Annotated in this window: 94 protein-coding genes and 2 pseudogenes (2 of these 96 running past the window's edge); 54 read left to right on the top strand and 42 right to left on the bottom strand. The window is 70.8% G+C overall.

Features of this window, described 5'->3' with window-relative positions:
- Positions 1-255, top strand: the 3' portion of a protein-coding gene (locus tag ACGFZQ_RS11490; RefSeq protein ID WP_393840148.1) for a helix-turn-helix domain-containing protein. Its footprint begins 744 nt before the window's first position; the window shows 255 of its 999 coding nt (coding positions 745-999); its start codon lies off the left edge, out of view; its stop codon occupies positions 253-255.
- Positions 256-349: 94 nt separating this feature from the next.
- On the opposite strand, the gene ACGFZQ_RS11485 is transcribed toward ACGFZQ_RS11490, so the two are convergent.
- The 3 genes from ACGFZQ_RS11485 to ACGFZQ_RS11475 all read right to left on the bottom strand — a co-directional run bounded on the left by ACGFZQ_RS11485 (position 350) and on the right by ACGFZQ_RS11475 (position 6,616).
- Positions 350-3,727, bottom strand: coding sequence for a S8 family serine peptidase (locus tag ACGFZQ_RS11485; RefSeq protein ID WP_393840147.1), 3,378 nt, complete (start codon positions 3,725-3,727; stop codon positions 350-352).
- A gap of 199 nt (positions 3,728-3,926) precedes the next feature.
- Positions 3,927-4,547, bottom strand: a complete 621-nt coding sequence (locus ACGFZQ_RS11480) for a hypothetical protein (RefSeq protein WP_393840146.1) — start codon at positions 4,545-4,547, stop codon at positions 3,927-3,929.
- A gap of 485 nt (positions 4,548-5,032) precedes the next feature.
- Complete coding sequence (locus ACGFZQ_RS11475) at positions 5,033-6,616, bottom strand: glycoside hydrolase family 32 protein (RefSeq protein WP_393840145.1); 1,584 nt, start codon at positions 6,614-6,616, stop codon at positions 5,033-5,035.
- A 149-nt stretch (positions 6,617-6,765) separates the two neighbouring features.
- Here ACGFZQ_RS11475 and ACGFZQ_RS11470 point away from each other — a divergent pair, with 149 nt between their 5' ends.
- The 4 genes from ACGFZQ_RS11470 to ACGFZQ_RS11455 are packed head-to-tail and all read left to right on the top strand — an operon-like array spanning position 6,766 to position 11,456.
- On the top strand, positions 6,766-8,175 hold the full coding sequence (locus tag ACGFZQ_RS11470) for an extracellular solute-binding protein (RefSeq protein WP_393840144.1): 1,410 nt from the start codon (positions 6,766-6,768) through the stop codon (positions 8,173-8,175).
- Positions 8,172-9,173 carry a carbohydrate ABC transporter permease gene (locus ACGFZQ_RS11465; protein ID WP_393840143.1) on the top strand — a complete coding sequence of 334 codons (1,002 nt, stop codon included), beginning with the start codon at positions 8,172-8,174 and terminating at the stop codon, positions 9,171-9,173. The genes ACGFZQ_RS11470 and ACGFZQ_RS11465 overlap by 4 nt, the downstream gene beginning before the upstream one ends.
- 22 nt (positions 9,174-9,195) lie before the next feature.
- Positions 9,196-10,068 carry a carbohydrate ABC transporter permease gene (locus ACGFZQ_RS11460; RefSeq protein ID WP_393840142.1) on the top strand — a complete coding sequence of 291 codons (873 nt, stop codon included), beginning with the start codon at positions 9,196-9,198 and terminating at the stop codon, positions 10,066-10,068.
- A complete protein-coding gene (locus ACGFZQ_RS11455; protein WP_393840141.1) occupies positions 10,065-11,456 on the top strand; it encodes a glycoside hydrolase family 32 protein in 1,392 nt (463 codons plus the stop codon). Before ACGFZQ_RS11460 ends, ACGFZQ_RS11455 begins: the two co-directional genes overlap by 4 nt.
- Here ACGFZQ_RS11455 and ACGFZQ_RS11450 read toward each other — a convergent pair.
- Positions 11,419-12,483 (bottom strand): LacI family DNA-binding transcriptional regulator, encoded by a 1,065-nt coding sequence (locus ACGFZQ_RS11450; protein WP_393840374.1) that lies wholly within the window; start codon positions 12,481-12,483, stop codon positions 11,419-11,421. The two genes, ACGFZQ_RS11455 and ACGFZQ_RS11450, sit on opposite strands and share 38 nt — an antisense overlap.
- Positions 12,484-12,724: 241 nt before the next feature.
- On the bottom strand, positions 12,725-13,318 hold the full coding sequence (locus ACGFZQ_RS11445; RefSeq protein ID WP_393840373.1) for a YdeI family protein: 594 nt from the start codon (positions 13,316-13,318) through the stop codon (positions 12,725-12,727).
- A 400-nt stretch (positions 13,319-13,718) separates the two neighbouring features.
- On the opposite strand from ACGFZQ_RS11445, the gene ACGFZQ_RS11440 reads away from it, so the two are divergent.
- Genes ACGFZQ_RS11440 through ACGFZQ_RS11430 form a run of 3 tightly spaced genes read left to right on the top strand, consistent with a single transcriptional unit; the run spans position 13,719 to position 15,903 of the window.
- Complete coding sequence (locus ACGFZQ_RS11440) at positions 13,719-14,783, top strand: Rieske 2Fe-2S domain-containing protein (protein WP_393840140.1); 1,065 nt, start codon at positions 13,719-13,721, stop codon at positions 14,781-14,783.
- Positions 14,780-14,950 carry a hypothetical protein gene (locus ACGFZQ_RS11435; protein ID WP_393840139.1) on the top strand — a complete coding sequence of 57 codons (171 nt, stop codon included), beginning with the start codon at positions 14,780-14,782 and terminating at the stop codon, positions 14,948-14,950. Before ACGFZQ_RS11440 ends, ACGFZQ_RS11435 begins: the two co-directional genes overlap by 4 nt.
- On the top strand, positions 14,947-15,903 hold the full coding sequence (locus tag ACGFZQ_RS11430) for a PDR/VanB family oxidoreductase (protein WP_393840138.1): 957 nt from the start codon (positions 14,947-14,949) through the stop codon (positions 15,901-15,903). The genes ACGFZQ_RS11435 and ACGFZQ_RS11430 overlap by 4 nt, the downstream gene beginning before the upstream one ends.
- On the opposite strand, the gene ACGFZQ_RS11425 is transcribed toward ACGFZQ_RS11430, so the two are convergent.
- Positions 15,854-16,606: a helix-turn-helix domain-containing protein gene (locus ACGFZQ_RS11425; protein ID WP_393840137.1), complete on the bottom strand. Its 753-nt coding sequence runs from the start codon at positions 16,604-16,606 to the stop codon at positions 15,854-15,856. The two genes, ACGFZQ_RS11430 and ACGFZQ_RS11425, sit on opposite strands and share 50 nt — an antisense overlap.
- A gap of 245 nt (positions 16,607-16,851) precedes the next feature.
- Between ACGFZQ_RS11425 and ACGFZQ_RS11420 the strand changes: the two genes are divergently transcribed.
- From ACGFZQ_RS11420 to ACGFZQ_RS11405, 4 genes are read left to right on the top strand one after another with little or no spacing between them, the layout of a single operon-like run.
- Positions 16,852-17,817 (top strand): ABC transporter substrate-binding protein, encoded by a 966-nt coding sequence (locus ACGFZQ_RS11420; RefSeq protein WP_393840136.1) that lies wholly within the window; start codon positions 16,852-16,854, stop codon positions 17,815-17,817.
- A gap of 5 nt (positions 17,818-17,822) precedes the next feature.
- Positions 17,823-18,596 carry an ABC transporter permease gene (locus ACGFZQ_RS11415; RefSeq protein WP_351730976.1) on the top strand — a complete coding sequence of 258 codons (774 nt, stop codon included), beginning with the start codon at positions 17,823-17,825 and terminating at the stop codon, positions 18,594-18,596.
- Complete coding sequence (locus ACGFZQ_RS11410; protein ID WP_393840135.1) at positions 18,593-19,369, top strand: ABC transporter permease; 777 nt, start codon at positions 18,593-18,595, stop codon at positions 19,367-19,369. Before ACGFZQ_RS11415 ends, ACGFZQ_RS11410 begins: the two co-directional genes overlap by 4 nt.
- 24 nt (positions 19,370-19,393) lie before the next feature.
- Positions 19,394-20,209 carry an ABC transporter ATP-binding protein gene (locus ACGFZQ_RS11405; RefSeq protein WP_393840134.1) on the top strand — a complete coding sequence of 272 codons (816 nt, stop codon included), beginning with the start codon at positions 19,394-19,396 and terminating at the stop codon, positions 20,207-20,209.
- Here the strand turns inward: ACGFZQ_RS11405 and ACGFZQ_RS11400 are convergent.
- From ACGFZQ_RS11400 to ACGFZQ_RS11355, 10 genes are all read right to left on the bottom strand, one after another.
- A complete protein-coding gene (locus ACGFZQ_RS11400; RefSeq protein WP_393840133.1) occupies positions 20,178-22,355 on the bottom strand; it encodes a discoidin domain-containing protein in 2,178 nt (725 codons plus the stop codon). The genes ACGFZQ_RS11405 and ACGFZQ_RS11400 overlap by 32 nt on opposite strands.
- Before the next feature lie 54 nt (positions 22,356-22,409).
- Positions 22,410-24,017 (bottom strand): alpha-amylase family glycosyl hydrolase, encoded by a 1,608-nt coding sequence (locus ACGFZQ_RS11395; RefSeq protein WP_393840132.1) that lies wholly within the window; start codon positions 24,015-24,017, stop codon positions 22,410-22,412.
- Positions 24,018-24,047: 30 nt separating this feature from the next.
- Entirely contained in the window at positions 24,048-24,929 is an 882-nt protein-coding gene (locus ACGFZQ_RS11390) for a carbohydrate ABC transporter permease (RefSeq protein WP_351730784.1), read from the bottom strand.
- Complete coding sequence (locus ACGFZQ_RS11385; RefSeq protein ID WP_393840131.1) at positions 24,926-25,882, bottom strand: carbohydrate ABC transporter permease; 957 nt, start codon at positions 25,880-25,882, stop codon at positions 24,926-24,928. The genes ACGFZQ_RS11390 and ACGFZQ_RS11385 overlap by 4 nt, the downstream gene beginning before the upstream one ends.
- A gap of 5 nt (positions 25,883-25,887) precedes the next feature.
- Entirely contained in the window at positions 25,888-27,240 is a 1,353-nt protein-coding gene (locus tag ACGFZQ_RS11380; protein WP_393840130.1) for an ABC transporter substrate-binding protein, read from the bottom strand.
- 141 nt (positions 27,241-27,381) lie between these two features.
- Entirely contained in the window at positions 27,382-28,377 is a 996-nt protein-coding gene (locus ACGFZQ_RS11375) for a LacI family DNA-binding transcriptional regulator (RefSeq protein WP_351711573.1), read from the bottom strand.
- Positions 28,378-28,434: 57 nt separating this feature from the next.
- Positions 28,435-29,250: an ABC transporter permease gene (locus ACGFZQ_RS11370; RefSeq protein WP_393840129.1), complete on the bottom strand. Its 816-nt coding sequence runs from the start codon at positions 29,248-29,250 to the stop codon at positions 28,435-28,437.
- Between the two features lie 11 nt (positions 29,251-29,261).
- The gene (locus ACGFZQ_RS11365; protein ID WP_393840128.1) at positions 29,262-30,125 is read right to left on the bottom strand and encodes an ABC transporter permease; all 864 of its coding nucleotides are present in this window, start codon (positions 30,123-30,125) and stop codon (positions 29,262-29,264) included.
- Positions 30,126-30,128: 3 nt separating this feature from the next.
- On the bottom strand, positions 30,129-31,319 hold the full coding sequence (locus ACGFZQ_RS11360; RefSeq protein ID WP_393840127.1) for an ABC transporter substrate-binding protein: 1,191 nt from the start codon (positions 31,317-31,319) through the stop codon (positions 30,129-30,131).
- Between the two features lie 29 nt (positions 31,320-31,348).
- Positions 31,349-32,380: an ABC transporter ATP-binding protein gene (locus tag ACGFZQ_RS11355; protein WP_393840126.1), complete on the bottom strand. Its 1,032-nt coding sequence runs from the start codon at positions 32,378-32,380 to the stop codon at positions 31,349-31,351.
- Positions 32,381-32,503: 123 nt separating this feature from the next.
- Between ACGFZQ_RS11355 and ACGFZQ_RS11350 the strand changes: the two genes are divergently transcribed.
- Both ACGFZQ_RS11350 and ACGFZQ_RS11345 read left to right on the top strand, forming a co-directional pair.
- On the top strand, positions 32,504-33,244 hold the full coding sequence (locus ACGFZQ_RS11350) for a FadR/GntR family transcriptional regulator (protein WP_382531335.1): 741 nt from the start codon (positions 32,504-32,506) through the stop codon (positions 33,242-33,244).
- Positions 33,245-33,282: 38 nt separating this feature from the next.
- Positions 33,283-34,062, top strand: a complete 780-nt coding sequence (locus tag ACGFZQ_RS11345; protein WP_351730761.1) for a hypothetical protein — start codon at positions 33,283-33,285, stop codon at positions 34,060-34,062.
- Between the two features lie 104 nt (positions 34,063-34,166).
- On the opposite strand, the gene ACGFZQ_RS11340 is transcribed toward ACGFZQ_RS11345, so the two are convergent.
- Positions 34,167-34,835: a hypothetical protein gene (locus tag ACGFZQ_RS11340; protein WP_351730758.1), complete on the bottom strand. Its 669-nt coding sequence runs from the start codon at positions 34,833-34,835 to the stop codon at positions 34,167-34,169.
- A gap of 246 nt (positions 34,836-35,081) precedes the next feature.
- On the opposite strand from ACGFZQ_RS11340, the gene ACGFZQ_RS11335 reads away from it, so the two are divergent.
- The 3 genes from ACGFZQ_RS11335 (at position 35,082) to ACGFZQ_RS11325 (ending at position 36,771) form a co-directional block, all read left to right on the top strand.
- Positions 35,082-35,735, top strand: a complete 654-nt coding sequence (locus tag ACGFZQ_RS11335) for a helix-turn-helix domain-containing protein (protein ID WP_393840125.1) — start codon at positions 35,082-35,084, stop codon at positions 35,733-35,735.
- Positions 35,736-35,758: 23 nt separating this feature from the next.
- The gene (locus tag ACGFZQ_RS11330) at positions 35,759-36,328 is read left to right on the top strand and encodes a toxin-antitoxin system, toxin component (RefSeq protein ID WP_393840124.1); all 570 of its coding nucleotides are present in this window, start codon (positions 35,759-35,761) and stop codon (positions 36,326-36,328) included.
- Positions 36,329-36,543: 215 nt separating this feature from the next.
- Complete coding sequence (locus ACGFZQ_RS11325) at positions 36,544-36,771, top strand: hypothetical protein (RefSeq protein WP_382531332.1); 228 nt, start codon at positions 36,544-36,546, stop codon at positions 36,769-36,771.
- Positions 36,772-36,797: 26 nt separating this feature from the next.
- Here the strand turns inward: ACGFZQ_RS11325 and ACGFZQ_RS11320 are convergent, their stop codons facing one another.
- Both ACGFZQ_RS11320 and ACGFZQ_RS11315 read right to left on the bottom strand, forming a co-directional pair.
- Positions 36,798-37,478 (bottom strand): 4'-phosphopantetheinyl transferase, encoded by a 681-nt coding sequence (locus tag ACGFZQ_RS11320; RefSeq protein ID WP_393840123.1) that lies wholly within the window; start codon positions 37,476-37,478, stop codon positions 36,798-36,800.
- Positions 37,426-38,331, bottom strand: a complete 906-nt coding sequence (locus tag ACGFZQ_RS11315) for a metallophosphoesterase family protein (protein ID WP_393840122.1) — start codon at positions 38,329-38,331, stop codon at positions 37,426-37,428. The genes ACGFZQ_RS11320 and ACGFZQ_RS11315 overlap by 53 nt, the downstream gene beginning before the upstream one ends.
- 356 nt (positions 38,332-38,687) lie before the next feature.
- Here ACGFZQ_RS11315 and ACGFZQ_RS11310 point away from each other — a divergent pair, with 356 nt between their 5' ends.
- Complete coding sequence (locus ACGFZQ_RS11310) at positions 38,688-39,809, top strand: ATP-grasp domain-containing protein (protein WP_393840121.1); 1,122 nt, start codon at positions 38,688-38,690, stop codon at positions 39,807-39,809.
- Positions 39,810-40,001: 192 nt separating this feature from the next.
- Positions 40,002-41,681, top strand: coding sequence for a carbohydrate binding domain-containing protein (locus tag ACGFZQ_RS11305; protein ID WP_393840120.1), 1,680 nt, complete (start codon positions 40,002-40,004; stop codon positions 41,679-41,681).
- Between the two features lie 27 nt (positions 41,682-41,708).
- On the opposite strand, the gene ACGFZQ_RS11300 is transcribed toward ACGFZQ_RS11305, so the two are convergent.
- The 5 genes from ACGFZQ_RS11300 to ACGFZQ_RS11280 all read right to left on the bottom strand — a co-directional run bounded on the left by ACGFZQ_RS11300 (position 41,709) and on the right by ACGFZQ_RS11280 (position 49,317).
- Entirely contained in the window at positions 41,709-42,578 is an 870-nt protein-coding gene (locus ACGFZQ_RS11300; RefSeq protein WP_393840119.1) for a sulfotransferase family protein, read from the bottom strand.
- Positions 42,579-42,781: 203 nt separating this feature from the next.
- A complete protein-coding gene (locus ACGFZQ_RS11295; RefSeq protein ID WP_393840118.1) occupies positions 42,782-44,032 on the bottom strand; it encodes an alpha-L-fucosidase in 1,251 nt (416 codons plus the stop codon).
- 83 nt (positions 44,033-44,115) lie between these two features.
- A complete protein-coding gene (locus tag ACGFZQ_RS11290) occupies positions 44,116-47,172 on the bottom strand; it encodes an alpha-mannosidase (protein WP_393840117.1) in 3,057 nt (1,018 codons plus the stop codon).
- A gap of 46 nt (positions 47,173-47,218) precedes the next feature.
- Positions 47,219-48,556, bottom strand: coding sequence for a 6-phospho-beta-glucosidase (locus tag ACGFZQ_RS11285; RefSeq protein WP_393840116.1), 1,338 nt, complete (start codon positions 48,554-48,556; stop codon positions 47,219-47,221).
- Positions 48,553-49,317: a DeoR/GlpR family DNA-binding transcription regulator gene (locus tag ACGFZQ_RS11280; protein WP_393840115.1), complete on the bottom strand. Its 765-nt coding sequence runs from the start codon at positions 49,315-49,317 to the stop codon at positions 48,553-48,555. The genes ACGFZQ_RS11285 and ACGFZQ_RS11280 overlap by 4 nt, the downstream gene beginning before the upstream one ends.
- A gap of 127 nt (positions 49,318-49,444) precedes the next feature.
- Here ACGFZQ_RS11280 and ACGFZQ_RS11275 point away from each other — a divergent pair, with 127 nt between their 5' ends.
- The 10 genes from ACGFZQ_RS11275 (at position 49,445) to ACGFZQ_RS11230 (ending at position 62,833) form a co-directional block, all read left to right on the top strand.
- Entirely contained in the window at positions 49,445-50,464 is a 1,020-nt protein-coding gene (locus tag ACGFZQ_RS11275) for a carbohydrate kinase family protein (RefSeq protein WP_393840114.1), read from the top strand.
- 71 nt (positions 50,465-50,535) lie between these two features.
- Entirely contained in the window at positions 50,536-51,822 is a 1,287-nt protein-coding gene (locus ACGFZQ_RS11270) for an ABC transporter substrate-binding protein (protein WP_393840113.1), read from the top strand.
- On the top strand, positions 51,822-52,778 hold the full coding sequence (locus tag ACGFZQ_RS11265) for a carbohydrate ABC transporter permease (RefSeq protein ID WP_393840112.1): 957 nt from the start codon (positions 51,822-51,824) through the stop codon (positions 52,776-52,778). The genes ACGFZQ_RS11270 and ACGFZQ_RS11265 overlap by 1 nt, the downstream gene beginning before the upstream one ends.
- Positions 52,779-52,792: 14 nt before the next feature.
- Positions 52,793-53,653, top strand: coding sequence for a carbohydrate ABC transporter permease (locus tag ACGFZQ_RS11260; protein ID WP_393840111.1), 861 nt, complete (start codon positions 52,793-52,795; stop codon positions 53,651-53,653).
- Positions 53,650-56,571 carry a glycoside hydrolase family 2 TIM barrel-domain containing protein gene (locus ACGFZQ_RS11255; RefSeq protein WP_393840110.1) on the top strand — a complete coding sequence of 974 codons (2,922 nt, stop codon included), beginning with the start codon at positions 53,650-53,652 and terminating at the stop codon, positions 56,569-56,571. The genes ACGFZQ_RS11260 and ACGFZQ_RS11255 overlap by 4 nt, the downstream gene beginning before the upstream one ends.
- Before the next feature lie 49 nt (positions 56,572-56,620).
- Positions 56,621-58,453: a LamG-like jellyroll fold domain-containing protein gene (locus tag ACGFZQ_RS11250; RefSeq protein WP_393840109.1), complete on the top strand. Its 1,833-nt coding sequence runs from the start codon at positions 56,621-56,623 to the stop codon at positions 58,451-58,453.
- A gap of 23 nt (positions 58,454-58,476) precedes the next feature.
- Positions 58,477-60,147: a histidinol-phosphatase gene (locus tag ACGFZQ_RS11245; protein WP_393840108.1), complete on the top strand. Its 1,671-nt coding sequence runs from the start codon at positions 58,477-58,479 to the stop codon at positions 60,145-60,147.
- Positions 60,148-61,298: 1,151 nt separating this feature from the next.
- On the top strand, positions 61,299-61,451 hold the full coding sequence (locus ACGFZQ_RS11240; RefSeq protein WP_393840107.1) for a hypothetical protein: 153 nt from the start codon (positions 61,299-61,301) through the stop codon (positions 61,449-61,451).
- 3 nt (positions 61,452-61,454) lie between these two features.
- The gene (locus ACGFZQ_RS11235; protein WP_393840106.1) at positions 61,455-62,219 is read left to right on the top strand and encodes a Crp/Fnr family transcriptional regulator; all 765 of its coding nucleotides are present in this window, start codon (positions 61,455-61,457) and stop codon (positions 62,217-62,219) included.
- Between the two features lie 95 nt (positions 62,220-62,314).
- A complete protein-coding gene (locus ACGFZQ_RS11230) occupies positions 62,315-62,833 on the top strand; it encodes a hypothetical protein (RefSeq protein WP_393840105.1) in 519 nt (172 codons plus the stop codon).
- On the opposite strand, the gene ACGFZQ_RS11225 is transcribed toward ACGFZQ_RS11230, so the two are convergent.
- From ACGFZQ_RS11225 to ACGFZQ_RS11210, 4 genes are read right to left on the bottom strand one after another with little or no spacing between them, the layout of a single operon-like run.
- Positions 62,834-63,289 carry a MaoC family dehydratase gene (locus ACGFZQ_RS11225; protein WP_393840104.1) on the bottom strand — a complete coding sequence of 152 codons (456 nt, stop codon included), beginning with the start codon at positions 63,287-63,289 and terminating at the stop codon, positions 62,834-62,836.
- A 14-nt stretch (positions 63,290-63,303) separates the two neighbouring features.
- Positions 63,304-64,812, bottom strand: a complete 1,509-nt coding sequence (locus ACGFZQ_RS11220) for a long-chain fatty acid--CoA ligase (protein WP_393840103.1) — start codon at positions 64,810-64,812, stop codon at positions 63,304-63,306.
- 9 nt (positions 64,813-64,821) lie between these two features.
- Positions 64,822-65,697, bottom strand: a complete 876-nt coding sequence (locus ACGFZQ_RS11215) for an amidohydrolase family protein (protein ID WP_393840102.1) — start codon at positions 65,695-65,697, stop codon at positions 64,822-64,824.
- Positions 65,697-66,614, bottom strand: coding sequence for an SDR family NAD(P)-dependent oxidoreductase (locus ACGFZQ_RS11210; protein ID WP_393840101.1), 918 nt, complete (start codon positions 66,612-66,614; stop codon positions 65,697-65,699). The genes ACGFZQ_RS11215 and ACGFZQ_RS11210 overlap by 1 nt, the downstream gene beginning before the upstream one ends.
- A gap of 234 nt (positions 66,615-66,848) precedes the next feature.
- Here ACGFZQ_RS11210 and ACGFZQ_RS11205 point away from each other — a divergent pair, with 234 nt between their 5' ends.
- The gene (locus ACGFZQ_RS11205; RefSeq protein WP_351730967.1) at positions 66,849-67,268 is read left to right on the top strand and encodes a MarR family transcriptional regulator; all 420 of its coding nucleotides are present in this window, start codon (positions 66,849-66,851) and stop codon (positions 67,266-67,268) included.
- On the top strand, positions 67,265-68,035 hold the full coding sequence (locus ACGFZQ_RS11200; protein WP_393840100.1) for an IclR family transcriptional regulator: 771 nt from the start codon (positions 67,265-67,267) through the stop codon (positions 68,033-68,035). Before ACGFZQ_RS11205 ends, ACGFZQ_RS11200 begins: the two co-directional genes overlap by 4 nt.
- 28 nt (positions 68,036-68,063) lie before the next feature.
- On the opposite strand, the gene ACGFZQ_RS11195 is transcribed toward ACGFZQ_RS11200, so the two are convergent.
- Positions 68,064-68,696, bottom strand: coding sequence for an NEW3 domain-containing protein (locus ACGFZQ_RS11195; RefSeq protein WP_393840099.1), 633 nt, complete (start codon positions 68,694-68,696; stop codon positions 68,064-68,066).
- Positions 68,697-68,908: 212 nt separating this feature from the next.
- A complete protein-coding gene (locus ACGFZQ_RS11190) occupies positions 68,909-71,575 on the bottom strand; it encodes an FAD/NAD(P)-binding protein (protein WP_393840098.1) in 2,667 nt (888 codons plus the stop codon).
- Between the two features lie 319 nt (positions 71,576-71,894).
- On the opposite strand from ACGFZQ_RS11190, the gene ACGFZQ_RS11185 reads away from it, so the two are divergent.
- Together ACGFZQ_RS11185 and ACGFZQ_RS11180 are read left to right on the top strand one after the other, a co-directional pair.
- On the top strand, positions 71,895-73,142 hold the full coding sequence (locus ACGFZQ_RS11185; protein WP_393840097.1) for an Ig-like domain-containing protein: 1,248 nt from the start codon (positions 71,895-71,897) through the stop codon (positions 73,140-73,142).
- Between the two features lie 189 nt (positions 73,143-73,331).
- Positions 73,332-74,741 (top strand): glycoside hydrolase family 16 protein, encoded by a 1,410-nt coding sequence (locus tag ACGFZQ_RS11180; protein ID WP_393840096.1) that lies wholly within the window; start codon positions 73,332-73,334, stop codon positions 74,739-74,741.
- Positions 74,742-74,796: 55 nt separating this feature from the next.
- Here ACGFZQ_RS11180 and ACGFZQ_RS11175 read toward each other — a convergent pair whose 3' ends face one another.
- A complete protein-coding gene (locus tag ACGFZQ_RS11175) occupies positions 74,797-75,693 on the bottom strand; it encodes a helix-turn-helix domain-containing protein (RefSeq protein ID WP_393840095.1) in 897 nt (298 codons plus the stop codon).
- Between the two features lie 145 nt (positions 75,694-75,838).
- Between ACGFZQ_RS11175 and tkt the strand changes: the two genes are divergently transcribed.
- From tkt to ACGFZQ_RS11105, 14 genes and pseudogenes are all read left to right on the top strand, one after another.
- Positions 75,839-77,917 (top strand): transketolase, encoded by a 2,079-nt coding sequence (gene tkt, locus ACGFZQ_RS11170; RefSeq protein WP_393840094.1) that lies wholly within the window; start codon positions 75,839-75,841, stop codon positions 77,915-77,917.
- A 32-nt stretch (positions 77,918-77,949) separates the two neighbouring features.
- Positions 77,950-79,092: a transaldolase gene (gene tal, locus ACGFZQ_RS11165; protein ID WP_393840093.1), complete on the top strand. Its 1,143-nt coding sequence runs from the start codon at positions 77,950-77,952 to the stop codon at positions 79,090-79,092.
- The gene (gene zwf, locus ACGFZQ_RS11160; RefSeq protein WP_393840092.1) at positions 79,092-80,660 is read left to right on the top strand and encodes a glucose-6-phosphate dehydrogenase; all 1,569 of its coding nucleotides are present in this window, start codon (positions 79,092-79,094) and stop codon (positions 80,658-80,660) included. Before tal ends, zwf begins: the two co-directional genes overlap by 1 nt.
- Positions 80,657-81,592, top strand: a complete 936-nt coding sequence (gene opcA / locus ACGFZQ_RS11155; RefSeq protein ID WP_362573145.1) for a glucose-6-phosphate dehydrogenase assembly protein OpcA — start codon at positions 80,657-80,659, stop codon at positions 81,590-81,592. Before zwf ends, opcA begins: the two co-directional genes overlap by 4 nt.
- Positions 81,585-83,231: a glucose-6-phosphate isomerase gene (pgi, locus tag ACGFZQ_RS11150; RefSeq protein ID WP_393840091.1), complete on the top strand. Its 1,647-nt coding sequence runs from the start codon at positions 81,585-81,587 to the stop codon at positions 83,229-83,231. Before opcA ends, pgi begins: the two co-directional genes overlap by 8 nt.
- 1 nt (position 83,232) lies before the next feature.
- Positions 83,233-84,114 (top strand): phosphogluconate dehydrogenase (NAD(+)-dependent, decarboxylating), encoded by an 882-nt coding sequence (gene gnd / locus ACGFZQ_RS11145; RefSeq protein WP_393840090.1) that lies wholly within the window; start codon positions 83,233-83,235, stop codon positions 84,112-84,114.
- A 6-nt stretch (positions 84,115-84,120) separates the two neighbouring features.
- Entirely contained in the window at positions 84,121-84,714 is a 594-nt protein-coding gene (locus ACGFZQ_RS11140; protein ID WP_393840089.1) for a histidine phosphatase family protein, read from the top strand.
- Between the two features lie 238 nt (positions 84,715-84,952).
- Entirely contained in the window at positions 84,953-86,203 is a 1,251-nt protein-coding gene (locus ACGFZQ_RS11135; RefSeq protein ID WP_393840088.1) for an ROK family protein, read from the top strand.
- Between the two features lie 280 nt (positions 86,204-86,483).
- Positions 86,484-87,725 (top strand): annotated as a pseudogene (locus tag ACGFZQ_RS11130) (RNA-guided endonuclease InsQ/TnpB family protein).
- Positions 87,726-87,808: 83 nt separating this feature from the next.
- Entirely contained in the window at positions 87,809-88,237 is a 429-nt protein-coding gene (locus tag ACGFZQ_RS11125; protein WP_393840087.1) for a ricin-type beta-trefoil lectin domain protein, read from the top strand.
- Between the two features lie 251 nt (positions 88,238-88,488).
- Positions 88,489-89,754, top strand: coding sequence for a sugar ABC transporter substrate-binding protein (locus tag ACGFZQ_RS11120; RefSeq protein ID WP_351730657.1), 1,266 nt, complete (start codon positions 88,489-88,491; stop codon positions 89,752-89,754).
- 20 nt (positions 89,755-89,774) lie between these two features.
- Positions 89,775-90,734 carry a carbohydrate ABC transporter permease gene (locus ACGFZQ_RS11115; RefSeq protein ID WP_393840086.1) on the top strand — a complete coding sequence of 320 codons (960 nt, stop codon included), beginning with the start codon at positions 89,775-89,777 and terminating at the stop codon, positions 90,732-90,734.
- A 5-nt stretch (positions 90,735-90,739) separates the two neighbouring features.
- Positions 90,740-91,606: a carbohydrate ABC transporter permease gene (locus ACGFZQ_RS11110; RefSeq protein ID WP_393840085.1), complete on the top strand. Its 867-nt coding sequence runs from the start codon at positions 90,740-90,742 to the stop codon at positions 91,604-91,606.
- Between the two features lie 25 nt (positions 91,607-91,631).
- Positions 91,632-94,487 (top strand): glycoside hydrolase family 2 TIM barrel-domain containing protein, encoded by a 2,856-nt coding sequence (locus ACGFZQ_RS11105; protein WP_393840084.1) that lies wholly within the window; start codon positions 91,632-91,634, stop codon positions 94,485-94,487.
- Between the two features lie 13 nt (positions 94,488-94,500).
- Here ACGFZQ_RS11105 and ACGFZQ_RS11100 read toward each other — a convergent pair whose 3' ends face one another.
- The 3 genes from ACGFZQ_RS11100 to ACGFZQ_RS11090 form a co-directional block, all read right to left on the bottom strand.
- Positions 94,501-96,372, bottom strand: coding sequence for an ArnT family glycosyltransferase (locus ACGFZQ_RS11100; RefSeq protein WP_393840083.1), 1,872 nt, complete (start codon positions 96,370-96,372; stop codon positions 94,501-94,503).
- Between the two features lie 208 nt (positions 96,373-96,580).
- Positions 96,581-98,371, bottom strand: coding sequence for a bifunctional sugar phosphate isomerase/epimerase/4-hydroxyphenylpyruvate dioxygenase family protein (locus tag ACGFZQ_RS11095; protein WP_393840082.1), 1,791 nt, complete (start codon positions 98,369-98,371; stop codon positions 96,581-96,583).
- 109 nt (positions 98,372-98,480) lie between these two features.
- On the bottom strand, positions 98,481-99,362 hold the full coding sequence (locus tag ACGFZQ_RS11090) for a shikimate dehydrogenase (RefSeq protein WP_393840081.1): 882 nt from the start codon (positions 99,360-99,362) through the stop codon (positions 98,481-98,483).
- A gap of 144 nt (positions 99,363-99,506) precedes the next feature.
- On the opposite strand from ACGFZQ_RS11090, the gene ACGFZQ_RS11085 reads away from it, so the two are divergent.
- Together ACGFZQ_RS11085 and ACGFZQ_RS11080 are read left to right on the top strand one after the other, a co-directional pair.
- Positions 99,507-100,172 (top strand): TetR/AcrR family transcriptional regulator, encoded by a 666-nt coding sequence (locus ACGFZQ_RS11085; RefSeq protein WP_351730638.1) that lies wholly within the window; start codon positions 99,507-99,509, stop codon positions 100,170-100,172.
- 191 nt (positions 100,173-100,363) lie between these two features.
- A complete protein-coding gene (locus tag ACGFZQ_RS11080) occupies positions 100,364-101,725 on the top strand; it encodes an MFS transporter (RefSeq protein ID WP_393840080.1) in 1,362 nt (453 codons plus the stop codon).
- 62 nt (positions 101,726-101,787) lie between these two features.
- Here ACGFZQ_RS11080 and ACGFZQ_RS11075 read toward each other — a convergent pair whose 3' ends face one another.
- Positions 101,788-102,093, bottom strand: coding sequence for a hypothetical protein (locus ACGFZQ_RS11075; RefSeq protein WP_351730632.1), 306 nt, complete (start codon positions 102,091-102,093; stop codon positions 101,788-101,790).
- 397 nt (positions 102,094-102,490) lie between these two features.
- On the opposite strand from ACGFZQ_RS11075, the gene ACGFZQ_RS11070 reads away from it, so the two are divergent.
- Positions 102,491-103,492: an acyl-CoA desaturase gene (locus ACGFZQ_RS11070; RefSeq protein ID WP_393840079.1), complete on the top strand. Its 1,002-nt coding sequence runs from the start codon at positions 102,491-102,493 to the stop codon at positions 103,490-103,492.
- Between the two features lie 39 nt (positions 103,493-103,531).
- Here the strand turns inward: ACGFZQ_RS11070 and ACGFZQ_RS11065 are convergent, their stop codons facing one another.
- From ACGFZQ_RS11065 to wecB, 4 genes are read right to left on the bottom strand one after another with little or no spacing between them, the layout of a single operon-like run.
- Positions 103,532-105,718, bottom strand: coding sequence for a glycosyltransferase (locus ACGFZQ_RS11065; protein ID WP_393840078.1), 2,187 nt, complete (start codon positions 105,716-105,718; stop codon positions 103,532-103,534).
- A complete protein-coding gene (locus tag ACGFZQ_RS11060) occupies positions 105,715-107,523 on the bottom strand; it encodes a hypothetical protein (RefSeq protein ID WP_393840077.1) in 1,809 nt (602 codons plus the stop codon). The genes ACGFZQ_RS11065 and ACGFZQ_RS11060 overlap by 4 nt, the downstream gene beginning before the upstream one ends.
- Positions 107,523-108,194: a class I SAM-dependent methyltransferase gene (locus ACGFZQ_RS11055; protein WP_393840076.1), complete on the bottom strand. Its 672-nt coding sequence runs from the start codon at positions 108,192-108,194 to the stop codon at positions 107,523-107,525. The genes ACGFZQ_RS11060 and ACGFZQ_RS11055 overlap by 1 nt, the downstream gene beginning before the upstream one ends.
- A complete protein-coding gene (gene wecB / locus ACGFZQ_RS11050) occupies positions 108,187-109,275 on the bottom strand; it encodes a non-hydrolyzing UDP-N-acetylglucosamine 2-epimerase (protein WP_393840075.1) in 1,089 nt (362 codons plus the stop codon). The genes ACGFZQ_RS11055 and wecB overlap by 8 nt, the downstream gene beginning before the upstream one ends.
- 101 nt (positions 109,276-109,376) lie before the next feature.
- Between wecB and ACGFZQ_RS11045 the strand changes: the two genes are divergently transcribed.
- The 3 genes from ACGFZQ_RS11045 to ACGFZQ_RS11035 all read left to right on the top strand — a co-directional run bounded on the left by ACGFZQ_RS11045 (position 109,377) and on the right by ACGFZQ_RS11035 (position 113,491).
- The gene (locus ACGFZQ_RS11045) at positions 109,377-110,798 is read left to right on the top strand and encodes a glycosyltransferase (RefSeq protein ID WP_393840074.1); all 1,422 of its coding nucleotides are present in this window, start codon (positions 109,377-109,379) and stop codon (positions 110,796-110,798) included.
- A gap of 80 nt (positions 110,799-110,878) precedes the next feature.
- Entirely contained in the window at positions 110,879-112,201 is a 1,323-nt protein-coding gene (locus ACGFZQ_RS11040) for a nucleotide sugar dehydrogenase (protein WP_351699309.1), read from the top strand.
- A 75-nt stretch (positions 112,202-112,276) separates the two neighbouring features.
- Positions 112,277-113,491 carry a glycosyltransferase gene (locus ACGFZQ_RS11035; protein ID WP_393840073.1) on the top strand — a complete coding sequence of 405 codons (1,215 nt, stop codon included), beginning with the start codon at positions 112,277-112,279 and terminating at the stop codon, positions 113,489-113,491.
- Here the strand turns inward: ACGFZQ_RS11035 and ACGFZQ_RS11030 are convergent.
- From ACGFZQ_RS11030 to ACGFZQ_RS11020, 3 genes and pseudogenes are all read right to left on the bottom strand, one after another.
- Positions 113,490-113,708 (bottom strand): annotated as a pseudogene (locus ACGFZQ_RS11030) (VOC family protein); the annotation flags it as partial. The gene ACGFZQ_RS11035 and the pseudogene ACGFZQ_RS11030 sit on opposite strands and share 2 nt — an antisense overlap.
- A 67-nt stretch (positions 113,709-113,775) precedes the next feature.
- Complete coding sequence (locus tag ACGFZQ_RS11025) at positions 113,776-114,186, bottom strand: VOC family protein (RefSeq protein ID WP_351730614.1); 411 nt, start codon at positions 114,184-114,186, stop codon at positions 113,776-113,778.
- A gap of 115 nt (positions 114,187-114,301) precedes the next feature.
- Complete coding sequence (locus tag ACGFZQ_RS11020) at positions 114,302-114,727, bottom strand: PPOX class F420-dependent oxidoreductase (protein ID WP_393840072.1); 426 nt, start codon at positions 114,725-114,727, stop codon at positions 114,302-114,304.
- Positions 114,728-114,814: 87 nt separating this feature from the next.
- Between ACGFZQ_RS11020 and ACGFZQ_RS11015 the strand changes: the two genes are divergently transcribed.
- A protein-coding gene (locus ACGFZQ_RS11015) for a TetR/AcrR family transcriptional regulator (protein WP_393840071.1) crosses the window boundary here: on the top strand, positions 114,815-115,343 show its 5' portion. The gene runs 53 nt beyond the window's last position; the window shows 529 of its 582 coding nt (coding positions 1-529); it begins with the start codon at positions 114,815-114,817; its stop codon lies beyond the right edge, outside the window.

Below are 115,343 nucleotides of genomic sequence, written 5' to 3'. Positions count from 1 at the left end.
ATCGGTGCCCCGCTCCGGGTGACGGAGGAGGGCCAGATCGGCGGCGCCGGCACCACGGATGCCGCCTCGCCCGTCGGGGAGGACCGGCATCTGCTCTCCCTGATGGTCGCCGGCATGACGGACGAGGCGATTGCCGGACAGCTGCGGGTCAGCAAGCGCACCGTCCAGCGGCGCATCCAGGGCCTGATGAGCCTGGCGGGCGTCGCGACCCGTATGCAGCTGGGCTGGCACGCGGCCCGCCGCGAGTGGCTCTGAGCACGGCGGACGCGGCGACGCCCACGGGGCAGGGCCCACCGGACGTGTCCGGCGGGCCCTGCCCGCACCCTTCCGCATGCACTCGCGATGGCGGCTACTTGAGCAGATAGCCCTTGATGACGGTCTCCTTGAAGGAGTTGCCCGCCGCGTCCTCGACGTGGACGCGCAGGCTGACGGAGCCGCCCGCGGCGCGGCGCGGGTGCTCCACGGTCACGGTGCGCTCCATGCCGGAGCCCTTGGCCCGCACCGGCTCCCAGGTCTTCCCCTCGTCGAAGGAGACCTCGGTGGTGAAGACGCGGACGGGCGACTCCGGGGCGCCGGCCGTCCGCTGGATCAGGACCGGGATGTCGAGCTTGCGGCCGGCCTCGGCCCGGTTCCACTCGTCCAGCTTCGGCGACATGCGGACCGCGTACAGCGGCAGCGCCTGCCGGGTCGCCGTGGTCCCCGACCGGAACCGCCATTCCGCCCGCACACTCGTGGAGACGGAGCTGGGGGCCTTGTCACGGTTGTGCTCGACCGTCAGACGATAGTCGGCGGGGGTGGCGTCGGCCGGGACGTCGCTCATGCTCCAGTCCTGGGAGACCAGCTCGCCGTTGCGCCACAGCTTCACGTCGGGCAGGCCGGACGTGGTGTCGGCCACCAGGTCGAGGTTGCCGTTCGCGGCCGACAGGAAGGGCCGGTACATCGTGTCGCCCTCGCGGAAGGCGGCCATCTGGGACGAGAGGCCCACGGCCTGGATACCGCCGTTCCAGCGCTCCTCGACCCGGGAGCCGGCCCGGTAGCCGTGCAGGTCGCTCAGGTAACTCTGCCCGCGCGTGTCCGGGTCGAAGAGGTTGTTCTGGTCGAAGGCCGCCTGCCAGCGCAGGCCGTCGGCCGCCGAGAAGTAGTCGACGCGCCGGGTCGGAACCGGAATTCCCTCCATCGCCCGGCCGCTGAAGCGGATGTTGTCGACGTACGTCCACACGATGCGCGTGGCCGTGGTGCCGGGCGTGGTGGCGGCGAACGTGGTGTTCACCCTGGCCAGCTCCGACTTGCGGGGGTGGTAGGCGGGATCCGCCGGAATGCCGCCGTGCACCGGTCGTGTGAGGTAGTAGACCGAGGCGGGGTTCCCGTCGGGGCCGGCCGGGTCGCCCCAGACGCTGGTGACGAGGTAGGTGAACTTCGAGTCCTTGTACCGGTCCGTCGGCACCGCGTACACGCCGTCGATGTGGTCGGTGCCGATCGCGTTGTACATGGTGACCGAGAGCAGCTGGTCGGCCATGCTGATCGTGCCGATCTCGGCCGACATGATGCGCGCGGAGGGGCTCGGTGCCGACACCGTGACGGGCTTCGCCTTCCGGGCGTCGATGGTCACCTGCCGGTCGGCGCTCATCACGACCTTCGGCACGCCGACGATGGTGCCCTCGGTGAAGGAGGCGTCGAAGTAGAAGCCGCTCACCGAGTAGGTGTCCTTCGGCAGTCGCACCACCGTGCTGCTCCTGCCGAGCGCCTCGACCTCGTACGCCTTGCCGTCGGCCGAGTTGACCAGCAGGTAGGCGTTGTCGGGGGCGGCGCCTGTGCGGCTCTTCATTCCGATGCGCAGGTCGTAGGACGGCTGCTCGACGTCCATGCCGAACGGGACGCGCACCGACACCTGGTCGTCCGCGGTGCTCGCGGTCACCACACCGCTGTAGGCGGCGTACGCCGTGGTGGCTTCCGGGGTCGCGGTGAGGGTGACGTCCGCTGTTCCGTGCGCGGGCACGGTGACCGTGTCGGCGCTGAGCCGGAACAGCCCGGCGGGGGCGGGTACGTCCTTGTTCCCGCTGCTCGGGTTGTCCTTCAGCCGAAGGGTGACCGGCGCGGCGCCCGGGTTGCGGTAGGTGAGGGTCCTGGTCACCGGAGGCCGCTTGCCGTCCGTCCAGCGGATCAGCCCGAAGTCCAGGGCGGTGGTGTCGGCGGTGACGTCCTGGTCGACCGCCCGGGCGACGTCGACGCGGCCGGCGCCCTGGAAGTAGGCGCCGTGCTCCTTGGCGCCGGTCGCCGACTGCATCAACTGGCGCTTGACCTGCTCCGCCGTCCAGTCGGGGTGCTGCTGGAACAGGATGGCGGCGGCTCCGGTCACATGGGGCGTGGCCATGGACGTGCCGCTCATCGCGACATAGCCGTCGTCGGCGGTGGTGCCGCCCGCCCTCGCGGCGACGACGTTGACGCCGGGGGCGATGATGTCCGGCTTGAGGCCGGAGTCGCCCACCCGCGGGCCGACCGAGCTGAAGACGGCGAGGTCGTCGTCCTCCTCGGCCGCGCCGACGGCCAGCGCCCGGTCGTCGGAGGCCGGCGAGGAGACCTTGCCGGGACCGCTGTTGCCGGCCGCGGCCACGACCAGCGTGCCGTAGTCACGGGTCACGGTGTCGACCATGGCCTCGAGGGCGTCGGTGTCCGGGGTGTCCGTGTCGCCCAGGCTGAGGTTGATCACCTTGGCGCCGTGCTGGGCGGCCCAGGCCAGGCCCTCGACGATGTCGGAGTTGTCGCAGTTGCCGTCCGCGGTGCACACCTTGCCGGACAGGATCTGCACGCCGGGTGCCACACCCTTGTACGTGCCGTCGGAGGCCGCGCCGGAACCGGCGACCGTGGAGGTCACGTGGGTGCCGTGGCCGTTCAGGTCGTCGGTGTTCGGCTCGGTGGTGAAGTTCGCGGACTCGGTGACCAGGCCCTTGAGGTCCGGGTGGCTCGGGTCGTAACCGGTGTCGAGCACGGCGACCTTGACGCCGGTGCCGGTGTAGCCCTTCTCCCAGGCGTGCGGGGCGCCGATGCGCGGCACCGTGCTGTCGAGCTGGATCCTGGAGTGGCCGTCCAGCCAGACCCGGCGCACACCCGCTCCGAAGGACGTGGCGTCCGCCCGGCCGGGTGCGATGCCCTTCCAGAACCCGGCGGCGGCCGCGCGGTGTTCGCCGAGGGCCGCGAAGGGGGTCCCGCCGATGGGGCGGACGGTGTCGGCACCGGCGGCGGTCAGCTGTCGCCGGGCGGTGCCCGCGTCCCCGGCGTACTCGACGATCAGCGGCAGACTCGACCGCTGCGCGTACTTGCCCCGGACCAGAGCGGAGACGTTGAACAGCGCCTTGTCCAGGCGGCCCGTGGCGAGCAGCGGGAGCGTGTCGGCCGGTATGACCGTCCAGTCGCGGCCGCTCTGGCGCTTGATGAACGCGACCCGCTCTCGGCCCTCGGCGGGCTCGACCGACACACTCTGCTTGCCGGAGGTGTCCGTCTCCAGCGTGACGCGGTCGCCGGTGACGAGGGTGAGCTGTTGCCGGGAGATGATCGGCGACCGGTCCGCTCCGGTCCCCGCGGCGGCTTCCGTTCGCCCGGTGTGCGGGCCGAGGTCCTGAGCGGCTCCGGGGGCGGCGGTCAGACCGGCCACGAGCGCCACGAGGGCGGCGGCCGCCGCCGTGTGCCGAGGCCGGGGAGGGCGGACCCTGCGGCGCCACCTGTTGTTCATGTCTCTCATGGGAGGACAGCGTGGTGCCGTCAAGTGCCGAGGTCAGCACTTTGCCCTGTCCACCAGGCGTCAAGTCACCTTTACGCCAACTCCCATACTCCACAAAGAGGGCAACGCGACCAGGTTTGCGGCTCATGGACGAACCGAGCGAACCGGGACCTCACAGCTGCCGACGTCGCACCCGCCGAGATGCCGCGCCTCAACCGGCGAGCGCCTGAGCCTCGCCGACGTGCTCGACCTTGATGTAGGGGCTGTTCCTCTCCCCGTACGCCTGTTCCAGGATCGGCCGCGCCTTGTCGGGGTCATCGACCCCGACGAGGACCACCCCCCGCTCGTCCACGCCGACTTCACGCATCTCGAAGGTGCCGTCCCAGCGCTTCATGTCGTCGCTGATACGGTCGGCCAGCGCGTCGAGCGTCTTCCGATTCACGTCCGTGTCGTGCAGTCGCAGGGTCACGCCCTTCAGGGCCGCCCCGCAGACCTCGTCGTCGAAGGCGGCGGACGGGATGCGCCAGATGTCGGCGGTCTGGTGTTTCTCGTCGACGGAGAAACCGGTGTAGACGTCGGAGTAGCGTTTCCGCACCAGCGTGTCGACACGCCCGGCGGCCCGTTGCAGCGGGGAGTCGTCGTCGACACCCGGGCTGCCCACCGGCTTGTGCCCCACGCACGAGGACCTCCCGCTTGTGCCGGTCGTCTGGGTACCGGTCGTCTGGGTACCGGTCGTCACGCTGGGTTCGACGGACACCGTTTCCTCGCCGCACCCCGCCAGCAGCCCCGCCAGCAGGCAGAGACCCACCACCACGGCCGTCCGCTTCCGCATATGCCCCCTCCGTCCCTTTCGCCCTGCGGCTCCGTACTGTGACGCCGGAGCGGGCGGAAGGGTTCGTTCAAGCTGCTGCGTGCGCCGCCTGTCGCCCTGGGGTCAGGTCAGGACACTCGCGGTCGCTCCGGTCATTCGATGGCGCGGCCGAGAACTGCCGTATCGACCTGGCGGTGGTGGATGGCGGCAAGGCACTGTGCGCGACGGACGACCCGGATGCGCCGTGCGGGCTGGACGTGAAGTTCACCAAAGAGTCGTAGCTGGACGGCTCACTTTTTGAGCGCCGCCATGACCCGAGCGTGAGGGGCAAGGCAGCGCTGCCGTCGAGAGTCGGCGTGCACGGCGAGTGTGGTGGGCGCCGCGGAGACGTTCGGCTTCGTCGTGTCAGCGGGGCGGAGCGCGGATCCTTCCAGGACCGGGCGGCCCGTTCCGGTGTTCCCGGTCGGGTTCACGCGTATGGCGCGCACCCGCGCCCCTGGCCGACCTCACACCGAGAACTCGCGTATCACCGTGTCACGGAACACCGCACTGCCGCCGATCGTGAACAGTGCGAGCCGGGTGTCCAGCAGGTACGGGAACACCTGACTGGTGTGCACGTAGCGGCCGTCGTCGACGAACATCTCCACCGACGTGCGGTCCACCAGGATGCGCAGCTTCACCGTGCCGGCGGACGGGTCGAACGGGGTGTGGCTCTCCTGCCACTTGCCGGACGTGTCGGCGTTCACCGTGTTGCGTCGGTTGAGGAAGGCGTAGTCGGCGTAGATCCCGGCGTCGATGTGCCGACCGCCGTCGGGTGAGCGCCTCAACTGGATTCCGGCGCCGGTGAGTTGGGACCAGGTGATCTCGGCCGTCACCTCGTAGGAGATACCGGTGTAGTCGAGCAGCTTGGTGCCGTCCACGGTCACGTCGCCCAGGTTTACGGTGCGGGAGACATGCGAGTCGAGGCCGGCGACGGGCCGGGAGGCCAGGTAGTACCTGTTGTCGGATGCCTTCCGCAGGGTGATCTCGCGGACTACGGAGTCGGTGCCGTTGAAGCCGTCGCAGTCGATGGTGGGGGTGGTGTTGGCGTAGTCCCAGTTGTTCACCCATCCGATCGCGTACCGGGCAGCCGTGTCCACCGCACCGCTCGCGTCCCGCTTCTCGAAGGTGACGGCGCCGTACCAGTCCCAGCCGTGGTCGAGCCACTGCGGGTCACTCGTCTCGGCGGTGAACACACTGCCGTCGAAGGAACCCGTCCAGTAGGCGTACGTGTTGGGCAGCCCCGAGCCCTTCCCGTTGGCGCTCACGCCGAGCACCCATTTCACGGTGCCGTCGCCGGCGGTGATGCGGAACAGGTCGGGACACTCCAGGACGCCGATGCCGTCGTGGACGAAACCGTTCACGTACGTCCAGGACTTGAGGTCGTCGGAGTGGTAGAAACCGATCTTGTCGTTCTCGGCGAGGGCCATCACCCAGCGGCCCCGGTCCTCGTCGCGGATCACCTTGGGGTCGCGGAAGTCGGCGACACCGGGGTTGGGCAGGACGGGGTCGGTCCCGTAGTTGCTGAAGGTGAGACCGCCGTCGGTCGAGTAGTACAGGAACTGCTCCTGGTGGTCGGTGCCGCCGCCGGGGGACATGGTGACGATGACGACGACCGCGTCCGCGCCGAATCCGGCCGTGTCGCCGGTGTCGACCACCGCCGAACCCGACCAGAGATCGCCGTTGGGCGTGGTGTCCTTGGGCACGGCGACCCCGCGGTCGGTGAAGGAGACCAGGTCCGTGGTGGTGGCCAGGCGCCACGCGGTGCCGACGGCACCGGTGAAGTAGTCGGCGTTGTAGAGGTAGTAGTAGTGGTACTCGCCGTCGATCCAGACGGGCCGCTGCGGGTCGTTCTTCCACTGGTCGGGGACCGTGAAGTGGTACGCGGCGCGGTAACTCGTCCCGCACGCAGCGGACTTGGCCCCGGGCTCGGAATTCGAAGCGGCCGTGGCCGTTCCGGCCGGCAGCAGCGTGGCGGCGGTGCCCGCCGCCGATCCCGCGAACAGTGATCTCCTGGAAATCCCCGATGAAATCCCCGATGTTCCGGGCATGACACATCGTTCCTCTCGTGCGGCTCATGTGAACGAGGACTGTAGACCTAACTCGTTAAAGGTCAAGCGTTCCCGACCCTTGACAGGCCTGCCGCCCGGTTCCCATCATCTGGGCATCACCCCTGAACTAACACGAGTTAGGCCCGTTGATGACTGACTCGCACCTCCCCCGCCGCACGCTGCTGCGGTACGGCGCGTACGGGGCCGGAGCAGCCGCCCTGGCCGGGACCGCCGCGAGCTGGGACCGGCTCACGGGAGCCGACATCCCCGGCCGTGACGACGGCTCCCTCGTCGTCGCCACCCTCGGCTCCGCCTTCGACCCGGCCACCGTCGACGCCCTCACCAAGGGCTTCCACCGCCTCCACCCCGACATCCCGCTGCGGGTGAACGCGGTGCAGGCCGTCGACTGGTCGGACTTCTTCGCGAAGATCCTCACCCAGATCGCCGCGGGCACCGCCCCCGACCTGGTGTATGTGGCCACCGAGGGCGTGCAGTTGTTCGCCCAGAAGCTCGGCGTACCCCTGGACCGCTGGGTGCGGCGGGACGCGGCGGAGCTGCGTGAGTACTTCGCCGACGTCCACCCCTCGCTGGTCGAGTCGATGATGTACGAGGGCAACCTCTACCAACTCCCGATGGAGTTCAACGCCGCCGACATCTACCTCAACAAGCAGGTGCTGAAACGGGCAGGCGCGGGCTTCCCGGCGGCCGACTGGAGCCGCGACGACTTCACCGCGCTGCTGCGGGAGATGAAGCGGGCCGGTGACGCGCACTTCACGCCGTACTTCTGGACCAACCGGCTGTGGGGCGGCGTGGTGCCCTGGCTCTTCGCGAACGGCACGAACCTGCTGAAGGAGTCGAAGGCGCCCGGCGGTTCCTGGCTGTGGGACGCCTTCTACCCGGCCGCCGACCGGCAGGGGCGCGGCGGAGGCTTCCGCTGGACGACCCCGCAGGCCACCGCCGACCGGGTCGAGGAGGCGTACGCCTATCTCGCCTCCCTCGTCCAGGAGGGCCTGTGCACCCGGCCCGAGGGCGGCAACGGCAGCAATCTGGTCGGCGTGTTCTCCACCGGCCGCGTCGGCGTCACACCGGCGGGCGGCTTCTGGGCGGGCGGCCTGCACCTGGCCGGCATGCGGGCCGCCGACTACGACGTGCAGTACTTCCCGCGCTGGCGTACCCAGCGCCACCAGTTCGGCGCGGCGGGCTACGCGCTGCTGCGCACCTCGAAGAAGCAGGAAGCCGCCTGGGAGTTCATCAAGTACGCGGCCCGCAAGGACACCATGACCCGGCTGTTCCAGGGCAACCAGACCACCCCGGCCAGGCGTTCGATGCTGAACGCCGCACGCTACGCCGAGAGCGGCCCGGCGCATTGGCAGGTCTTCTACGACACCCTCGACCGGTTCCCCGACACCGGCCCGATCCCCGCGCCGCCGCAGGTCGCCGAGGTGACCGACGTCCTGCTCAAGTACACCGGCACCGCGTTGGCCTCGCCGCATGCGGTGGGTCCCGCGCTGCGCCGGATGCAGGGCGACCTGGAGCAGGCCATGGAGCGTGAGATATGACGAACACCCAGGTCCCGAACGCCCAGGACGACCCGAACACTCAGAACCCGAACGCCCAGGTCCCGGCCGTACGTTCGCGGCCCGCCACGCCACCACCTGCCGTCGCCGTGCGGCCGTCCGTCCGCGACCGCGGCGCCCGGCTGCTGGCCGCGCTGTTCCTGGCGCCCACGGTCGTCGGCATCGTCGTCTTCACGGTCGTGCCGATCATCGGGTCCATCGTGCTGAGCCTGTTCCACTGGAACGTGATCGACCCGCCCCGTTTCGCAGGCGGCGCCAACTACCGTACGACCTTCACGGATTCGACCGTCCTGGTCTCCTTCCGCAACACGCTCCTTTTCATGGTCCTCGCGGTCGCGCTGCAACTGCTGATCGCGCTGGCGCTGGCGCTCGCGGTGAACGGGCGGATGCCGGTGTGGCTGCGGTCGGTGTTCCGTTCGGCGTTCTTCTTCCCGCTGGTGCTGTCCGCCGCTTCGATCTCGGTGGTGATGAAGTACCTGTTCAACCAGGACTTCGGGGTGGTGAACTGGCTGATCGGCCTGGTCGGCGTCGCGCCCGTGCCCTGGCTGACCTCGGAGCACGCGGCGATGGCCACGGTGATCCTGGTCTACGTCTGGCAGCAGTTCGGTTTCTCGTTCCTGCTGTTCGTCGGCGGTCTGAACAACATCCCCAAGGAGATCCACGAGGCCGCCGCCCTCGACGGCGCGACCGGCCTGCGCAAGCACCTCGGCATCACGTTGCCGCTGCTGTCACCGACGCTGCTCGTCGCGTCGGTGGTCGGCATCATCAATGCCCTCCAGGTCTTCGAACAACCCTACGTCCTCACCGACGGCGGACCCGGCGACGCCACCCGCACCGTGGTGATGGTGATCTACGAGAGGGCCTTCGAGCAGCTCGACTTCGGCGAGGCATCCGCGGTGGGCGTGCTGCTCTTCGCGCTGATCATGGCGGTCACCGCCGTCCAGTTCCGGCTCAGCCGGCGTTTCGTCCACTACCAGTGAGCCGGTGAGCCGCATGAGCGCTATGAGCCAAGCAACCCCGACCCTGAAAGCAACCCCGACCCTGAGCCGCGTACGTCATTCACTCGCCCCCTGGGCCCGGATCGCCGCACTGACCGTGTGCGCCCTGCTGACGCTGGGCCCGGTCATCTGGACCGTCGCCACCTCGCTGCGGACTCCGGCCCAGTCCTTCGACCTGCCCCCGCAGATCATCCCGACGCACCCGACGACCGCGGCCTACCGCGGGGTCTTCCAGCAGATCGACGTGTGGCTGCTCGCCCTGAACTCCACGCTGGTGACGGCACTGATCGCCGTCGGCCAGATGATCACGGCGGGCCTGGCCGGATACGCCTTCGCGCGCCTGGAGTTCCGATTCAAGAAGCCGCTCTTCGGCCTGGTCCTGGCGACGATGATGGTGCCGTTGCAGGTCACCATCGTGCCGGTGTTCCTGGTGCTGAAGTCGATGGGCCTCACCGACACGCTCCTCGGCCTGATCATCCCAGCCTTCCCGACGGCCTTCGGCACGTTCCTGATGCGCCAGTACTTCCTCGGTATGCCGAAGGACCTGGGCGAGGCGGCCATGCTGGACGGCGCGGGGCCCTGGCGGATCTTCCGCTCGGTGTACGCGCCGCTGGCCGCACCCGGCCTGGCGATCGTCGGCGTACTGGCCTTCAACTACCACTGGAACGAGTTCTTCCGCCCGCTGATCCTGGAGACCTCCGGCCAGAACTACACGCTTCCGCTGGGGCTGGTCTCCCTCCAGGGCAACCTCGGCACCGGGTCGATCTCGGTGGTCCTGGCCGGGGTCGTGCTCTCGATGCTCCCCGCCCTCGCCGTGTTCGTCGTCGGCCAGCGCCCTCTGCGCGAGGGCATCACCTCGGCAGGAGTCAACCGTTGAGCAATGACCCCAACGCGCCGCGTTTCAGGGTCCGTCCGATCGTCGGCTGGATCAACGACCCCAATGGGCCGTTCCGTTGGCGGGACCGCTACCACCTCTTCTACCAGCACAACCCCGACGCACCGGTGCACGCGAACGTCCACTGGGGTCATGCCTCCAGCGCCGACCTCGCGCACTGGGAGCACCACCCGATCGCCCTCACCCCGACGCCGGGCGGCCCCGACGAGGCCGGCTGCTGGTCGGGCTGCGTGACCGACGACGCCGGCACACCGACCGCCGTATACACGGGAGTCGACCGTGCCCACGCCGGACTCGGCACCATCTGCCTGGCGCGGGCGGCGGACCCGGACGACGAGCTGCTGACCGAGTGGAAGCCGCTGCCGACGCCGGTGGTGGCCGGGCCGCCGCCGGGACTGGACGTGGTGATGTTCCGCGACCCGTTCGTCTTCCGCCACGCGGACCGGCGCTGGGCCCTCGTCGGGGCCGGGCACGTCGACGGCACGCCATCGGTCCTGCTCTACGACTGCGACGACCTGACCGACTGGCGGTTCGCCGGTGTGCTGCTGGACGGCAGGGACCCGGTGGCGGCGGGCGTGTTCGGCGACAAGTCGGTGGGCTGGGAGTGCCCGCACCTGTACCGGACGGCAGGCGGCGACCATGTGCTTGTGGTGTCTCTGTGGGACGGGGATCCCTGCTCCACCGGCTATATGACGGGTCGTCTGGAAGCCGATGGCCAGCGCACGTTGAGATTCGCGCCGCGCGCCGGCGGCCGACTCGACCACGGTCGGGACTTCTACGCTCCCGCCGTGCTCCAGGAGCCGGACCGCGCACTGCTGTGGGGCTGGTCGTGGGAGGCCCGCCCGCAGGAGGAGATACACCGGGCCGGATGGGCGGGCGTACTCACCGCGCCACGAGTCGTCGACATCCACCCCGACGGTTCACTGCGGGTGAGTCCGGCGCCGGAACTCGAACTGCTGTGCCCGGCCGAACCGTTCGTCACCGCGCCGGGCCGGGTTCCGCTTCCACATACGTACGACCTGACGGTCACCGCATGTGCACCGACCACGGTAAGCCTGCTCCGGGGCGCGGCGGGCCGGGAGCTCACCATCCGGGCGGACCCTGCCTCGGGGACCGTCGTCCTCGACCGCAGCGCCTGGCCCCGGACCGGCAGGGAAGGCTCCGCCCCGATCACCGTGCGCGTGCCGAAGGGGCCGGAACTCGCGCTCCGGCTGCTCGTCGACGGCTCGCTCCTCGAACTCTTCGTCGCGGAACGGTCCATGATCACCGAACGCGTCTACCGGCGCCCCGGCGACACCGCCGAGCTGGTCGTCGACGGGCCGGGCGCCCGGGTCACCGGGTGGGCGCCGGACCCACGGAGGCGCGGCTGACCACGGGGCAGGCCAGGCGCCGGACGGTCGCGGGCGGCGTACGGCCGGCTTCGATGGCGTCCAGGAGCAGCCGGGCCGCCGCCTCGCCCATCGCCCGGTGCGGCAGCGCGACCGAGGTGAGCGGCGGGGTGAGGAACGCGGCCATGTGCTCCTGGTCGTCGTAACCGACCACGGACAGATCGGCGGGCACGTCGATCCCGAGCCGGGTCGCGGCGTGCAGGACACCCGCCGCGACCCGGTCGTTGTAGCACAGGACGCCAGTGGGGCGACGGCCCGGCTCGACCCCGTCGAGCAGGCGCAGCGCCCCCGCGTATCCCGCGGAGATCTCCCCGCCGCCGCGCACGATCCACTCCGCGGGCACGGTGACGCCCTCGGCGCGCAGCGCGTCGCGGAAGCCGCGGGTACGTTCCACCGAGGCGATGTCGTCCAGACCGCCGATCACGGCGAGCCGGCGGTGGCCCGCACCGAGCAGCAGCCGGGCCGCGGTACGGCCACCGGCGCGCTCGGCAGGGACCACGGCGGGCAGGGAGTCGTCCTCGGGCAGGCAGTTGGCCAGCACGGAGTGGGTGCGGTGCAGGCCCTCGGGGACGCGGACCCGGCGCAGTGACATGGCCGCGTAGATGATGCCGTCCACGCGCCGGTCGAGCAGTTCCGCGACGGCCGCGTCCTCCTTGGCCGGGTCACCGCCGGAGTCGACGGTGAGGACGAGATGGTCGCTGTCCCAGGCGGTCTCCATGGCGCCGCGCAGCAGCCGGCCGGCGAACGGCGAGGACGCGATCTCATCGGTGACCAGCCCGATCACGGCCGTACGGCGACGGCGCAGACCGCGGGCCACCGGGTCGGGCCGGTAGCCCAGCTGGGCCGCGGCCTGCCGGATGCGTTCCTGGGTGGCGGGCGAGAGGTTGCCCTCGGCCCGTCCGTTGAACACGAAGGACACCGCGGTGTGCGACACGCCGGCGAGCCGGGCGACGTCCCGTGACGTCGGGCGCCCGGTGCCCGTGCTCCCGCTCTCCTCGGCACCGCCCACGCCGTCCGCCGCCCTCACCCAGCCCGTCCCTGTCGATCACCGTCCACCCTATCCGCGGGGAGCGCCGGGGCACACGGCGTGGGCGTCCGATGTGATCACCGGATTCCCCGGAGCGCGGGGGCCCGCTTCGGCCTGGGCGCAAGCACGCCATCCGCCGGCCCGGTGGAGGGCAGCGCGGGCCGGACCGCGCAAGCCGCTCACGACGACCGGGCTGTGGTGGCGGACCTTTCCCTCCCCGTGACTACGGGTAGAGCTTCTCGCCCTTCGCCAGCATCGCCACGTACTTCTCTATCCGGCGCGCCCGGGTCTCGGGCTTCTTGGCGTCTTGGACCCGGTAGAGGATCGCGTAGCGGTTCTGCCGGTCCAGTGTCTCGAAGAACTCCGCCGCGGCCGGGTCGGCGGTCAGGGCCGCCGTGAGGTCGTCCGGCACCGTGGCGGTCTTCGCGCTGTCGTAGGCCGCCTCCCAGCGGCCGTCCGCCTTGGCGCGGTCGACCTCGGCCTGCCCCGGGGGATGCATCCGGCCCTGGTCGATCAGGGCGGCCACCTTGTCCCTGTTGATCTTGGACCACTTGCTGCGCGGCTTGCGCGGGGTGAACCGCTGGAGCCACCACTGGTCGTCGAACTTGGCCTTCTGGCCGTCGATCCAGCCGTAGCAGAGTGCCACGTCGAGCGCCTGGGCGTAGTCCAGCGCGACGATTCCGGGGCCCTTCTTGCGAAGCCTGAGCCAGATGCCGGACGAGACGGCGTGGTTCTCGCCAAGCCATGCCTGGAATGCCTCGGCGGATTCGAATGCGACGGTCTCCAAGTCCTGAGTCACCCCAGCAGCGAACCACATCCGGCCGATTGCCATGACACATTCGGGCACGGCCCCAGATGCAGGATATCCGTGGACCTGCGTGATCATCTCTGTTGCTCTTTGCGTCATTCAGTCGCACTCGACACGCGACGACACAGCTTCTGCTCCTGTACCACCAGCATGCAGCCGAAAAGTCGCCACAAAGAGGCCAAATCGGTTTATCGTTGCAAATCATCGACGCTGCAGGGACACGAGCCGCAGGCGAAGAACAGCAAGACACGGCGGCGCCTTCCACTGGGGTCGTGCACCGAGGCGTATCCAGATCAACCCTCTGAACAGGCCTTTTACGTCGGACCTTCCGTGAGACGGAAGCCGTATTGCGTCCCCCTGACACCCTTCCCGACGATGTCGCCACGACCCAACGACGGGAGCCGCACCCATGCCGCACATCACCGCCTTCGCCAGGAACCAGTGGTACGTCGCCGCCTACAGTCACGAGGTCGGGCGGGAGTTGCTCGGGCGGACGGTTCTCGGGGAACCGCTCGTGTTCTACCGCACCGAGGAGGACGGCAGCCCGGTCGCGCTCAACGACCGCTGTGTGCACCGGCGTTACCCGCTGTCGGAGAGCGGGCTCGACGGTGACCGGATCGTCTGCGGGTACCACGGGTTCACCTACGACCGGACCGGCGCCTGCGTGTACGTGCCGGGGCAGAAACGCATCCCGCGCACCGCCCGGGTCGCCTCCTACCCGGTGGTCGAGCAGGACTCCCTGGTGTGGGTGTGGATCGGCGACCCCGGGCTCGCCGACTCGGACACCATCCCGCGGGCAAGGCACCTCGACGCCCCCGGCTGGACGACCGTACGGGGCATGGAGCCCATCGACGCCGACTACGGCCTCCTCGTCGACAACCTCCTCGACCTCTCCCACGAGACCTATCTGCACGGCGGCTACATAGGCACCCCGGAGGTCGCCGAGACGCCGATCACCACGGAGGTCGACGAGGGCGCCGGGATCGTGCGGGTCAGCCGGCACATGGACGACGCCGAGTGCCCGCCGTTCTACGCCCGTTCGACCGGGATCGACGGGCGGATCACCCGCTGGCAGGACATCGAGTACCACGCGCCCTGTCTGTATCTGCTGCACAGCCGGATCGCACCGGTCGGTGTGGCGCCGGAGGCCGACGGCAGCGACCCGAACGGCTTCCACACCGAGATCACCTACGCGATCACCCCGTCCTCGGACGGCAAGGTGTACGACTTCTGGATGGTCTCCCGGGACTGGGCGACCGACGACGCCGAGGTCACCGACTTCCTGCGGAGCAACAACCACACGGTCGTCATGCAGGACGTCGACGCCCTCAACCTCCTTCAGCGGACGCTGGGATCGGAGCGCGCCGGCTACCAGGAGCTGAGCATCAACATCGACACCGGCGGCCTCGCCGCCCGCCGTATCCTCGCCCGGCTGGCCGAGGAGGGCGACAAGCCCGTGGAGAAGGTCCTGTGAGCACGCCGACCGGTGAGGTCTACCGCATCGACTGGCTGCCGGGCACCGACGTGCTGCACGGCACCTGTCACTGCAGAGCCGAGCACACCGCGCAGGACCCGGTCGAGATGTGGGAGTGGATGCTCGGCCACCCCGAAGGACACCAGCCCCCGGAGCGCACCACATGAGCCTGTACGAAGCCGAACTGGTCGTCACTGAACGGGTGCCGGCGGCCGACGGCGTCCTCGCCCTCACCCTTCGGCATCCCCTCGGCGAGGACCTTCCGGACTGGAAGCCGGGGGCGCATGTCGATGTCGTGCTCGGTCCCGGGCTGGAGCGGCAGTTCTCGCTGTGCGGGGATCCCGGGGACCGTGCCGGCTGGCGTGTCGCCGTGTTGCGGGAGCCCGCGGGGCGGGGCGGATCGGCCTACATGCACGAGCGGTTGGGCGTCGGCGACAAGGTGCGGGTGCGCGGCCCGCGCAACCACTTCCGGCTGGAGCCGGCCCCGCGCTACCGGTTCGTCGCGGGCGGCATCGGCATCACCCCGATCCTGCCGATGCTGGCCGCCGCCGAGGCCGCGGGCGCCGAGTGGACGCTGCTGTACGGCGGCCGGACCCGGCGGTCCATGGCGTTCACCGGCGAGTTGGCGCGGTACGGCGGGAAACGGGTCACGGTCGCCCCGCAGGACGTGACCGGACTGCTGGACCTCGGCCCGGTGCTGGACGACGTCCCGGACGGCACCCTGGTGTACTGCTGCGGGCCGGGGCCGCTGCTGGACGCGGTGGAGGAGCGCTGCCCGGCGGGCGTGCTGCGGGTGGAGCGCTTCCAGCCGAAGGCCCGAAAGGGCGGCGCGGACGGGGAGGACGGCGAGGACGGCGAGTTCGAGGTCGTCCTCGGGCGGAGCGGTCGTACCCTCACCGTCGCACCCGGAGTCTCCGTGCTCGACACCGTCCGGGCCGCCGGGGTCGAGGTGCTCTACTCCTGCACCGAGGGCACCTGCGGGACGTGCGAGACAAATGTCCTCGAAGGCACCCCGGACCACCGGGACTCGGTGCTCGGCGAGGAGGAGCGGGCGGCCGGGGAGACCATGCTCATCTGTGTGTCGCGGTGCCGAGGGCGGCGCCTGGTGCTCGATCTGTGATCCGCAGGTCCGCCTCGATCCGCGCCACCGCCCCGAGCAGCGGCGGCAGCAGGTCGCGGCGGACCGCGGCGGCGGACATCCGGCCGGAGTGGACCGCCAGGACCGCCCCGGCCACCACCTGGCCGCTCCGGTCCCGCACCGGGGCGGCCAGTGTTCTGACACCGTCCTCCAGGTCGTCTTCGAGCAGGGCGAACCCCTGACGGCGTATCAACTCGGCTTCAGGCAGCCCGGGTGAGCAGGGCTCGGGCGGGTGGGCGAGCAGCACCGCCCCAGCCGCGGTCCGGTGGGCCGGATACCTCGCGCCCACCGCGACGGTCGCCGCCATCACCCGCCGGGCCGGGACCGCGGCGACATGCACCACCGCGTCTCCGTCCAGGACGCAGAGTGCCGCCGACTCCCCTGCCAGCGCGGTGAGTTGCTCCAGGTGCGGCTGGGCGAGGCTCGGCAGGTCGAGGCCGGAGAGGTAGGCGTAGCCGAGTTCCAGGACGCGCGGGGCGAGGCGGAACCGGCGGCCGTCCGAGTGGACATAGCCCAGGTCGACGAGGGTGAGCAGCAGGCGGCGGGCGGCGGCCCGGGTCAGGTCGCAGGCGCGGGCCACCTCGCTGAGCGTGCGCGCCGGATGCTCGGCGTCGAAGGCGCGGATCACGGCCAGGCCGCGCTCGAAGGACCTCACGAAGTGCGGTGCGCGGGCATCACTCGACATCGGCGCCTCCCGGTCCGGTACGTCCCGTCACGGGCCGCCGCGGTCCGCCGCTGCGCGGCGGTTCGACGGCTCGACACGGAGAACACGGTGAGAGCGCGGTTCGATAACTGTCAACAATTTTGTCAGCTGAACCCATTGACCGGGTTGTCCGGCCGGTTCTACCTTCCCGCTGAGCACCATCCGAGCACCACTGTGCGCACAGCGCACACCCTGTCGGAACACCGTTGTCTGCACAGGAGGAGCCCATGCGTCGTCTGCTCGCCGGTCTCGCGGCCGGCACCATCCTGCTCACCACGGCGGCCTGCGGCTCCTCCGGGGGCTCGTCGTCCACGTCGCCCTCCTCGGGCGGCACCACCACCGTCAAGGTGGGCATCATCCCCATCGTCGACGTGGCCCCCCTCTACCTCGGGCAGAAGGAGGGCTTCTACAGCAAGCGCGGCCTGAAACTGTCGATGACGCTCGCGCAGGGCGGCGCGGCCATCGTGCCGGGGGTGACGAGTGGTCAGTTCCAGTTCGGCTTCAGCAACATGACCTCCCTGATGATCGCCCAGTCCAACAGCGTGCCGGTGCAGGCGATCGCGAACGGCGTGGCCTCGACGGGCGTGGCGGGCAAGGACTTCGGCGGGCTCGTCGTGAAGAAGGGCAGCAGCATCACCTCGGCGAAGCAGCTGGAGGGCAAGAAGGTCGCCGTCAACACGCTGAAGAACATCAACGAGACCGCGGTCCGCGAGTCGGTGCGCAAGGCGGGCGGCGACCCGGACAAGGTGAGCTTCGTCGAGCTGGCCTTCGACCAGATGCCGGCCGCGCTCGACAAGGGGCAGATCGACGCGGCGATGGCGGTCGAGCCGGCGCTCGCCACCATGAAGCTCCAGGGCGCCACCGTGATCGCCTCGCCGATGGTCGACGTGGCGAAGAACCTCACCGTGGCCATGTACTTCACCTCGACGTCGTACGCGCAGAAGAACCCGGACGTCGTGAAGAAGTTCCAGGAGGCCACGGCCGAGTCGCTGGCCTACGCGGACGCGCACCCGGACGAGGTCCGGGGGATCGTCACCACCTACACCAAGACCCCCGCGGACGTGCTGGCCGCGGTGACCCTGCCGAAGTGGCCGGCCGACCCGAACCGTGCGTCGATCGACGCGCTGGAGAAGCTGAGCGAGCAGGACGGCCTCTTCAAGACGGCACCCGACCTGGCCAAGCTGCTGCCGTGAAAGAAGTGAAGGGGCTGAACACCGCACTCGGTGCGGCCGGGCTCGCGGCCTTCCTCGCCCTCGGCGAGGCGGTGCCGCGGCTCGGTCTGGTCAAGGCGGACTACTTCCCGCCGACCAGCCGGATCGCCCGCGCGCTGGGCACCGAACTCGCCGACGGGGCCTTCTGGTCGGCACTCGGCGACACCCTCACCGGCTGGGCGGCGGGCCTGGCCATCGCGGTCGGCGCCGGCATCGTGGCGGGGGTCGTCCTCTCGGTCGTCCCGCATCTGCGCGAGGCCACTGCCTCCACGGTCGAGTTCCTCCGCCCGATCCCCTCGGTCGCCCTGATCCCGCTCGCGATCCTCCTCTACGGCACCGAACTCCGCTCGGTCCTCCTGCTCGTCGTCTACGCCTCCTTCTGGCAGGTCCTGATCCAGGTGATGTACGGCGTCCAGGACGTCGACCCGGTCGCCGAGGAGACCGCACGGTCGTACGGGCTCGGCACCTGGGCCCGGGTCCGCCATGTGCTGTGGCCGACCGCGCTGCCGTATGTGATGACCGGCGTCCGGCTGGCCGCCGCGGTCGCCCTGATCCTCACCATCACCGCCGAACTGGTCATCGGCGCACCGGGGTTGGGCCAGCAGATCGCCGTGGCGCAGACCTCGCAGGCGGTGCCGGACATGTACGCCCTGATCGTGGTCACCGGGCTGCTGGGGCTGCTCATCAACGTGGGCGCCCGGTCGGTGGAGCGGCGGGCGCTGGCCTGGCACCAGTCGGTGCGCGGGGAGGTGGCGGTGTGAGGCGGCTGCTGCTCGGAGCGGTGTACGTGCTGGCCCTGCCCGTCGTACTGGTCGCGCTGTGGTGGGTGGCCTCCGACGGCAGTACGAACGTCTACTGGCCGCCGCTGCGCACCATCCTGAAGACCTTCCCGGACGTCTGGACCGGTCAGCGGCTCCGTGAGGACCTGCTGCGCAGTGTGCTGCGGCTGCTCGCCGGGTACGCGACGGCGGCCGTCGTGGGAGTGGCCCTGGGCACGGTCATCGGCTCGTACCGGCGGGTGCGGGCGGTGTGCGAGCCGGTGCTCGAATTCCTGCGGGCGATACCGCCGCCCGTCCTCGTCCCGGTCATCATGCTGTTCGCGGGCATCGGCGACACCATGAAGATCGTGGTGATCGTCAGCGGCTGCGTCTGGCCGATCCTGCTCAACACGGTCGAGGGCGTACGGGCGGTCGACCCGGTGATGACGGAGACGGCCCGCTCCTACGGCATCACGGGCGTGACCCGGCTGCGTACGCTTGTACTGCGTTCGGCGAGCCCGCAGATCTTCGCGGGCCTGCGGCAGGCGCTGTCGATCGGGATCATCCTGATGGTCATCAGCGAGATGTCCGCGGCCAGCAACGGGCTCGGCTTCACCATCGTGCAGTTCCAGCGCAGCTTCGCGATCCCCGACATGTGGACCGGGATCCTGGTGCTGGGCCTGCTCGGCTTCGCGCTGTCGGTGGTCTTCCAGGTGGTCGAGCGACGGGTGCTCGGCTGGTACCACGGGCTGCGCGCGACAACCCGGCGGTCCTGAGTGAACATCGTGAAGGGGCGGTCCATGCTCGACGTACGCGGCCTGAAGAAGGTCTACGACGGATCCGGCCGCCGCATCGAGGCGGTGCGGGACCTCACCTTCACCGTGGAGGCGGGCGAACTCGTCTGTCTGGTCGGTCCGTCGGGCTGCGGCAAGACCACCCTGCTCAAGTGCATGGGCGGCCTGCTCACCCCGACCGGCGGCGAAGTCCTCCTGGAGGGACGGAAGGTGACCGGGCCGCCGCCCGGGATGGCGTTCGTCTTCCAGGAGTACGGCCGCAGTCTGTTCCCCTGGATGCAGGTCGCCGAGAACGTCGAACTGCCGCTGAAGCAGAAGAGGTTGCCGCGGGAGCGGCGCCGCGAACTGGTCTCCGACGCGCTGCTTTCGGTCGGCCTCGCGGACGCCGCCGGCGCCTATCCGTGGCAGCTCTCGGGCGGTATGCAGCAGCGGGTCGCGATCGCGCGGGCCCTCGCCTACGAACCCCGGGTCCTGCTGATGGACGAGCCGTTCGCCGCCGTCGACGCCCAGACCCGGGCCGATCTGGAGGATCTGGTCCGGGGCCTGTGGCAGGAGCGCGGGATCACGATCCTGTTCGTCACCCACGACATCGACGAGGCGGTCTACCTGGGCCAGCGGGTGATCGTCCTGTCCGCCTCCCCGACCGTCGTCCAGGAGCAGCTGAAGGTCGATCTGCCCGACGAGCGGGACCAGTTGCACACCCGGGTCGCCCCGCGCTTCGCCGAACTGCGCACCCACGTGTACGAACAGATCCAGGCGGCGAAACGCGGGACTTCCCGGGCGGCGGAGGTCACGCCGTCAGATACGCCTCCACCTCGCTGAACTGCCCGGCAGGCCAGGCGTTGTTGGCGGTGACGGTCAGCCGCAGATAACGCAAATTGGTGCTGCCGGGCAGGGCGACGGTGACGGTGTTGCCGGTGGCCGGGTCGAACCGGTAGCCGGTGGAGCCGACGACGGTCGAGTAGTTCGAGCCGTCGGTGCTGCCCAGCACGGTGACGGTCTGGGTGCGCGCGCCCCAGGCCGAGGACGGCGGCAGCTTCAGCACCAGCCGGCGGGCCGCGTAGGAGGAGCCGAGGTCGACGGTCAGCGACTGCGGGAAGGCGTTGTTGGCGGACTCCCAGTAGCTGGTGGCGTCGCCGTCGACCGCCTTGCCGGGCGTGTACACGTCCTGCGAGCCGGTGGCGGTCGCCGGGCGGCCCTTGGCCAGGTTGCGGGCCGGGTCCGGGTCGGGGTTTCCGGTGCCGGGCTGCGGCCAGCTGGAGCAGTCCGACCAGGTGCTGGACCAGCCGGAGTTGCCGCCGCCGTCGGTGAGCGCGAAGGAGCCGGAGTTCGCCGGGTAGGGGCAGTTGTAGACGCCTGCGGCGCCGACGCCGGTGGCGGTGACGTTGCGGAAGGCGGCGGCGCCCTGCGCCTCGGCCTGCACCACGACCGTCCCGGTGTTCCGTACGGTCGCGCCGGTCACGTTGACGTTCCTGACCGCGTACCCCTGCCCACCGCCGGAGACGAACTCGAAGGCGCTGTACGGGCTGTCGGTGATCGTGGTGTTGGTGATGTTGACCGTGGCGTTGATGGCGCTGTCGTAGGAGTCGACGCGCAGCGCGCCCATCGGGTGGTTCCAGTTGGGGTTGATCGCGCCCGTGCGGACCAGCGTGTTGCCGTCGACGGTGATCGTCCCGGACAGCGGTGAGAACGGGTCGGCGAACTTCTGGTTGGAGATGGCGATGCCGCTGCCCAGCGCGTTGGTGTCGGAGATCAGGTTGTTGCGCACGGCGATGTCGGTGCCGCCGTAGATCGCGATGCCGTTGGCCAGGTTCGGCTGGGAGATGGTGTTGCTGGTGAAGCTGGAGTTGGTGTCGGGCGAGTACAACGACCACATGGCGAGGGAGTCGTCGCCCTGGTTGCGCAGGAAGTTGTTGCGGACCTGGACGCCGTGCGCGGTGCCGTTGAGGTTGAGGCCGTCGGCGGTGGTGTCGAGGAGGCGGTTGTTCTCGACGACCAGGTTGTCGTTGTTGCCCATCAGCCAGAACCCGCACTTGAGGTGCTGGATCCACATCCCGGAGACCGAACTGTTCGGTCCCAGCGAGCCGTTGACGAAGTTGTCCGGGTTGGAGTCGACGCGTTCGGTGACCTCGCCGATCACCGCGAAGTTGTTGATGTGGACGTTCCCGGAGGAGCTGGACTGGTCGATGAACCGGGAGGTGTGCACGACCGAGTACCAGCTGCCGGCGCCAAGCAGGGTCACGTTCTGTACGCCGCTCAGCGAGGACGTCAGCTTGTAGTCGCCCGGCGGGATCCACACCGTGCCGCCCTGGGCGGCGGCGATGGCGTCCCGGAAGGCCTGGGTGGAGTCGCCGTTGCCGCTGGGGTCGGCGCCCTTGGAGGTGACGGAGACCGATCCGGCGGGCTGCGCGGCGGCCGCGGCGACCTGCTCGAAGTCGGCCACGTCGACGGTGACCTGGGTGCCGGTGGACTCGAAGGCGACCTTGTCGCCGGCCTGGACGTTCTGGCCGAGCAGCAGGCGGGCGTTGTCGAAGAGGTGGTGCTGCTTGGCGCCGGCGATCCAGCCGGTGTCGACGTAGGAGTACTTCGAGGTGACGGCGAGGGTCTTCGCGAGCTTGACCCCGTTGACGTACACGTTCAGGGTGCCGGTCTGGCCGTCGGGGACGCTGTAGGAGAGGTTCACGGCGTTGGACGCCTGGGGTGCGGTGAACTCGACGCGCTGCCCGGAGGTCAGGCGTACGGCCTGGCGGCCGGAGGCCTCGGAGGCGAGGGTGCCCTGGGTGTAGTCGGGGCCGATCTTGCTGCCGGTGGTGGTCGCCGACTCCGCCTCCACCGAGGTGAAGGGGAGGCTCGCGCCCGCGGCCGCGTGGGCGGCGGGCGCGACGGCGACGAGCATGCCGGCGGCTAGGGCGACAGCGGCCCCCACTGCTGGCATGCTCCTGACAGATCTGGCTGTGCTGCGGTGCATCTGCTGATCCCTTCGGGGTGGGGGGAGGGGAATAGCGCGAGCGGTACCGGCGGCTCAGGTCGTCAGCCAGGCCGCCGTGTCCTGCGGCAGACGGCCCGTGCCGTCCAACGGACCGCTGGTGACCAGAAGTTGCGTGTGGGTGGGGAGTTCGGCGGGTTCGGGTGCGAGGTTGACCACGCAGACCAGTCCCTCGGCGCGGGTGAAGGCGAGGACGCCCTCGGGAGCGGGCAGCCAGGTCAGCGGGCCGGCCCCGAAGAGCGGGCGGGCGGCGATGGCGCGGCGGTAGAGGCTGAGCATGGAGTCGCCGTCGTCCTGCTGACGGTCGGCCGCGTACGAGGCCCAGCCGGCCGGCTGCGGCAGCCACGGCTCCTCGCGCGAACCGAACCCCGCGTAGGGCAGGTCCGCCACCCAGGGCATCGGCACCCGGCAGCCGTCCCGGCCGGGGTCGGTACCGCCCGACCGGAAGTACATCGGGTCCTGGATGCGGTCCGTCGGGATATCAGCCTCGGGCAGCCCCAGTTCCTCCCCCTGGTACACGTACACCGCGCCGGGCAGCGCCAGGGACAGCAGGGCTGCCGCGCGGGCCCTGCGGGTGCCCAGCTCCAGGTCGGTGGGGGTACCGAAGGCCTTGGTCGCGAAGTCGAAGGCGGTGTCCTCGCGGCCGTAGCGGGTGACCGTGCGGGTGACGTCGTGGTTGCACAGCACCCAGGTGGCGGGCGCGCCGACCGGGGCGTGCTCGGCGAGGGTGGTGTCGATCGACGTCCGCAGCCGGCCGGCGTCCCAGGGGCAGGACAGGAAGGAGAAGTTGAAGGCGGTGTGCAGTTCGTCGGGGCGGAGGTAGCGGGCGAAGCGCTCGGCGTCGGGGAGCCAGACCTCGCCGACGAAGACCCCGTCGTAGGCGTCGGCGACCGCACGCCACGAGCGGTAGATGTCGTGCAGGTCGTCGCGGTCGACGAAGGGGTGCGGCCGCGGATCCGTGGCCAGGTCGGGCAGGTCCGGGTCCTTGGCGAGCAGGGCGGCGGAGTCGATGCGGACGCCGGCGACGCCCCGCTCGAACCAGAACCGCAGGATGTCCTCGTGCTCCTGGCGGACGGCCGGGTGGGCCCAGTTGAGGTCGGGCTGTTCGGGGGTGAACAGGTGCAGGTACCAGTCACCGTCCGGCAGCCGGGTCCACACCGGTTCGGTGGATCCGAGGAACTGCGACGGCCAGTCGTTGGGCGGGAGTTCGCCGTGCGCGCCACGCCCCGGGCGGAAGTGGAACAGCTCGCGCTCGGGGCTGCCGGGCCCGGCCGCCAACGCCGCCCGGAACCAGGGGTGCTGGTCGGAGACGTGGTTGGGGACGATGTCGATGATCGTCCGGATGCCCAGCTCTCCCGCCTCGGCGATGAGTTTCTCGGCCTCGGCGAGGGTGCCGAACGCCGGGTCGATGGCCCGGTAGTCGGCGACGTCGTAGCCGCCGTCCTTCAGCGGTGACAGGTACCAGGGGTTGAACCAGAGGGCGTCCACGCCCAGTTCGGCGAGGTACGGCAGCTTGGTGCGGACGCCCGCGAGGTCGCCGGTGCCGTCGCCGTCGCCGTCCGCGAAGCTGCGGACGTACACCTGGTAGATGACGGCGGAACGCCACCAGTCGAGGTCCTTCGGGGCATGGCTGGGCTGTCCCACTGTGCGTGCCTTTCTGTCGGAGGAAGGGCGTCAGCCCTTGGTGCTGCCCGCGCTGATCCCGGCGATGATGTGCCGCTGGAAGACGAGGAACAGCGCGACCATCGGGATGCTGGCGATCACCATCGCGGCGATGAGCACGGTGAGCTGGATGTTCTGCGACAGCTGGACCAGGGCCACGCTGATGGGCTGCTTGTCGGTGTCCGAGAAGACCATCAGCGGCCACAGGAAGTCCTGCCACACCGCGACCAGGGCGAAGATCGACACCACCCCGAGCACCGGGCGGGACATGGGCAGCACCACCGACCACAGGATGCGCAGCTTGCCGGCGCCGTCGATCTCGGCGGCCTCCAGCACATCGCGCGGCAGTTGGTCGAAGAACCGCTTGAGGAGGTAGAGGTTGAAGGCGTTGGCGACGGCCGGGAGCCAGATGCCGAGCGGGTCGTTCAGCAGGCTGGTGTGGATGAACGGCAGGTCGGCCACGGTCAGGTACTTGGGTACGACCAGGGCCTGGGCCGGGACCATCAGGGTGGCCAGGATCCCGCCGAGGACCACGTTGCCGAACGCCGGCTTCAGCTTCGACAGGGCGTAGGCGGCGGCCGTGCAGAACACCAGCTGGAAGGCCCAGGCGCCGGCCGCCTGCACCACCGTGTTCCACAGGTGCTGGGGCAGCTGCATCAGGTCCCAGGCGTCGGTGTACCCGGTCAGGTGCAGGTGTTTGGGGATGAGGGTGGGCGGGGTCTGGGCGACCTCGTCCGGGGACTTCATCGCGCTGGTCACCATCCAGTACACGGGGAACAGGAAGGCGAGCGCGAAGAGCAGGACGACTCCGGTGAAGACGGTCCAGTAGACCGCCTTCCCGCGCGGGCGGGCCAGGGTCGCCGGCGAGATCAGGGTGCGGGTGGCGCTGCTCATCCGTCCTCCCCGGAGCGGGTCAGCCGCAGATAGACGGCGGAGAAGACACCGAGCAGCACCAGGAGCATGACGCTGAGGGCGCAGGCGCCGCCGAAGTCGTTGTAGAGGAAGGCGTACTTGTAGATGAGGTAGAGCACGGTGACCGTGGCGTTCTCCGGGCCGCCCCCCGTGATGACGAACGGTTCGGTGAACACCTGCATGGTGGCGATGATCTGAAGGAGCATCAGCATCAGGATGACGAACCTGGTCTGGGGGATCGTCACATGGCGGACGCGTTGCAGGAGGTTCGCGCCGTCGAGTTCGGCGGCCTCGTACAGCTCGCCGGGGATGGACTGGAGGGCGGCCAGGTAGATCAGGACGGTGCCGCCCATGTTGGCCCAGGTGGCCACGATCACCAGGGAGACGAGCGCGGTGTCGGCGCCGTTGGACCAGTTCGAGGTGGGCAGGTGGAGGAAGCGCAGGGTCTCGTTGGCGAGGCCGGCGCCCGGGTCGTAGAACCACTTCCACAGCAGGGCGCTGACCACCGGCGGGATCATCACCGGCAGGTAGACCACGACCCGGAAGAACGCCTTCGCGTGCCGCAGCTCGTTGAGGACCAGGGCGAGTACGAACGGGATCGCGAAGCCGATCAGCAGGGCCAGCAGCGTGAAGGTGAGGGTGTTGCGCCAGGCCGCCGAGAACTCGGGGTCGTGCAGGACCCGGGTGAAGTTGGCGGTGCCGACCCATTCCGGGGACGAGCCGGGCGTGTACTTCTGGAAGGCGATCACGACCGCGCGGATCGCCGGGTACCAGGAGAACAGGGCGAAGCAGATGAGTCCGCCGAGCAGGAAGCCGTAGGCGCGGGCCTGGTCGAGGAGCCGGCGCCGCCTCCGGTCCCCTGCCGGGGGCGGCGCCGGGGCCTGTCGGGCGCCGACCGCCGCGGGGGCGGATCGGCGCTCGGCCGTCTTGGTCATCGCGGTCAGCCCCGGGCCAGGATGCCGTCGATCTTCTCGTTGGCGTCCTTGAGGAGCTGGTCGATGTCGGCGTCCTTCTTGGTGAGGACGGCGGAGACGGCGCCGTCGAGGACGGAGTAGATCTGCTGGGCGTTGGGCGGCTCGATCTTCATCTGGAGGGACTGGTTGCCGTCAAGGAAGGCCTGGTAGTTCTCCACCGGGACGTTCGCGTTGGCCTTCTTGACCTGCTGGTCCTTGGCGTCGGCGGCGCCGGTGAACAGGCGCGGCTCGGGCAGGCCCACGGGTGCGTTGTTCTTCTTGGCGCGGGCGTAGTCGCCGAGGAAGCCGTCACCGGGGGTGAGGAACATGGAGTCGAGCCACTTGAGGCCGGCCTTGATCTGTGCCGGGGTGTCCTTCTTGTTGAACATGTAGCCGTCGCCGCCGATGAGGGTGCCCTGGCCGCCGGGCATCGGGGCGAGGGCGAGGTCCTTGTAGTTGCCGCCCTTCTCCTTGACCAGGATCGGGATGTTGTCGGGGGCGGAGAGGTACATGCCGAGCTTGCCCGAACCCATCATCTGCTGCACGTCGTTGAGGATCAGCAACTGCTTGCTGCCCATGGTGTTGTCGGTCCAGCGCATGTCGTGCAGGTTCTGCAGGACCGCGTGGCCCTGCGGGGTGTCGACGGTCGCCGTCTTGCCGTCGGCGGAGACGACGTCACCGCCCTGCGAGTACAGCTCGGCGGTGAAGTGCCAGCCGCCCTGGTTCTGCGCGCTGTAGTCGGCGTATCCGACGGTGCCGTTGCCGAGGGCGGCGATCTTCTTGGCGTCGGCGCGGACCTCTTCCCAGGTCGCCGGAGGCTTGTCGGGGTCGAGACCGGCCTTCTGGAAGAGCGCGCGGTTGTAGATCAGCCCCATGCTGTACCCGGTGCGCGGGATGCCGTAGACCTTGCCGTCCACGGTGTAGATGTCCCGCAGCTGCTTCTGGATGGTGTCGTAGCTCTTCAGGTCCTTGAGGTACGGCGTGAGGTCGGCGGCCTGGTTGATGTCGACGACGTGCTTGGCGTCGGTGAAGTACGTGTAGAAGACGTCCTCCATCTGGCCGCCCGCGAGCTTGGCGTCGAAGGTCTTCGGGTCCTGGCAGGGGAACGCGTCGTGCGCGACGACGTCGATGTCCGGGTTCTTCTTCTCGAAGGCGGCGATGTCCTGGTCGAAGAACGAGCGGTCGACCTTGGCGCTCTTCGGCGGCTCGCAGTTGACGGTGATACGCGTCTTGCCGCTGCCCGCGTCGTCGTCGCCCGACCCGCAGGCCGAGGCCGAGAGCGCAAGGGACGAACAGACACCTATCGCGACGAGAGCACGGCGGAACCCGGTGCTGGACATCGGTGGACCCCCCAGAACAGGAGCAGTTGGGCGCCGCACCGGGACCGGTGGGCGCCGCACACTCAAGCACCGGCAGCACTGCCGCGCAAGATGTCGCGCAGAATCTGTAATTATTCGACAGCAGATGGGATCTGTTGACTCTCAGGCTTTCGGCGCTTGCGCGGTCGACCCCCTGACGACCAGCTCCGGCTCGAACAGCAGCTCCTCCGCCGGGACGACCGTGCCGCCGATCTGAGCGTTCAGCAGCTCGACGGCGGCCCGGCCCATGGCCTCGATGGGCTGGCGGACGGTGGTGAGCGGGGGTTCGGTGCAGTTCATGAACGCGGAGTCGTCGTAGCCGACGACGGACACCTGGGACGGGACGTCCAGGCCCTTGCGACGGGCCGCCCTGATCGCTCCCAGCGCCAGGGGGTCGCTGGCGCAGATGATCCCGGTGACGCCCTGGTCGATGAGGCGCGTGGCGGCCGCGTGACCCCCTTCGATCGAGAACATGGCCCGGGCGACGCTCGCGTCCGGGAGGTCGCCCATCGTGCGCGCGGCGGCCAGCTTGCGGGCCGACGGCATGTGGTCGGCGGGGCCGAGGACGAGTCCGATCCGCTCGTGGCCGAGGGAGGCGAGGTGCCGCCAGGCCTGTTCCACCGCCACCGCGTCGTCGCAGGACACGGCGGGGAAACCGAGATGGTCGATGGCCGCGTTGATCAGCACCACCGGGATGTTGCGGTCGGCGAGCAGCCGGTAGTGGTCGTGCGGTGCGTCGGCCTGGGCGAACAGACCGCCGGCGAACACGACACCGGAGACCTGCTGTTGCAGCAGCAACTCCACGTAGTCCGCCTCGGAGACCCCGCCCTTGGTCTGGGTGCACAGCACCGGGGTGAGCCCGAGCTGGGCGAGCGCGCCGCCGATGACCTCGGCGAAGGCCGGGAAGATGGGGTTCTGCAGCTCGGGCAGGACCAGACCGACGAGCCGGGCACGCTCGCCGCGCAGCTGGGTGGGGCGCTCGTAGCCCAGGACGTCCAGGGCCGAGAGCACCGCCTGCCGGGTGGCCTCGGAGACCCCGGGCTTGCCGTTGAGTACCCGGCTGACCGTGGCCTCGCTGACCCCGACCTTCTTGGCCACTTCCGCAAGTCGTCGCGTCATGGACGCAAGCGTAGCGCAAGCTACGCAAGCAGTTTGCGTAAGCCTGGGGAGCCGGGGTCAGACACGGCTGCCGGTGGCCGTGTCCGCCGACAGCCGCTGGGCGACGTAGATGGGGACCACCGACAACAGCACGAGCACGGCCGCCACCACGTTCACCACCGGTGCCTGCTGAGGGCGGGTCATGTTGTCGTAGATCCACAGCGGGAGGGTCTGGACACCCGGCCCCGCGGTGAAGGTGGTGACCACGATCTCGTCGAAGGAGAGCGCGAAGGCGAGCAGGCCGCCCGCGAGCAGCGCCGAGCGCACCAGCGGGAAGGTGACGTCGGCGAAGGCCCGGAAGGTGTCGGCGCCCAGGTCGGCCGCCGCCTCCTCGTAGGTGCCCGAGGTACGGCGCAGCCGGGCGACGACGTTGTTGAAGACGATCACCACGCAGAAGGTGGCGTGTCCGACGACCACGGTGAACAGGCCGAGCCCGACGCCGAGCGGCTCAAGGACCGTGCTGAAGGCCGAGTTGAGGGCGATGCCGGTGACGATGCCGGGCAGGGCGATCGGCAGGACGACCACGAAGGAGAGGGCGTTCCGGCCGAAGAAGCGGTACCGGGCGACCGCGAAGGCGATCAGCGTGCCGAGCACCAGGGCGATCGCGGTGGCGCCGAGCCCGGCCTTCACCGAGGTCCACAGGGCCGCGCGGGCACCGGAGCTGCGCCAGGCGACCGACCACCAGTGGGTGGTCAGGCCGGGCGGCGGCCAGCTCGCGCTGCGGTCGGGGTTCAGGGAGTTGACGAGGACCAGCAGCAACGGCACGTAGATCACCGCGAAGCCGAACCCGGCGGCGACACGCACCGCGATCCGCGCGGAACGGGAGAGTTGCACGGCGGGCTCCTCTACAGGCTGCTCAGCGCGCCCGTGCGGCGCATCGCGAGCAGGTACAGCACGATGACGACGACCGGGACGGTGGCGAGCGCGGCGGCCATGGGCAGGTTGAGTTCGATGTTGGCGTAGACGAGGTTGCCGATGAGCTGGGTCTTGCCGCCGACGATCTGCACGGTGATGTAGTCGCCGAGGCTGAGCGAGAAGGTGAACACCGATCCGGCGGCGACCGACGGCAGCACCATCGGCAGCACCACGGAACGGAGGGTCCGCCCGGCGCGGGCGCCGAGGTCCGCGGAGGCGTCCAGCAGGTTGTCGGGCAGCTGCTCCAGCGCGGTGTGGACCGGCAGGATCATGTAGGGCAGCCACAGGTAGGTCAGGGTCAGCACGGTGGCCGGCAGTCCGAAGCCCGGCCCGCTCAGCCCAAGGGGCTTCAGCAGCCAGTCGGCGAGGCCGCCCTCGGACAGGATCAGCCGCCAGGCGTACACCTTGACCAGGTAACTCGCCCACAGCGGGGTGAGGATGGCGACCACCAGGAGCGGACGCCGACTCGGCCTGGCCACCCGGGCGGTGTAGAGGGCGACCGGGAAGGCGATCACCGCGCAGAGGGCGGTCACCGCGAGGGCGACGCCGACGCTGCGCAGGATCACCTGCCGGAACACCGGTGTCGTGAACAGCTCGTGGAAGTTGTCGGTCGACCAGACCTTGACGACCTCGGAGGTGAAGGAGTCCGTCGTCCAGAACGCGGAGACGAACAGCACGGCCAGCGAGCCGAGGTAGAGCACGGCCAGCCACAGCAGGGGGGCGGTCAGCAGCAGGGCGAGGCGGAGCCGGGGGCGCCGGTGCAGCGCCCCCGCGGTCCGGGTGAGCAGGGCCATGGGTCAGCCCTTGATCTCGGTCCAGGCCTGCACCCACTTCGCGTACGGCACGCACTTGACGTCGGTACGGCCGTCCAGGCACTGCTCGATGGGCGTGTTCCAGAAGGCGATGTTCTTCCAGTAGCTCTCGTCGGCCGCGTGGTAGGTGGCGCAGAAGTTCTTGTCGCTGGTCAGGTCGCAGGCCTTGGCGTTGGCCGGGGCCTCGCCGAAGTACTCGGCGACCTCCGCGTTCACCTTCGGGGAGACGATCCAGTCGAGCCATTTGTACGCGCAGGTGGGGTGCTTGGCCTTGGCGGAGACCATCCAGGTGTCGGACCAGCCGGTCGAACCCTCCTTGGGCACGAAGGCCTTGACCTTGGCGCCGTCGTCGGCGGCCAGGTTGGCGATGACCTGCCAGCTGGTGCCGATGACGGAGTCGCCGCTCTTGAAGGCGGAGATCTCCTTGAGGTAGTCGCTCCAGTACTCGCCGATGTCCGCGTTCTGCTTCTTCAGCAGGGCGACGGCCGCGTCGAACTGCTTCTGGTCGAGCGCGTAGGGGTCCTTGATCTTCAACTCCGGCTTGGTGGCCTTGAGGTACAGGGCCGCGTCGGCGATGTAGATCGGCGAGTCGTAGGCGGTGACATGGCCCTGGTACTTCCCCGCGTCGTCGAAGACGGCCGACCAGGAGGTGGGCGCGGGACTGACCTTCTGGGTGTTGTACATCAGCAGGTTGGCGCCGCGGCCGTGCGGGATGCCGTACATCTGGCCCTTGACCGAGTTCCAGGCGCCGTTCTTCAGGCCGCTGAAGACGTCCTTGTAGTTCGGTACGAGCTTGGTGTTGACCGGGGCCGCGTCGCCGGAGGCGATCAGGCGCAGGGAGGCGTCGCCGGAGGCGGAGACGGCGTCGTACTGGCCGGTCTTCATCAGCTTGACCATCTCGTCGGAGCTGGCGGCGACCTTGGAGTTGACCTGGCAGCCGGTCTGCTTCTCGAAGTCGGTGACCCAGTCCACCTTGGGGTCGTCGGAGCCGTCCTCGACGTAGCCGGCCCAGGCGATCAGGTTGACCTCGCCCTCGCTCTTGCCGAGCTTGGCGAGGGGCTTGAGGTCGGGCGGGTTGAGCCCGGTGGAAGAGCCGGAGCCGGAGGAGCCGCAGGCGGTGGCGGCCAGCAGCAGCGCGACGACGGCGGCCGCGGTGCGGGGACGGGGGAGGCGCACGACGTACTCCAGAGGTGAGGGACGGCGGGTCAGTCGGGGACGTGGACGGTGTGCCGGCGCTGCCAGCGCAGCCGGACGCGGGTGCCGCGGTAGGCGGCGACGTCCTCGGCGGAGGTGTCGAGGTTCTGCTGGAGCGCGGTGAGCCGGCCGCCGCCGTCCAGGTCGACCAGGAAGCGGGTGGCGTCGCCGAGGTAGACCACCTCGGCGACGGTGCCGACGGCGTCGGCGTGGTCGGGTTCGCCCGGGCCCGCCGTCTCCGTCAGGACCCGGATCTTCTCGGGCCGGATGCTGTGGGTGCCGCTCTCGCCGAGCACCCGCCGGGCGGTGTCGCCGGTGAGCAGGTTGGAGGTGCCGACGAAGGAGGCGACGAAGGCGGTGGCGGGGCGTTCGTAGATCTCGGCGGGGGTGCCGACCTGTTCGATACGGCCCTGGTGGAAGACGGCGACGCGGTCGCTCATCGTCAGGGCCTCCTCCTGGTCGTGGGTGACGAAGACGAAGGTGATGCCCACCTCCCGCTGCAGGGCCTTGAGTTCGAGCTGCATCTGCTCGCGCAGCTTGAGGTCGAGGGCGCCGAGGGGCTCGTCGAGCAGCAGGACGCGGGGGCGTCCGACGAGGGCGCGGGCGAGGGCGACGCGCTGGCGCTGGCCGCCGGAGAGCTGGGCGGGGCGGCGGCCGCCGAAGCCGTCCAGGCGGACCTCGGCGAGGGCCTTGCGGGCGCGGACCAGGCGTTCGGCCTTGGCGACCCGGCGGACCTTGAGGGAGTAGGCGACGTTCTGCTCGACGTTCATGTGCGGGAACAGGGCGTAGTCCTGGAAGACCGTGTGCACGTCCCGTTCGAAGGGGGCCCGGCGGGTGACGTCCTGTCCCGCGAGTTCGACCACGCCCGAGGTGGGGCTCTCGAAGCCGGCGATCAGGCGCAGGACGGTGGTCTTGCCGGAGCCGGACGGGCCGAGCATCGAGAAGAACTCGCCGTCGCGGATCTCCAGGTCGACTCCTGCCACGGCGCTGGTCTCGCCGAACGACTTCCGCAGATCCCGCAACCGGATCGCGCTGGCCTCCATGGGCGGGAACCTTTCTGGTGCTCTCTGGCGTTGCACGTGGTGAACGGAAAGATATGAAGTCATAGTTCAAAGCTCAAGACCCTTCTGAGGTAAAGCTTGGGTCAACGCATAGGGTGGTGGGCCGTGGAACAGCAGCAGACGGACGGCGGCGCCCGAAAGGCCGTCTTCGCCCGGGTGGACAGCGGGGCCCGGGTGGACGCCGTCGTACGCCGGATCGGCGACGCCATCGAGCTCGGACTGCTCGCCGACGGCGAGCAGCTGCCCGGCGAGACGGAGCTGGCCGGACAGCTCGGGGTGTCCACGGTGACCCTGCGGGAAGCGCTGATGGCGCTGCGCCAGCAGGGCCTGGTCGTCACCCGCAGGGGCCGCGGCGGCGGCAGCTTCGTCTCCCTGCCGGACACACCCGGCCGGGAGCGGCTCATGGAGCGGCTGCGCGGCTGGAGCCCCGAGGAGCTGCGCGATCTCGGCGACCACTGGGCGGCCCTGTCCGGCACCGCCGCGCACCTCGCCGCACAGCGCACCGAGGACCACGACCTGGACCAGCTCCGCCGGACCACCGGGGAGTTGCGCAAGGCGCGGGACACGTCGGCGCGTTGCCGGCTGTACGGCCGCTTCCACGTGGAACTGGCCGCCGCCGCCCAGTCGGCCCGGCTCACCCGGGAACAGGTCGCGCTCCAGACGGAGGTCGGGGCGCTGCTGTGCCTTGTGCTCGGCGACGACGAATATCGTGAAGAGGTGGCGGACCGTCACCGGTCCGTAATCTCGGCCGTGCAGGATGGGGCGGACGCATCGGCCAGGGAGCTGGCCGAGCGGTGCGTGCGGGACTCGACGGCGCGGCTCATCGCCCTGCGGCTGACCCTGTAGCCGCGCCGCGCCCGCTCCCCCGTCCGCCGGAGGGCAGCATGAGCCGCGGCACCGTCCCCGCCACTCCTGCGACCAGGACGCCGGCCGCCGCCGAGGAGTACGCGGCCGAGCGGGTCGGCCACGCCCTGGAGGCGGTGTTCGACGCCGTCGCGCAGACCCGCGCCGACACCGCCGCGCTGCTGGCCCGGGTGGCCGCCCAGGGCCGCCGGCCGGTGACCGCGGACCTCGCCGCACTGCGCCCCGGGCTCCATCTGCGCCTGCTGCGGCAGGAGTTGGTCTCCGGTGTCGGCTTCGTGGCGGCGCCCGGACTGCTGGGCGACGTGCCGGCCTGGCTGGAGTGGTGGCAGAGCGACGCCGGCGGGGACGTACGGCCCCTGCTCCTCGACCTCGACCCGCGCACCTCGGCCTACTCCGACTACACGCACTGGGACTGGTTCACGCTGCCCCGGGACACCGGGCGGCGGGCGGTCGCCGGGCCGTACGTCGACTACCTCTGCTCGGACGAGTACAGCCTCACCCTGTCCGCACCGGTGGAACGGGCGGGCCGCTTCCTGGGCGTGGCCGCCGCCGACGTGTATCTACGGCACTTCGAGGCGGCCGCGCTGCCCCTGCTGCGGGCGCTGCCCGGACCCGCCCGGCTGGTCAACGCGCGCGGCCGGGTGGCGGCGTCGGCGGACCCGGCGCAGCTGGCCGGCTCGCTGACCAAGGGGCCGGACTTCGCGGCCGTGCTGGAGAGCGGGCGGCCGGCCACGTTCGGCGCGCTGCGGTTGGTGCCCTGCCGGGGCGTGCCGCTCGTCCTGGTGGTGGCCCCGGCGTGAGCCGGGACCCGCGTCCGGGCGGCTGACGCCGGCGGGTGCGGGCCGGAGCCGGTGCGGGCGTCCGGCCCGGCGCCGTCGGCGACCTGAACGCCGACGGTGCCGGGTCAGGCGTCGGGGGCGGGGACCACGGTCAGATGGGCGCCCAGGCCGCCGGGCCGGCGGGCGCGGCGCGGGGCGGCGGGACGGGGAGTGGCGCGCAGCACCAGGGTGTAACGCGCGTAGCCCATGTCATGAAGGGTCCTGGCGGTCTCGCCGACCACCCGGCACTCGGTGGCGCCCAGCATGGGGTCCGGGTGCAGCACCGGCCGGACGGCCCCGTCGAGCCGGGCGCCCTCCTCGCCGACCGCGCGCAGCCAGTGCGGCAGACCGTACCGGAAGGCGGCCTCCATGATCGGGTCCTGGGCGATCTCCCGGCGGATCGACTGGAGTTCGTGGTCGTGGGCGTACCGCTCCAGGGTGGTCTTGAACTGGGCCAGCATCGGCAGGCACCAGCCCGACTCGTGCGCGCCGAGCACCGAGCCGGCGTCCGGGTGGAACAGGACGAACCGGAGGAAGTTGTCCCCCGGCATGGCGGTGGGATGCGGGCCGACCCCCCGGAAAAGTGTCTCGAACGCGCCGTTGGCCAGCACCACGTCCCAGCGGTGATCCACCACCAGGGACGGGAAAGGGACCGCGTCCAGCAGCAACGCGTAGTCCTGGAGATATGCCTGGGCCTCAAGACTTTCGGGGACGGGCCGCGGCGCCGGCCGCCGCCCACCTGCCTGATATGCCATCGGGAGGTCACCCCTCTTGCCTATGCGGCCTTCTCGCGGCGATGTGATCCTGCTGCCCCACCCTGAGGCATGTCAACTATCGTGGCATTTCATGCCTGTTGACGGCCGAAATTGGCCACAGTTGTGGCGACACCTGGATGTGAGTTCGAACGACCCGCTAATCTCCGGGGGGTTCACGCCGGGCGATCCACGGCGACCGCCTGTGCGAAGCCCCTGATTCCTCTGAGAGACGTAGGAGTTCTGTCGGTGACGGAAGGCTACGAGGATCCGGGCGCCACGGCGACCGCCCAGCTGCCGGCCGTCGTCTCCCGCGTCACCGCGCTCGCCGACCGGCTCGGCGTGGCGTACGCCGAGGTCTACGACGTCGGACGGCTCTCCCACGCCTGCGGTGTCCCCGAGTCCGTGGTCAAGGCCCTGCTCAGCGGCCGGCCCGCGGGCGAACCCGATGTCCAGGAACGCTTCCTGCAACGCCTCGACCTGCTGCGCCGCACCCGCCTCAAGCCCAACGGCCGCAAGCACACCCAGCAGGAGATCGCGGACGGCGCGGGCATGTCCCGGCAGCAGGCCGGTGCCCTGCTCAACGGCGACCGGCGGCCGACCATGGAGCACTGCGACGCCCTCCAGCGCTTCTTCCGGGTGCACGCCGGATTCCTCACCGCCGCGGACCCCGAGGCGCTGGCCGGTGCCCTCCAGCGCGTCGAGCAGGAGCTGCTGCAGAAGCTGGCCGACCGGGAGCGGGCGGCGGCCGAGGTCGCGGCGGACCCCCTGGAGCGGCTGTTGCAGGACCACGGGGTGCGCGGGATCGCCTGGCGGGCCGCCCAGCTGCCCACCGACCAGCACCGGGACAAGGTCGCGGAATGGCTGGACATGCTCCTGGAAAGTGTCAAGCGGCCCGGGTAGTGAGCTGAGGGGAACAGGAGAAGATGGCCATCGACAGGGACATGCGCCGGCTGAGCGGCAAGCTGGTCGGGGAGCTGACCCTGCCCGCGCCCGCCCCGCCGCAGGAGCTGTACCGGGCGCTGTGCGACGCGATGGGCCGCCGCCGCGGCCGCCCGGTCCTGTTCCGTACGGCCGTCTTCCCGCCCGGCACGGCCAGCGGGCTCTGGCTCGACCTGGCCGACCGCGACCTGGTCGTGGTCGAGGAACGCACCGCTCCCGACCACCAGTTGGTGATCCTCGGCCACGAGCTGTGGCACATGCACGCCGACCACCACGGCCATGACGTCGAAGGAGTCGCGGTGGCGGCACGGCTCATCGACGAAGGCACGGGCCACGGCGCGGTCACCGACCGGGCCGCGGTCCAGGCCGCCGTCCGGCGGGTGGCCGCCCGTACCCGCTTCGACCAGGCCGAGGAACGGGACGCGGAAACCTTCGGGCTGCTGCTGGCCAGCAAGTGCCGGACCTGGCTCGCGGGTTCGGCCCTGCGCGGCCCGGTGCGGCGGCACGACGTGGCGGGGCGCATCGAGGCCTCGCTGGGCTATCCGGGGAAGTGAAGCCGGGCCGGCCGGATTCCGTGCGGGCCGGGCGACGAGACGTTCCCTCAGGAGGGCTCGCGGTGCGGTTCCGCGTCGGCTGAGCGGGCGAACCGAGGCGTAGCGGGCAGGCGTTGTCAGTGGCGGACGGCAAGCTGGTGGGTGCGCACCGCACACGCGGTGCGGCCGCGCCGTCCGGGCGCGTGACCGTGACGACCGACGGGGAGAGCCGAGCCATGCCCACCGCCGTACTGACCGACCGTGAGCGATCCGCCGTCCAGGCCTATCTGCGGCTGCTGCACACCGTCCGCGCGGCCTTCGACGGACCGCCGGACGGCGCTCGCCCCTTCGTGGTCCCGCCGGCCGTGCTCGCCGAGGCCGAGGAGGCCCTGGCCCGGGCCGGACTCGCCGGCAACGAGGAGGCGTTCTTCCGCCTGCTGCACGACTGGTGCCCACCCACCTGAGCCCGCGGAGCACGACCGGGGCACGGTCAGGGGTGCGGCACCACCACGGCCGAGGTCAGCATGCCGTGCCCCACGCTCCAGCGCCCCTCGAAGACCTGCAGCCTCTCGCCGCCGACCTGGGGGCCGGGGACCAGCAGGCGGGCGTGCAGGGTGCCGTGCGGCCGCGCGCCGGGCTCCGGGACAAGCTCGATGTCGGCCTCCATGAAGTCCAGCCACTTCCCGGTGAGGGGGAACCACGCCTTGTAGACGGATTCCTTGGCGCTGAACAGCAGGCGGTCCCAGTGCACGCCGGGCCGCTCGGCCACGAGCCGGCGCAGCCGCTCCTGCTCCGAGGGCAGCAGGACGGACTCCGCGACGCCCTCGGGCAGCGGGGCGTGCGGTTCGGCGTCGATGCCGAGGGAGGCCAGGTCGGTGGCGCGGACCAGGGCGGCGGCGCAGTAGCCCTCGCAGTGGGTCATGCTGCCGACCAGCCCGTCCGGCCAGCGCGGGGCGCCGCGCTCGCCGCTCACGACGGGCTGCGGCGGGACCCCGAGCTTCTCCATGGCGCGCCGGGCGCAGGCGCGCACGGCGGAGAACTCGCGGCGGCGCTTGGGCACGGCCCGGGCGACGAGCGCCGCCTCCTCGGGGTAGAGGGGGGCTTCGCGGATCGCCTCGTCACCGAGCATCTCCACGGCCACCACCGAGTCCGGGAGCAGCTCCTCGATCACCGGTTCCTACCTCCATCGGCAGAATACGGCGCAGCTTGCCCGGGGGCTGGGAGCGCTTGCGCCACTCGCGGGGGTATCCCACGGAGACCTCTTCGAAGCGGACGCCGTCGTGCCAGGTGGTCCGGGGGATGTGCAGATGACCGTAGACCATGGTGTCGACGCGGAACCGGCGGTGCCAGTCGGCGGTGCGGGTGGTGCCGCACCACATGGCGAACTCGGGGTACCACAGGACGTCCATGGGGTGCCGGTCCAGCGGGTAGTGGCCCGCCAGCACGGTCGGCAGGTCCTCGGGCAGCTCGGCGAGCCGGCGCTCGGTGGCCTCGACCCGGGCCCGGCACCAGTCCTCGCGGGTCGGGTAGGGGTCGGGGTGCAGCAGGTACTCGTCGTTGCAGACGATGCCGGTGCCGTGCGCGTACGCGAGGCCCTCTTCCTTGGTGGCGCAGCCGGCCGGCAGGAAGGAGTAGTCGTACAGGAGGAAGAGCGGTGCGACGACGACCGGGCCGCCCGGGCCCTCCCAGACGGGATAGGGGTCCTCGGGGCTGACCACGCCGAGTTCCCGGCAGAGGTCGACGAGATGCTCGTAGCGGGCGACGCCGCGCAGGGTGACCGGATCCTTGGGATGGGTCCACAGGTCGTGGTTGCCCGGGGCCCACAGCACCTTGCCGAAGCGGTCGGCGAAGGTCTCCAGGACCCAGCGGATGTCGGCGACGGTCTCCGCGACGTCGCCGGCCACGATCAGCCAGTCGTCATCCGTCTCGGGGCGCATCTTCTCGACGAGCTCGCGGTTCTCCGGATACGAGATGTGCAGGTCGCTGATGGCCAGCAGCTGCCCGGCACCGGCCGTGGACTCCACCCCGTACCCCTTCCGATCATGTCGTCACCACCCACCTCAACACATGACGGGTCGACGGAACAAGGGGACTTGTCGGCCTGTCGGCGGGCATTCGCCGGCCAACCCTCGGCGGTTCGCCGGGCCGGTGCCGGTCAGTCAAGGAAACCGACGAGGACGGTGCAGGAAAACGCGCGTGGACAGTCCCGGGAAATCCGTAACACTGGCGTTGCACGCGAGGCCCCTTGAAAGCCGTATGATCCCCCCAACACCACCGCCACGAACTTCCCTTCGTCCAGGGCGGTTTGGTGACCCTCCAACCACCCTGCCCGGGCACGGGCCCGCTGAGCCCTGCCCAAAAACCCCGGAAGGCGGCATTAATGCGCTCTCGCGTACGCGTCTGGCTCAACCGCACGTACGCGGAGAACGTGTTCTTCATGGATCAGCTGCGGAAAAATCCCAGCGACCGGGCGGTCGAGATCCATGCGACGCACGGTGACGCCGACTCCCCCGTGCTGGCCGCCGCCGACACCGCCGACCTGGAGCCGGAGGGCCTCTCCCCGGCCGCCTACGTCGAGTACGCGCTCGACCAGTGCCAGCGCCGTGGCATCGATGTCTTCGTGCCCCGGCTGCACCAGTCGGCGATCGTCGCCCACCGGGCCGACTTCGAGGCGGTCGGTACGGCCCTGCTGGCGCCGACGCCGGAGGGCACGGCGGTCTTCGAGGACAAGGCGACCGCGTACGAGGCCGTCGCCTCGGTCGGGGTCCCGGTGCCGCCGTGGTGGCGGGTCCGCACGGCGGACGAACTGGTCGCCGCGGTCGAGAAGCTGGAGACCGACGGGCACAAGGCCTGCTTCAAGCCGGCCGCCGGTGCGGGTGGTGTGGGCTTCCGCGTGATCACACGCGCCCCCTTCTCGCTCTTCCACCTCAACGGGTTCCCGGGACCGTACGTCCAGCTCGACCTGGTCGTCGACGCGTTGCGGCGGGCCGACCAGCCGGTGGACTGGCTGGTGATGCCGCGGCTGGAGGAGCCGGAGGTGTCCGTGGACTGCCTCACCGGGCCCGACAACCGGATCCGGCTGGCGGTGGGCCGCACGAAGAAGGGCCGCCGCCGCGGTTTCACCCTGGACGAGCGGTGGCTGAAGCCGGCCAGGCTGATCGCGGAGGGTTTCGGGCTGCACTACCTGTCCAACATCCAGTTCCGGATGTACGGCGACGAACCCGTGCTGCTCGACGTCAACACACGTCCCGCCGGGGGGTTGCACCAGCTGTCACTCTGTGGGGTCAACGCGCCGTGGGCAGCCGTGCAGCTGGCGCTGGGCGAGGACCCCGGGGTGATCGAGCCGCCGTTCCTGGGGCAGGACTACGCGGTGGTGTCGGGGCCGAGGCATGTGTTGCCGTCCGCGCCGGTGGCGCGGGAGGAGGCCGACGTGGTGTTGGCGCCGGCGTTGCCCATGGAAGTGGAGTCGGTGGACGCCGGCGCCGCGGTGATGCCGCTCTAGGTTGTCGGCCGGGTGCGGGTCGTGTGTGGTTGCTCGCGCAGTTCCTCGCGCCCCTGGGTCGGTCATCTCACCGGTATGGACCAATTCACGCACGCGTCCTTGACAGGTGGATTGGTCCATACCAACTTTGTTGCGCACCCCCTTGCACCTTCGTGCAACTCCCGAACACCCCCATTCCATGAGGGAGATCGCGTGCGCAACTCGCTCAGACGTTCCAGACGTCGGATACTCGCACTGCTCGGGTCCGCCGCCCTCGCGCTCGCCGGGGCCATCGCGCTTCCCGGTACCGCACAGGCGGCCAACGTCCTCTCCAACCCCGGCTTCGAGTCGGGGAGCCTCTCGCCCTGGTCCTGCACCGGGAACCTGGGCTCGGTCGTCTCCTCCCCCGTGCACGGCGGGTCCAAGGCCCTCGCGGGGGCCGTGAGTTCCAGTGACACCGCCCAGTGCACGCAGACCGTCGCCGTGCAGCCCAACACCACGTACTCGCTCAGCGGCTGGGTCCGCGGCTCGTACGTCTACCTCGGGGTCACCGGCGGCTCCTCCACCTGGACCAGCTCGCCGTCCCAGTACAGCCAGCTGAGCGTCTCCTTCACCACCGGTGCCTCGCAGACCAGCGCCCAGATCTACGTCCACGGCTGGTACGCGCAGGGCACCTACTACGCCGACGACATCAGCCTCGACGGGCCCGGCGGCAGCTCCGACACCCAGGCGCCCACCGCGCCCACGAACCTCACCTCCACCGGGAAGACCTCGTCCAGCGTGTCGCTGTCGTGGTCGGCCGCGACGGACAACGTCGGGGTGGCGGCGTACGACATCTACCGCGGGTCGACCCTGGCGACGAGCGTCTCCGGGACCTCCGGCACGGTGAGCGGGCTGTCGGCCAGTACGGCGTACACGTTCACGGTGAAGGCGCGGGACGCGGCCGGGAACGTGTCGGCCGCCTCCAACTCCGTGTCCGTGACCACCGACGCGGGCAGCGGCGGCGGGACCGGCTTCAAGCAGGCCGCGCCCTACCTCTTCGAGGGCTGGGGCGATCCGCCGAGCCCCTCGACCGTGATGAGCGCGACCGGCATCAAGTCGTTCACCATGGCGTTCGTGCTGGACTCGGGCGGCTGCACCCCGGCCTGGGACGGCAGCCGGGCGCTGACCGGCGGTGTCGACCAGACGGCGATCAACCAGATCAAGGCGGCCGGCGGTGACATCACCCCGTCGTTCGGCGGCTGGCAGGGCAGCAAGCTCGGCGCCAACTGCTCCTCCGCCAGCGCGCTGGCCGGGGCGATCCAGAAGGTGATCGACGCCTACGGTCTCAAATCCGTCGACATGGACATCGAGAACACCGACGAGTTCGAGAACGAGGCCGTGCAGGCGAAGATCCTGACAGCCCTGAAGACGGTCAAGGCCAACAACCCCGGCCTGAGGACGATCGTCACCTTCGGCACCTCCACCACCGGGCCGACGTACTACGGCAACCGGCTCATCGAGCAGGCCCAGTCGCTCGGCGCGAACATCGACGTCTTCACGATCATGCCGTTCGACTTCGGCGGCGGCGCCGACATGTACGGCAACACCGTGGCGGCGGCCGAGGGGCTGAAGACCAAGCTGAAGTCCACCTTCGGGTGGGACGACGCGACGGCCTACGCGCACATCGGGATCTCCGGCATGAACGGTCTGTCGGACCAGCAGGAGACCACGACCCCGGCGATCTGGACGCAGATCAAGGACTGGGGGAACTCGCACCACATCGCCCGGCTCGCGTTCTGGGCCGTGAACCGGGACCGCGGCTGCGCGGGCGGTGGCGTGGTGAGCAACTGCTCCGGGATCAGCCAGAGCAACTGGCAGTTCACCTCGATCACGGCCGGCTTCACCGGCTGAGCATCGGCAGCGGTGGCGTGGGGGTGCCTAGACCGGGTACCCCCACGCCTTCGCTATCTCGGCGAGCCGGGGCGGGAGTTCGGCGGTGGGGTCGGCCTGGCGCGCGGCCTGGATACGGCCGGACTTGATCTCGCTGCTCCAGTCGCCGAGCTTCGGCTTGAAGGTGCCGTGGTCCTGCCTGCCGTAGTCGAGCATGCCGCTCTCCCACGGGACGCCCAGATACGCGCACAGGCCGCGGGTGACCCGTTCCGGTTCGGCGGTGAGGTCCTCGTAGGTGATCACATGGGCGCCGGGGAGCTGCTGCCGGGCCTCTTCCAGCTTCTCGGCGTAGCTCAGGACCTCGGCGCGGATCCCCTCGTGGTCGGGGTCGGCGCGGCGGCTGGTCAGGGACTGGATGACGGCGCCGGGGTGGCGCAGCAGCAGGACGAATCGGGCGTCGGGCCAACATCGGTGCAGCCGGGGCCAGATGAGGGTGTTGGGCGGCGTCTTGTCGACGATGACGTCCTTGCCGCTGCGGCTGAGCTCCAGGTGCAGCACCCGGTCCCACAGGACGTGCTCCAGCTCCTCGCGGTCGAGGGCGAGCTCCTTCATGGCGTCCGCGGTGAAATCCCGGGACATCCGGACGTGGACCGTGCGCAGATGCATCTCGTGCGGGGCACGGATGCGGCTGTGGCTGTTCAGCAGGACCCGCAGCAGCGTGGAGCCGGAGCGCACCGAGGAGAGGACGAAGACCGGGGCCTCCACCAGACGCGGGGCGCGCGGGGCCACGTAACCCTTGGCGGGCCGCGGCCCGGCCGGACGCTGCGTCGGGATCGCGTCCAGGGTCTTGCGCGGAGGACTCACCGCCTGCGCCATGAGCCGTCCCCGGCGCTTGAGCCCCTTGGCGATCGCTGACATTCGCGGGTCTCGCACGGTGATGCCTTTCTCTCGTCCCTGCCGTTCCGCATCCCAGGCGTGGCAGGCGAACTCAAGATGTCCAAGAGGCGAACCAGAGGGGTCACGGCGGCCTGAAAAGCCGCCGTGACCAGCCGACTTACCGTTCTCTTAATTCTTCATATGAGAATTCCCGACCTTTGGCACCAAAGCGGCACGGAACTGGATCAGAACCGGCCGGAACCCCGGTACAGCTCCAGCTCCCCGTCCAGCTCGACGGCGAGGACCGTCGCGTACGGGTCGAGGTCGGCCGCGGCCGGCGGGTCGATCCACAGCACGCCGACCGCCTCGTGCAGCCCGCCGACGACACGGTGGGCGAGTTCGGTGCCGGTACCGAGCACGCTGACCTTCCGGACCGGGGTGACCAGGCCGCGGACCCCGATCTCGGCGCGCGGGACGTCGTACAGGGTGAGGTAGAGGGTGCGGCCGTCGGCGGAGAGGGTGCTCGGCCCGTAGTGGTGCCCGGCCGGCAGCCCGCGGACCGTGCCGTACACGGCCTCGGCGTGTCTCCGGATCCACTCCCCCAGGCCTTCGAGGCGCTCGACCTGCGGCTGCGGAATGGTGCCGTCCTCCATCGGGCCGACGTCCAGGAGGAGATTGCCGCCACCGCCGATGGTCTCGGTGAAGTAGCGGATCAGCTGGCTGAGCGACTTGTGGTGGTGGTCGTGGTGCTGGAAGCCCCACGAGTCGTTGATGGTGAGGCACAGCTCCCAGGGCCCGGCGGGGGGTTCGACGGGTACGCCCTGTTCCGGTGTCGCGTAGTCGCCCTCACCGAGCATCCGGGCGTTGAAGACGACGTGCGGTGAGTAGGAGCGGATGAGCGCGGCGAGTTCCCTGATCCGCCACTGCTCCTCGCTGCGTTCCCACTCGCCGTCGAACCACATCAGGTCGGGCCGGTAGCGGGAGGCCAACTCACGTATCTGGCCGTCACGGTAGGCGATGAACCGCTCCCAGGCATCGAGGTCCTCGTCCTCGGCCGAGCACTCGGAGTACCGGTTGTCCTCCTGCTCGGGCGGGCGCCCCGGCTTGCGGGTGCTGGCGTAGTCGGGGTGGTTCCAGTCGGAGTGCGAGTAGTAGAGCCCGACCCTGAGGCCCTGTTCACGGAGGGCGTCGGCGTATCCGGCCAGGTAGTCCCTGCCGAGGTTGAGATCGCCGAACTCGGTGTCCCACAGCGCCACTCCGTCGTGGTGACGGCTGGTGAGCACGGCGTACCTGGCGCCGGCGCGGGCGAACAGGTCGGCCCAGGCGCGCGGGTCGTACTTCGCTCCGGTGAAGCGGGCGAGCTGGGACATGTACTGGTCGTGCGACACGATGTCGTCGTAGAACGACCAGGACTCCTGGACACCGTCGACGGCGTAGATCCCCCAGTGGACGAAGATCCCCAACTTGGCGTCGGCGAACCACGGTTGCATGGGCACGGCTGAACTCCCGTCAGGTACAAGGTCAGTTGGGGGATGCAGGGGGCGGGCCCGGCGCACGACCGCCGGGCCCGCCTCCCGGGCTACTGGCCGGAGCCCGCCCGCTGCAGACGGAGCGTCAGGATCTGGAAGGGCCGCAGCGCCACGGCGACCGTGTCCCCTTCGGTGTCCGCCGTCTCCAGGGGCCGCTCCAGCAGGTCGGTCACCTGGGCGCCGGCGAGCGGGAAGCCGGTGCGCAGCACGCCCTCGGCACGGCCGCCGCGCGACTCGTAGAGCCGGACCACGACATCGCCGGAGGCGTCGTCGGCGAGCTTGACCGCCTCGATGGTCACGCCCGCGCCGGATACGGAGACGACCGGCTCCGGCGCGCCCGCCGCATCGGCCACCCGGAGCGGGAGATTGAGGGCGTAGCCCGCGGCGACCGCGTCCTCGATGCTCGCGCCGGGAAGGAGGGAGTAGGTGAAGCGGTGGCGGCCCTGGTCGGCGCCCGGGTCCGGGACGCGCGGGGCACGGACCAGGGAGAGGCGGACCGTGGTGGTCGTACCTCCGTCCTCGCGGACCGTGCGGGAGACGTCGTGGCCGTAGGTCGAGTCGTTGATGACGGCGACGCCGTAGCCGGGCTCGGCGAGGTGCACCCAGCGGTGGCCGGGGACCTCGAAGCGGGCCGCCTCCCAGGTGGTGTTGGTGTGCGTGGGCCGCTGGACATGGCCGAACTGGATCTCGGCGGAGGAGTGCGCGGCGCGGATGTCCACGGGGAACCCGGCCTTGAGGAACTTCTCGGCCTCGTGCCAGTCGATGTCCGTCTCGAAGTCGATGCGCGGGCTGCCCGCGCGGACGGTGATCGTCTGGGTGATCTTCGAGCCGTTGCCGAAGGCGCGGGTGACGCGGATCGCGCCGAGCAGCGGGTCCTCGTCGACGACCGTGATCTCCGAGGGGTCCAGCAGGTCCGTGTAGCGGTTCTTGTAGTGCTTGTCGACGTCCCAGGCGTCCCAGTAGTTGGGAAGGTCGGTGTGCAGGCGGAGCAGGTTGCCCTGGCCGGCGAGGACCTCGCGGTCGGCCCGGAGGTCGCGGACGGACGACAGCGTGCCGTCCTCCGCGATCTCCACGCGCACCAGGCCGTTGTCGAGCACCCGGCCGACGACGGTCACCGGCCGCGGAGCCTCGGCGTCACCCGTCAGCGGCGCGCTGCCGCTCGCCGGCACCGCCACGTACACCGGCGTGCCCGCGCCGTCGCGGACGACCTCGGCGCGGTCGTAGGGGCTGGTGTTGAAGACCCGGGCGGTGCCGCCGCCGAGCGCGGTGACCGCTTCCGCGGTGAGCGCCTCCAGCTCCTGGGCGACACGGGCGTACTCGGCCTCGGCCTCGCGGTGCACCCAGGCGATCGAGGAGCCCGGCAGGATGTCGTGGAACTGGTGGAGCAGGACCGTCTTCCAGAGCCGGTCCAGCTTCTCGTGCGGGTAGCGGTAGCCGGGTGCGTGCAGCGCGGCCGTCGTGGCCCACAGCTCGGCCTCGCGCAGCTTGTGCTCGCTGCGCCGGTTACCCTGCTTGGTGCGGGCCTGCGAGGTGTAGGTGGCGCGGTGCAGCTCCAGGTAGAGCTCGCCGACCCAGACGGGGGCGTCCTCGTACTCGGCGCGGGCCTTGGCGAAGAAGGCGTCCGGGTGCTCGACCTCGACCTTCGGGGAGCCCTCCAGGTCCTTGAGGCGGCGCGCCCGTTCCATGATCTCGCGGGTGGGGCCGCCACCGCCGTCGCCCCAGCCGAACGGCGCCAGCGAGCGGGTGGCGCCGCCCTTCTCGGCGTAGTTGCGGACCGCGCGGGACATCTCCTCGCCGCTGAAGCGGGCGTTGTAGGTGTCGACGGGCGGGAAGTGCGTGAAGATGCGGGTGCCGTCGATGCCCTCCCACCAGAAGGTGTGGTGGGGGAACTTGTTGGTCTGGTTCCAGGAGATCTTCTGGGTGAGGAACCACTCGTTGCCGGCGAGCTTGGCGATCTGCGGGTAGGCCGCGTTGTAGCCGAAGGAGTCCGGCAGCCACACCCCCTTGGTCTCGACCCCGAAGTGCTCCATGAAGAACCGCTTGCCGTGGACGAACTGGCGGGCGACCGCCTCGCCGCCCGGCAGGTTGCCGTCGGACTCCACCCACATGCCGCCGACCGGCGCCCACTGGCCCTTCTTGACCGACTCCTGGATCCGGGCCCAGACCTGCGGGTAGTTGTCGCGCACCCACTCGTACTGCTGGGCCTGGGAGCAGGCGAAGACGAACTCCTCGTACTCCTCGGCAAGGGAGGTGACGTTGGAGAAGGTCCGGGACGTCTTGCGCTTGGTCTCGCGGATCGGCCAGAGCCAGGCCGAGTCGATGTGCGCGTGGCCGACGCCGGAGATGCGGTGGGCGCTGGCGTTCGCGGGCTTCGACAGTGCGGGCTTCAGGGCCTCGCGCACGGCGGCGGCCGAGCCGGCGATGTCGTCCAGGTCGAGCAGGTCCATCGCGTGGTCGAGGGCGTGCGCGATCTCGTGGCGGCGCGGGTCGTGCTCGCCCAGCTCCAGCATCAGCTCGCGCAGGACCTGGACGTCCAGGTCGAGGTGGAAGACCTCCTCGTCCAGGACGGCGATGTCGGCGCGCCTGAAGGTGTAGAGCGGCTTGTCGCCGGCCGTCAGCACGTCGCCGAGCGGGGTCGGCGCCGCGAAGTCGTTGGCGAGGATGTCAGGGTTGGAGGCGGCCTCGACCAGGTAGTCGATCACCTCGCCGCCGGTCGCCGGGTTCGCGATCCGCACGTACTGGTTGAGCGGGTTGACCGCCTTCAGCGGGGTCCCGTCGGTCAGGTGGACCAGGGCCTCGGCCTGGTTGCCCGGCCAGTCGCCGACGAAGCCGAGGTCGATGACGGCCTCGACCCGGCGGCCCGCGAACGCCTCGGGCACCTGGCCGTGCATCCGGAACCAGGTGGTGCCCCAGGGCGGGCCCCACGGGGTGTCCATGGCGAACGGCTCGTACGCGGCGGCCGCGGCCTCCTCGAAGGGCACCGGCTCCCCGGGGGCCTGCCAGGCGGACACCTCGAAGGGGACGGTGGCCGCGTAGATCGCGGGCTTGATGCGCTGGTTGTGGAGGCGCTCTACGCGCTCCTCGATCCGGCGGCGTTCGTCGTGCATGGGAAGTCTCCAGAAGAGGGATGGAAAGCGCTTTCCGAGCGGCTGGTCACTTAAGATACGCGAGGCCGGGGTGGACCTCGCTGTACCCCTCCACCAGCCGGCGGGCCACGTTCACCGAGTCGACCAGCGGGTGCAGCGCGAACGCCTTCACGGCCGTCGTACGGGAGCCGGACTCGGCGGCGGCGAGCACCTCGCGCTCGACGGCCTTGACCGCGCAGACAAGACCGGTGGCGTGGTCGGGCAGGGGGGCGACGGCGACCGGGTGGGCGCCGTTGGCGTCGACCAGGCAGGGCACCTCGATGACGGCCTCGCCGTCGAGGACCGAGAGGGTCCCGCCGTTGCGGACGTTGAGGATCAGGGTGGTGCGCTCGTCGCGGGCGATGGCCCGCATCAGGGCCAGGGCGACCTTCTCGTAGCCGCCGGAGAGGTCGTCGGCGTCGCGTTCGCCGGCGCCGGCCGTCTCCCGGTTCTCCGACATGTAGGTGGCCTCGCGCTCGGCGCGGGTGCGGTCCCAGACGTCCAGGGCCCTGGCACCCGGGTCGGTGACCGCCTCGTAGAAGTGCGCCTGCTGGTCGCGCAGGAAGGCGCCGCGGGTCTTCTCGGCCTGCTGGTAGGCGCGGACGGCCTCGCGGTTGAAGTAGTAGTAGTGCAGGTACTCGTTGGGGATGGCGCCGAGGGACTGGAGCCAGTCGACGCCGAAGAGCTTGCCCTCCTCGAAGGAGCCGAGCAGATCGGGGTCGGCGAGCAGGCGCGGGAGTTCGTCGCGTCCTGCGACGCGCAGGCCGCGCACCCAGCCGAGGTGGTTGAGGCCGACGTAGTCGATCCAGGCCTCGCGCGGGTCGGCGCCGAGCACCCGGGCGATACGGCGGCCGAGGCCGACCGGGGAGTCGCAGATGCCGATGACGCGGTCGCCGAGGTGCCGGGACATGGCCTCGGTGACCAGTCCGGCGGGGTTGGTGAAGTTGATGACCCAGGCGTCGGGGGCGAGGCGGGCCACCCGGCGGGCGATGTCGACGGCGACCGGGACGGTCCGCAGGCCGTAGGCGATGCCGCCGGCGCCGACCGTCTCCTGACCGAGGACGCCCTCGGCGAGGGCCACCCGCTCGTCGTCGGCCCTGCCCTCCAGGCCGCCGACGCGGATCGCGGAGAAGACGAAGTCGGCGCCGGTGAGGGCCGCGTCCAGGTCGGTCGTGGCGGTCACGGCGGGGGCGTCGGGGACGCCGGCCGCCTGTTCGGCCAGGACCCGCGCGACAGCGGACAGCCGGCCGGAGTCGAGGTCGTGCAGCACGACCTCGGTGACCCGCCCCTCGGCCCGGTCCGTCAGCAGTGCGCCGTACACGAGCGGCACGCGGAACCCGCCGCCGCCCAGAATCGTCAGTTTCACGGTTGAGCCTTTCCTGCCAGGACCACCTCGACACCGGCCTCCTCCAGGGCGGCTCGGGTCGCCGGATCCGCCGGCGCGTTGGTCACCACCATGTCCAGGTCCCCGGGACCGCAGACCTTCGCCATGCCCGTGCCCGGGAACTTGGCGGCATCGGCGAGCAGCACGACCTTGTCGCTCGCCCCGATCATGGCGCGCTTGACCGGCACCTCCACGACCGTCGTGTCCATCACCTGCCCGCCCGGGCGCACCCCGCTGGTCCCGAGGAACAGCCAGTCGGCGTGCAGCTGGCGCAGGTTGTCCTCGGTGAGGAACCCGACCAGGGAGCGGTACTCGCGGCGCAGCATGCCGCCGAGCAGCACCAGTTCGATGCCCTCGTCGTCGGCGAGCTCCTCGTAGACCACCAGGTTGCTGGTGATGACGGTGAGGCGGCGGCCGTGCAGCTGGCGGGCCAGCCGGTAGGCGGTGGTGCCGATGTCCAGGAGGACCGACTGGCCGTCCGCGACCAGGGCCGCCGCGCGCGCCGCTATGGCGTCCTTCTCCGCGATCCGCACCTCGGCGACCTCGGCGAAGGGCTGGTCGCCCTCGTCGGCGACAGCACCGCCGTGGACCCGCGTCAGCAGCCCCTCCTCCTCCAGTTTCAGCAGGTCACGCCGGATGGTGGCGGGGCTCACACCCAGTTGCTCGGAGAGATCGGTCACGGCCGCGGGGCCGCCCGAGCGCAGGGCCCGCAGGATGAGTTGGTGTCGTCGTTCTGCCAGCACTCGCCGAACACTACTCGTCATCTTCAATCATTTCCATGCTCAGTTCTGCTCGGGTATTGACCAATCTCGCGCGGCAGCGCACGATTCCGGTCATCGAAATTGACGAGTTTTGACGAGAGGGTGGCGTGTGGACGACGACATGCCCGATGTGCTGCTGACCGGGCTGCTCTTCTACGACCTCGTCCTCACGGGGCTCGGGAAGCCGCCGACACCGGGCGAGGAGATCTGGACGGCCGGCATGGGCTGCGGCCCCGGCGGCATCGCCAACCTCGCGGTGGCCGCGTCCCGCTTCGGCCTGCGCACCTCGCTGGCCACGGTCTTCGGGGACGACTTCTACGGCGCCTACTGCCAGGAGGTCCTCGCCGGGCAGGAAGGCGTCGACCTCTCCCTCTCCCGGGTCGCGGACGACTGGCCCACCCCGGTCACCGTCGCCCTGGCCCACGGTCAGGACCGCGCCCTGGTCACCCACGGCTCGGAACCGCCCTACTCGCAGGACGTGCTGATGGGCGACCCGCCCGAGGCCCGCACCGCCCTCGTGCACATCGAGGCCGAACCCCGCGAGTGGATCGCCAAGGCCGCCGCGAACGGCACCCGTATCTACGCCGACGTCGGCTGGGACCCCACCCAGCAGTGGTCCCGTGACCTCCTGGACCACCTCGCCCTGTGTCATGCCTTCCTCCCGAACGAGACCGAGGCGATGGCCTACACCCGCACCGACAGCCCGGTCGCGGCCCTCGGCACCCTCGCCGAACTGGTCCCGGTGGCCGTGGTGACCCGCGGCGGGGACGGCGCGGTGGCCGTCGACCAGACCACCGGCGAGTTCGCGGAGGTCCCGGCCCTCGCCGTGGACGTCCTCGACGCGACGGGCGCCGGCGACGTCTTCGGGGCGAGCTTCGTCACCGCCTCGCTCGGCGGCTGGCCGCTGGACGAACGGCTGCGGTTCGCCGTACTCGCCGCCGGTCTCTCCGTCGGCCACCACGGCGGGGCACTGGCGGCCCCCGGCTGGTACGGCGTCGACCGCTGGTGGCGCTCGCTCACCGACCCCGACCTGAAACGCGCCTACGGGTTCCTCACCGACCGACTGCCGGCCGACCCCGGCCCGCCGGTCCGGCACGCACCCGTCACACCCCCCGCAGGGCAGTTCTGAGCCCCCACACCCCCCACGCTCCAAGTGAAAGTCCCGAACAGATCCGAAAGATCCGAAAGGCGGTGGGAGCTGTGTGGCTCTCACGTAGAGGCCTGCTGCGCGCGGGCCTGGCCGGTACGGCCGCCACGGCGCTCGACGGCCTGACATCCGGCTGTGCCGTTCCGACCGGTTCCACCGGCCGGAACATGGTCCTGTGGTACTGGGACGGCGGCCTCGGCGACACGGTCATCAAGAACGCCAAGGCCCGCTACGACGCGAACGTCGATCTGCAGGCCATCAAGATCGGCGGCTACTACCGGTCGAAGCTGCTCACCACCATGACCGGCCGGGCCCACATCCCGGACATCGCGGGCCTCAAGGGCGAGGACATGGCGTCCTACCTGCCCAACGCGAACCAGTTCGTGGACCTGCGCACGCTGGGCGCGGACAAGTACCGGAGCCAGTACCTGCCCTGGAAGTGGGACCAGGGCATCGCCGACGACGGCACCATGGTCGGCTTCCCCATCGACTGCGGCCCGGTCGCGCACTTCTACCAGTACCAGGTCTTCCAGAAGGCCGGACTGCCCTACGAACCCGACGACGTCTCCGCCGGGTTGAACACCTGGGAGAAGTTCTTCGCCGCCGGCGAGCAGCTGAAGAAGCGGATCCCGGGGACCTGTCTGCTCTCCGACGTCAACGCGGTCTTCGAGAACGTGGTGCAGCAGGGCAGCCGGCGGTACGTCGACAAGGACCGGCACTTCATCGGCGACCAGGACCACGTCCGCCGGGCCTGGGCGCTGGCCGTGGAGGCGAAACAGCGGGGGATCGTCTCGGACCTGGTCAGCGGCACGCCGGACCAGCTGTCCGCGCTCCAGGACGGCAAGCTGCCCAGCCAGCTGAGCGCCTCCTGGGCCACCAACGACATCAAGACCGGCGTACCGAAGACCAAGGGCAGATGGCGGGTGGCCCAGATGCCGGTACGGCCGTCCAACAACGGCGGTTCGTTCCTGTCGATCACCAAGGAGTGCCGCGAGCCCGAGCAGGCGTTCCGGATCATCACCTGGATGCTGAACGCCGCCAACCAAGCACAGGGCTTCGTGGACGCGGGACTCTTCCCGTCCACCCCCGCGTCGTACGACCTGAAGACCCTGCGCGCGCCCGACCCCTTCTTCGGCGGCCAGGTGACGATGGACGTCTTCGGGCCCGCCGCGCAGAAGATCGCGGTCGCCTACAACAGCCCGTTCGACGTGGCGCTCTCACAGCCCCTCAAGGACGAGATCAAGAACGTCGGCGTCCTCGGCAAGAACCCCGAGCAGGCCTGGAAGGACGCCATGAGCAAGTGCCGGCGCATCGCCAAGCACCTGGGGGTGAGCTACTGATGGCCACCGCACTGGAGAAGCCCACGGCGGCCGTGGAACAGACCGCCACGGCCGGTCCCCGTACGGGATTTCGCAAGTACTGGCACCTCTACGCCGCGATCTCCCCCTTCTACCTCCTCTTCCTCTGCTTCGGCCTGATCCCGGTCGGCTTCTCGCTCTACGTCTCCCTGCACCGCTGGGACGGCCTCGGCTCGATGGAGTGGGCGGGCCTGTCGCAGTACCAGTACCTGCTGAGCGACACCGACTTCTGGACCGCGGTCGGGAACACGATCGTCATCTGGGCGCTCGCCACCTTCCCCATGATCTTCCTGGCGATGGTGACGGCCGTGATGCTCAACTCGGCGGTCCGCTTCAAGAACGTCTACCGCTTCGCCTACTTCCTGCCGAACGTCACCTCGGTGGTCGCGATCGCGATCATCTTCGGTTCGGTGTTCTCCACCAACTTCGGCCTGGTGAACGCCTTTCTGCAGGCGGTCGGTCTCGACCAGGTCGCCTGGCTGAACACCCCGTGGGGCATCAAGATCGCCATCGCCACGCTGATGACCTGGCAGTGGACCGGCTACAACGCGATCATCTTCCTCGCCGGACTCCAGACGGTCCCCGGCGAACTGTACGAAGCGGCCCGGATGGACGGCGCCGGGCCGGTGCAGACCTTCTTCCGGATCACGCTGCCGATGATGCGGCCCGTGCTGCTGTTCGTGCTCGTCGTGTCGACCGTCACCGGTCTGCAGAGCTTCTCCGAACCGCAGGTCCTGCTGCAGACCACCTCCAACGACTCGACGTTCGCGGGCGGTCCGGGCCACGCCGGCCAGACCATGGTCCTCTACTTCTTCCAGCAGACCTTCGACAACAACGACTTCGGCTACGGCGCCGCCGTGGCCTGGGGCATCTTCCTCGTCGTCATCATCTTCTCGATCATCAACTGGCGCCTGGTGCAGCGCCGGGGCGAAGACTAGGGAGGCCGCACACCATGGCATCCATCCGCACAACGCGCCCCAGGGCCATCAAGGGCACCCGCGGCCGCGGTATCGCCCTGCACGCCGTCCTGGTCATCGGTCTGCTGCTCTCGGCCTTCCCGTTCTACTGGGCCGTGATCATGTCGACGCACACCTCGTCGGAGATCTTCTCCTACCCGCCGAAGCTGCTGCCCGGCTCGCACTTCCTGGAGAACGCCCGCAGCCTCTTCGACAACATCGACTTCTTCGGGTCGATGTGGAACTCGCTGCTGGTCGCGGGTTCGGTGACCTTCCTGGTCCTGTTCTTCGACTCGCTGGCCGCCTTCGTCTTCGCCAAGTTCGCCTTCCCGGGCAAGAACGTGCTGTTCGCCCTGTTGATGGTCATCTTCATGGTGCCGGCCCAGCTGTCCGCCATACCGCAGTTCGTGATCATGGCGAAGCTGGGCTGGATCGGCTCGATGACCTCGCTGGTCGTGCCGGCGGCGGCCAACGCGTTCGGCATCTTCTGGATGCGCCAGTACATGAAGGGCGCCATCCACGACGAACTCCTCGACGCCTCCCGCATCGACGGGGCCAACTTCCTCCGCCAGTACTGGCACGTGGCCCTCCCGGTGGTCCGGCCGGGCCTCGCCTTCCTCGGCATCTTCACCTTCATGGGCCAGTGGAACGACTACGCCTGGCCCCTGATCGCCCTCACCAACCCGGACAACGTCACCCTCCAGGTCGCGCTGTCCCAGCTCAACGGCACCCACGGCACCACCGACTACGGAATGGTCATGACCGGTGCGCTCCTCGCCCTCGTCCCGCTGCTGATCGTGTTCGCGATCGGCGCCCGTCAGATCATCGGCGACCTGGCCAAGGGAGCCATCAAGTGACGGACCCGCTGGTGGCCGTCCGCCCCTGGGAGGCACCCGAGGTGACCTCCTGGGGGCGGTTGCCGATGAACGCCGTCGACCGCCGTCACGGGGCGCTGTCCCTGGACGGCGAGTGGCGCTTCCAGCTGCTGCCCACTCCGGACGCGGCGGTCGTGGGGACCTGGTCGACCGCGCACGTCCCGGGTGCCTGGACCCTGCAGGACACGGACGACCGTCCGCAGTACACGAACGTCCGGATGCCGTTCGCGGAGTTCCCCCCGCAGGCACCCGCCGCGAACCCGACCGGGGTCTACGAGCGCGAGCTGGACATCCCCGCCGACTGGGCCGGCCGCCGGGTCGTCCTCCAGGTCGGCGCCGCCGAGAGCGTGCTGCTCGTGCACGTGGACGGGCGGCCCGTCGGTATCTCCAAGGACTCCCACCTCGCCGCCGAGTTCGACCTCACCGCGGTCGTACGCCCCGGCGGGCGGTCGGTCCTGCGGCTGACCGTGGTCAAGTGGTCGGACGCCTCGCACATCGAGGACCAGGACCACTGGTGGCACGGCGGGATCACCCGCTCGGTGCTGCTGTACGCGACCGACCCGCTGTATCTCGCGGACGTGACCGTGCGGGCGCGGCGGGACGGCGAGCTGCGGGTGGACTGCGTCGTACGGGACCACGGCGGTGCGCTGCCGGACGGCTGGTACGTCACCGGCGACCTGGACGGTGAACTCCTCGCTCAGGACACCGAGTTCGACCGGCTCAACGCCGAGGACGACCGGGTCTCCGACTTCCTGGGCGAGGCCCGCGTCCACGCCACCGTGGCCGAGGTGCGCACCTGGAACGCGGAGCAGCCCGAGCTGTACGGGCTGACCGTCCGGCTGCACCGCGCGGACGGCACGGTCGCCGACACGTCGTACCACCGCGTCGGCTTCCGGGACGTCGAGATCGCCGGCCGGGACCTGCTGGTCAACGGCGAGCGGGTGTTCATCAGAGGCGTCAACCGGCACGACTTCCACCCGCTCACCGGGCGGACGGTGTCGTACGACGACATGCGCGCGGACCTGGTGGTGCTGAAGCGGTTCGGCTTCAACGCGATCCGCACCTCGCACTACCCGAACGACCCCGCCCTCTACGACCTCGCCGACGAGCTGGGCTTCTACGTCGTCGACGAGGCCGACATCGAGTCCCACGACCACGCGCACGAGATCGCGGACGACCCGCGCTATCTGAACGCCTTCGTGGACCGGGTCGCGCGCATGGTGCTGCGGGACAAGAACCATCCGTCGGTCATCATCTGGTCGCTGGGCAACGAGTCCGACTACGGGGCGAACCACGACGCGGCGGCCGGCTGGGTACGGCGGCACGACCCGACCCGGCCGATCCAGTACGAGGGGGCGGCCAAGCGCGGCTGGGCGGACCCGGACGTCGCCTCCGACATCGCCTGCCCGATGTACGCGCCGCTGGAGGACTGCGTGGCGCACGCGCTGTCCGGAGAGCAGACGAAACCGCTGATCCAGTGCGAGTACTCGCACGCGATGGGCAACAGCAACGGCACGCTGGCCGACCACTGGGCCGCCATCGAGTCAACTCCGGGTCTTCAGGGCGGGTTCATCTGGGAGTTCTGGGACCACGGAATTCTCCAGCGGGTGAGCGACGGTAGACCGGTCGGGCGCACGGGCGCCGGACTGTACGACAACGGTGTCACCGCGCCCGGCCACCGCTGGGCGTACGGCGGCGACTTCGGCGAAACCCTGCACGACGGGGCGTTCGTCGCGGACGGCATGGTCTTCCCGGACCGCACCCCCAAGCCCGCGATGTACGAGCACCGGGAGATCGCGGCGCCGGTCCGCATCCGGTGCTTCCGGCACGAGGGCATCATGCTCGCCAACCACCAGCACTTCCGGGGCTTCGACTGGCTGACCGGCAGCTGGGAGCTGGCGCTGGCCGACGGCCGTACCCTGACCGGGCCGGCCGAGCTGCCCGAGCTGTGCCCCGGCGAGACCGCGGCCGTGCCGCTGCCCTTCGAGGTGCCGGCGGACGGCGGCGAGGCATGGCTGACGCTGCGGGTGACCACGGCCCAGGACCAGGCCTGGGCCCCGGCCGGTACGGAGATCTGCGCACCGCAGATCCGGATCCGGGCGGCGGACACGCCCAGGCCGCCGATGCCGGCGGGACCCGCCGTCGAGGTGGACGGCGAGGGTCTGCTGCTGCACCCGCTGCTGACGGCCGCGCCGGCGCTCTCGCTGTGGCGGGCGCCCACCGACAACGACGAGCTGGGCGGGATCGCGCCGCGCTGGCGGGCCTGGGGTCTGGACAGCCTGGTGCGCAAGGTGGTCTCGGTGCACCACCAGTACGACCGGGTGACCGTGCTCGCCGAGTACGCCGGTACGACGGGAGTCGTGCGGCACCGGCAGGAGTTCACCGCGGTCGAGGGCGGCGTACGGGTCGACGAGTCGGCCGAGCTGCCCGAGGAGTTCGACGACGTGGCCCGGGTCGGCTCGGTCTTCGAGACGGTCGCCGGGCTCGATCTGCTGGAGTGGTTCGGTCAGGGTCCCTGGGAGTCGTACCCGGACCGTGCCGCCGGTGCCCCGGTCGGCCACCACTCGGTCCCCGTGGACGAGCTGTTCACCCCGTATCTGCGGCCGCAGGAGAGCGGCGGCCGCCATGGCGTACGACGGTTCACGCTGTCGGCGCCGGACGCCACCGGACTCGCGGTCGAGCTGGACGAGCCCCGCCAGGTATCCGTCACCCGCTACCGCGCCGAGGACCTCACCGCCGTCACCCACCACGACGAACTCGTGCCCCGGGCCGGCTGTGTGGTCCACATCGACGCCGCACACCGGGGCCTCGGTACGGCCTCGTGCGGTCCCGACACCTTCCCCTCCTACCTCGTCGCACCGGCCGTCCACCGCTGGAGCTGGACCCTGCGCGTCCTCTGAGATCCCCCCACGCCCTTCGCCGTCACTTCTCCTCATCCACGGAGCACACGTGTGTACGTCGCATGACCACGTCCAGGGCGAGCCCGCGCAGGCCGGAGCCGGCAGACGCAACTTCCTCAGGGCCACCGCGCTCCTCGGCGCCGCCGCCACCGCCGGGGTCGCGCTGCCGGCCGTCGCCGAGGCGTCCTCCGGCTCCGCCCGGCGCCCCGACCCGGAGAGCCGTCGCTTCACCCTCGCGGTGATGCCCGACACCCAGTACCTCTTCGACGGGCCGAGCATCAACCCGGCGCCGATCGAGGCGTCGCTGCGGTATCTGCTGGAGCAGGGCGGTGAGTCCGACGAGAACATCGTCTTCCTGAGCCATCTGGGCGACCTCACCCAGAACGGCGCCGAGGAGGAGTTCGCGGCGATCAGCAAGGCGTTCGGGATCCTGGACCGGCGCGGGGTCGGCTACAGCGTGCTGGCCGGCAACCACGACATCAGGTCGTCCACGGACGACCAGCGCGGCTCGACGCCGTACCTGGACGCCTTCGGGCCGCAGCGCTTCAAGGGCAAGCCCACCTTCGGCGGGGCCTCTTCGGACGGCTACAACAGCTACCACCTGTTCCGGGCGGCCGGGCGCGAGTGGCTGGTGCTGGCGCTGGACTGGCGACTGTCGGCGCAGGGCCACGCCTGGGCCAAGGACATCATCGCCCGGCACCCGAAGGCGCCGGTCATCCTCACCACGCACGAACTGGTCGTCGACGACGACACGTTGTCGGACTACGGGCAGCAGCTGTGGGACCAGCTGGTCGACGAGCACGACCAGATCTTCCTCACCCTGAACGGCCACTTCTGGCCGGCCCGCCGCGCCACCCGCAAGAACGCGGCCGGCAACGAGGTCCATCTGCACCTGACGAACTACCAGAACCGCTACTTCGGCGGCGCGGCGATGATCCGCCTCTACCACTTCGACCTGGACCGGAACGTCATCGACGTGGAGACGGTGTCGCCGTGGATCCTCGGCCGGGCCAAGAAGGGCCTCAACGAGCTGGAGCGGCAGGAGATGGAGCTGAGCGGCGACGGCGACCGCTTCTCCGTCGACATCGACTTCGAGGACCGCTTCGCCGGCTTCGCCCCGGTGCCGGCCCGTCCGGCGCGGCCCGCCGCGCAGCTGCTGGTCCGGGGCACGGCCGCCTACTGGCGGTTCGACTCGGCGGTCTCCGGCACGGTCCCCGACCTGTCCGGCAACGGCAACGACCTCACCGTGGTCTCGGTGGGCGGCGGCACCCTCGGCTGGTCGGCGGACCACCACCCGGACCAGCCGGGCCACGGCAGCCTGGAGTTCACCGGCTTCAAGTCACCGCTGAAGGGCGCGTACCTGCGGACGATCGACGGCGCCCCGCTCAACTCGGCGACATTCAAGGACGGTTACACCATCGAGGCGTTCTACCGGCTGCCCGCCGACTGGGATTCCTCGCACAACGCCTGGTCGGGCCTGGTCAGCCGGACCGGCCGCAACGGCTCGGTCGGCACGGTCACCGACGACCCGGACGAGCCGCTCGCCACCCTGTCCATCTCCGACGGGCCGGGTCCGCAGTGGGCGATGCACCCGCTCAACCAGCAGCAGCTGGTCACCAACTGGGGTGACGAGACCGCCCGCGAGACCTGGTGGCACCTGGCCGTGGTCAACGACGGACGGCACACCACGATGTACGTCCAGGGCTGCCCGGTGGCCCGCAACCCGCACGCCGCCGCGACCGGCATCGCCTCGTCCGGGAAGCCGTGGCTGCTCGGCGGCTACGAGTACGCGGACAGGATCGACCAGATCCTGCACGGCCGCCTCGGCGACGTCCGGATCGTCTCCCGGGCGCTGCCCGTCTCCTCCTTCATGACCCACTGACTCCCGTGACGAGGATCACCATCATGACCGAGCAGCAGCTGCCCAGCTGGGCCGATCCTGCCGTCTCCCCCGCCGACCTGGACGCCCAGGGCATGTCGAGACGCGGACTCCTGCGCCGCGCCGGCCTGTTCGGCGCCGCGTTCGCCCTCGGGTCGGCGGCCACCCCCGCGTCGGCCGCCACCGGACGGGGCCTCGGCGGCGACGACCCCCGCCTCGCCTACCTGGTCGGCGACCACCACGTCCACTCCGTGTACAGCCACGACGCGAAGTACACGTTCTCCCAGCAGGCCCGGGCAGCCGCCCGGTTCGGCCTGGACTGGATGGTGTTCAACGAGCACTCCAACTTCGGGCACGCCTCCTACGGCGCGAAGCTGGAGCACGCGGAGATCCTCGCGGCCCGCCGGGAGAACCCGCGCCAGCTGATCTTCCAGGGCCTGGAGTGGTACATCCCGGCCGCCGAGCACGCCACCGTGTTCGCCGCGCCGGGCCGCCACGAGACCGACCTGCTCACCCAGTTCGAGCTGGCCTACGACGGCAAGCTGCTCGGCTACGACAAGGGCGGCGCGGCCGACGCGGACACCGCACGCAACCAGGCGCACGCCGTCAAGGCCATCAGGTGGCTGGCCGAGCAGCGCCGTACGGGCTATGTCGACGACGTCCTCGTCCTCGCCAACCACCCGCTGCGGCTCGGCATCGACTCGCCGTACGAGATCCGCGACTGGCGGGACGCGGCCCCCGAGATCGTGATCGGCATGGAGGGCGCGCCCGGCGCCCAGGGTGCCGCGATCCCCGGCTGGCGCGGCGCCACCTCGATCCGCGGCGAGTACGAGAACAAGCCCTCCGCGCAGTCCTGGGCGGGCTACCCGGCGGACGCGTACCTGACGTACGGCGGTTTCGACTGGGCTACGGCGACGGTGGGCGGCCTGTGGGACGCGATGCTGTCGGAGGGTCGCCTGTTCACCATCACCACCAACTCCGACAATCACCGCACGGTCTTCGACACCTGGAAGAACGGCGACTGGCTGCCGGGGCAGAACTTCGACAACACCGGCAAGCTGCCCGACCCGGTGAACACGGACACCCCGCAGCCCGGCAGCGACTTCTGGCCCGGCGAGTTCAGCCGCACCCACGTCGGCGTCACCCGCTACGGGTACCGCGCGGTGATGGCGGGCCTGCGCGCGGGCCGGGTCTGGCTGGACCACGGGCATCTGCTGGACGGCCTGGACGTCCGTCTGAAGCGGGACTGCGACCACGGCGACGGCGTCACCCTCGGCGGCCGGCTGCGGGTCCGCAAGGGCGAGCGGATCACCCTGAACATGACGATGACGACCGCGTCCCGGGTCAACGCCCAGGGCATCCTTCCCCAGTTGGCGCACGTCGACGTCATCCGGGGCGCGGTGCGCGGCCGGGTCGGCGACCGTGCCACCTGGCAGGCGCCCGACACCAGGGTCGTCCAGACCAAGGACGTGTCCGGCCGCAAGGGCACCTACACCCTGCGCATCCCGCTCACCGCGGGGGACGAGTCCTTCTACGTCCGGCTGCGGGGCAGCGACGGCAAGCGGAACGGCGCGGGCTACCTGGGCGCGTCGATCGACCCGCACGGCCCGATCACCCACGAGCCGGGGAACGGCGACCCGTGGGCGGACACGTGGTTCTATTCCAACCCCATCTTCGTGGATGTGGTGGGTTCCTGACGATTCGTCGTCCATTTGCTCACCTTGCGTAACCGCCGGGGCGTGGCAGGCATGCGTGAATCGTGTCCGACTCGCTACACAGAGTTGGAGCACGATTGCCTGCGGCGTCCCGGCACTGCCCTTTCGGCGCCGGCCGGGCAGCACAGGAAACATTACGAATTCCCGGCGGGACACCATTCCACGGAGGCGGGACGGACCCCGTATCAAGGTCGACAAATTCCCAGGACCTGCATCCACAACAAAGCAGGCCGATGCCCCGGGAAATGCCGCCGAGGTATTTCCAGGCGATCGAAGGCGGGCTAATGCACGCTGGAAAACCGCCCTCTCCGGCGCGTAGATTTATGCAACGGACGACCACATACTGCATACATCGAACGCGCGGACGGAGCCACTCCGCGACAAGCGGACCACTCATCGAGCGGTCTGGAGCGATCCTCAAGCGATCGTCATTCACCACTGACGCACTTACCCACACGACGAACGACACAAGAGGCGGAGCACAAGCGCCCCAAAGCGACAATACGGGCATTTCGTCGGGCAGGACGGCCCCCGCGGCGCCGTCGGCGCCGCCAGGCAAGTCGACGAGGCAAACCCCTCCCCGTGGGGGCTCCGACCCGGGGAGTTGCCACCCCGCGAGACCGTTTCCTAGCAGGTGGTGTTTACTGGGTGACGGTCTGAACCTCGACGGGTCCAGGCCCTTTCCGGGAGGCTCCGGGGGTGGTTCCCCGGGGCCTCCTCATTTTTCCACGCGTTTACACCTGGGCCGGTCGCCGCTCAGCTGCGGGAAATATTCGTACCCGGTGGCGCATAGGCTTTCAATGGTTCACCCCTCGGAAAAACCCGTTTCGATCACCCTCCCGAGGGTGGTGTGATGGAGACCACAGCCCTCTCGGACCGCGTACGGGAACTCCCTCTCGCGAGGGCGACGATTTCCCGGGGCCCCGCGACAGGAAGCTTTGCTCTCTGTCATCCGTGACTGGCGATTTCCTCGGGCAGGGGGGTAGCTTGTCAAAAGTCTTCGCCTCGCAGCCCGGACTTACCACCCGGGCCGACAACGCGAGGGAGAGGACCTGGACCCGTCGTCCGGGTGTGCCGCAGCCAGCGTCACGCCCGGGATCCCAACCGCACCGGCAAAGAAGGACCTCAGACCGATGGACACCGCCATCGCCGATGGCTTCGGCACCTCTCCCGTCCCGCTCCCACGCCGGGACATCGCGTCGCACCTGACGCTGCGTGACGACCACGACCCGGTACGGCGGCCCGGCCGCCCGCCCGTGACCGCGGCCCGCGTGACCGGGGCCTGACCGATGGTCCCCAGGGTCGACGCCTTCCGCACCGGCGACGTCCTCAACGGACGCCAGCCCATGCCCCTCGGCAGCTTCCTCGCCCATCTCCCCGGCGGCGACTGGCCGTTGCTGGTCAGCGAGTGGGGCGCGGTCAGCCGTGTCTACGAGCGCGACGAGGAACTGCCCATCGGGCCGACGGACGAACAGGTGCACATCGTCCTCGGCGGCTGCGTCCGCCAGGAGCGCCGCCCCTTCGGCGCCGCCGAGGGCGCGCCCAAGATCACCCGCTTCCGTGGCATCGGTCAACTGCTCGGCGAGGCCAAGCTCATCGAGCCGGGCTCCGAGGTCAGGACGACCTGCCTCACCACGACGTGGGTCATGCCCTGCCCCGTGCAGCGCATGAACATCCTGCTGCGCAGGCGCCCGCAGATCCAACTGGCCCTGCTGCGCAGCCTGGAGGACCGCAGCCGCACCGACGAGAAGATCTACGGCACCATGACCCGGACGCCGCTGGCGCGGGTCGGCGCGCTGCTCGTCCATCTCGCCGAGATCGCCGGCACGACCGACTCCGCCGCCCCCGGCCACATCACGATCCTGGGCCCGAGCCAGAAGGACATCGCGGACGCCCTGCTGCTCGGTGTCTCGACCGTGGAGAACACGCTCCGCCGGCTGCGCACCCCCGACAGGGACAGCGGTCTGCCCACGGACGGCATCCTGCGCAACGGGTACCGGCAGTTCGTGGTGACGGATCTTCCGCTGCTCCGCACCATCGCCACGCGCTCGTAGCTCCCCGCCCGACCCGCTCACCCGTCCCCACGCCACGACCGTTCCCGGCCCCTCCCCGAGGGGTGTTCGTGCGTTTTCATGAACGGATCACTCCCATGATGTTCAGCTCCACCGCGTTGGCCGCCGCCGGCACGGGCACCGTCCTGGTGAGCGCCGCCTCGGGCGCGGCCGCGGCCGCTCTCGGCATCCTCGCGCTGCTCCACCACCGCAAGGCGCTGGCCTGGGTGAAGCGGATGCGCAGGGCCGACGACGACGCCCAGGACTTCGAGGACGCCTCGACCTACCTCAGGCGGCTCGTCGAGATGCTGTGCGGGTGGGCCCACAAGCCGTGCCGCGCGGCGGACTTCGAGCCGTTGCACGGCCTGCGCCACCTCCTCGAGGACGCGGCGCAGGCAACCGAGGCGATCCGGCCCGAACTCCAGACCGTCGTGGAACGCCTGGACCGCTATCTGCCCACGGTGCTCCAGCCGGTGCCGGCCGCCGGAGAGATCGACAGCACCGCGCTGAACGCGCAGCTGGCGGCCGCGATGGCGCAGGAACACGCCCGTATCGAGCTCAAGAACGCGGCCAGTGCCGCGCAGCAGCGGATCCGGGCGCTGCGCAGGCCCACCTGATCAGGCGTAGAACCTCGACAGACTCTGCAGCACGGCGGCCGGCTTGGTGGCGCCCTCGATCTCGATCGTCCCGTCCACGGCGATCTGCACGCCGCCCGGCACCTCCTCGACCTCCGCCAGCCGGGCGGTCAGGCGGATCCGGGAGCCGGCCTTCACCGGGGACGGGAAACGCACCTTGTTCAGGCCGTAGTTGACCTTCGTGGTGACGCCCTGGACGTCCAGCAGCTCGGTGAACAGGGGGATGAAGAGGGAGAGGGTGAGATAGCCGTGGGCGATCGGGGCGCCGAAGGGGCCCTCGGCCGCGCGCTCGGGGTCGACGTGGATCCACTGGTGGTCGCCGGTCGCGTCGGCGAAGGTGCCGATGCGGTCCTGGGTGACCTCGATCCACTCGCTGGTGCCCAGGTCGCTGCCCGCGAGCTTCTTCAGTTCGTCGAGGCCGTTGACGGTGACGCTCATGTCGCTTTCCTTAGCTATGAGTCGGGGGAGCCGTAGCGTTTGCGCACACGGGACTTGAGGAGCTTTCCGGCGGCGGTGCGCGGGAGTTCGTCCGCGAGCACCACCGACTTGGGGAGCTTGTACCTGGCGAGCCGGCCGGACAGGGAGGCCAGCACCTCGCCGGGGTCGAGGACGGCGCCCTCGCGGGGGACGACCACCGCACGCGGCACCTCGCCCCACTTGTCGTCCGGCACGCCGATCACCGCGCACTCCACGATGTCGGGGTGGGCGAGGAGCAGGTCCTCGATCTCCGCGGGGTAGATGTTCTCGCCACCGGAGATGATCATGTCCTTGAGCCGGTCGACGATGAAGACGTAACCGTCCGCGTCGACCCGGGCCGCGTCCCCGCTGCGGAACCAGCCGTCCGCGAAGGACGCCGCGGTCTCCTCCGGCAACCCCCAGTAGCCGGACATGACATGGGGGCCGCGGAGCACGACCTCGCCGGGCTCGTCGACGTCGACCGGGGTCAGGTCGGGCCGTACCACCCGTACATCGCTGAAGAAGTGCGGCACCCCCGCCGAGCCCGCCTTGCTGATCGCGTGCTCGGCGTCGAGGAAGAGGGTGCCGGGCGCGGCCTCGGTCATGCCGTAGCCCTGGAGGAAGGTCAGCCCGCGTTCCTGGTACGCCGCGATCAGCGGGGTCGGGACCGGGGAGCCGCCGCAGGTGAGGATGCGGAGGGAGGAGAGGTCGGCGTCCGGCCAGCGCGGGTGGCGGGCCACCTGGTCGAACATCGTCGGCACCCCGAACATGAAGGTGATCCGGTGTTCCTCGATCAGGTCGAGGGTCGTCTCCGGGGTGAAGGCCTCCACCAGGACACAGGTGCCGCCCTTCAGGAGGACCGGCAGGGTGAGCATGTTGAGGCCCGCTGTGTGGAACAACGGGGCCGAGACCAGGGCGCGTTCGTCGGCGATCAGGTCGGTGTCGACCAGGACGTTGACCGCGTTCCAGGTCAGGTTGGCGTGGGTGAGCATCGCGCCCTTGGGGCGGCCGGTCGTCCCCGAGGTGTACATGATGACGCAGGTGTCGTCGGGGGTGACGGGCTCGTCGATCGGGTCGTCCGCCGCCGACGCCAGCAACTCCTCGTACTCGGCGCCGACTTCGACGTACGTCCGGACATCGGTGGTGCCGGGCAGGCCCGCGACGACACCGGCGTGCGAGGAGCCGTACAGCAGGGCCCTGGCACCGGAGTCGGCGAGCTGGTAGGCGATCTCGGGGCCGGCCAGGCGGGTGTTGAGCGGGACGAAGACCGCGCCGAGGGTGCCGGCCGCGAAGAGGGTCTCCAGGTAGGCGGGGTGGTTGGGGCCGAGGTAGGCGACGCGGTCGCCGCGGCGGACGCCCCGGGCGCGCAGGGCGTGGGCGAGGCGGGTGGTGCGCGTGTACAACGTGCGGTAGTCGGTGGCGTGTCCACCGTGTACCAGCGCCGTGCGGTGCGGGGTCTTGCGGGCCCGGCGTGCGGGCCACGACCCCAGTCCCTCGTTGCGCATCTCGGCCCCTTACGGCTTGGTCAGCCCGAGCAGACGGGCGGCGTTCTCCTTGAGGATCTTCGGCCGGACCTCGTCCTTGACCGGCAGCTTCGCGAAGTCGGCGAGCCACCGGTCGGGGGTGAGGACGGGGAAGTCGGAGCCGAAGAGGACCTTGTCCTTGAGCAGCGTGTTGGCGTACTGCACGAGCTGCGGCGGGAAGTACTTCGGCGACCAGCCGGACAGGTCGATGTGCACGCCCGGCTTGTGGGTGGCGACGGCAAGGGCCTCGTCCTGCCAGGGGAAGGACGGATGCGCCAGGATGATCTTCAGGTGCGGGAAGTCGGCCGCCACGTCGTCCACGTGCAGCGGGTTGGAGTACTTCAGCCGGATCCCGCCGCCGCCCGGGACGCCGGCCCCGATGCCGGTCTGGCCGGTGTGGAAGAGGGCGATGGTGCCGGTCTCCTCGATCACCTCGTAGAGGCCGTACGCCACCGCGCGGTCGTTCGGGAAGAAGCCCTGGATGCTGGGATGGAACTTGAAGCCCTTGACCCCGTACTCCTCGACCAGGCGGCGGGCCTGCCGGACACCTGCCTTCCCCCGGAAGGGATCGATGGAGGCGAAGGGGATCAGGACGTCCGCGTTGGCGGCGGCGGCCTCGGCGACCTCCTCGTTGGGGACGGGCGCGGTGCCGGTCGCGGACTCGGCGTCCACCGTGAAGATCACGGCGGCCATGTTCCGCTCCCGGTAGTAGGCGGCGGTCTCCTCGATGGTCGGCTTCCGCTTGCCCTCGACCTTGAAGTAGGCGGAGGAGGCGTCGTGCAGGTCCTCGTCCAGGGAGGAGTGCCCCTTGGCGGAGACCTCGGCGTGCGTGTGGACGTCGATCGCCGTGAGTGACTCGATGTCCATCACGCCTCCGGGAACGCGGGCGCCGGGATGCCGACCGTCTGGAGTTCGGCGCCGACCGAGGTGGGGAAGGCGTCGGCCAGGGTGTCCGGGGTCCAGCCGCCGTCGGCGTAGGCGGCCCGGATCTCCTGGGGGTGTGACCAGAGTGCCACCTTGTCGCCGCCGATGCCGATGGCCTGGCCGGTGATGGAGCGGGCGGCCGCGGAGGCGAGGAAGGGGACGAGGGCGGCGCAGTCCTCGGGGGTGCCGAAGCCCTCGCCCTTGCGCAGGAAGTCCGGGAGCCGTTCGCCGTTCTTCATGGCCTCGACGTACGGGGCGAAGGCGGGGATGGTCTCGGTCATCGCGGTGGCGGCCACCGGGACGATCGCGTTGACCGTGATGCCCGCCCGGCCCAGCTCCATCGACCAGGTGCGGGCCATCGCGGCGATGCCGGCCTTGGCGGCGGCGTAGTTGGTCTGGCCGAAGTTGCCGCGCTGGCCGGCCGGGGAGCCGACCAGGATCAGGGTGCCGCCCTCGCCCTGCTCGCGCATCCGGACGGCGGCGGCGCGGGCGCAGGTGAAGGTGCCTTTGAGGTGGGTGGTGAGCACCGCGTCGAAGTCGTCGTCGGTCATCTTCCACAGCACCTTGTCGCGCAGGATGCCCGCGTTGGTGACCAGGACGTCGAGGCGCCCGAACTCCGCCACGGCCCGGACGACCAGCCGGTCCGCGGCCTCGCTCGTCCCGACCGGGACCACCTCGGCGACGGCGGTGCCGCCGGCCTCGGTGATGGACTTCACGGCCTGCTCGGCGACGGCCTCGTCCACGTCGTTGACGACCACGGAGGCACCGTGGGCGGCGAGTGCGTGGGCGTAGGCGAGGCCGAGGCCCCGGCCGCTGCCGGTGACGACGGCGGCCTTGCCGGTGAGATCGATGCTGGGCACGGGCGGTGTCCCTTCGGGTACGACGGAGGCGGCTTGCAGATACGACGGGTGCGGCTTCGAGATCGAAGCTAAGAGCAATAATTGTTGTCGTCAATAGTTGTTGCCCATCCACGGGTGCGCCATGCTGGAATCCGCACCACAGACCGCCCCGTCGCCGGGGCCCGGACCAGGGAGACGGCCATCACCCGCCAGCACACCGAGAACCCGACCTCGATCGACGCGGACGAGCCGTGGATGCGCGGGCTGCACGCGGACACCGGCTACCTGCTGTACCGCCTGGGTCTGCGCTCGGGGCAGCTCTTCAACACGTTCTTGCAGGAGTCGGGGGTGCGGCTGCGCCACTACGCGGTGCTGCGTTTCCTCGCCACCTCGGAGGGCGCCCTCCAGCGGGAGCTGAGCACCCGGCTCGGCTACGACCCGAGCGCGATCGTCGGACTGGTCGACGACCTGGAGAAGCTGGGCTTCGCCGAGCGGCGCCCCTCCCCCGACGACCGCCGCAGCCGGATCGTGGTCCTCACCGAGGCCGGCGGCGCCTTCCTGCGGGACACCGACGAGGCGGGCCAGCGCGTCACGAACGATCTGCTGGGCCCGCTCGACCCCGCCGAGCGCCAGGCGCTCCACCGTCTGCTGCTGCGCGTCGCCGACCGGCCATGACCGCCGCCGCCCGCTCCGCGCCCGACCGGCTGCTGTCGGTGCTGGCGGCGTTCGACCACGGGCATCCGGCACTCAGCCTGAGCGGCATCAGCCGCCGGGCCGGGCTCTCCCTGAGCACCGCGCACCGCCTGGTCGGCGCACTCACCGCCTGGGGCGCGCTGGAGCGGGACGCGGACGGTTTCTACCATGTGGGGCTGCGGCTGTGGGAGCTGGCCGCGCTGGCACCCCGGGGGCTCGCGCTGCGCCAGATCGCGCTGCCGTACCTGGAGGACCTGTACGAAGCCACCCATGAGAACGTGCAGTTGGCGGTGCGGGACGGGTCCGAGGTCGTCTACATCGAGTGGCTGTCGGGGCGTTCGGCGGTGGGCGTGCACATCCGGGTGGGCGCCCGCTGGCCGCTGCACGCGACGGGGGTCGGCCTCGCCCTGCTCGCACACGAGACACCCGGGTTCCAACAGGAGTACTGCGATGGGCCGTTGGCCGCCTTCACGCCGTACACCATCACGGATCCGGGCCGGTTGCGCCGCTCGCTGGCCGAAGTGCGGCGCACGGGCGCCGCGGTGAGCAGCCGTCAGGTGACCGACGACGCGCTGTCGGTGGCGGCTCCGGTGCGCGGGTCGGCGGGGCGGGTGGTCGCGGCCGTCTCCGTGGTGGTGCCCCAGGCCGGCGCCCAGGTACCGGCGCTGCTCCCGGCGGTACGGCTGGCGGGCCGCGGGATCTCCCGCGCCCTGGGCTGGCAGCCGGAACGGCCGGAACAGGCCGGGTAGCGGCGCCCGTTCCCGGCACGTGATCGATTCAGGGCCCCGGCTGAGACGTGACGTGGGGCCGGCCGAGGGCCGTCGTCGCCGTGTAGGTCAGCTCGTCGTCCTCGTGCCGGGCCGTGCCCCGGCAGGTGAGGGACGTGGCGGTGGAGACCTGGGGGCGGGTGACCCGCCAGCGGACCGTGAGGCGCTCGCCGGGCTCCAGGCGGGCCGCGGTGGCCGCGTCCCGGGCGTGCACCACCCAGCCGCTCGGGACGTCGAGGATCAGCCGGGCGGCGGTCCAGGGCCGGGCCGAGCCGTTGGCGAGCGTGGCGGTGACCGTGAACTCCGGTCCCCCGCCGACGACTTCGAGGGTCACACCGAAGGGCTTGCGCGGGTACACCGGCGCCCACGACCGGCGCATCAGCTTCACCAGGGCGTCCGCCTGGGCGGGCCGGGCGGCGGCGAGGTCGTACTCCTCGCCGGGGTCCCGGGCGAGGTCGTACAGCTCCACGTCCCACTGGTCGTCCGGGGCCCGCAGGCTCTGGCCCGGCGCGAACCGGATCGCCTTGAGGTCGCCGTGCCGCAGCGCCTCGGCGAGCCGGTCGCCCCGGCCGGCGGCTGGGCATAGGAGTTCCCCCGGTGCGACGGCGGTGCGTGCTGCTGGACCGATGGTGACGGCGACCATCCGTCCAGGACCATGCACACGCTGTGAACGCTCTGTTGCGACTCGTAAGAGGGAATCCCGGGGTCGGAGGTTCGCCCTCCACGGCATCAGAATGATCGCAAACGGACCCGCGTCCTCCCGGCCGGGGACGCGGAACCACCCGGGCGGAACGCACCGGTCCCCGCCCCTGCCGGCTGTCCGGCGAGGACGGGGACCGGGTCCGTGCCGTCGGCTCAGGCGGGCAGGGCCGCGCGCAACCGCCGGTCGCGGGGCGCCGGTTTGCGGTCGAGGCGGGCGTCCAGGAGGCGCCGGGCCGCGTCGCAGCGGCCGGCCGCCACCAGGGCGTACAGCAACGTCTCCGCCACGACCTCCCGTTGGGCCGCGCTGCCGCCGACCCTGCGCAGCATCGGCAGCAGGGCGTCGAGCCCTCGGGCCGCCTCGTGGAAGCGCTCCTCGACGAGGTCGGCGAAGGCCTCGCACAGCGGCGCGATCACCTCCCGCTGCACCGGGTCGGCCGCTGCCGCGTGGTCGCGCAGCCTGCGCAGCGCGGGCAGGTCGCCGGCGGCGGTGAGGGCGACGGCCGCGTGCAGCGCGGTGAACGCGGTCGTGGGCCGTTCCAGCACCTCCCGGGCCACCGAGTCCAGGACGTCCGCCGCCGGCAGGTCCCCGTCCCAGCTGTCGCTGAGCCGGGCCCGCCACAGCAGCGAACCGGAGTCCACCAGCGCCCGCACCCCGCGCACCCGGCCCGGCGCGAGCTGGGCGAACCAGCGGCGGCGGACCGCGGCCGGGTCGTCGAGGGCGAGTTCGTGCAGGGCGATGTGCCAGGAGAAGTGCGCCCGGTGCACCGCGCCCCGCCCGCGCCCGGACACCCAGCCGTCGAGCCAGTCCCGGCCCGCCTCGTGCGCCCCGGACTCGTAGTGGACGTGCGCCAGGGCGTGCACCGCGTGCCCGGAGGCGGGCTCGGCGGCCAGCGCGCGGTGGGCCAGTTCCCCCGCCTCGTGCAGCCGGCCCTGCTCCTGGCGCAGGAAGGCCAGCAGCGAGGTGTGGAACCAGTGCCCGTCGTAGGCGGGCGAGGTCAGGTCGAGCAGCCGCAGGGCGTCGTCGTCCTGGAGATCGCTCACTCCGGAGAACGCGATGGTGGGCACGGCCGCCGCGAGCGCCAGCGCGTCCCCCGGGTGCTCCCGCAGATGCCGTACGAGCGCCTCGTCCCCGTCGTCACCGGTGACCCGGCGGGTGACCACGTCCACGAAGGACCGCTCGCGTTCGTCGGCACGCTCGCGGGCCGAGCGCTGGGCGTCGGCGAGGGCGCGGGGCACGTCGACGGCGGCGGCGCACTCGTGGCCCAGCAGGGCCAGGGCCGCGTGGCCGAGCGCGAAGCCGGGGTCGAGGGCGACCGCGCGGGCGAGCGCGTCCTCGGCGCCGGAGCGCACCTTGAGGACCCGGTCGAGACCGGTGCGGTAGGCGGCGGCCGCCTCGGCGTGGGTGGAGAGGGGCAGCCCGTGGCCGTCGACGGGACGCCGGGACGCCCGCCCGCGCCCGGGCAGCGGCAGCAGCCGCTGGGCCAGCTCGGCGGCCTGGACGCGGATCTCGGGGATCGCCGTGGTCTCCCACAGCTCGCCCCGGCGCGGGGCACCGAGCGTGAACAGGGGCTCCGCGGCGCGGCCTCGGGCGTCGAGGAGCCGGCCTTCGCGGGTGGCGGCGCCCATGCCCAGCGGTCCGGGGACGGCGAGGCCGGCGGTGAACAGGGCCTGCCACAGAGGCGTGTCGAGACGGCGGCCGGGTCCGGTGCAGTCGACCACCCAGCCGACGGGCACCACATGGCCGTTGGAGAGCTCGATCGCCAGGGAGCCGGCGTCGCCTTCCGTGACGCGGGCGACCGTGCCGGTGTGGACGTGCAGGCGGCGCGCGGTGCGGGCGCGGGAGACGTGCTCGGCGGTGGCCGGGGCCATCCGGTGACGGTGGGTGTTCCACAGGGCGCCCTCGCGGGCCAGGAACTCCTCACGCTCCTCCGGGGTGAGGCTGCGCCACAGCCGTGCGGTGTGCGGGCGGAGGCTGTCCAGGCCCGGGCGCCAGTCGCCGTGGGTACGCACCGAGCGGCTCACATGCCGGTAGACGGCGCGGCGCAGCCGGCCCAGCGAGGTGTCGTCGAGGCCCTCCGGGGCGGGCATGGCGCCGGCCGGGCCGAGGGCGTGCCGCTGGGGCAGCAGTCCGCTGCGGGACAGGGCGTGCACGGTGCGGCCGGGGCGGTCGAGGGTGAGGGCGAGATCGACGGCGGTCAGGCCGGTGCCGACCAGCAGGACGTCCTCGGGGCTGTCCCGTACGGGATCCAGGGCACCCGGTGCCCACGGGGTGCCGACGAACCGGTCCGAGGCGCGCAGGGCGGGCGGGGCCCAGCCGGCGGTGGTGCCGGCGGGACCGGTGGCCAGGACCGCGCTGTCCGCCACCAGGGGTCCCCCGTCGGCGAGGTGGAGTTCCACCCGGCCGTCGGGGGTGCCGGTACAGGACTCCGCCAGGGTGCGCAGCCGGCGGACCGCGACCGTGCCGTGGGCGCGGACGAGGGCCTGGCCGAGGGTGTCGGCGAGGTAGGCGCCGTAGCGGTAGCGGGTGGCGAAGTCGGCGCCGGTGACGGTGGGTTCGCCGTGCCGGCACAGCCAGCGGAGGAAGTGCCCGGGGTCGTCCGGGTAGGCGCTCATGTTGCCGGCGGGCACGTTGAGGCGGTGCCGGGGGTCGCGGGTGGCGTAGGCGGTGCCCCGGCCCGCCTCCGGGGCCGGGTCGATCAGGACGAGGTCGAGAGGGGTCCGGCGGCGGTGCGCCGTCTCGCAGAGCTGGACGGCGGTGAGGGTGCCCGCCGCTCCGGCTCCCACGATGGCCACGCTCTGCCGCTTGCGGACGTCGGTCACGGAATACCTCCGGCGGGGGATCGGCGTACTGCTTCTTTACTATTCCGATCGGATAGGTGGGGAAGCCACCCCGGGAGGGGGATCTCACCGGAAACTCAGGCCGCCGGTCGGGCGTTCATACTCTGTTCACGAACGGAGGCGGGGACAACCGGGGTTCCGGTCGACTCGTTCCGGCTCCGCGAGGCGACGCCCGGAGACGCGCGGAGGCGCCCGGCGCTCCTCATCGGAATCTCAGGGATCACCCCCGCCATTCAAAGGAACCACCCATACAACCGGCGCAGGATGCCCTGACACAGGTGGACAGTCAGGAAGGCGTGTCGTGGGCGTCCAGCACATATCGAACGGGTCCGGTCGGCAGTCGCGGAGGTGGACCCGGCGCGGGCTCATCGCCGCTCTCGGCGCGGTGCCCGCGGGGGCCGCGCTGGCCGGATGCAGTTCCTCGGCCGACGCCTCGGCCACCACCGACGGCAAGGGCGCGACGGCCTCGGTGAAGTCCGCGACCAAGAAGGCCACGATCACGGTCACCCCGGTCTCCGGCACCAGGAAGGCCGACTTCACCAGCCCGGTCGAGGTCACGGTGGCCGACGGCACGCTGGCCTCGGTGACCGTCGCGGGCAACGACGGCTCGGCGCTGTCGGGCACCTTCAACGAGGCGAAGACGAAGTGGACGTCGGCGAAGAACCCGTACTCCGGCACGAAGTACACGGTGACCGCGAAGGCGCAGGGCGCCACCGACGAGACGGTGGCCACCTTCACCACGAAGTCCCCGGGTGAGACCTTCCTCGGCTACTTCACGCCGGAGGCGGACTCCACGTCCGGTGTCGGCATGCCGGTGTCGATCAACTTCACGCACGCGGTCGCGGACCGGGCGGCGGTCCAGAAGGCGATCACGGTGACGGCCGAGCCGGAGGTCGAGATCGTCGGGCACTGGTTCAGCGACACCCGGCTCGACTTCCGCCCGGAGACGTACTGGGCGGCCGGCACCAAGATCACCCTCGGTCTGCGGCTGAAGGACGTCGAGGGGACGGACGGTGTCTACGGCACCCAGTCGAAGGACGTCACCTTCCACATCGGCCGGGAGCAGATCTCCACGGTCGACCTGTCGGCCAAGCAGATGGTGGTCAAGCGGGACGGCGCCACGTACGCCAGCTACCCGGTCTCGGGCGGCGACTCCGACCACACCACCTGGTCCGGGATCATGGTGATCAGCGAGCGGTTCAAGCAGACCCGGATGGAGTCCTCCACGGTCGGTCTCGGCGACGAGTACGACATCTCCGACGTCCCGCACGCCCAGCGCCTGACCACCTCCGGCACCTTCGTGCACGGCAACTACTGGGCGTCCACCTCGGTGTTCGGCAGCCAGAACACCAGTCACGGCTGTGTCGGCCTGCACGACGCCAAGGGCGCGAACGACTCGTCGGTGGCCGGCTACAAGTTCTACGAGAGCTCGATGCTCGGCGATGTGGTGATCGTCAAGAACTCCGGCGAGAAGACCGTCGAGGCCTCCAACGGCCTCAACGGCTGGAACCTGTCCTGGTCGGACTGGAAGGCCGGCAGCGCGGTCTGATCCCCCGGCGCCTTCACCGCCTGAACTCCCCTGGGAAACAAGGAGATTCTCTGTTTTAAGTCTTGACGACCGCAGGCACGGAGAGCACATTGGGCCCACTTTGAGAGCGCTCTCAGGACCGCCTCCCGGCGCTCCCGGCGCTCTCGGAGGCATCCCGCGCACCCCCACTCCGTACCCGAGAGGCACCCCATGAGTGAAACCTCCGGTATACCCCCTGCGGACCACAGACGGCGGCGCTCCTTCCGCCGGGCCCTCGTCGCCGTACTCGCCACGATCGGTCTGGCGGCCGCCGCCGCCACGACCGCGACCCTCCCCGCCAGCGCCTCGGCACCCGGTGTGCCGTCCGGCTGGAGCCAGGTCTTCCTCGACGACTTCAACGGCACCGCCGGCACCGGCGTCTCCACCTCCAACTGGCAGTACGACACCGGGACCTCGTACAACGGCGGCCCCGCCAACTGGGGCACCGGCGAGGTCGAGACGATGACCTCCAGCACCACCAACGTCGCCCTCGACGGCAGCGGCAACCTGAAGATCACCCCGGTCCGCGACGCGTCGGGCAACTGGACGTCGGGCCGGATCGAGACCACCCGCACCGACTTCCAGCCCCCGGCCGGCGGCAAGCTGCGCGTCGAGGCCCGGATCCAGATGCCGAACGTCACCGGCAACGCCGCCCTCGGCTACTGGCCGGCGTTCTGGATGCTGGGCGCGCCCTACCGGGGCAACTACCAGAACTGGCCGGGCGTCGGCGAGCTGGACATCATGGAGAACGTCCAGGGTCTGAACACGGTGTGGGCGACCATGCACTGCGGCACCAGCCCCGGCGGCCCCTGCAACGAGACCACCGGCCTCGGCGGCTCCACCGCCTGCCCCAACACCACCTGCCAGTCCGGCTTCCACACCTACACGATGGAGTGGGACCGCTCGGTGAGCCCCGAGGCGATCCGCTTCTCCGTGGACGGCGTCAACTACCAGACGGTGACGGCCAGTCAGGTGGACGCCACCACCTGGGCGAACGCCACCAACCACGGCTTCTTCGTAATCCTGAACGTGGCGATGGGCGGCGGCTTCCCGGCCGCGTTCGGCGGCGGCCCGACCAGCGCCACCGAGTCCGGCCACCCGATGGTCGTCGACTACGTCCAGGTGCTGCAGGCCAGTGGGAGCGGTACCACCACCCCGCCCACCGGCAACCGGGACGCCTACAGCGCCATCCAGGCCGAGTCGTACGACAGCCAGTCCGGCGTCACCGCCGAGACCACCACCGACACCGGCGGCGGCCAGGACCTCGGCTACATCGCCAACGGCGACTGGGCCCTGTACAAGGGCGTCAACTTCGGCTCCACGGCGGCCACCCAGTTCTACGCGAGGGTGGCGAGCGGCGCGGCCTCCGGTGTGAGCGGACTGGTCCAGGTACGTCTGGACAGCCCGTCCAACGCCCCCGTCGGCAGCTTCTCCGTGGGCAACACCGGCGGCTGGCAGACCTGGACGACGGTCCCGGCCAACATCAGCGCGGTGACCGGCACCCACGACGTCTACCTGACCTTCAGCAGCGGCCAGTCGGCGGACTTCGTGAACGTGAACTGGTTCGACTTCGGGCACTGACACGGGAGTCGGGCACACGGCGCCGGAGGGGATCCCCTCCGGCGCCGTCGCCGTGTCAGCGCAGCTCCGCCCGGAACGCCACCGGGGTCTGGCCCGTGTGCAGGTGGAAGAACTTGGAGAAGTTGGCCGCGTCCGGGAAGCCGATCGCCGCACCCACCCGGCCGATCGGGAGGTCCGTGTGGGCCAGCAGGCGTTTGGCCTCCAGGACGACCCGCTTGTCGATGAAGCCCTTCGGGGTCTCCCCGGTGGCGGCGCGGACCGCGCGGACCAGGGTGCGGCGGGAGTAACCGAGGGCGTCGGCGTAGGCGCTGACACTGTGGTTGGTGGCGAAGTCCTGCTCCACCGCGTCCCTGAAAAGGGTGAAGGTCGTATCGGCCTGGCGGCGGGCCGCCTCCGCCGAGCTGGCCGCGAGATGCGCGAGCCGCAGCAGGAGCGCGGTGAGCGAGTGCCGCAGGACCGAGGTGTGCAGGCTCAGGGGGAGGGTCGCGGTGTCCTCGTACTCGCGTTGCAGGTTGGCGAGCGACGCCCGCAACGCGGTGAGCTGCGGCGCGTCGGGGCGGAGCAGGGGCGGCAGGTCGTAGCGGTAGAGGCCGGTCGCCTCCACGATCGCGCGGGGCAGGAAACCGGGCTGCATGGTCAGGACGCTTCCGCGGTACTCGCAGGTCCGCGAGAAGCGGTGCACCTGCCCGGGCCGGATCCACAGCAGGTCACCGGCTTGTGCCTGGTACTCGGCGAAGTCGATCATGTGACGGACCGGGCCCCCGGTGAAGAGCATGACCACGTGGAAGTCGATGCGGTGGACGCGTTCCAGGGGGGCGTCGGCGTGCCACATGCGCCCGGTCCCCATCGGGCCGACCTGTATGCCGACACCGCCGACGCTCAGATCCACCGGGAAGGGGAAGGTTCTGATTCCGTCACCGTCGCCTGCCCCTTCGGGCGTTCTGTCCGCCATGTCCTTCTCGTGCCGTCCCTGTCGAAGATCCGTGTCCCACTTTCACCACAGGCTGACACACTCCAACCTTCCTTCCCAAAAGTCAGACTTTTAGTTTTGAACGCGTCAGGCCAGCCAGAACGCTTCTAACGAGGACTTCTTGAAGATGAGCACGCAGACAGCAGACGGCTTCGAGTGGACCGACCTGGACCGGCGTGCCGTGGACACCGCGCGCCTGCTCGCGGCCGACGCCGTGCAGCAGGTCGGCAACGGGCACCCCGGCACCGCGATGAGCCTGGCCCCGGCCGCGTACACGATCTTCCAGAAGCTGATGCGGCACGACCCGGCCGACCCGGAGTGGACCGGCCGGGACCGTTTCGTCCTCTCCCCCGGCCACACCTCGCTGACCCTCTACACCCAGCTGTTCCTCGCCGGGTACGAGCTGGAGCTGGACGACCTCAAGGCCTTCCGGACGCACGGCTCCAAGACCCCCGGCCACCCCGAGTACGGCCACACCGCCGGTGTCGAGACCACCACCGGTCCGCTCGGCCAGGGTGTCGCCAACGCCGTCGGCATGGCGATGGCCGCCCGCTACGAGCGCGGCCTCTTCGACCCGGAGGCCCCGGAGGGCACCTCCCCCTTCGACCACACGATCTGGGCGATCGTCTCCGACGGCGACCTGGAGGAGGGCGTCTCCGCCGAGGCGTCCTCGATGGCCGGCCACCAGAAGCTCGGCAACCTGGTCTTCCTCTACGACGACAACCACATCTCCATCGAGGGCGACACCGCGACCGCGTTCTCGGAGGACGTACTGAAGCGGTACGAGGCCTACGGCTGGCACACCCAGCGCATCGAGCCGACCACCGAGGGTGACGTCGATGTTCACGCCCTGTACGCGGCCCTGAAGTCGGCCCGGGCGGAGACCGGGCGGCCGTCGATCATCGCGATGCGCACGATCATCGCCTGGCCCGCGCCGAACGCCCGGAACACCGAGGCCTCCCACGGCTCCGCGCTCGGCGCGGACGAGGTCGCCGCCACCAAGCGCGTCCTCGGCTTCGACCCGGAGCGGACCTTCGAGGTCGCCGACGAGGTGCTGGCCCACACCCGCCGGGCGCTCGACCGGGGCGCCGAGGCGCACGCCGTCTGGGACAAGCGCATCGCCGAGTGGCGCACCGCCCGGCCGGAGCAGGCGCGGCTCTTCGACCGGGTCGTCGCCGGCCAGCTCCCCGAGGGCTGGGAGTCCGAGGTCCCCGTCTTCGAGGAGGGCACGTCCGTCGCCACCCGGGCCGCCTCCGGCAAGGTCCTCCAGGCGCTCGGCCCGGTGCTGCCCGAGCTGTGGGGCGGCTCCGCCGACCTCGCCGGCTCGAACAACACCACCATCGACAGGGCGTCCTCCTTCCTGCCGAAGGGCAACCCGCTGCCCGAGGCCGACCCGTACGGCCGTACCGTCCACTTCGGGATCCGCGAGTTCTCGATGGCCGCCGAGATGAACGGCATCGCGCTGCACGGCAACACCCGGATCTACGGCGGCACCTTCCTGGTGTTCTCCGACTACATGCGCAACGCCGTCCGCATGGCCGCGCTCATGCAGCTCCCGGTGACCTACGTCTGGACCCATGACTCCATCGGCCTCGGCGAGGACGGTCCCACCCACCAGCCGGTCGAGCACCTCGCCTCGCTGCGCGCCATCCCGGGCCTGAACGTCGTCCGCCCGGCCGACGCCAACGAGACCGCGACGGCCTGGGCCGAGATCCTGAAGAGGCACGCCACGCACCCCGCCCCGCACGGGCTCGCGCTGACCCGCCAGGGCGTGCCGACGTACGCGCCGAACCCCGACGCGGCCAAGGGCGGCTACGTACTGCGCGAGTCGTCCACCGAGACCCCGGAGGTGATCGTCATCGCCACCGGTTCCGAGGTGCACCTCGCCGTCGGGGCGCGGGACCTCCTGGAGGCCGAGGGGATCGGCACCCGGGTGGTGTCGATGCCGTCCGTGGAGTGGTTCGAGGAGCAGCCGCGCGAGTACCGCGAGAGCGTCCTGCCGCCGGCCGTGAAGGCGCGGGTCGCCGTCGAGGCCGGGATCGGCCTGACCTGGTACCGGTTCGTCGGCGACGCCGGCCGGATCGTCTCCCTGGAGCACTTCGGCGCCTCCGCCGACGCCAAGACCCTGTTCGCCGAGTTCGGCTTCACCGCCGAGCACGTGGCCGCCGCGGCCCGCGAGTCGCGCACGGCCGCCCGTACCGCCTGATCCACCAGCCAGAAACAGTTCAGTAGAGGAAGATGATCACTGTGACCGAAGCAACCGCCACCGCGGGAGCACTCAAGCGCCTGTCCGACGAGGGCGTCTCGATCTGGCTGGACGACCTGTCGCGCAAGCGGATCAGCACCGGCAACCTGGCAGAGCTCGTCGCACACCGCAACGTCGTGGGCGTGACCACGAACCCGTCGATCTTCCAGGCCGCCATCGGCTCCGGCGAGGGGTACGAGGAGCAGCTCGCCGACCTGGCCGTGCGCGGTGTCACCGTCGACGAGGCCGTGCGGATGATGACCACGCAGGATGTGCGGGCGGCCGCCGATGTCCTGCGTTCTGTTTACGATGCGTCCGAAGGTGTGGACGGCCGGGTGTCCATCGAGGTCGACCCCCGCCTCGCCCACGACACCGCCGCCACCGTCGCCGAGGCCCGTCAGCTCGCCTGGCTGGTCGACCGGCCCAACGTGATGATCAAGATCCCGGCGACCGAGGCCGGCCTCCCGGCGATCACCGCGGTCATCGCCCAGGGCATCAGCGTCAACGTCACACTGATCTTCTCCCTGGAGCGCTACCGCGAGGTCATGGCCGCCTACCTGGCCGGCCTGGAGCAGGCCGCCGCCAAGGGCCTGGACCTCGCCGCCATCCACTCGGTGGCCTCCTTCTTCGTCTCCCGCGTCGACGCCGAGATCGACAAGCGGCTGACGGTCCTCGGCACCGACGAGGCGCTCGCCCTCAAGGGCCGGGCCGCGCTGGCGAACGCGCGGCTCGCCTACGAGGCCTACGAGCAGGTCTTCGCCGGTGACCGCTGGACCGCCCTGGAGTCCGCCGGCGCGAACCGGCAGCGCCCGCTGTGGGCCTCCACCGGTGTGAAGGACCCGTCGTACAAGGACACCCTCTACGTCGACGAGCTGGTCGCGCCCGGCACGGTCAACACCATGCCGGAGGCGACGCTCGACGCCACCGCCGACCACGGCGACGTCCGCGGTGACACGGTGACCGGCGGCTACGACCGGGCCCGCGCCGACCTGGCGGCCGTCGAGCGGCTCGGCATCTCCTACGACGAGGTCGTGGGCAAGCTGGAGGACGAGGGCGTCGCCAAGTTCCAGGTGGCCTGGCAGGAGCTGCTGGACGCCGTCACGAAGTCCTTGAACAGCAAGGGAGTTGACGCGTAATGAGCGAGACCGCCAAGGAGGTGCGGGTGCCGGTGGTGCCCGCAGCCGACTGGGACAACCCGTTGCGGGACGCACGCGACCGGCGGCTGCCGATGGTCGCCGGGCCGTCCGGCCTGGTCATCTTCGGTGTGACCGGTGACCTGTCCCGCAAGAAGCTGATGCCGGCCGTCTACGACCTGGCCAACCGGGGTCTGCTGCCGCCGGGCTTCTCGCTCGTCGGCTTCGCCCGCCGGGACTGGGAGGACCAGGACTTCGCCCAGGTCGTCCACGACGCGGTGCGCGAGCACGCCCGGACCCCGTTCCGCGAGGAGGTCTGGCAGCAGCTCGCCGAGGGCATGCGCTTCATCCCCGGCGACTTCGACGACGACACGGCGTTCAAGCAGCTGAAGGCCGCGGTCGACGAGCTGGACGGCTCCCGGGGCACCGGCGGCAACTTCGCCTTCTACCTCTCCGTGCCGCCGAAGTTCTTCCCGAAGGTCGTGCAGCAGCTGAAGAAGGTCGGCCTGGCCACCCCGCCGGCCGGGTCCTGGCGGCGGGCGGTCATCGAGAAGCCGTTCGGCCACGACCTGGCGTCGGCGCAGGACCTCAACCGGGTCGTGCACGACGTGTTCGACCCGGAGCAGGTGTTCCGGATCGACCACTACCTGGGCAAGGAGACCGTCCAGAACATCCTGGCGCTGCGCTTCGCCAACCAGATGTACGAGCCGATCTGGAACCGCAGTTACGTCGACCACGTGCAGATCACCATGGCCGAGGACATCGGCATCGGCGGCCGGGCGGGGTACTACGACGGCATCGGGTCGGCCCGTGACGTCATCCAGAACCACCTGCTCCAGCTGATGGCGCTGACCGCCATGGAGGAGCCGATCGCGTTCGACGCGGACGCGCTGCTCACCGAGAAGCTGAAGGTCCTGAAGTCGGTACGGCTGCCGGAGGACCTGGGCAAGCACACCGTGCGCGGCCAGTACGCAGAGGCCTGGCAGGGCGGCGAGAAGGTGATCGGCTACCTCCAGGAGGACGGTATCGACCGCAGGTCGAAGACCGACACCTACGCCGCGGTCAAGGTCGAGATCGACAACCGCCGCTGGGCGGGCGTTCCCTTCTACCTGCGCACCGGCAAGCGGCTCGGCCGCCGCGTCACCGAGATCGCGGTGGTCTTCCAGCGGGCCCCGCACTCCCCCTTCGACTCGACGGCCACCGAGGAACTCGGCGCGAACGCGATCGTCATCCGCGTCCAGCCCGACGAGGGCATGACCGTCCGGTTCGGCTCCAAGGTGCCGGGCACGTCCATGGAGATCCGGGACGTGACGATGGACTTCGCGTACGGCGAGTCGTTCACGGAGTCCAGCCCCGAGGCGTACGAGCGGCTCATCCTGGATGTGCTGCTCGGTGACGCCAATTTGTTCCCCCGTCACCAGGAAGTGGAAGAGTCCTGGAAGATCCTCGACCCGATCGAGACGTACTGGGCGAAGCATGGCAAGCCCGCGCAGTACGAGTCGGGCAGCTGGGGACCGAAGGAAGCCGACGAGATGCTCGCACGAGACGGACGGAGCTGGCGCAGGCCATGAAGATCGACCTGACCGACACCACGGCAAGCAAGATCAACAAGGCGCTGGTGCAGGGTCGCCGCGCCATCGGAACCCCTGCGGTGGGCATGGTCCTGACGATGGTGATCGTCACGGACGAGGAGAACGCCTACGACTCGATCAAGGCCGCCGAGGAGGCCTCGCACGAGCACCCCTCGCGCACCCTGGTCGTCATCAAGCGGCACGCCCGCACCCTGCGCGACCGCACCACCTCCCGCCTGGACGCGGAGGTCCGGGTCGGCTCCGAGGCCGGCACCGGCGAGACGGTCGTGCTGCGCACCTACGGCGACGTCTCCGACCACGCCGACTCGGTGGTGCTGCCGCTGCTGCTGCCGGACGCCCCGGTCGTCGTGTGGTGGCCGGTGGAGGCCCCGGACACCCCGTCCAAGGACCCGCTCGGCGCCCTCGCCCAGCGCCGGATCACCGACCTGTACGCCGTCGAGCGGCCGATGGAGGTCCTGGAGGCCCGCGGCCGCAACTACGCGCCCGGCGACACCGACCTCGCCTGGACCCGGCTCACCCTGTGGCGGTCCATGCTGGCCGCCGCCCTCGACCAGGCCCGGGTCGCCGTGACCTCGGCGGCCGTCGAGGCCGAGGCGGACAACCCCAGCGCCGAACTCCTCGCCCGCTGGCTGGAGGCCCGCCTGGGCGTCAAGGTGGACCGCGTGGTCTCCCCCGGCCCGGTCGTCACGAAGGTACGGCTCGGCACCGCGACCGGCGAGATCGTCATCGACCGTCCCGAGGGCCCGCTGGCCACCCTGACCCTGCCGGGCCAGCCGCCGCGCACCCTCGCGCTGAAGGTCCGCGCCACCTCCGAACTGATCGCCGAGGAGCTGCGCCGCCTCGACGCCGACGAGATGTACGCCATCGCTCTCCGGGGCGAGGGCACCAAGGAGACCGCTTCCGATGTCTGACACCCCCCGGCTCACCCGGCGACCCGAGTGGGCCGCCCTGGAGGACCACCGCGCCCAGGGACAGCCGGTCCTGCGTGAGCTGTTCGCGACGGACCCGGCTCGCGCCGAGCGGTACGTCGTACGCGTCGGCGACCTGTACATCGACTACAGCAAGCACCTGATCACGGACGAGACCCTCGCCCTGCTCCAGGAACTGGCCACCGCCACCGACGTGTTCGGGCTGCGGGACGCGATGTTCCGCGGCGGGAAGATCAACATCACCGAGCGGCGGGCGGTCCTGCACACCGCCCTGCGCGCCCCGCGCGACGCGGTGGTCGAGGTCGACGGCGAGAACGTGGTGCCGGCCGTGCACGCGGTCCTGGACAAGATGGGCGACTTCGCCGGGCGGGTCCGCTCCGGCGAGTGGACCGGCCACACCGGCAAGCGCATCAGGAACGTCGTCAACATCGGCATCGGCGGCTCCGACCTGGGCCCGGCGATGGCCTACGAGGCCCTGCGGGCCTTCACGGCTCGGGAGCTGACGTTCCGTTTCGTCTCCAACGTGGACGGCGCGGACCTCCACGAGGCGACCCGGGACCTGGACCCGGCGGAGACCCTGTTCATCGTCGCCTCGAAGACGTTCACGACGATCGAGACGATCACCAACGCGACCTCGGCTCGGAAGTGGCTGCTCGACGGCCTGGACGGCGACGACAAGGCGGTGGCGAAGCACTTCGTGGCCCTGTCCACGAACGGCGAGAAGGTCACGGACTTCGGTATCGACCCGGACAACATGTTCGAGTTCTGGGACTGGGTCGGCGGCCGCTACTCCTACGACTCCGCCATCGGCCTCTCGCTGATGATCGCGATCGGACCGGACCACTTCCGTGAGATGCTCGACGGCTTCCACCTGGTCGACGAGCACTTCCGCACCGCGCCCGCCGAGGCCAACGCGCCTCTGCTGCTCGGCCTGCTGGGCATCTGGTACGGCAACTTCTCCGACGCCCAGTCGCACGCGGTGCTGCCGTACTCGCACTATCTCTCCAAGTTCACGGCCTACCTGCAGCAGCTGGACATGGAGTCCAACGGCAAGTCGGTGGACCGGGACGGCCGTCCGGTGGACTGGCAGACGGGTCCCGTGGTGTGGGGCACGCCCGGCACCAACGGCCAGCACGCCTATTACCAGTTGATCCACCAGGGCACGAAGCTGATCCCGGCGGACTTCATCGGCTTCGCCGAGCCGGTCGCCGAGCTGAGCGGTGAACTCAGGGCGCAGCACGACCTGCTGATGGCGAACTTCTTCGCCCAGACCCAGGCGCTGGCCTTCGGCAAGACGGCGGAGGAGGTCCGCGCGGAGGGCGTCGCGGAGGAGCAGGTCGCGCACCGCACCTTCCAGGGCAACCACCCGACCACGACGTTCCTGGCCCGTGAACTGACGCCGTCCGTGCTCGGCCAGCTGATCGCGCTGTACGAGCACAAGGTGTTCGTGCAGGGCGCCGTCTGGAACATCGACTCCTTCGACCAGTGGGGCGTGGAGCTCGGCAAGGTCCTCGCCAAGCGCATCGAGCCCGCCCTGACCGAAGGCGCCGACGTGCCCGGCCTGGACCCGTCCACCACTGCTCTGGTCTCCACGTACCGCACGCTCAAGGAAGTGAACTGACATGCAGCTCGGACTCATCGGCCTCGGCAAGATGGGTGGCAACATGCGCGAGCGGATCCGCCGCGCGGGCCACACCGTCATCGGCTACGACCGCAACCCGGACGTCTCCGACGTCAAGAGCCTCGCGGAGCTGGTCGACAAGCTCGACGCCCCGCGCACGATCTGGGTGATGGTCCCGGCCGGCACCGCCACCCAGGGTGTCGTCGACGAGCTGAAGGACCTGCTCTCCGAGGGCGACACGGTGGTCGACGGCGGCAACTCCCGCTGGACGGACGACGAGAAGCACGCCGCCGAGCTGGGCATCAAGGGCATCGGCTTCGTCGACGCCGGTGTCTCCGGCGGCGTGTGGGGCCTGCAGAACGGGTACGCCCTGATGGTCGGCGGCGACAAGGAGCACGTCGCACGGCTCCAGCCGATCTTCGAGGCGCTCAAGCCGGAGGGCCCGTACGGCTACGTCCACGCGGGCCGGGTCGGCGCCGGGCACTTCTCCAAGATGGTCCACAACGGCATCGAGTACGCCATGATGCAGGCGTATGCGGAGGGCTGGGAGCTCCTTGAGAAGGTCAAGTCGGTGGACAACGTCCGCGAGGTCTTCCGCTCCTGGCAGGACGGCACCGTCATCCGCTCCTGGCTGCTCGACCTCGCGGTCAACGCCCTGGACGACGACGAGCACCTGGACAAGCTGAAGGGCTTCGCGCAGGACTCCGGCGAGGGCCGCTGGACCGTCGAGGCGGCCATCGACAACGCGGTGCCGCTCCCGGCGATCACCGCCTCCCTGTTCGCCCGGTTCGCGTCCCGACAGGACGACTCCCCGCAGATGAAGATGATCGCGGCCCTGCGCAACCAGTTCGGCGGCCACGCGGTCGAGTCCGCGAAGGACTGACCGACGGTGGGGGACCTCCTTCTGGTCCGCCACGGTGAGACGGAGTGGAGCCTGTCGGGCCAGCACACCAGCTGGACCGACCTGCCCCTCACCCAGCACGGCGAGGAACAGGCCAAGTCCCTCGCCCTGCTGCTCACCGGCCGGACCTACGCACTGGTACTGGCCAGCCCGCTGAGCCGCGCGACACGCACGGCCGAGCTGGCCGGCCTCACCGGGGTCATACCCGACCCCGACCTGCACGAATGGGACTACGGCGGCTACGAGGGCATCACCACGGTGGAGATCCACCGCTCCCGCCCCGACTGGTACCTGTGGACCGACGGCGTGCCCCCGGGTCCGGCGGGCCACCCCGGCGAGTCGCCCGAGGAGATCGGGGCCCGGGCCGACCGGGTGCTCGCCACGGTGGACAAGGCCCTCGCGGGCGACGACGGCGATGTGGTCCTCGTGGCCCACGCCCACTTCCTGCGGGTGCTCACCGCCCGCCGCCTGGGGCTGCCGCCCGCCGAGGGCCGGCTGTTCCAGCTGGCGACCGGGACGGTCAGCCGGTTGTCCATGGAGCACGGGTGGCCTGTGATCGCCGAGTGGAACAAGACGCCGTGAGCGATCTCGTGACGGCCCGTCAGTAGCAACTGGCGGGCCGTTTCGACGTGTTGGACCACCCCCGACCACGCCGGGCGGTGCCCGCGGTTCGGGCCGACCTCGGGGCCAGGACGTCGCGAGTTTCTACGGCCCCTTTCCTAACCCCTTGTCGAAAGTCCGGCGAAGCCCATAGCCTTGCGCCGCGCCGGTGCCGTCGTCCGACCGGGCCCGGTCGTGACGGGATGGGAGGGGCAGCCGCGTGAAGCGCACATCGCGTGACATCCGCACCGCGAACCGCTACGAGGTACTGCGCCAGATCATCGCCCAGTCCCCCACCTCCCGGCAGACGCTGGCCGCCGCCACCGGACTGAGCGTCGCCACCGTCGCCACGCTCGTCGGCGAGCTGCTCGACCTGCGGATGATCACCGAGGTCGGTTTCGAGGACTCCGCGGGGGGCCGCCCCCGGGGTCTGATGGCCGTCAACGCGGCCGGCGGCGCGCTGATCGGCGTCGACATCGCGGAGACCTACGTCCGGGTCGAGCTGTTCGACCTGGGCCTGAACGTGCTGGCCCGCGCCGTGGAGGACATGCGCCCGGGCGAGCACCGGCCCGAGCAGGTGGTCGGCCATGTCGCCACCGCCGTCGGCTCGGTGGTCGCCCAGGCCGGGGTGGAGGGCGCGCGGGTGCTGGGCGTCGGGGTGAGCGTGCCGGGCCAGGTCGACCGGGGCAGCGGGATCGCCGAGTACGCGCCCAACTGGGACTGGCACGAGGTGCCGTTGCTGGATCTGCTGTCCGAGCACATCGCCTACCCGCTGTACCTGGACAACCCGCTGCGGGCGAGCGCGGTGGCCGAGCTGTGGTTCGGGGCCGCGCGCGGGCACGAGGACGCCGTGGTGGTGAACCTCGGGACCGGGGTGGGCGCCGGACTGGTCCTGGCCGGTGGGCTGTACCGGGGGGTGAGCAACAGTGCCGGGGAGTGGGGGCACACGACGCTCGTGCTGGACGGGCGGCTGTGCCACTGCGGCAACCACGGCTGTGTCGAGACGTACGTCGGCGCGCCCGGCATCATGCTCAATCTGCGCGAACTCAGCCCGCGCAGCACGCTGTTGCATCCCGAGGACCAGACGGCGACCGTCGACGCCCTGGCCCGCGGGGTCGCCGCGGGCGATCCGGTGGCCGTCAAGGTCGTCCGAGACACGGCCCGTTACCTGGGCGCGGGCGTCTCGGACCTGGTGAACCTGTTCAACCCCGAGGTGGTCGTGCTGAGCAGCTGGGTCGCCAAGAAGCTGGGCACACCGCTGCTCGACGAGGTGCGCGAGGCCGTCCGGCGGCACGCGCTGAGGCGGCCGTTCGCCACCACCGAGATCGTCCTCTCCCCCGTCCCCACCGACCCGGTGTGTCTCGGCGCGGCCACGTTCGCGCTGGAGGGCGCCCTGGAGTCGGTGGGACAGCGGACCGCGAAACGCACCGTCACCACCGCAAGGAGCCGCAGTACCGCACCACCCCTATGACGACGGAAGGACGCCGCAACAGGCCCTCACACGAGAAGACCTCGATCATCGCCGACGAGTCCAGCAAGACCAGGCAATTCATCTCCGAGCTCCCGCAGTGGATCTCGCAACCCGACACCGCACAACAACGAACGTCCGGTGCGCACATCGGGATTTGGGTTCCATCATCGCGACATGGACCCAATGGTACGGTAATCGCGTGAGTACGGAACGTGTGCAGGAGATGCGACAGTTCGGGCACCGTGCCCGGCTGGCGCCGACGCCAGCGCAGATCCGGCTCATGGACGACCAGGCGCACGCGGCCCGCACCCTGTGGAACTGCCTGCACGACTGGTGGACGATGCTCCCGAAGGAGAAGCGTTCCCTGGCCGCGGCCGACGCGGCGATCCGCCAGGCCCGCAAGGACATCGACTGGTTCGGCATGCTCCCCGCCCAGGCTGCGCAGGCGGTGCTGAAGACGTACTTCCAGGCGTGGAAGAACTGCTGGGACAGGCGCGCCGACGCACCGAACTTCAAGCCCCGCCTGCGCACGTGATGTCGGTGGACATCCCGCAGGGTCGGGACCTGAACATCACCCGTGTACACCGACGTTGGGGCTTGGTCAACATCCCCAGGGTCGGCCGCGTCCGCTTCCGCTGGACCAAAGATCTCCCGGTCGGCAAGCGGGCCGACACCGAGAACCGGATCACCGGGGCCCGGCTGGTCAAGGATGCTCTCGGCTGGCACATCGCCTTCCGCGTCCAGACACTCCAAGCCAGGCCGGAGCCGCACACCGGCCCGCAGGTCGGCATCGATGCCGGAGTGAACCTGCCCCTGGCCCTGTCGGACGGCAACCACCAGGACCACGGCCGCCCGCCACGTCTCCCCGACGGCACGGCCGACCGCGACAAGTGGCTGAACCCGCAGGAGAAGGCCAGGCTTCTGGGCTTGGAACGACGTGCCGCCCAGCTCAAGCAGTACCGCAAGCGCGGGGGAGAAGACCTCCCACCGTTTGCGGAACACCTACGACCAGATCAAGCAGCTCCGCGCAAAAGCCACGCGCCTCGCCGTTGACTGGCAGCACAAGACCACCACCAGCATCGCCAGGCAGTACGGCACGGTTGTGGTCGAACAGCTCAGCATCAAGAACATGGTCAAGTCCGCCAGGGGCACCACCGCCGAACCCGGCCGGAACGTCGCCCAGAAGTCCGGCCTGAACCGCTCCATCAGCCAAGAAGCATGGAGCCGCACCGTGACGCTGCTGACATACAAGACCGCCCGCCACGGCGGCACTCTGCACAAGGTTCCCGCCCCTGACACCTCTCGGCGCTGCTCTGCACGTGGCTTCACCACACCCGGAAGCCGGGAGGACCAAGCCACGTTCGTATGCAAGAACCCCGACTGCGGATGGTCCGGCAACGCCGATCACAACGCGGGCCGGAACATCTTGCACCTGTACCAGATGGGCCACGCGCTCATCCCGGCTGCCGGGAGGGCAGTCGTCAGGCGTCCCCGTGGCGTCAAGCCCGCCACCGCAAGGTAGGCAGGAATCTCCCTCGTTCACGAGGGAGAGCACTTCAATACGACCCGGACTACGCGGCGGGCGACGAACGACAATCAGACAGTTTGGAGACAGTCTCCGCGACCTTCGCGGCCCGCTCGATCACGCCGTACGTCTTCGACCAGGAAAGACACGGCAGTTCGGCGGTGACCGGCGCACTGGTGGGCATGCAGTCCGGCAAGTGCCTGACGGCGGATGCCTCCGGGGCTGCCCTCGCCACCTGCACGGGCGCCGACGGCCAGTCCTGGTACGACGCGCAGGGCACCCTGAAGGGCGCGAACGGCTATCTGACGGCTTCGGGTTTAGGTCTGACGACCACCGCCGACCGCACCGGTGACGCGGGCCGGCGCCGGCTGCTGAACGCCAACGGCCAGATCCTCAGCGAGGCGTCCGGCAAGTGCCTGGACGTGAGCGGGCAGGCCACCGCCGACGGCGGCAAGGTGATCCTCTACAGCTGCAACGGCGGCGCCAACGAGGCCTGGACCAGGCAGTAGCCGCACCGCTTCGCACGAACCGAGGGTCGCCGGCCACCCCCTGACCCGGCGGCCCTCAACTGACCCCGCATTCGCGTCCGTTCGTGATTCCGAACCGGGTACAACGTTTCGCGCAGACTTCGTCCAACCTCTTGCCGAAGCATTAGCCGAAGGTTAACGTCCCGCACCGCAGCGCAATTTCAGCCATCTGGCTTCCGGGGTTCCCCACGGCCGTAGAGCCGCAGCCGCACTCGACAGACAAGGACGTCAGCATGTCGGCACTCAGCAACAACAACTGGTCCCGCCGGTCTCTCTTCCGGGCGGCCGCGGGCATGGCCGCAGCCGGCACGCTGGCCGCGTGCGGCGGCAACAACGGGCGGGGCGGAGGGTCGGGGTCGGGCACGCAGCTCACCCAGTACTTCCACGCCTACGGCGAAGCGGGTACCGAGCAGGCCCTCAAGCGCTACGCGGCGGCGTACAAGAAGGCCGGCGTGAGCACCAACTGGATCACGGGCAACAACTTCGAGTCCGCGCTCTTCGCGGCCCTGCTCACCAAGAAGGCGCCCGACGTCTTCGAGTTCCACCCGCAGCTCCAGCTCGTCAAGAGCGGCCAGGTGGCGGACCTGAGCGACATCATCGACCCGGTCAAGGACGACTTCAACCCGAACGACATCAACTCCCACACGGTCGACGGGAAGATCTACGGGATCCGGATGATCGACGACCCGCAGTTCTTCTACTACCGCAAGTCGATGCTGGAGAAGGCCAAGGTCGAGGTGCCGACCACGCTCGACGAACTGATCGAGGCGGCCGCCAAGCTCACCACCAGCAAGGTCAAGGGCGTCTTCCTCGGCAACGACTTCAGCGCGATCCAGAACCCCATCATCTGGTCCGCCGGCGCCGACACCATCAACGACAAGAACGAGATCGCATACCACACGGACGGCGTCGTCGGGGGCCTGAAGCAGCTCCGGACCCTGTTCACCAGCGGCAACGTGCTCCTCGACGCCCCGACCGACTTCTGGGACCCGTCCTCGCTCAACCAGGGCCTGTGTGCCATCCAGTGGGGCGGTATGTGGTCCATGCCGGCCATGCAGCAGGCCCTCGGCGACGACCTCGGCATCTTCCCGTTCCCCAAGATCGGCAGCGCCGGCAAGCCGTCCGTCTACAACGGCGGCTGGTCGATCTTCGTCAACGCCAAGGGCAAGAACGTCGACGCGGCCAAGGAGTACGTCAAGTGGCTGTGGATCGACCAGAAGCAGTACCAGGAGGACTGGGCCACCTCGTACGGCTTCCACATCCCGCCGCGCACCTCGATCGCCAGCGGGGCCACCAAGCTCAAGTCCGGCCTGGCCGCCGAGGGCGTGAAGCTCTTCACCGACTACGGCCACTTCGACAACATCGCCTACGACCAGACGATGCAGACCGCGTTCGCCAACGTGATCGCGTCCTCCGTCCGCAAGAACGGCGACCCCGAGGCGGCGCTCGACACCTGCGACAAAAAGGTCAATGTCGAGCTCAAGAAGCTGTTCGGATAGGCCACCGGGAAGACCACGACATGTCGACCACCACCACACGCGGGGTCGCCCAGCCCGTCCCGGCCAAGGCCACCTCGGCGCGGCCGCGGCGGGGCCTGCGGGGCAACCCGACCGTGAACTTCTGGCTCTTCACCGGGTCCTTCCTCATCGGTCTGGCGATCTTCGTCATCGTGCCGATCGGCTGGAGCATCTGGCTCAGCTTCTTCGACGCCCGCTACACCGTCACACCGAGCCATTTCATCGGCTTCGACAACTACAAGCAGATCCTGACCAACAGCGGCTTCCCCGACTCGCTGCTGACGTTCACCGTGTTCGCCGCGTTCATCGTGCCGACCACCTGGGCGCTGTCGCTAGGGCTCGCGCTGCTGGTGAACCGCCTGCGGTTCATGAGGGCGTTCTTCCGGTCGGTGTTCTTCCTGCCGACCGCCGTCTCGTACGTGGCCGCCGCCCTGATCTGGAAGATGTCCATCTTCAGCGGTGTCCGCTTCGGACTCGCGAACACGGTCATCGGCTGGTTCGGCGCCGACACCGTCGCATGGATGTCCAACCCCACCCCGCCCTGGTACTGGCTGGTCATCGTGACCCTGCGGCTGTGGATCCAGTCGGGCTTCTACATGATCCTGTTCCTGGCTGCGCTCCAGAACATCCCGGCCGAGCTGTACGAGGCCGCCGCCATCGACGGCGCCAGGCCGGGCTGGCAGACCTTCCGGCACATCACACTGCCGCAACTGCGTGCCACCTCGACCGCGGTGATCCTGCTGCTGCTCATCGCCGCCTACCAGGCCTTCGACGAGTTCTTCAACATCGTCGGGCAGAAGGCGACCTGGGCGCAGACGCCGCTCATGGAGCTCTACAAGACGGCCCTCGGCACCAGCCAGGACTACGGCGCGGGCAGCGCCGGCGCGGTCATCCTGTCGCTGCTCATCTGCCTCGTCACCCTGCTCCAGGGCAAGTTCATGGGCTTCGGAAGGGGGGACTAGTCCACATGACCACCACCACGTCTCAGGTCGGCAAGCGACACAGGAAGGGCGGGGGCGTCCTCGGCAACACGGGGCTGTACGTCGCCGTCGGTATCGCCGCCCTGCTCTTTCTGATCCCCTTCTACCTGATCGTCCGCAACGCCCTCTCCACGGATCTGGAGATCACGGGCGAGAACTGGAAGGTGCTGCCCTCCTTCCAGTGGGGCAACATCTCCGAGCTGTTCGACGACCCCACGGTCGACTTCGGCCGCTCCATGGTGAACTCGCTGGTCGTCGCCGTCCTGACCACGGCCGGCACGCTCCTGGTGTGCTCCCTGGCCGGCTACGGCCTGGCCCGCATCCCGTACAGGCACGCCAACAAGGTCTTCTACGCGGTCCTGGCGACCCTGATGGTCCCCACGGCCGTCACCTTCGTGCCCAGCTTCGTGCTCGTCTCGTCACTCGGCTGGGTGGACACCTACCGCGGTCTCATCATCCCGGGCCTCTTCAGTGGTTTCACCTGCTTCCTTTTCCGGCAGTACTTCCTCGGATTCCCGAAGGAGCTGGAGGAGGCGGCACGCGTGGACGGGCTCGGCTACTGGGGCGCGTACTGGCGGATCGTCGTACCCAACTCGCTGAACTTCTTCGCGGCGATCGCCACGATCACCTTCATCAGCGCCTGGAACTCCTTCCTGTGGCCGCTGGTCATCGGCCAGGACCCGAGCTCCTGGACCGTGCAGATCGCACTCTCCTCCTTCATGACCAACCAGACGGTGAACTTCCATCTGATCTTCATGGCCACCGCCATCTCCATCCTGCCCCTGGTGTTCGTCTTCCTCTTCCTCCAGCGCTGGCTGGTGCAGGGGATCGCGCAGACCGGTATCAAGGGCTGACACCCTTCCGAAGACCTGGAGACCGATGTCTTTCCGTACCTCCGCCACCGACTACGTCGAGGACGTCTCCCCGGGCTCGGGCGCCCTGCCGCCCCGCGCCCGGTACCCGCACTCGGACGCCGAGTCGCTCTCACTGAACGGCAGTTGGCGCTTCCGGCTGTCGGCCACGGCCGACGCCGAGGACGACTCGTTCGCCGAGCCCGGGTACGACGCCGGCGGCTGGGCGGAGGTCTCGGTCCCGGGCCACTGGGTGCTCCAGGGCCATGGCGCACCGATCTACACGAACCACCTCTACCCGTTCCCGGTCGACCCGCCGAGGGTCCCGACCGAGAACCCCACCGGCGACCATCTCCGCGTCTTCGACCTTCCCGGGGAGTGGGACCTGACCGACGGCGGGGCGGTGCTCCGCTTCGACGGGGTCGAGTCCTGCGCCCGGGTCTGGCTGAACGGCACGGACATCGGCGAGTTCAAGGGCTCCCGGCTGCCGCACGAGTTCGCGGTCGGCCACCTGCTGAGGCCGGCCGGCAACGTGCTCGCCGTCCGTGTCCACCAGTGGTCGGCCGGTTCCTATCTGGAGGACCAGGACCAGTGGTGGCTGCCCGGCATCTTCCGTGACGTGACCCTGCTGCACCGCCCGGCGGGCAGCGTCCTGGACTTCTTCGTCCACGCCTCCTACGACCACCGCACGGGCGAGGGCACCCTGCGCATCGACTCCGATGTCGACGGGCGGGTGTCCGTGCCCGCCCTGGACATCGATGTCTCGACCGGCGAGCCGGTGACGGTCCCGGTCGAGGCGTGGACGGCGGAGACCCCGAAGCTGTACGACGGGGTACTGGCCACCGAGGGCGAGCGGGTGCCGTTGCGGATCGGCTTCCGGACGGTGGCGCTCGCCGACGGGCTGATCAAGGTCAACGGCACGCCCGTCCTCTTCAAGGGCGTCAACCGGCACGAGTGGCACCCGGAGCGGGGCCGCGCCCTCGACCTGGAGACCATGCGGGCGGACGTGCTGCTGATGAAGCGGCACAACATCAACGCGGTCCGCACCTCCCACTACCCGCCGCACCCGGACTTCCTGGACCTGTGCGACGAGTACGGCCTGTGGGTGATCGACGAGTGCGACCTGGAGACCCACGGCTTCACCGAACAGGCCTGGCGGGACAACCCGGTCGACGACGACCGCTGGACCCCGGCCCTGCTCGACCGGGCGGCCCGGATGGTCGAGCGCGACAAGAACCACCCGTCGGTGGTGATCTGGTCGCTCGGCAACGAGGCCGGCACCGGCCGGGGCCTGACCGCGATGGCCGAATGGATCCACGGCCGGGACCGGTCACGGCTCGTGCACTACGAGGGTGACATCAACTGCCGTGACACGGACGTCTATTCGCGGATGTACGCCGACCACGCCGAGGTCGAGCGGATCGGCCGCGGCCTGGACGGCGGCACCCACGGGCGCCGCCGGCTCCCCTTCATCCTCTGCGAGTACGGGCACGCCATGGGCAACGGCCCCGGTGGCCTGGCCGACTACCAGCGGATCTTCGAGTCGTACGACCGGATCCAGGGCGGCTTCATCTGGGAGTGGATCGACCACGGCATCAAGGACGACCGCTACGGCTACGCCTACGGCGGCGACTTCGGCGAGGAGCTGCACGACGGGAACTTCGTCTGCGACGGACTGGTCTTCCCAGACCGGCGGCCCTCCCCCGGTCTGGTCGAGTACAAGAAGGTGATCGAACCGGTCCGGTTCGAGGGCGACGGCACCGCCGTCCGGATCACCAACAAGCAGGACTTCGCCGACCTGTCCGCGCTGGCCTTCACCTGGTCGTACGAGGTCGACGGCGAGACCGTCGAGTCGGGCGGCCTGGCCGTACCCGCACTGGCGCCCGGTGAGTCGGCGGACGTGAAGCTGCCGGAACCGCCCGCCGTCACGGGCGGCGGCGAGACCCGGTGGACGGTACGGGCGCTGCTCGCGGCCGACACCGCCTGGGGGTCGCAGGGCCATGTCGTGGCCTGGGGCCACATCCCGGTCACAGCACGGCAGTTGCCGTCACTCGCCGCAACCGTCGGGCCGGTGCCCGGCGAGGGCCGGATCGCCCTCGGCCCCGCCACCTTCGACGCCCGCAGCGGCGCGCTGCTCGGCATCGGCCCGGTGGACGTGACCGGACTGCGCCTGGACGTCTGGCGGGCGACGACCGACAACGACGACGGCGCGGCCTGGCAGAGCGACATCCGCTACGGCCAGCTGTGGCGCAAGTTCGGTCTGCACCGCATGCGGCACCGCCTGGACGCGGTGGAGGCGGACGGCGACGCGCTGACCGTACGCACCCGAGTGGCCCCGGCGGCCTGGGAGTTCGGCCTGGTCACGGTCTACCGCTGGACCTCGGACGGCGACCGCCTCAAGCTCACCGTCTCGGTGTCCCCCGACGGCGACTGGACGGTGCCGCTGCCCCGGCTCGGCATCCGCTTCGGACTCCCGGCGGCCGAGCGCGTGCGGTGGTTCGGCGGCGGCCCCGAGGAGGCCTACCCGGACACCAGGTCGGCCGCCCTGATCAGCCGTTGGGAGTCGACGGTCGACGACCTCCAGACCCCGTACGTCCGCCCGCAGGAGAACGGCGCCCGCGCGGACGTCCGTTGGGCGGAGATCGGCGGCCTGCGGATCGAGGGAGACCCGGAGTTCTGGTTCACCGCCCGACGCTGGACCACCGAGCAGCTGGACGCGGCCGCCCACCGCACCGACCTCACCCCGGGTCCCACCGTGTGGGTCAACTTGGACCACGGCCAGCACGGCATCGGCTCGCAGTCCTGCGGCCCGGGTGTCCTGCCGCCGTACCAACTCCACGCCGGACCGGCCGAGTTCTCCTTCGTGTTCTCGGACATCGGCTGACCCTTCGGCCCGGTCACCCGCCGTGTCCCGGCCCGCAGCGGTACACCGTGTAGGCCGAGACCCGAACCGGCGAGCAGTGGCCGATGACCCAGCGCATCAGGGCGCGGCCCGGGGTCCTGGCGCCCCGGGCACGGTGGGTGAGGTCGGCACGGCCCAGGAGGACGTACCGGAGCCTGCCGGTGTCGATCAGCTGGTGGAAGGCCGTGGCGGCGGGGAAGGGCACATGGGCGGTGAAGCCGCCCACCGGCAGGACCGGGGCGTTGGCCGCGAGGATGTACGGCGCCGCCGCCTGCCAGCGGGGTACGGCGGCCAGATAGCGGGCGCCGTCGCGGTGCGCGGTGAGGTAGGCGAGGACCCGCCGCTGGGCCGGGGTCAGGGCCGAGGTGGCGTTGTGGACGCGGACGCTGGCCGGGCCGACCCGGCCGAATCCGCCAGGCTGGTTGTACCGCAGGGACAGCGCGGACGCGGACCACACCGTGGGGATGACGAGGACGGCGATGAGGGCGACGGCGAGTCCGGTCCGGTGCCGGCGCGGCCGGTCGGCGACGAGCAGGGCCAGGGCCGGCAGGGACAGTCCTACGGCGACGGCGACCGACCAGGCGAAGAAGTGCGGGTAGGTCAGGGCGAGGGCCGCGCACCAGGCGACGTTGACGGCGAGCACCGCGCCGAGCACGCCGCGCCGCCGTAGCTGTGTCACGCCCGCCCCGGCCAGCGCCGCCAGGGCCACCGCCACCACGCCCATGTAGTAGGTGTGCCCGGTCACGCTGCCGAAGCTGAAGACCAGGAAGAAGGTCACCAGCCACACCCCCCACATCAGGTGTCCGGCCAGGACGGGGTCGGTACGCGGGACGCGGCGGCGCCACAGCGCCAGCCCTCCGGCCACCAGGCCGAGCGCGGCGAGCGGATACAGCCAGCCGGTCTGGGTGGCGATGCCGGGGCTGAACATCTTCCAGACGCTGTCCCCCATGCCCGGCGACAGCCTGCTGTGCGCCCGGTCGGCGACGATGCTGCCGGTGCCGGCGGCGTCGACGCCCAGTGCGCGGAAACGGGTGAGGAAGTTGTAGCCGACGACCAGCCCGAACGGCGAGTTGTCGGTCGTACCGTCCAGGTACGGGCGGCCCGACGCCGAGGTGAGCGTGGCGACCAGCATCCAGGACAGGGACACCGTCAGCATGACCGCGCCCGCCACGGCCACGTCGCGGATCCGGCGGCGCAGGGACGTCGGCGCGGCCACCAGATAGGGCACGGCCAGCGCGGGCAGCACCGCCCAGGCCTCCAGCATCTTGCACTGGAAGGCCACCCCGACCCAGACGCCCGCCAGGACGAGGGTGCGCATCCGGGCGCGGGCGGTGGCCCGTTGGGCGGCCTCGGCGGCGAGCAGCAGCAACAGCACGAACGGCGCGTCCTCGGTGACGGACCGGGCCAGGCCCACGGTCACCGGGGTGAGCGTGAGGAACGCGGCGGCCAGCAACCCCGCCCCCACCCCCGCCCAGCGCCGTACCACCACGTGCAGCAGCAGCACGGCGGCCACGCCCTCCAGGCCCTGCGGGATCACCAGGGCCCAGGGGTGGAAGCCGAAGGCCAGCGCCGACAGGGCCTGCGGCCACAGGAAGCCGGGCAGTTTGTCCAGGGTGATCGAGGCCGCCGGGTCGAAGGAGCCGTAGAAGAAGGCGACCGGGTTGTCGGTCATGCTGCGGACCGCGCTCGCGTAGAAGGCGTGGTACGCGCTGTGCCAGATGCCCCAGAAGTAGAGGAGCGCGGCGACGGCGGTGACGGCGCCGAGCAACGGGCGCTCGTAGCGCTCGGTGCGGGTCCGCGCCGGGGTCGGCGGAGGTGGCGGACCCTGGACACGGACGAGCGGCGCGGTGACGGCAGGGCTCGGCATCGGAGGCGGCCTCCAGGACTCCCGGGTTCCAGGACTTCCGGTACGTCCTGGATTGCTACGGCCTCTAGGACGGGTGGAAATCGACGAAGGTCACATCCGGAACGGTGAGAACATTCAGGATCTTCGTGAGTATCCGCCGCAGCGCCTGTGACCAGCCTGAATCCGGGGCGTGTCTCACCGGCCTCTCACCGCAGGCTCACCTGGCGGCTCAGCGGGCCGGCCGCCCGGCGTGCTGGGCCGCGAGGCGCACCGGCGCGTTCTGGGCGCCGTATCCGCGATAGCCGGGATCGCGCTCGACCAGTTCGAAGAACACCCGTCCGACGGTGCGGGTGTAGCAGTGCCGGAAGACACCGCCGGCGTCCCGGTCGTAGAGGATGCCGAGGGATCGGTACGTCTCCAGCTCGCCGTCGGCGAACTCGAACCGGGCGGCCAGGTCGTCGTAGTAGTTGGCGGGAATGGGCAGCGGGCTGCCGCCTGCGGCGCGGAAGACGCGGGCCGCGGCGACGACGTCGTCGGTGGCCAGGGCGATGTGCTGGGCGTGCAGGGTGTCGTCGGCCGGGGCCGCGCCGACGCCGAGGGCGATCCGGACGCTGCCGTCGGCGTTGGTGACGGCGCGGGAGCGCAGCAGCCCGTAGGGGTCGGCGACGTCGACGCTCTCCTGGGCGTGCAGGCCGAGGACGCTGCGGTGGAAGAGGGCCGCCTCGTCGTACTGGTGCCAGGGCTGGGTGAGCGCGAGGTGGTCGATGCGTGCCGGGACGGGCGCCGGGGTGTGCGACATGCCGATGAAGTCGGCTCGCCAGTCGGGGAGTTCGGGGCCACGGCCGGTGGCGCAGAAGAACAGTTCGGTGCCGTCGGGGGCGGCGACCGCGTCGAGCGGGGCGTCCTCGGGGGCGCGACGGCGGGGCAGTACGGGGGCGAGCAGGGCCTCGGCGCGGCGGGCGGCGGCCCAGGGGTCGGGTGACTCCAGGCCGACCGCGGCGAGCTGGGTGCCTTCGCGGCGGGCGGCGGGACCGGTGTTGACCAGGATCCGGGCCTCGCCGCGCTCCCACAGGTCAACCGGCTTGCTGCGGTGCCGGGCGGTCCGGGCGAAGCCGAGGGCGCCGAGCAGCGCGGAGACGGGTTCGGCGTCCGGGGTGACGAGCTCGGCGAAGGCGACTCCCGTCGGCACGACCGGCGCAGGCAACTCCCCTATGCCCACGGCCTCTTGGAGCACCAGCAGCGAACGGTGCGCGTCGACGGCGGTCGGCCCGGCCTCGGCCTGCCGGAAGACGTCGTTGAAGACTTCGAGGGAGAGCGGCCCGTCGTATCCCGTACGCAGCACGTGCCGCACCAGCCCGGCGACATCGAAGCCGCCCTGCCCCGGGAAGCACCGATGGTGACGGCTCCACTGGAGCACGTCCATGGCGAGCAGCGGGGCGTCGGCCAGCTGGAGAAAGAAGATCTTCTCGCCGGGGACGGCCTCGATGCCCTTGGGATCGGAGCCCCGGGAGAGGATGTGAAAGCTGTCGAGACAGGTCCCGAGGGCGGGGTGGTCGGCCGCCTCCACGATCCGCCAGGCGTGGTCGTACGTACTGACGTGCCGGCCCCAGGCGAGTGCCTCGTAGGCGACGCGGATGCCGGACTCCTGGGCGAGCGTTGCCAGTTGGGAGAGCTGTTCGGCCGCGAGATCGTCGTCGTCGAGAGCGAGCGGGGAGACGGAGGAACAGACGAGGACGGTGTCGGCCCCCAACTCCCCCATCAGCTCGAACTTGTGCCGGGCGCGGCGGAGGTTGCGCGCGAACTCGTCATCGGGGACGGCCTCGATGTCCCGCATGGGCTGATAGAGGTCGACGGTGAGCCCAAGATCGGCACACCGGACCCGTATCTCGCGGGGAGACAGCGGGCTGGCGAGCAGATCGTTCTCGAAGATCTCGACACCGTCGAACCCGGCCCGGGAGGCCGCGGTGAGCTTCTCGGTGAGGGACCCACTGAGCGAGATGGTGGCTATGGAAGTACGCATGCCCTTATTCCTCACGTCCACTGCAACGCGCCCCTTCAGGGGCGCGGGGCTGTATCGATGTGCGGCTGCCGCCGCGTGGGCGCGACCAGCCACGTCCGGCCCGCACCCGTCACGCAACCTGACCCACCGACTTCTCGGCCAACTCCGCGATGTCGGCGAGCATCCGACCGCTGTCGGCCTCCCTCCCCGTGAACAACCGAAACGCATCCGCAGCCTGGAACACCGCCATCCCGCCCCCGTCCAGCACGGCACACCCCAACGCCCGGGCGGTACGCACCAGCTCAGTCTCCAGTGGCCGGTACACCACCTCGGCCACCCACAACCCGGGACGCAGCAGCTCGGCCGGCAACGGCAGCCCAGGATGCGCGGCCATCCCCGTAGGCGTCGCATGCACCAGTCCATCGGCATCGGCCAGCAGCCCCGCCAGCCGGTCCGGCGTCGCGGCGACCGCCCGCCCTTCGCCGAAGTACCGGTTCAGAGAGCTCGCGAGATCCGCGGCCCGGTCGGCGAGCGCGTCCACGACAGTGACCCGCTCGGCCCCCAGCGTGAGCGTCGCGTGCGCGACTGCGGCCCCGGCGCCCCCGGCACCGAGCTGTACGACCCGCTCCAGCGGAGCGTCCCGCAGCCCGCGCGCGAACGACGCCGCGAACCCGGTGACGTCTGTGTTGTGGCCGACCGCCCTCCCGCCGCCCTCGAAGACCACCGTGTTGACCGCGCCCAGCGCCTCGGCCTGCGGGGCGAGCGCGTCCAGGTGCTCGATGACGAGCTGCTTGCAGGGGTGTGTGATGTTGAGCCCGTCGAAGCCGAGGTCACGGGCGGCCCGCAGCAGATCCCCGACGGCCTCGGGCGGCACGCCCAGCACGTCGATGTCGATCAGCCGGTACAGGTACCGCAGCCCCTGCCGGTCGGCCTCCCGCTCGTGCAGGGCCGGGCTGAGCGACGGTCCGATTCCGGAGCCGATCAGTCCGACGAGAAACGAGTCCTTGGCCACGGGGACCTCCTGAGCTGAGCTCCAATGTACGAACTAGTACGTTAGCTATATCAGGCGAGCCGTCCTCCGGGAAGACCCTGGCCGCCGGGCCCGGCCCGCCTTCTAGAATCTCCGGCACCGGAGCCGTACTCCCGAAGGAACCCGATGACCAGCGTCGAAGAACCGGCACAGACCAACGGGCGGATCCGCGACGCCGCCCGCACCCAGGCCGAGATCCTCGACGTGGCCACGCAGGAGTTCGCCCGGGCCGGCTACGACGGTGCCCGCGTCGACGAGATCGCAGCCCGCACCCGCACCACGAAGCGGATGATCTACTACTACTTCGGCGGCAAGGAGCAGCTGTTCACGGCGGTCCTGGAGCGGGCGTACGGCGTGATCCGCGAGGCCGAGCAGCAGCTGGACGTCGAGCATCTGGACCCGGTCGCGGCGATCCGCCGGCTGGCGGAGCTGACCTTCGACCACCACGAGCAGCACCCGGACTTCATCCGCCTGGTCAGCATCGAGAACATCCACGGCGCCGAGCACATCGCGGCCTCCGAGAAGCTCGGCAGGATCGGCTCACCGGCCCTTGAGGTGATCCGCCGGATCCTGGGCCAGGGCCAGGAGTCCGGGCTGTTCACGGCCGACGTCGACGCGGTCGACCTGCACGCGATGATCAGCTCGTTCTGTTTCTTCCGGGTCGCGAACCGGGCCACCTTCGGCGCCCTCTTCGGGCGTGACCTGGTGGACCCGGCGCAGCGCGCGCACTACCGGACCATGCTCGGCGACATGGTGATCGCCTACCTCACCGCGGAGCGCACGGCGGACTGACGGCCCGGGAACGCGCACGACCTCTTGACAGCGGGGAAACGCGAGCGCAACATCCCTACCCATCGCGACTAACTACCTAGTGGGTTAATTAGCACCGCCCGCTGGGTCCGCCGACCCGTCATCCCTGGGAACCGGCCTCCTCCCCCGCCGCTCACTCCGCCTACGCCGGAGTCCCCCGAAGGAGCCCCGCCGTGTCCGTCCCCGCCATGTCCGCCGACACCGCCGTGCCACCCGGCGGCCAGCCGAAGAAGGCCGCTCTGGCCGCCTGGATCGGCAGCGCCCTGGAGTACTACGACTTCTTCATCTACGGCAGCGCGGCCGCGCTGATCTTCCCGAAGGTCTTCTTCGACGCGTCGGACCCGGCCACCGCCACCCTGCTGTCGCTGGCCACCTTCGGTGTCGCGTACGCGGCCCGTCCGGTCGGCGCGCTCTTCCTCGGCCATTTCGGGGACCGGGTCGGCCGCAAGAAGATCATGCTCTTCACGCTGCTGCTGATGGGCCTGTCGACGTTCCTGATCGGCTGTCTGCCGACCCGCGCCGAGGTGGGCGGCCTGGCCCCGGTGCTGCTGGTGCTGTGCCGGGTGCTCCAGGGCGTCTCGGCCGCCGGCGAGCAGGCCAGCGCCAGTTCCATGAGTCTGGAGCACGCGCCGCCGGACCGGCGTGGCTTCTTCACCAGCTTCACGCTGAGCGGCACCCAGGGCGGCCAGCTGATCGCCACCCTCGTCTTCATCCCGGTCTCCCGGCTGCCCGAGGACCAGTTGCTGTCCTGGGGCTGGCGGGTGCCGTTCTGGCTGAGCGCGGCGGTGGCCGTGGCCGGCTGGTTCATCCGCCGCACGGTCCAGGAGACGCCCGCCTTCGCGCGGCAGGCGGCGGCCGAGGGCGTCGTACGGCTGCCGCTGGTGACGCTGCTGCGGCACCACTGGGCGGATGTGCTGCGGGTGGTCGGGGGCGCGCTGATCGCCTCGGTGAGCACGATCTTCACGGTGTGGGCGCTGGCCTACGCGACGAGCGACTCGGTCGGCATGTCCAAGACCTCGATGCTGTGGGTGAGCGCGCTGGCGAACCTGGTGGCGCTGGGCGCGATCCCGGCGTGGGCGACGCTGTCGGACCGGATCGGCCGGCGGCCGGTGTACCTGATCGGTGCGGTGGGCAGCGCGGTGGCGATGTCCGGCTACCTGTGGGCGATCTCCACCGGTTCGTACCCGCTGATCCTGGTCCTCGGTGTCGTCGCCTTCGGTGTCGTCTACAGCGCGGCGAACGGTGTCTGGCCGTCCTTCTACGGCGAGATGTTCTCGACCCGGGTACGGCTCTCCGGTATGGCGATCGGTACCCAGATCGGGTTCGCGGTGGCCGGGTTCGCGGTGACCTTCGCGGCGCAGATCGCGGGTCCGGGCGGGGACGACTGGTCGGCGGTGGCGCTGTTCACCGCGGCCCTGTGCGTGCCGCCGGTCATCGCCGCCCTCTCGGCGCGCGAGACCCACAGGCTGGCCACGGAGGACCTCGGCGCACGCACCTCTCGGGAGGCGTCCCGCCCGGAAACGGTCACGGCCTGAGCCCTGCCGACGAGGAGCAGCCGTACGTCCGCCCGGACCGGAGTCCGGGCGGACCGCGGCCGTCACCCTGCGGCGGCCTCCCGGATCAGCGGCTCGAACTCCCGCCGTACGTAGACGTCGAACGGCTCCGACAGGGCGCCGTCGATCACCCGCCGCACCTGGTGACCCGCCGCGAACTCCTTGATCTCCGCGCGGGATTCGGGCCCCACGCCCCCGCCGATGATCAGCACCCCGAATCGCCCGGTCTCCAGCAGCTTCCGGGCCTCGTCGTCGGTGCTCACTCCCTCCGCGTCGAAGCCGTCCGCGCGCAGCGTGGCCAACACGGCCGTCACCCTGGCGGGCGTCCTCCCGAGCACCAGTGTCCTCATGGCCGTTCCTCTCCACGATGTCGGCATCAGCGCATCCGACTGTAGAACCTCAAGTGCACTTGAGATCAAGCGTTTCCAGGGACTGGGGGCGGGCCCCGCACGCCGCCGGCTCGGGTCAACCACCGCCGGAGGTCCGGGAGTTGTCGAGTCGTGGCGCACTGAGGGCGGTTCGTGGACCCGGCCGCCGGCCCGGCGAGGACCGACGGTTCCGCCGGGTCGCGAAGGAGATTTGGTCCCACGCCGTTCACACCCTGGACATGAGCGGTGACCTGCGGGGATGCCGTCCGGTGCGATCGTGTGGCGTAGGCCGCCGAGCACTCTCGACAGCGCACGCGCGCGCCTTCTCCCGGTCGTTCCGGCACTGTGTCCGACGACCTCGAGCAACGGCGAGGAAGCGATGAACCCGAGCAAAGCCGACCGTTCCGAACAGGCCGTCGCCGAAAGCGACGCCGAGACCGCGGCCGGGGCCAAGCCGCTGCTCGACGCCCCGCAGACGGCCGCGGCGGGCGTCGCAATGTGGATCTTCGTCGTCGGCCCACTGATCTGCCTGGTCGTCGCCGTGCCGTTGGTGTGGGGACGGGGTCTGTCCGCGCTGGACGTCGTCATGGCCGTGGTCGCCTACCTGGTGTCCGGCTTCGGCCTCACAGTCGGCTATCACCGGCTCTTCACGCACCGCTCGTTCAAGGCGAAGCGGGGCCTGCGCATCGCCCTGGCCGTCGCGGGCTCGATGGGGGTCGAGGGCTCGCCGGTGCAGTGGGTGGCGAACCACCGCCGCCACCACGCCTTCGCCGACCGCGAGGGCGACCCGCACTCCCCCTGGCGCTTCGGAACCGACACGCGCGCGCTGCTCAAGGGCCTGCTGCACGCGCACATCGGATGGATGCTCAAGCGTGAACTGAGCAACCGGGCCAGGTTCGCGCCCGACATCGCCGCCGATCGCGACCTGCGGCTCGTCGGCCGGTTCTTCGGACCGCTGACCATCGTCTCGCTGCTGGCCCCCGCGCTGGTCGGCGGGCTCGTCACCGGTACCTGGACCGGTGCGCTGACCGGGTTCTTCTGGGCCGGCCTGATGCGGATGGCGCTGCTGCACCATGTCACCTGGTCGGTGAACTCGGTCTGCCATGTCGCGGGCAGGCGGCCCTTCGCCAGCAGGGACAAGGCCACCAACTTCTGGCCGCTCGCCCTGCTGTCCTTCGGCGAGAACTGGCACAACTCGCACCACGCCGACCCCACGGGCGCGCGCCACGGTGTGCTGCCCGGCCAGATCGACCCGTCGGCCCGCCTGATCTGGATGTTCGAGAAGCTGGGCTGGGCCCACGACGTCCGCTGGCCGAGCGCCGACCGTCTCGGCGCCCGCCTGCTGCCCGAACCGGCCGCCCAGCAGGAGTCCGCGGCCTGACCCGACGGACGGGCAGGCGCGGTTCAGGAGGCGCGCCGATCAGCCGGACACCAGCAGCTCCGTCCACTCCTTCGCCACCCGTTCCAGCGAGAAGCCCTCCCGTACCTGGCCGCGGGCCGTTTCCCCGGCCGCGCGCCAGTCGTCCTGGTCGGCCAGTGCGGCGATCGACCCGGCCATCGCCTCCGGGGTGTCGTGGATCCAGCGCCGGTCGTAGATCTCGTCCGCGCCCGGCCACGGCAGCAGCGCGGGTACGGCGCCGGAGGCCATGCCCTCGGCCGGGGCGAGGTGGAAGCTCTCGTCGTCGCTGGTGGACAGGACATGGCCGATGCGGCGCAGCCAGTTCGGCACGTCCGGTCCGAACTGGTCGAAGACGACGGCACCTTCGAGCAGCGGCGAGGTCTGCATCCGGCGCAGGATCGCCTCGTAGTGGGCCCGCTCCTCGGGCTTGTTCCAGATCCACCAGTACTCCCACGGCGGCTTGGACTTGACCGAGAGGTGCCAGCGCCGGTCGTGGGCGCGCAGCGCCTCCAGGACGTCGAGGCCCAGGTCGAGGCGTTTGCGGCTGGGCGCGATGCCGATCATGCCGAGCCGGTGCCGGGCGCCGGGGGCCTTGGGCCGGTCGAGCTGGTCGACGTCGACCCAGTTGCCGATCGTGGTGATCTTCGAGGCGGGCCAGCCGGTGCGCTCCCGGGTGCTGCGGGCGTAGTACGGGCTGACGCACACCACGCGGTCGACGGCGTCGATGTCGACCTGCTGCGGGTAGCCGGCGTCGAGTTCGAAGCGGTGCAGGCGGACGATCAGCCTGCTGCCGCGCCGCTTGTGACGGCTGTACCAGACCGCGGCCGGGCCGCACCACTCGACGACCACCACATCGGCCCAGTCGGCGAGTTCACGGCTCGCGGCCGGGTCGTGCCGGGCGAGCGCGGGCCAGGCGTCGACGCGTACGTCGAGGCCGGGCAGGGCGCGGAAGTGGTCGAGCAGCCGGGTGAGGAACTTCAGGTCGTGGCCCGCCACCCCGATCCGCAGCGGGCGCCCGCGGGTGGCGACGGCGGCGGGTGCGGAGGGGAAGGCGCCGTCGAGGTGGGCGCGCCAGCGGGCGGCCGCGGCCTCCATGGTGTACTGCCGGGCCGCTTCCGCACACCGGTCGGCCGCGAGCTGCCTGGCCTCGGCGTCGCGTACGGCGACGGTGACGGCGTCCACCGCGTCCGCGAGGGTCGCGTCGCCGGGCACGAACAGCGGGTAGTCGGTGCCGAGCAGCGCCTCGTGCGCGGGGGTCCGGTTGAGGACGACGGGCAGGCCGAGGGAGCCGAACTCCAGCACCTTGGTGGAGAGTTCGAGGCTGGCGTCCAGGGAGGAGTCGCGCCAGCCGAGGCCGAGGTCGCAGTCGGCGGCGATGCGCATGGCCTCCTCGCGGGGCACACCGCCGTGGTGGACGACCTCGGGGGTGGTGCGCAGCGCCTCGGCCATGGCGATGTCGAAGCCGGGGTGGGCGGCATCCTTGTGGATCTTGTCGCCGACGGCGTGGAGTTCGGTCCGGATGCCGCGTTCGGCGAGCCGCGCGGGCAGCCGGGTCATGGGCAGGGTGTTCCAACGGGGCGCGAACTTGCCGGTGTAGACGAGGCGTACGGGGTCGTGCAGTCCGTCGCGCTGCGGGAGCGGGACGCCGGGTTCGGGCACCGCCGGCGGGCAGAGCACGGCCCGGCCGCAGGCCTCCGGCACCGACGCCTCCAGGAAGCAGCGCAACTCCTCGGTCTGGCAGAGGAGTTGCCGGGAGGCGTTGGCGATACGGGCGAGGTCGACGCGGTCCTGTTCGGTCATCTCGGCCGGGGACTGCGGGATGTCGGTGAGGTAGGCCCAGACGCGTCCGTGGAAGTTGCCGTCGCCGACGATCTGCTTCACCAGCCGGCGGCCGCGCAGCACGAGCAGGTCGCAGGGCTCCTCCTCGTCCAGGCGGGCGAGCAGCTGCGAGGCCTGGTAGGGGGACAGGGGGCGCGCGCCCTGGCCGGGGACGAGGTGCTCCTCGTACGGCCGGACCACGGTGACCCCGGGCAGCCCGGCCAGCGGGTCGGTCAGCCGGCCGGTCTCCACGGGAGCCTTGAGGACGAGCCGGGTCCGGCAGCCCGCGCGGGACAGCGCCTGTACCGTCGACTGGGCCCAGACGGCGGAGCCGTCGATGAGGTTGAGGTCCACGTCGCCGTAGACGAGCGCCCTCAGGGTGCGGGTCATGACGGTTCCTTTCCACGCACGGCGAACAGGCGGTGCCCGGCACGCGACCAGGTGTCCGGCGGGGTACCGGTGTCCAGGAGCGACCGGCGGACGAGCAGCGGCTTCAGGGCCGGCACGAAGGCGTAGTCGTCGGCGGCGGGGGTGTGGCCCACCGCGTCGGCGCCCGAGAACTCCTGGGCGCAGAGCAGGTCGAGCAGCAGCGTGTCGGGGCGGTCCTCGGTCAGATCCGTCCAGTCGGCGACCCAGGGCGCGGTGGGCGGTCCGGAGTGGACGGTGACGGAGGCGGCGGTGAGTTCGCCGAGGTCGAGCCCCACGGGGTCGGCGACGACCACCTCGGCCGGCCGGTGCAGCTGGCAGAGCGTCTGGGCGACGAGCCGGGCGACGTCGGTGGCGTCCCGGGGCGCGGCCAGGACGGCGACCCGACGCTCGGCCGTCGGGTCGGGGGCGCCGGCCACTTCGGCGAGCCGGGCCAGTCGTACCCGGGTGCTGTCCTCCTGGAAGACGTCCCGGAGCCGGTCCCGGCCGTCGGTGACCGGGTCGAGGCGGGAGAGCGCCGTCCCGGTGTCACCGTCGAGGACGGCGTCCCAGGGCAGTTGGGACAGGCCCGGCGCCGAGGACGCCGGGCCGTCCCGCCACAGCACCGCGGCACGGCCCAGTCCCCTTGCCTGGCCGATCAGTTCGGCGAGGCGCCGGTCCAGGTCGGGGGCGTGGCCGGTGCCGGTGAGCGTCCAGGGGCCGGCCTCGCCGGTGCACGCGCCGAGCTGGACGAGGAAGACGTCCGGGTCGGTGCGCTCGACCAGCAGTCGCCCGTCGTGCGGCAGCACCCGGCTGACCACGGCGTCGGCCGCGAAGTCGGCGGCGGTGCGGTCGGTCAGCACGCCGGTGATCACCAGCCGGTCGCGGGGTGCCACGGACAGGGCGCGGTGGGAGAGGTAGAAGCGGTCGTCGGCCGGTGCCTCCGGTGCCGGGGCGGCGCTCGTGGCCCGCGCCGGCCGTCCCTTGGCCTTCCGCTGCCGCCACAGCCCGTACAGCTCCCCGGGCAGCCGGGCCGCGCCGCGCCCCGGCGACCGGGCCGCGGACACCAGCGCCTTGCCGACCCGCAGCGAGGTGGAGCCCTCCAGCATGGCCACGCGGGCCTCCAGCACCCCGGTCCGCTCCCGGGCCCCGCGCAGGGCGGAGGTGAGCTGGTCCTTGTCCCGCAGGGCGGCGGCCAGCCGTTCGGCGAGGCCGTCCTCGCGGGCGGTCTCCAGGGCGCGGGCGGTCTCCTCGGCCGCGCGTTCCAGGTCGATCAGGCGGGCCCGCTGGGAGCGGGAGACGAAGTCGGCGAGGACGTACTCGTCGGCGATCCGCAGGGCCGTGGCGAAACCGTCGGCCGGCAGCGGGTGGCCGAACCAGTCGTGCGGCGGCAGGAGTTCCTCGGTGCAGGCGAAGACCGCGCCGGCGTGCAGATGCGTGTAGCCGAGCGCGGCGGCGTGCAGCACCTGGCAGCGGTGGGCCACCAGGGCGTCGAGGAGACGGTGGTAGGGCAGGTCGGTCCCGGGGTGGCCGAAGACGATCAGGCCGCGGCCGCCGGGCCGCATCCGTTCCAGTGCGGCGAGGCAGTCCGCCTCGTCGCCGTGCAGGGCGGGGTCGGGGCCGTAGCAGAGGAGCATCAGCTCCCCTTCGCCGACCGGCTGTTCGTGCCGGGTCGGTTCGACGCCCGGCGGGAGGTGCAGATAGGGGTCGAGACGCAGGCCGCCGCGCGTCGCGTCCACGACCGAGGTCACGTCGTCCAGGTGCGGGTGGAGCAGATCGGTCAGGCGCATCAGCGGGTCCTTGTGAAGACATGGAAGCCGACCCGGTTCTCGCGGAAGCCGTAGGGCCGGAAGAGGGAGTGGCTCAGGCCCAGGGGCTCAAGTTCCTTGCGGTAGGCGGCGATCGGCCGGTGCACGATGTAGTCGCCGCGTGGGACGGGCTCCTCGGTGTGCTCGTCGGTGACGATCAGCCGGCCGGTGATCCGGACCAGCGAGGCGAGGTTGCGCAGGCCGGCCGCCCACTCCGCGTCGTCCATGACGTGGAAGAGGACGTCCACGCACATCACCACGTCGTAGAGCCAGGGGCTGCGCCACTCGTCGAGGGCGGCGAACGCGTAGCGGGGTCCGCCGCCCTCGGCCCGGGCCTGGCTGACGGCCTCCTCGCTGGTGTCGAAGGCGTCCACGTGGTGGCCGCAGCGGGCCAGTGCGCGGGCGAAGTGCCCCTTGCCGCAGCCGGCGTCGAGCACGAACAGCGGGGAGGCGGGGCTGGACAGGTCGCCGATCAGGGTGAGCAGCTGGCCGAGCCGTACCGCGTAGAAGATCTCGTTGCCGGGCCGGTCCAGGCCGATGTGGCCGCCGGAGGCGAGGTCGTCGCGTTCGCGGTGCCGGGTGTCCCAGTAGGTGCGGGCGGTGTGCCCGAGGGTGCGGGGACCGTCGGGGCGGGTGCGGGTGGCGTCAGTCATGGCGCTCCAGCCACTCGGTGAGTACGCGGGCGATGCGGGGGCCGGCCTTGCCGTCCCACAGCGGCGGCCCCTCGGGGTCGGCGGGCGGCTGTCCGTCCAGGACCTTGCGCAGGGCGGGCACCAGTTCGCCGTGGTTCACCAGCCGGTTGGTGCCGTGGGTGACGGTGACGGGGCGTTCGGTCGTGGTGCGCAGCGTCAGACAGGGGACGCCCAGCACGGTGGTCTCCTCCTGGACCCCGCCGGAGTCGGTGATCACGGCGGCGGCGCCCCGCACCAGGCCCATGAACTCGACGTAGCCGAGCGGTTCGAGCAGATGGATGCCGGGCGCGTCGGCGAGACCCGCCTTGCGCAGTGCCTCCCGGCCGCGCGGGTGCAGGGGCACGGCGAGGTCCAGGTGGCCGGCCGCCTCGGTGAGCGCGCGGGCGGCGGCCGCGGCGGCCTCGGGGTCGTCGACGTTGGCCGGCCGGTGCAGGGTGACCACGCCATAGCGTTCGGGCAGGGCGTGGGCGGTGCGGGCGGCGACCGGGTCGAAATGGTCCAGATGGGTGAGCAGGGTGTCGATCATCGGGTTGCCGACGAGGTGTACCCGGCCCGGGTCGACGCCCTCGCGGGCGAGGTGGCCGACGGCTTCCGGGCTGGTCGCGAAGAGCAGCTCGGCCAACTGGTCGACCACGCGCCGGTTGACCTCCTCCGGCATCGCCATGTCGAAGCTGCGCAGGCCCGCCTCGACATGGGCGACCGGGATGCCCAGCTTGGCGGCGGCCAGGGCCGCGGCGAGGGTGGAGTTCACGTCGCCGTACACGACGACCAGGGCCGGGGCGCGGACCAGCAGCTCGCCCTCCAGCGCCACCAGCAGGTCGGCGGTCTGCCGGGCCTGGCTGCCGGAGCCGACGCCCAGGTCGGAGTCCGGGGCGGGCAGGCCCAGCTCCCGGAAGAAGATGTGCGACATCCGCTCGTCGTAGTGCTGACCCGTGTGCACCAGGACCTGGTCGTGCCCGGTCGCACGCAGGGCGGCGACGACGGGCGCGGCCTTCACGAAGTTCGGCCTGGTCCCTACGACATGGAGTACGCGGCCGTTCATGTCGTACGTTCTCCGCTCTGTCGGCCTACCTTGGCGACATGGCCCGACTTCCGTTCCCGCACATGCCGCGCCGTGTTCTTCGGATTCCCCGTGCACTCAGCTTGGCCGCATCCGTCGCATGGGGCGAGTTGCGCGGCGACCCCGCGCGGGCCGCGCTGCTCGGCGTACGGCTGCTGCCGGGGCGGGTGCGGCGCGGGCTCGGACCGGTCGAGCGGCGGCTCGCCGCCCGGGCCCGCACGGCCGGGCCGACCGCGACGCCGTCCGCCGCCCGGGTGGCGGCACCCGCCGGGCGGCCGGTCAGGCCCGAGCCCGGCCGGGTGCTCCATCTGGTCACCAACGGGCTGCCGTTCAAGCACGCCGGCTACACCGTGCGCACCCAGGCCCTCGCCGAGGCCCAGCGGGCCGCCGGGCTCGATCCGCACGTGGTGACCCGGATCGGGTTCCCGGTGGCGCAGGGCGTTCTGGACGCCCGCCCGCTGCAGATCGTGAACGGGGTGCCGCAGCACCGGCTGCTGCCGCTGAACCTGCCGTACGGGCAGGGCGCGGTGCTGGCCCGCAACGCCGAGCTGGCCGGGCGTCTGGTGGAGCGGCTGCGGCCCGCCGTGCTGCACGCGGCCACCGACCACGGCAACGGGCGGGTGGCGCTGGCCCTGCGGGAGACCTACGGGCTGCCGGTGGTGTACGAGGTGCGCGGGTTCCTGGAGGAGACCTGGCTGACCCAGGCGGCGGGCCGCACTCCGGACCACCCGACCTACCGTGCGCGGCGCGCCCTGGAGACGTACTGCATGCGCCAGGCCGATCTGGTGCTGACGCTGGGCACGGCGATGAAGGCCGAGATCGTGTCCCGCGGGGTGCCCGAGGAGCGGGTCCTGATCGTGCCCAACGCGGTGGACGACACCTTCCTCGCCCCGCCGCCGGACGGGGCGGAACTGCGCGGCCGGCTCGGCATCGCGGCGGACGACTTCGTGGTGGGCACCGTCAGCAGCCTTACTCCACACGAGGGAATCGGCACATTGCTCCATGCGGGTGTCGAGCTGCGCCGCCGTGGGGTTCCGCTGCGGCTGCTGATCGTCGGCGACGGACCCGAGCGGGGGGCACTCGAGGCGCTGGCCGAGCGGCTGGGTCTCGGCGCCGGCGTCGCGCTGTTCACCGGCCGCGTTCCGCACCGCCAAGTGCGCTCCTACCACGCGGTTCTGGATGTCTTCGCGGTGCCGCGCACCGCTGAACGGGTCTGCCGTCTGGTCACCCCGCTCAAGCCGGTCGAAGCGATGGCGAGCGGTCTTCCGGTGGCGGCCAGTGATCTCACAGCCCTGCGGGAAGTGGTCGAATCGGGAGTCAACGGTCAGCTGATCTCGCCTGAATCTCCGCATGCTTGGGCAGAAGCTCTCGAAGTATTGCTTTACAGTCGAGAACGGCGGCATGAATGGGGAGCGGCCGCCCGCGCTCTGGTAGCGCGTGACCGCACCTGGAAAAGGGTCGCTGCCACGACCCGAGACGCGTATCGCGCTCTTGGATGTGTCTGAGGCCCCCCTCGCCCGGAATCGCACCGTCCGGGCCCTTCGGATCCATACGGCGTCTGCCGTTGAGGGCGGAGTGAATCCCTATGCAGGTCGAAAAGGCCGTACCGCTCGGGGAATTGAGCGAATCGCTCGGGGATGCAGAACGGACCGACGGCTTCGAACTGGCCGTCATCGGGCTCGGCTACGTCGGGCTTCCGCTCGCGCGGGAGGCGTCGCTGGTCGGGCTGAGAGTGGCGGGGCTCGACCTCGACCCACGGGTCGTGGAGGGCCTCAACGCCGGGCACTCCCATGTGGACGACGTCTCCGACGACGACGTCGCCCGCATGCGGCAGGCCGGCTTCACCGCGTACACGGACGACGCCTGTCTGGCCCGTGCGCAGACGATCGTGATCTGTGTGCCGACCCCGCTCAGCGAGGACGGCGGTCCCGATCTCGGCGCGGTGACCTCCGCCGCGCGGGCGGTGGCGGGCAGGCTGGGCCGCGGCCGGCTCGTCGTCCTCGAATCGACGACCTATCCGGGCACCACCGAAGAGGTGCTCAAACCGATCCTGGAGGAGTCGGGGCTGCGGGCCGGCGAGGACTTCGCGCTGGCGTTCTCACCGGAGCGCATCGACCCCGGCAACACCACCCACGGGCTGCGCGAGACACCGAAGGTGGTGGGCGGCCACACCCCGGCGTGCGCGGCCCGGGCGGCCGCCTTCTACGGCAAGCTCGTCGACACCGTCGTACAGGCCAAGGGCACCCGGGAAGCCGAGATGGCCAAGCTCCTGGAGAACACCTACCGGCACGTCAACATCGCCCTGGTCAACGAACTGGCCATCCTGTGCCAGGAGTTGCGCGTCGACGTATGGGACGCGATCCGCTGTGCCGGCACGAAGCCGTTCGGCTTCCAGGCCTTCCGGCCGAGCGCCGGGGTGGGCGGGCACTGCATCCCGATCGACCCCAACTACCTTTCGTACAAGGTGCGTTCGATCGGCTACGAGTTCCGGTTCGTGGAACTGGCCCGGGAGATCAACGCGCACATGCCGGAGTACGTCGTCCGGCGCGCGCAGGATCTGCTCAACCACGAGGGCCGCGCACTGCACGGCTCCCGGGTGCTGCTCCTCGGCGTCACCTACAAGCCGGACGTCGCCGACCAGCGCGAGGCGCCGGCGGTCCCGGTGGCGCGGCTGCTGCGGGACCGGGAGGCGGAGATCGCCTTCCACGACCCGTTCGTGCCCGCCTGGTTCGTGGACGGGGAGGCCGTGCCGCGCGTCACCGACGTCATGGCCGCCGTGCGCTCGCACGATCTGACGATCCTGCTCCAGGACCACTCCGCCTACGACCTCCCGGCCCTCGGCGACGAGGCCCGGCTGCTCTTCGACACCCGCGGGCGGATCTTCCGGCCCGGAGTCGAGGTGCTGTAGCCGGCCTCGGTGGCAACTCCCCTTCCGCCGTCCGGAGTCCGAGGGCTCCGGGCGGCGGAGTCGAAAGGCGCTCAGATGCGGATACTCGTCGTCACCGTCGTCCACCACCCCGAGGACGCGCGCATACTGCACCGGCAGATCACCGCGCTGCGGGACCGGGGGCACCACGTCGTGTACGCGGCGCCGTTCTCGGCCCGCGAGGTGCGCCCCCGCGCCGACCTCGAAGGCATCGACCTGCCCCGGGCGGCGGGCCGCAGCCGCCGGGCGGCGGTGGGCGCGGCCCGCGCGCTGCTCGCCGACCGCGGCCACGAGGCGGACGTGATCCTCCTCCACGACCCGGAACTGCTCCTCGCCCTGCCCGGCACCCTGCGTCGCTGGCGGCGGTCCGAGGCGGCCCCGGTGGTCGTGTGGGACGTCCACGAGGACACCGCCGCCGCACTCGCGGTGAAACGCTGGGTGCCCCGGGTGCTCAGGCCGCCGCTGCGGCTCGGGGTGCGGGCGGCCGAGCGGCTTGCGGAACGCCATCTGCGGCTGCTGCTCGCCGAGGACGCCTACCAGGAGCGGTTCCGCCGCACCCACCCGGTGGTGCCCAACTTCACGACCGCACCGGTGCAGGCGCCCGAACCTCCCGGCAGCGAACGCGTCGTCTACGTCGGTCACCTGTCGCGGGCCCGCGGCGCGCTGGACCTGATCGAGACCGCCCGGCACCTGGGGCCGGGACTGCGCGTCGAGGTGGCCGGCGCGGCCGACCCGGACGTCCGGGACGTGCTCACGGCGGCCGACCGGGACGGCGTGCTGCGCTGGCACGGCTTCCTGCCCAACGACCGCGCCCTCGCGCTGCTCCCGGGCGCCCTGGCCGGCCTCTCCCTCCTGCACGACCAGCCCAACTACCGCCATTCACGGCCCACCAAGGTCGTCGAGTACATGGCGCACGGCGTCCCCGTCATCACCACGCCCACCCCGCTGGCGGCCGACATGGTCGAGCGGCACGGCTGCGGTCTCGTCGTCCCCTACGAGGATCCGCGCGCGGCAGCGGAGGCGATACGGCGGCTGGGCGCCGACGCGATACTGCGCCACACCGCGGCCCAGCGGGGCCGCGAGGCGGCCGTCACGCACTTCAACTGGCCCGACAAGGCGACCGAGTTCACGTCCCTGCTGGAGAGCTGGGTGCGGGAGCAGGCCGGTGCTGGGCGCGCGGGTGGCGCGGCTCGTACAAGGCGACCTCGCCTCCGCCCGGCAACCGGAAGCCGGTCACCCGGCCCCAGGCCGCGTCCTGGACGGGTCGGCTGAACTCCACGCCCTTCGCGGTGAGTTCCGCGGTCGTGGCGTCGAGGTCGTCGCACATCAGCATCAGCTCGTGCGACGGTTCGCCGCCGGCCGGATGGCAGGCCACCTCGGCCGGCGGCAGCTCGAAGATCAGCCAGCCGTGTCCGGCGTCGACGTGCGGCCAGTCCAGGACGTCCCGGAGGAAGGCACGGTCCGCCTCGGCGTCGCGTGTATAGATCACCACATGTGCCCCATTGATCACGCGCGGAGGCTAGCGGCGGACGGGGCGAACGGCAAGCACCCCACACCTACGCGTTGGACCAGCCCCGCTCGCAGAGCACGAGCCGGTATCCGTCCGGGTCCTCGACGGTGACGCCCCACCGGTTCCAGTACGGGTTCGGTGATGGCACCCGCTTGCCGCCGTGCTCCTCCAGCCGGGCGACCAGGTCGTCCGGCACCGGGCCGTCGACGTAGACCACCAGCAGGTCCTCCTCGGTGGGCCGCGGCTCGACGGGCCGGGCGGGCTCGTGGACCAGCTCCAGATGCCAGCCGGCGTCCGGCCAGCCCAGCATCAGGAGGTCGTGCTCGCCGGGTTCCGGTCCCCCCTCGGCCCGCCACACCACACCGAGCCCCAGCCCCCGCACCCAGAAACGCTCGGCCGCCGCGAGATCCCGGGAGGGCCGGGCGACGCGGATGTGACTGCGACCGTTCACGGGCATGGTGACCTCTTCCTGAGCTGCCGTTGCCTGCCCAGCAGCCTAGGCATCCGGCCCGCACGGAACCATCGGCCGATTGCCCTCGATCACAGGTCCTAGGCCCGGCCCTCAGGAGCCGTCAGGCGCGCGGAATGCCGTACGCCCGCTCCACGCGCAGCCGCAACACCAGCCGGCGGTCGCGGACCATCGCGGCGCGGTAGTCGTCCCAGTCGGGGTGTTCGCCCTGGACGTCTCGGTAGAGGCGGACGAGTTCCTCGACGGTCTCGTCGTAGGGTTCCTGGGCGACCGGCGAGAGCTCGGCGGTGCCCTCGGCGACCGTGTACGCCCACCGGTCGGGGCTGGTGACGTGGTACGAGGCACGCGGGTCCCGGCGCAGGTTGCGGGTCTTGGCGCGGTCGTCCGTGATCGAGACCCGGACGGTCCGCTCGTCCGGGTAGTACGCGTGGTTGACATTGGACAGCTGGGGGCGGCCATCGCTCTTGAGGGTGACCAGCACGCCGGCATGGCCTTCGGAGAGCAGCTTCAGAAGAGTGTCCTGGGTCATGCCTGGAACAACCCCGCGGCGCCCGCCCGGCATTCCCGCCACCCGATTCGGTAGACAGTGTCTACTGCCCCTTGGTAAACAGTGTCCATGAGCGAGTCCGACATGAGCTTGCGGGACCGGCTGGTCGACGTGGGCGTGGCCCTGGTGGCCGCCGAGGGCGCCGGGGCGCTGACCCTGCGGGAGATCGCCCGCCGGGCCGGGGTCTCGCACGGGGCACCGCGCCGCCACTTCCCCACGCATCTCGAACTGCTCTCCGCCATCGCACGCCGGGGCTTCACCGAACTGGCCGTACGCGCAGGGGAGGCGCGGGGTGACAAAAGGGCAGCGCCGGGCGCACAGGTCGCCGCGCTGGCCCGGGTGTACCTGGAGTTCGCGCGGGACAACCAGGGCATGTACGAGCTGATGTTCCGTCATGATCTGCTGGAGAGCGGTCACCTGCGGCTGCGGGAGACCAGCCTGCCGCTGTTCGGCCTGCTGGCGGACCTGGTCGGCCAGGCGCGTCCCGGTGCGGACGCATGGATCGTCGCGGGCGCCCTGTGGGCGAACCTGCACGGCATCGCCCAGCTGTGGGCCTGGGGCAGCCTCCGACTCGCCACCGGCGCCGACGACTTCGCGC

Source organism: Streptomyces sp. NPDC048254 (assembly GCF_043201895.1).
Taxonomy (GTDB): domain Bacteria; phylum Actinomycetota; class Actinomycetes; order Streptomycetales; family Streptomycetaceae; genus Streptomyces.
This window is presented reverse-complemented; position numbering and strand designations above follow the sequence as displayed.

Excerpts from the sequence above, each read along its gene's own strand:
- ACGFZQ_RS11485 (WP_393840147.1), bottom strand. The coding sequence starts at position 3,727 with ATGAACAACAGGTGGCGCCGCAGGGTCCGCCCTCCCCGGCCTCGGCAC.
- ACGFZQ_RS11480 (WP_393840146.1), bottom strand. The coding sequence starts at position 4,547 with ATGCGGAAGCGGACGGCCGTGGTGGTGGGTCTCTGCCTGCTGGCGGGG.
- ACGFZQ_RS11475 (WP_393840145.1), bottom strand. The coding sequence starts at position 6,616 with ATGCCCGGAACATCGGGGATTTCATCGGGGATTTCCAGGAGATCACTG.
- ACGFZQ_RS11470 (WP_393840144.1), top strand. The coding sequence starts at position 6,766 with ATGACTGACTCGCACCTCCCCCGCCGCACGCTGCTGCGGTACGGCGCG.
- ACGFZQ_RS11465 (WP_393840143.1), top strand. The coding sequence starts at position 8,172 with ATGACGAACACCCAGGTCCCGAACGCCCAGGACGACCCGAACACTCAG.
- ACGFZQ_RS11460 (WP_393840142.1), top strand. The coding sequence starts at position 9,196 with ATGAGCCAAGCAACCCCGACCCTGAAAGCAACCCCGACCCTGAGCCGC.
- ACGFZQ_RS11445 (WP_393840373.1), bottom strand. The coding sequence starts at position 13,318 with ATGTGGTTCGCTGCTGGGGTGACTCAGGACTTGGAGACCGTCGCATTC.
- ACGFZQ_RS11440 (WP_393840140.1), top strand. The coding sequence starts at position 13,719 with ATGCCGCACATCACCGCCTTCGCCAGGAACCAGTGGTACGTCGCCGCC.
- ACGFZQ_RS11430 (WP_393840138.1), top strand. The coding sequence starts at position 14,947 with ATGAGCCTGTACGAAGCCGAACTGGTCGTCACTGAACGGGTGCCGGCG.
- ACGFZQ_RS11425 (WP_393840137.1), bottom strand. The coding sequence starts at position 16,606 with ATGTCGAGTGATGCCCGCGCACCGCACTTCGTGAGGTCCTTCGAGCGC.
- ACGFZQ_RS11420 (WP_393840136.1), top strand. The coding sequence starts at position 16,852 with ATGCGTCGTCTGCTCGCCGGTCTCGCGGCCGGCACCATCCTGCTCACC.
- ACGFZQ_RS11405 (WP_393840134.1), top strand. The coding sequence starts at position 19,394 with ATGCTCGACGTACGCGGCCTGAAGAAGGTCTACGACGGATCCGGCCGC.
- ACGFZQ_RS11400 (WP_393840133.1), bottom strand. The coding sequence starts at position 22,355 with ATGCACCGCAGCACAGCCAGATCTGTCAGGAGCATGCCAGCAGTGGGG.
- ACGFZQ_RS11390 (WP_351730784.1), bottom strand. The coding sequence starts at position 24,929 with ATGAGCAGCGCCACCCGCACCCTGATCTCGCCGGCGACCCTGGCCCGC.
- ACGFZQ_RS11385 (WP_393840131.1), bottom strand. The coding sequence starts at position 25,882 with ATGACCAAGACGGCCGAGCGCCGATCCGCCCCCGCGGCGGTCGGCGCC.
- ACGFZQ_RS11380 (WP_393840130.1), bottom strand. The coding sequence starts at position 27,240 with ATGTCCAGCACCGGGTTCCGCCGTGCTCTCGTCGCGATAGGTGTCTGT.
- ACGFZQ_RS11375 (WP_351711573.1), bottom strand. The coding sequence starts at position 28,377 with ATGACGCGACGACTTGCGGAAGTGGCCAAGAAGGTCGGGGTCAGCGAG.
- ACGFZQ_RS11365 (WP_393840128.1), bottom strand. The coding sequence starts at position 30,125 with ATGGCCCTGCTCACCCGGACCGCGGGGGCGCTGCACCGGCGCCCCCGG.
- ACGFZQ_RS11355 (WP_393840126.1), bottom strand. The coding sequence starts at position 32,380 with ATGGAGGCCAGCGCGATCCGGTTGCGGGATCTGCGGAAGTCGTTCGGC.
- ACGFZQ_RS11345 (WP_351730761.1), top strand. The coding sequence starts at position 33,283 with ATGAGCCGCGGCACCGTCCCCGCCACTCCTGCGACCAGGACGCCGGCC.
- ACGFZQ_RS11340 (WP_351730758.1), bottom strand. The coding sequence starts at position 34,835 with ATGGCATATCAGGCAGGTGGGCGGCGGCCGGCGCCGCGGCCCGTCCCC.
- ACGFZQ_RS11330 (WP_393840124.1), top strand. The coding sequence starts at position 35,759 with ATGGCCATCGACAGGGACATGCGCCGGCTGAGCGGCAAGCTGGTCGGG.
- ACGFZQ_RS11325 (WP_382531332.1), top strand. The coding sequence starts at position 36,544 with ATGCCCACCGCCGTACTGACCGACCGTGAGCGATCCGCCGTCCAGGCC.
- ACGFZQ_RS11310 (WP_393840121.1), top strand. The coding sequence starts at position 38,688 with ATGCGCTCTCGCGTACGCGTCTGGCTCAACCGCACGTACGCGGAGAAC.
- ACGFZQ_RS11300 (WP_393840119.1), bottom strand. The coding sequence starts at position 42,578 with ATGTCAGCGATCGCCAAGGGGCTCAAGCGCCGGGGACGGCTCATGGCG.
- ACGFZQ_RS11290 (WP_393840117.1), bottom strand. The coding sequence starts at position 47,172 with ATGCACGACGAACGCCGCCGGATCGAGGAGCGCGTAGAGCGCCTCCAC.
- ACGFZQ_RS11265 (WP_393840112.1), top strand. The coding sequence starts at position 51,822 with ATGGCCACCGCACTGGAGAAGCCCACGGCGGCCGTGGAACAGACCGCC.
- ACGFZQ_RS11260 (WP_393840111.1), top strand. The coding sequence starts at position 52,793 with ATGGCATCCATCCGCACAACGCGCCCCAGGGCCATCAAGGGCACCCGC.
- ACGFZQ_RS11245 (WP_393840108.1), top strand. The coding sequence starts at position 58,477 with ATGACCGAGCAGCAGCTGCCCAGCTGGGCCGATCCTGCCGTCTCCCCC.
- ACGFZQ_RS11240 (WP_393840107.1), top strand. The coding sequence starts at position 61,299 with ATGGACACCGCCATCGCCGATGGCTTCGGCACCTCTCCCGTCCCGCTC.
- ACGFZQ_RS11235 (WP_393840106.1), top strand. The coding sequence starts at position 61,455 with ATGGTCCCCAGGGTCGACGCCTTCCGCACCGGCGACGTCCTCAACGGA.
- ACGFZQ_RS11230 (WP_393840105.1), top strand. The coding sequence starts at position 62,315 with ATGATGTTCAGCTCCACCGCGTTGGCCGCCGCCGGCACGGGCACCGTC.
- ACGFZQ_RS11225 (WP_393840104.1), bottom strand. The coding sequence starts at position 63,289 with ATGAGCGTCACCGTCAACGGCCTCGACGAACTGAAGAAGCTCGCGGGC.
- ACGFZQ_RS11220 (WP_393840103.1), bottom strand. The coding sequence starts at position 64,812 with ATGCGCAACGAGGGACTGGGGTCGTGGCCCGCACGCCGGGCCCGCAAG.
- ACGFZQ_RS11215 (WP_393840102.1), bottom strand. The coding sequence starts at position 65,697 with ATGGACATCGAGTCACTCACGGCGATCGACGTCCACACGCACGCCGAG.
- ACGFZQ_RS11205 (WP_351730967.1), top strand. The coding sequence starts at position 66,849 with ATGCGCGGGCTGCACGCGGACACCGGCTACCTGCTGTACCGCCTGGGT.
- ACGFZQ_RS11200 (WP_393840100.1), top strand. The coding sequence starts at position 67,265 with ATGACCGCCGCCGCCCGCTCCGCGCCCGACCGGCTGCTGTCGGTGCTG.
- ACGFZQ_RS11195 (WP_393840099.1), bottom strand. The coding sequence starts at position 68,696 with ATGGTCGCCGTCACCATCGGTCCAGCAGCACGCACCGCCGTCGCACCG.
- ACGFZQ_RS11180 (WP_393840096.1), top strand. The coding sequence starts at position 73,332 with ATGAGTGAAACCTCCGGTATACCCCCTGCGGACCACAGACGGCGGCGC.
- ACGFZQ_RS11175 (WP_393840095.1), bottom strand. The coding sequence starts at position 75,693 with ATGGCGGACAGAACGCCCGAAGGGGCAGGCGACGGTGACGGAATCAGA.
- tkt (WP_393840094.1), top strand. The coding sequence starts at position 75,839 with ATGAGCACGCAGACAGCAGACGGCTTCGAGTGGACCGACCTGGACCGG.
- tal (WP_393840093.1), top strand. The coding sequence starts at position 77,950 with ATGATCACTGTGACCGAAGCAACCGCCACCGCGGGAGCACTCAAGCGC.
- zwf (WP_393840092.1), top strand. The coding sequence starts at position 79,092 with ATGAGCGAGACCGCCAAGGAGGTGCGGGTGCCGGTGGTGCCCGCAGCC.
- opcA (WP_362573145.1), top strand. The coding sequence starts at position 80,657 with ATGAAGATCGACCTGACCGACACCACGGCAAGCAAGATCAACAAGGCG.
- pgi (WP_393840091.1), top strand. The coding sequence starts at position 81,585 with ATGTCTGACACCCCCCGGCTCACCCGGCGACCCGAGTGGGCCGCCCTG.
- gnd (WP_393840090.1), top strand. The coding sequence starts at position 83,233 with ATGCAGCTCGGACTCATCGGCCTCGGCAAGATGGGTGGCAACATGCGC.
- ACGFZQ_RS11120 (WP_351730657.1), top strand. The coding sequence starts at position 88,489 with ATGTCGGCACTCAGCAACAACAACTGGTCCCGCCGGTCTCTCTTCCGG.
- ACGFZQ_RS11115 (WP_393840086.1), top strand. The coding sequence starts at position 89,775 with ATGTCGACCACCACCACACGCGGGGTCGCCCAGCCCGTCCCGGCCAAG.
- ACGFZQ_RS11110 (WP_393840085.1), top strand. The coding sequence starts at position 90,740 with ATGACCACCACCACGTCTCAGGTCGGCAAGCGACACAGGAAGGGCGGG.
- ACGFZQ_RS11105 (WP_393840084.1), top strand. The coding sequence starts at position 91,632 with ATGTCTTTCCGTACCTCCGCCACCGACTACGTCGAGGACGTCTCCCCG.
- ACGFZQ_RS11100 (WP_393840083.1), bottom strand. The coding sequence starts at position 96,372 with ATGCCGAGCCCTGCCGTCACCGCGCCGCTCGTCCGTGTCCAGGGTCCG.
- ACGFZQ_RS11095 (WP_393840082.1), bottom strand. The coding sequence starts at position 98,371 with ATGCGTACTTCCATAGCCACCATCTCGCTCAGTGGGTCCCTCACCGAG.
- ACGFZQ_RS11085 (WP_351730638.1), top strand. The coding sequence starts at position 99,507 with ATGACCAGCGTCGAAGAACCGGCACAGACCAACGGGCGGATCCGCGAC.
- ACGFZQ_RS11075 (WP_351730632.1), bottom strand. The coding sequence starts at position 102,093 with ATGAGGACACTGGTGCTCGGGAGGACGCCCGCCAGGGTGACGGCCGTG.
- ACGFZQ_RS11070 (WP_393840079.1), top strand. The coding sequence starts at position 102,491 with ATGAACCCGAGCAAAGCCGACCGTTCCGAACAGGCCGTCGCCGAAAGC.
- ACGFZQ_RS11065 (WP_393840078.1), bottom strand. The coding sequence starts at position 105,718 with ATGACCCGCACCCTGAGGGCGCTCGTCTACGGCGACGTGGACCTCAAC.
- ACGFZQ_RS11060 (WP_393840077.1), bottom strand. The coding sequence starts at position 107,523 with ATGCGCCTGACCGATCTGCTCCACCCGCACCTGGACGACGTGACCTCG.
- ACGFZQ_RS11055 (WP_393840076.1), bottom strand. The coding sequence starts at position 108,194 with ATGACTGACGCCACCCGCACCCGCCCCGACGGTCCCCGCACCCTCGGG.
- wecB (WP_393840075.1), bottom strand. The coding sequence starts at position 109,275 with ATGAACGGCCGCGTACTCCATGTCGTAGGGACCAGGCCGAACTTCGTG.
- ACGFZQ_RS11040 (WP_351699309.1), top strand. The coding sequence starts at position 110,879 with ATGCAGGTCGAAAAGGCCGTACCGCTCGGGGAATTGAGCGAATCGCTC.
- ACGFZQ_RS11035 (WP_393840073.1), top strand. The coding sequence starts at position 112,277 with ATGCGGATACTCGTCGTCACCGTCGTCCACCACCCCGAGGACGCGCGC.
- ACGFZQ_RS11025 (WP_351730614.1), bottom strand. The coding sequence starts at position 114,186 with ATGCCCGTGAACGGTCGCAGTCACATCCGCGTCGCCCGGCCCTCCCGG.
- ACGFZQ_RS11020 (WP_393840072.1), bottom strand. The coding sequence starts at position 114,727 with ATGACCCAGGACACTCTTCTGAAGCTGCTCTCCGAAGGCCATGCCGGC.